This is a genomic window from Actinokineospora enzanensis DSM 44649, from assembly GCF_000374445.1.
GTDB lineage: Bacteria > Actinomycetota > Actinomycetes > Mycobacteriales > Pseudonocardiaceae > Actinokineospora > Actinokineospora enzanensis.
Window position 1 is genome coordinate 172,728 of record NZ_KB894406.1, and the last position, 112,221, is coordinate 284,948.

Annotated in this window: 109 protein-coding genes (2 of these 109 running past the window's edge); 58 read left to right on the forward strand and 51 right to left on the reverse strand. The window is 71.6% G+C overall.

Annotation, left to right across the window (positions count from 1 at the left end):
• A protein-coding gene (locus tag C503_RS0107700; protein ID WP_018681608.1) for a class I SAM-dependent methyltransferase crosses the window boundary here: on the reverse strand, window positions 1-267 show its 5' end (the start). The gene continues 387 nt to the left of window position 1, outside the view; 267 of the gene's 654 nt are visible here — the first part of the coding sequence; it begins with the start codon at window positions 265-267; the stop codon falls past the left edge of the window.
• A 91-nt stretch (window positions 268-358) separates the two neighbouring features.
• Here C503_RS0107700 and C503_RS0107705 point away from each other — a divergent pair, with 91 nt between their 5' ends.
• Together C503_RS0107705 and C503_RS0107710 are read left to right on the forward strand one after the other, a co-directional pair.
• Window positions 359-703 carry an HNH endonuclease gene (locus C503_RS0107705; RefSeq protein ID WP_033400330.1) on the forward strand — a complete coding sequence of 115 codons (345 nt, stop codon included), beginning with the start codon at window positions 359-361 and terminating at the stop codon, window positions 701-703.
• 152 nt (window positions 704-855) lie between these two features.
• Complete coding sequence (locus C503_RS0107710) at window positions 856-2,070, forward strand: MFS transporter (RefSeq protein WP_018681610.1); 1,215 nt, start codon at window positions 856-858, stop codon at window positions 2,068-2,070.
• Between the two features lie 70 nt (window positions 2,071-2,140).
• Here C503_RS0107710 and C503_RS0107715 read toward each other — a convergent pair whose 3' ends face one another.
• The 5 genes from C503_RS0107715 to C503_RS0107735 form a co-directional block, all read right to left on the reverse strand.
• Window positions 2,141-3,700: an AMP-binding protein gene (locus tag C503_RS0107715; RefSeq protein ID WP_018681611.1), complete on the reverse strand. Its 1,560-nt coding sequence runs from the start codon at window positions 3,698-3,700 to the stop codon at window positions 2,141-2,143.
• Window positions 3,697-4,248 (reverse strand): SRPBCC family protein, encoded by a 552-nt coding sequence (locus C503_RS0107720; protein ID WP_026316070.1) that lies wholly within the window; start codon window positions 4,246-4,248, stop codon window positions 3,697-3,699. The genes C503_RS0107715 and C503_RS0107720 overlap by 4 nt, the downstream gene beginning before the upstream one ends.
• A 67-nt stretch (window positions 4,249-4,315) precedes the next feature.
• Entirely contained in the window at window positions 4,316-5,299 is a 984-nt protein-coding gene (locus C503_RS0107725; protein ID WP_018681613.1) for a zinc-binding dehydrogenase, read from the reverse strand.
• Entirely contained in the window at window positions 5,296-6,525 is a 1,230-nt protein-coding gene (locus C503_RS0107730) for an MFS transporter (protein ID WP_018681614.1), read from the reverse strand. Before C503_RS0107730 ends, C503_RS0107725 begins: the two co-directional genes overlap by 4 nt.
• Window positions 6,526-6,745: 220 nt before the next feature.
• Window positions 6,746-7,228 carry an RrF2 family transcriptional regulator gene (locus C503_RS0107735; RefSeq protein WP_018681615.1) on the reverse strand — a complete coding sequence of 161 codons (483 nt, stop codon included), beginning with the start codon at window positions 7,226-7,228 and terminating at the stop codon, window positions 6,746-6,748.
• Window positions 7,229-7,800: 572 nt separating this feature from the next.
• On the opposite strand from C503_RS0107735, the gene C503_RS38500 reads away from it, so the two are divergent.
• The 7 genes from C503_RS38500 to C503_RS43120 all read left to right on the forward strand — a co-directional run bounded on the left by C503_RS38500 (window position 7,801) and on the right by C503_RS43120 (window position 16,539).
• Window positions 7,801-8,985 carry an IS701 family transposase gene (locus C503_RS38500; protein WP_018681616.1) on the forward strand — a complete coding sequence of 395 codons (1,185 nt, stop codon included), beginning with the start codon at window positions 7,801-7,803 and terminating at the stop codon, window positions 8,983-8,985.
• 61 nt (window positions 8,986-9,046) lie between these two features.
• Window positions 9,047-10,207 (forward strand): 3-deoxy-7-phosphoheptulonate synthase, encoded by a 1,161-nt coding sequence (locus C503_RS0107745; protein WP_033400331.1) that lies wholly within the window; start codon window positions 9,047-9,049, stop codon window positions 10,205-10,207.
• A 74-nt stretch (window positions 10,208-10,281) separates the two neighbouring features.
• Window positions 10,282-11,052, forward strand: coding sequence for a 2,3-dihydro-2,3-dihydroxybenzoate dehydrogenase (locus C503_RS0107750; RefSeq protein ID WP_018681618.1), 771 nt, complete (start codon window positions 10,282-10,284; stop codon window positions 11,050-11,052).
• Window positions 11,053-11,074: 22 nt separating this feature from the next.
• Window positions 11,075-11,707, forward strand: coding sequence for an isochorismatase family protein (locus C503_RS0107755; protein ID WP_018681619.1), 633 nt, complete (start codon window positions 11,075-11,077; stop codon window positions 11,705-11,707).
• Window positions 11,704-13,560 carry a phenazine-specific anthranilate synthase component I gene (locus C503_RS0107760; RefSeq protein ID WP_018681620.1) on the forward strand — a complete coding sequence of 619 codons (1,857 nt, stop codon included), beginning with the start codon at window positions 11,704-11,706 and terminating at the stop codon, window positions 13,558-13,560. Before C503_RS0107755 ends, C503_RS0107760 begins: the two co-directional genes overlap by 4 nt.
• 106 nt (window positions 13,561-13,666) lie before the next feature.
• Window positions 13,667-14,863, forward strand: coding sequence for a hypothetical protein (locus C503_RS0107765; RefSeq protein ID WP_018681621.1), 1,197 nt, complete (start codon window positions 13,667-13,669; stop codon window positions 14,861-14,863).
• The gene (locus C503_RS43120; RefSeq protein ID WP_018681622.1) at window positions 14,860-16,539 is read left to right on the forward strand and encodes a hypothetical protein; all 1,680 of its coding nucleotides are present in this window, start codon (window positions 14,860-14,862) and stop codon (window positions 16,537-16,539) included. The genes C503_RS0107765 and C503_RS43120 overlap by 4 nt, the downstream gene beginning before the upstream one ends.
• A gap of 379 nt (window positions 16,540-16,918) precedes the next feature.
• Here the strand turns inward: C503_RS43120 and C503_RS0107775 are convergent, their stop codons facing one another.
• On the reverse strand, window positions 16,919-17,788 hold the full coding sequence (locus C503_RS0107775) for a helix-turn-helix domain-containing protein (RefSeq protein ID WP_033400332.1): 870 nt from the start codon (window positions 17,786-17,788) through the stop codon (window positions 16,919-16,921).
• A 330-nt stretch (window positions 17,789-18,118) separates the two neighbouring features.
• Between C503_RS0107775 and C503_RS0107780 the strand changes: the two genes are divergently transcribed.
• Together C503_RS0107780 and C503_RS0107785 are read left to right on the forward strand one after the other, a co-directional pair.
• Window positions 18,119-19,381: an NsdA family TPR-like regulatory protein gene (locus C503_RS0107780; RefSeq protein WP_018681624.1), complete on the forward strand. Its 1,263-nt coding sequence runs from the start codon at window positions 18,119-18,121 to the stop codon at window positions 19,379-19,381.
• A 56-nt stretch (window positions 19,382-19,437) separates the two neighbouring features.
• Window positions 19,438-20,271, forward strand: coding sequence for a phosphotransferase family protein (locus C503_RS0107785; RefSeq protein WP_245572428.1), 834 nt, complete (start codon window positions 19,438-19,440; stop codon window positions 20,269-20,271).
• Between the two features lie 11 nt (window positions 20,272-20,282).
• On the opposite strand, the gene C503_RS0107790 is transcribed toward C503_RS0107785, so the two are convergent.
• The 10 genes from C503_RS0107790 to C503_RS0107835 form a co-directional block, all read right to left on the reverse strand.
• The gene (locus tag C503_RS0107790; protein WP_018681626.1) at window positions 20,283-20,876 is read right to left on the reverse strand and encodes a hypothetical protein; all 594 of its coding nucleotides are present in this window, start codon (window positions 20,874-20,876) and stop codon (window positions 20,283-20,285) included.
• A 118-nt stretch (window positions 20,877-20,994) separates the two neighbouring features.
• On the reverse strand, window positions 20,995-21,744 hold the full coding sequence (locus C503_RS0107795; RefSeq protein ID WP_026316073.1) for a galactose-binding domain-containing protein: 750 nt from the start codon (window positions 21,742-21,744) through the stop codon (window positions 20,995-20,997).
• A gap of 163 nt (window positions 21,745-21,907) precedes the next feature.
• Window positions 21,908-22,681, reverse strand: a complete 774-nt coding sequence (locus tag C503_RS0107800) for an aromatase/cyclase (protein ID WP_026316074.1) — start codon at window positions 22,679-22,681, stop codon at window positions 21,908-21,910.
• Window positions 22,682-22,736: 55 nt separating this feature from the next.
• Window positions 22,737-23,750 (reverse strand): aldo/keto reductase family protein, encoded by a 1,014-nt coding sequence (locus C503_RS0107805; protein WP_018681627.1) that lies wholly within the window; start codon window positions 23,748-23,750, stop codon window positions 22,737-22,739.
• A 35-nt stretch (window positions 23,751-23,785) separates the two neighbouring features.
• A complete protein-coding gene (locus C503_RS0107810) occupies window positions 23,786-24,811 on the reverse strand; it encodes a class I SAM-dependent methyltransferase (RefSeq protein WP_018681628.1) in 1,026 nt (341 codons plus the stop codon).
• Window positions 24,811-26,067 (reverse strand): FAD-dependent monooxygenase, encoded by a 1,257-nt coding sequence (locus C503_RS0107815; RefSeq protein WP_018681629.1) that lies wholly within the window; start codon window positions 26,065-26,067, stop codon window positions 24,811-24,813. Before C503_RS0107815 ends, C503_RS0107810 begins: the two co-directional genes overlap by 1 nt.
• A 34-nt stretch (window positions 26,068-26,101) precedes the next feature.
• Window positions 26,102-27,952, reverse strand: a complete 1,851-nt coding sequence (asnB, locus tag C503_RS0107820; protein ID WP_018681630.1) for an asparagine synthase (glutamine-hydrolyzing) — start codon at window positions 27,950-27,952, stop codon at window positions 26,102-26,104.
• Window positions 27,953-28,054: 102 nt separating this feature from the next.
• Window positions 28,055-28,312: an acyl carrier protein gene (locus C503_RS0107825; RefSeq protein WP_018681631.1), complete on the reverse strand. Its 258-nt coding sequence runs from the start codon at window positions 28,310-28,312 to the stop codon at window positions 28,055-28,057.
• Window positions 28,313-28,354: 42 nt separating this feature from the next.
• Window positions 28,355-29,620 carry a ketosynthase chain-length factor gene (locus tag C503_RS0107830; protein ID WP_051114775.1) on the reverse strand — a complete coding sequence of 422 codons (1,266 nt, stop codon included), beginning with the start codon at window positions 29,618-29,620 and terminating at the stop codon, window positions 28,355-28,357.
• The gene (locus C503_RS0107835; RefSeq protein WP_033400372.1) at window positions 29,617-30,894 is read right to left on the reverse strand and encodes a beta-ketoacyl-[acyl-carrier-protein] synthase family protein; all 1,278 of its coding nucleotides are present in this window, start codon (window positions 30,892-30,894) and stop codon (window positions 29,617-29,619) included. Before C503_RS0107835 ends, C503_RS0107830 begins: the two co-directional genes overlap by 4 nt.
• Window positions 30,895-31,148: 254 nt before the next feature.
• On the opposite strand from C503_RS0107835, the gene accD reads away from it, so the two are divergent.
• The 3 genes from accD (at window position 31,149) to C503_RS0107850 (ending at window position 34,895) form a co-directional block, all read left to right on the forward strand.
• Window positions 31,149-32,897: an acetyl-CoA carboxylase, carboxyltransferase subunit beta gene (gene accD, locus C503_RS0107840; RefSeq protein WP_018681634.1), complete on the forward strand. Its 1,749-nt coding sequence runs from the start codon at window positions 31,149-31,151 to the stop codon at window positions 32,895-32,897.
• A gap of 83 nt (window positions 32,898-32,980) precedes the next feature.
• Window positions 32,981-33,532, forward strand: coding sequence for an acetyl-CoA carboxylase biotin carboxyl carrier protein (locus C503_RS0107845; RefSeq protein ID WP_018681635.1), 552 nt, complete (start codon window positions 32,981-32,983; stop codon window positions 33,530-33,532).
• A gap of 10 nt (window positions 33,533-33,542) precedes the next feature.
• Window positions 33,543-34,895, forward strand: coding sequence for an acetyl-CoA carboxylase biotin carboxylase subunit (locus C503_RS0107850; protein ID WP_018681636.1), 1,353 nt, complete (start codon window positions 33,543-33,545; stop codon window positions 34,893-34,895).
• A gap of 76 nt (window positions 34,896-34,971) precedes the next feature.
• Here the strand turns inward: C503_RS0107850 and C503_RS0107855 are convergent, their stop codons facing one another.
• The 4 genes from C503_RS0107855 to C503_RS0107870 form a co-directional block, all read right to left on the reverse strand.
• Complete coding sequence (locus C503_RS0107855) at window positions 34,972-35,709, reverse strand: SDR family oxidoreductase (RefSeq protein WP_018681637.1); 738 nt, start codon at window positions 35,707-35,709, stop codon at window positions 34,972-34,974.
• 107 nt (window positions 35,710-35,816) lie between these two features.
• The gene (locus tag C503_RS0107860; protein WP_018681638.1) at window positions 35,817-37,418 is read right to left on the reverse strand and encodes an FAD-dependent oxidoreductase; all 1,602 of its coding nucleotides are present in this window, start codon (window positions 37,416-37,418) and stop codon (window positions 35,817-35,819) included.
• On the reverse strand, window positions 37,411-38,358 hold the full coding sequence (locus C503_RS0107865; protein WP_018681639.1) for an aromatase/cyclase: 948 nt from the start codon (window positions 38,356-38,358) through the stop codon (window positions 37,411-37,413). The genes C503_RS0107860 and C503_RS0107865 overlap by 8 nt, the downstream gene beginning before the upstream one ends.
• Window positions 38,359-38,405: 47 nt before the next feature.
• A complete protein-coding gene (locus tag C503_RS0107870; protein ID WP_018681640.1) occupies window positions 38,406-39,191 on the reverse strand; it encodes an SDR family NAD(P)-dependent oxidoreductase in 786 nt (261 codons plus the stop codon).
• A 173-nt stretch (window positions 39,192-39,364) separates the two neighbouring features.
• Here C503_RS0107870 and C503_RS0107875 point away from each other — a divergent pair, with 173 nt between their 5' ends.
• The 4 genes from C503_RS0107875 (at window position 39,365) to C503_RS38515 (ending at window position 42,765) form a co-directional block, all read left to right on the forward strand.
• Window positions 39,365-39,859 (forward strand): nuclear transport factor 2 family protein, encoded by a 495-nt coding sequence (locus tag C503_RS0107875; RefSeq protein WP_211222340.1) that lies wholly within the window; start codon window positions 39,365-39,367, stop codon window positions 39,857-39,859.
• 26 nt (window positions 39,860-39,885) lie between these two features.
• Entirely contained in the window at window positions 39,886-41,451 is a 1,566-nt protein-coding gene (locus C503_RS0107880) for a class I adenylate-forming enzyme family protein (protein ID WP_026316079.1), read from the forward strand.
• Between the two features lie 13 nt (window positions 41,452-41,464).
• Complete coding sequence (locus C503_RS38510) at window positions 41,465-41,767, forward strand: antibiotic biosynthesis monooxygenase family protein (RefSeq protein ID WP_018681643.1); 303 nt, start codon at window positions 41,465-41,467, stop codon at window positions 41,765-41,767.
• Window positions 41,768-41,838: 71 nt separating this feature from the next.
• Window positions 41,839-42,765, forward strand: a complete 927-nt coding sequence (locus C503_RS38515; RefSeq protein WP_018681644.1) for an acyltransferase domain-containing protein — start codon at window positions 41,839-41,841, stop codon at window positions 42,763-42,765.
• Between the two features lie 134 nt (window positions 42,766-42,899).
• Here the strand turns inward: C503_RS38515 and C503_RS0107895 are convergent, their stop codons facing one another.
• Both C503_RS0107895 and C503_RS47265 read right to left on the reverse strand, forming a co-directional pair.
• Entirely contained in the window at window positions 42,900-43,838 is a 939-nt protein-coding gene (locus C503_RS0107895; RefSeq protein ID WP_018681645.1) for an MBL fold metallo-hydrolase, read from the reverse strand.
• Window positions 43,795-44,505: a helix-turn-helix transcriptional regulator gene (locus C503_RS47265; RefSeq protein WP_018681646.1), complete on the reverse strand. Its 711-nt coding sequence runs from the start codon at window positions 44,503-44,505 to the stop codon at window positions 43,795-43,797. The genes C503_RS0107895 and C503_RS47265 overlap by 44 nt, the downstream gene beginning before the upstream one ends.
• A gap of 240 nt (window positions 44,506-44,745) precedes the next feature.
• Between C503_RS47265 and C503_RS0107905 the strand changes: the two genes are divergently transcribed.
• On the forward strand, window positions 44,746-45,771 hold the full coding sequence (locus C503_RS0107905) for a methyltransferase (protein WP_211222341.1): 1,026 nt from the start codon (window positions 44,746-44,748) through the stop codon (window positions 45,769-45,771).
• Window positions 45,772-45,866: 95 nt separating this feature from the next.
• Here the strand turns inward: C503_RS0107905 and C503_RS0107910 are convergent, their stop codons facing one another.
• The 3 genes from C503_RS0107910 to C503_RS0107920 form a co-directional block, all read right to left on the reverse strand.
• Window positions 45,867-46,571: an AfsR/SARP family transcriptional regulator gene (locus C503_RS0107910; RefSeq protein ID WP_018681648.1), complete on the reverse strand. Its 705-nt coding sequence runs from the start codon at window positions 46,569-46,571 to the stop codon at window positions 45,867-45,869.
• Window positions 46,572-46,868: 297 nt separating this feature from the next.
• On the reverse strand, window positions 46,869-47,426 hold the full coding sequence (locus C503_RS0107915; RefSeq protein WP_018681649.1) for a carboxypeptidase-like regulatory domain-containing protein: 558 nt from the start codon (window positions 47,424-47,426) through the stop codon (window positions 46,869-46,871).
• A 178-nt stretch (window positions 47,427-47,604) separates the two neighbouring features.
• Entirely contained in the window at window positions 47,605-49,080 is a 1,476-nt protein-coding gene (locus tag C503_RS0107920) for a DHA2 family efflux MFS transporter permease subunit (RefSeq protein WP_084476869.1), read from the reverse strand.
• A 90-nt stretch (window positions 49,081-49,170) separates the two neighbouring features.
• Between C503_RS0107920 and C503_RS38525 the strand changes: the two genes are divergently transcribed.
• Complete coding sequence (locus C503_RS38525) at window positions 49,171-49,806, forward strand: TetR/AcrR family transcriptional regulator C-terminal domain-containing protein (RefSeq protein WP_018681651.1); 636 nt, start codon at window positions 49,171-49,173, stop codon at window positions 49,804-49,806.
• A gap of 173 nt (window positions 49,807-49,979) precedes the next feature.
• On the opposite strand, the gene C503_RS0107930 is transcribed toward C503_RS38525, so the two are convergent.
• Window positions 49,980-51,260, reverse strand: coding sequence for an MFS transporter (locus C503_RS0107930; protein WP_026316082.1), 1,281 nt, complete (start codon window positions 51,258-51,260; stop codon window positions 49,980-49,982).
• 80 nt (window positions 51,261-51,340) lie between these two features.
• Entirely contained in the window at window positions 51,341-51,841 is a 501-nt protein-coding gene (locus C503_RS0107935; RefSeq protein ID WP_018681653.1) for an NUDIX domain-containing protein, read from the reverse strand.
• A 59-nt stretch (window positions 51,842-51,900) separates the two neighbouring features.
• On the opposite strand from C503_RS0107935, the gene C503_RS47270 reads away from it, so the two are divergent.
• On the forward strand, window positions 51,901-52,122 hold the full coding sequence (locus C503_RS47270) for a hypothetical protein (RefSeq protein ID WP_211222342.1): 222 nt from the start codon (window positions 51,901-51,903) through the stop codon (window positions 52,120-52,122).
• On the opposite strand, the gene C503_RS0107940 is transcribed toward C503_RS47270, so the two are convergent.
• Window positions 52,088-52,396 (reverse strand): DUF1330 domain-containing protein, encoded by a 309-nt coding sequence (locus C503_RS0107940; RefSeq protein WP_026316083.1) that lies wholly within the window; start codon window positions 52,394-52,396, stop codon window positions 52,088-52,090. The genes C503_RS47270 and C503_RS0107940 overlap by 35 nt on opposite strands.
• Window positions 52,397-52,465: 69 nt before the next feature.
• Between C503_RS0107940 and C503_RS38530 the strand changes: the two genes are divergently transcribed.
• A complete protein-coding gene (locus C503_RS38530) occupies window positions 52,466-53,365 on the forward strand; it encodes an alanyl-tRNA editing protein (protein WP_156893054.1) in 900 nt (299 codons plus the stop codon).
• Here the strand turns inward: C503_RS38530 and C503_RS0107950 are convergent.
• The 7 genes from C503_RS0107950 to C503_RS45760 form a co-directional block, all read right to left on the reverse strand.
• On the reverse strand, window positions 53,362-54,582 hold the full coding sequence (locus C503_RS0107950; RefSeq protein ID WP_018681656.1) for an ATP-grasp domain-containing protein: 1,221 nt from the start codon (window positions 54,580-54,582) through the stop codon (window positions 53,362-53,364). The genes C503_RS38530 and C503_RS0107950 overlap by 4 nt on opposite strands.
• Window positions 54,579-55,520 (reverse strand): DMT family transporter, encoded by a 942-nt coding sequence (locus tag C503_RS0107955; RefSeq protein ID WP_018681657.1) that lies wholly within the window; start codon window positions 55,518-55,520, stop codon window positions 54,579-54,581. The genes C503_RS0107950 and C503_RS0107955 overlap by 4 nt, the downstream gene beginning before the upstream one ends.
• Window positions 55,521-55,663: 143 nt before the next feature.
• Window positions 55,664-56,809, reverse strand: coding sequence for a saccharopine dehydrogenase family protein (locus tag C503_RS0107960; RefSeq protein WP_018681658.1), 1,146 nt, complete (start codon window positions 56,807-56,809; stop codon window positions 55,664-55,666).
• Window positions 56,802-57,860, reverse strand: a complete 1,059-nt coding sequence (locus C503_RS0107965) for a saccharopine dehydrogenase (protein ID WP_033400333.1) — start codon at window positions 57,858-57,860, stop codon at window positions 56,802-56,804. Before C503_RS0107965 ends, C503_RS0107960 begins: the two co-directional genes overlap by 8 nt.
• 103 nt (window positions 57,861-57,963) lie before the next feature.
• Entirely contained in the window at window positions 57,964-59,688 is a 1,725-nt protein-coding gene (locus C503_RS38535) for a thiamine pyrophosphate-binding protein (RefSeq protein ID WP_018681660.1), read from the reverse strand.
• 63 nt (window positions 59,689-59,751) lie between these two features.
• Window positions 59,752-60,459 (reverse strand): class I SAM-dependent methyltransferase, encoded by a 708-nt coding sequence (locus tag C503_RS0107975; protein ID WP_156893055.1) that lies wholly within the window; start codon window positions 60,457-60,459, stop codon window positions 59,752-59,754.
• A gap of 676 nt (window positions 60,460-61,135) precedes the next feature.
• Entirely contained in the window at window positions 61,136-61,399 is a 264-nt protein-coding gene (locus C503_RS45760) for a hypothetical protein (protein WP_156893056.1), read from the reverse strand.
• A gap of 40 nt (window positions 61,400-61,439) precedes the next feature.
• Here C503_RS45760 and C503_RS0107985 point away from each other — a divergent pair, with 40 nt between their 5' ends.
• Window positions 61,440-61,901, forward strand: a complete 462-nt coding sequence (locus C503_RS0107985; RefSeq protein WP_211222343.1) for a nuclear transport factor 2 family protein — start codon at window positions 61,440-61,442, stop codon at window positions 61,899-61,901.
• Between the two features lie 17 nt (window positions 61,902-61,918).
• Window positions 61,919-62,791 carry an alpha/beta hydrolase gene (locus tag C503_RS0107990; RefSeq protein ID WP_211222344.1) on the forward strand — a complete coding sequence of 291 codons (873 nt, stop codon included), beginning with the start codon at window positions 61,919-61,921 and terminating at the stop codon, window positions 62,789-62,791.
• Between the two features lie 41 nt (window positions 62,792-62,832).
• On the opposite strand, the gene C503_RS38540 is transcribed toward C503_RS0107990, so the two are convergent.
• Entirely contained in the window at window positions 62,833-63,591 is a 759-nt protein-coding gene (locus C503_RS38540; RefSeq protein WP_156893058.1) for an NADase-type glycan-binding domain-containing protein, read from the reverse strand.
• Between the two features lie 288 nt (window positions 63,592-63,879).
• Here C503_RS38540 and C503_RS38545 point away from each other — a divergent pair, with 288 nt between their 5' ends.
• The 6 genes from C503_RS38545 to C503_RS0108025 all read left to right on the forward strand — a co-directional run bounded on the left by C503_RS38545 (window position 63,880) and on the right by C503_RS0108025 (window position 68,979).
• The gene (locus tag C503_RS38545; RefSeq protein ID WP_018681666.1) at window positions 63,880-64,437 is read left to right on the forward strand and encodes a MarR family winged helix-turn-helix transcriptional regulator; all 558 of its coding nucleotides are present in this window, start codon (window positions 63,880-63,882) and stop codon (window positions 64,435-64,437) included.
• A 122-nt stretch (window positions 64,438-64,559) separates the two neighbouring features.
• Window positions 64,560-66,425: an AfsR/SARP family transcriptional regulator gene (locus C503_RS38550; RefSeq protein WP_211222345.1), complete on the forward strand. Its 1,866-nt coding sequence runs from the start codon at window positions 64,560-64,562 to the stop codon at window positions 66,423-66,425.
• Between the two features lie 87 nt (window positions 66,426-66,512).
• The gene (locus C503_RS0108010) at window positions 66,513-67,244 is read left to right on the forward strand and encodes an SDR family NAD(P)-dependent oxidoreductase (protein WP_018681668.1); all 732 of its coding nucleotides are present in this window, start codon (window positions 66,513-66,515) and stop codon (window positions 67,242-67,244) included.
• Window positions 67,244-67,624: a SchA/CurD-like domain-containing protein gene (locus tag C503_RS0108015; RefSeq protein WP_018681669.1), complete on the forward strand. Its 381-nt coding sequence runs from the start codon at window positions 67,244-67,246 to the stop codon at window positions 67,622-67,624. The genes C503_RS0108010 and C503_RS0108015 overlap by 1 nt, the downstream gene beginning before the upstream one ends.
• 4 nt (window positions 67,625-67,628) lie before the next feature.
• Window positions 67,629-68,480, forward strand: a complete 852-nt coding sequence (locus tag C503_RS0108020; protein ID WP_018681670.1) for an NAD(P)-dependent oxidoreductase — start codon at window positions 67,629-67,631, stop codon at window positions 68,478-68,480.
• A 58-nt stretch (window positions 68,481-68,538) separates the two neighbouring features.
• Complete coding sequence (locus tag C503_RS0108025) at window positions 68,539-68,979, forward strand: anthrone oxygenase family protein (RefSeq protein WP_018681671.1); 441 nt, start codon at window positions 68,539-68,541, stop codon at window positions 68,977-68,979.
• Between the two features lie 13 nt (window positions 68,980-68,992).
• Here C503_RS0108025 and C503_RS0108030 read toward each other — a convergent pair whose 3' ends face one another.
• Together C503_RS0108030 and C503_RS48450 are read right to left on the reverse strand one after the other, a co-directional pair.
• Window positions 68,993-69,349, reverse strand: a complete 357-nt coding sequence (locus C503_RS0108030; protein WP_018681672.1) for a SchA/CurD-like domain-containing protein — start codon at window positions 69,347-69,349, stop codon at window positions 68,993-68,995.
• Between the two features lie 11 nt (window positions 69,350-69,360).
• Window positions 69,361-70,494, reverse strand: a complete 1,134-nt coding sequence (locus C503_RS48450; protein ID WP_026316085.1) for a nucleotide disphospho-sugar-binding domain-containing protein — start codon at window positions 70,492-70,494, stop codon at window positions 69,361-69,363.
• 87 nt (window positions 70,495-70,581) lie between these two features.
• Between C503_RS48450 and C503_RS0108040 the strand changes: the two genes are divergently transcribed.
• On the forward strand, window positions 70,582-71,259 hold the full coding sequence (locus C503_RS0108040) for an SDR family NAD(P)-dependent oxidoreductase (protein ID WP_018681674.1): 678 nt from the start codon (window positions 70,582-70,584) through the stop codon (window positions 71,257-71,259).
• On the opposite strand, the gene C503_RS38555 is transcribed toward C503_RS0108040, so the two are convergent.
• A complete protein-coding gene (locus C503_RS38555; RefSeq protein WP_169514512.1) occupies window positions 71,248-73,059 on the reverse strand; it encodes an AfsR/SARP family transcriptional regulator in 1,812 nt (603 codons plus the stop codon). The genes C503_RS0108040 and C503_RS38555 overlap by 12 nt on opposite strands.
• A gap of 362 nt (window positions 73,060-73,421) precedes the next feature.
• Here C503_RS38555 and C503_RS0108050 point away from each other — a divergent pair, with 362 nt between their 5' ends.
• Window positions 73,422-74,273, forward strand: a complete 852-nt coding sequence (locus C503_RS0108050) for an LLM class flavin-dependent oxidoreductase (protein ID WP_026316086.1) — start codon at window positions 73,422-73,424, stop codon at window positions 74,271-74,273.
• Here C503_RS0108050 and C503_RS0108055 read toward each other — a convergent pair.
• Together C503_RS0108055 and C503_RS0108060 are read right to left on the reverse strand one after the other, a co-directional pair.
• A complete protein-coding gene (locus C503_RS0108055) occupies window positions 74,266-75,453 on the reverse strand; it encodes a glycosyltransferase (protein ID WP_018681677.1) in 1,188 nt (395 codons plus the stop codon). The genes C503_RS0108050 and C503_RS0108055 overlap by 8 nt on opposite strands.
• On the reverse strand, window positions 75,450-76,649 hold the full coding sequence (locus C503_RS0108060) for a nucleotide disphospho-sugar-binding domain-containing protein (protein WP_018681678.1): 1,200 nt from the start codon (window positions 76,647-76,649) through the stop codon (window positions 75,450-75,452). The genes C503_RS0108055 and C503_RS0108060 overlap by 4 nt, the downstream gene beginning before the upstream one ends.
• A 152-nt stretch (window positions 76,650-76,801) precedes the next feature.
• Between C503_RS0108060 and C503_RS0108065 the strand changes: the two genes are divergently transcribed.
• A complete protein-coding gene (locus tag C503_RS0108065) occupies window positions 76,802-77,980 on the forward strand; it encodes a nucleotide disphospho-sugar-binding domain-containing protein (protein WP_018681679.1) in 1,179 nt (392 codons plus the stop codon).
• A 16-nt stretch (window positions 77,981-77,996) separates the two neighbouring features.
• Complete coding sequence (locus tag C503_RS0108070; RefSeq protein ID WP_245572430.1) at window positions 77,997-79,142, forward strand: nucleotide disphospho-sugar-binding domain-containing protein; 1,146 nt, start codon at window positions 77,997-77,999, stop codon at window positions 79,140-79,142.
• Window positions 79,143-79,189: 47 nt separating this feature from the next.
• Here the strand turns inward: C503_RS0108070 and C503_RS38560 are convergent, their stop codons facing one another.
• Window positions 79,190-79,975, reverse strand: a complete 786-nt coding sequence (locus C503_RS38560; protein ID WP_018681681.1) for a tyrosine-protein phosphatase — start codon at window positions 79,973-79,975, stop codon at window positions 79,190-79,192.
• 203 nt (window positions 79,976-80,178) lie between these two features.
• Between C503_RS38560 and C503_RS38565 the strand changes: the two genes are divergently transcribed.
• The 5 genes from C503_RS38565 to C503_RS0108100 are packed head-to-tail and all read left to right on the forward strand — an operon-like array spanning window position 80,179 to window position 85,856.
• Window positions 80,179-80,841: a PadR family transcriptional regulator gene (locus C503_RS38565; protein WP_018681682.1), complete on the forward strand. Its 663-nt coding sequence runs from the start codon at window positions 80,179-80,181 to the stop codon at window positions 80,839-80,841.
• Window positions 80,842-80,889: 48 nt separating this feature from the next.
• The gene (locus C503_RS38570; protein ID WP_169514513.1) at window positions 80,890-83,364 is read left to right on the forward strand and encodes a PEP/pyruvate-binding domain-containing protein; all 2,475 of its coding nucleotides are present in this window, start codon (window positions 80,890-80,892) and stop codon (window positions 83,362-83,364) included.
• Window positions 83,364-84,041, forward strand: a complete 678-nt coding sequence (locus C503_RS38575; RefSeq protein WP_018681684.1) for a VC0807 family protein — start codon at window positions 83,364-83,366, stop codon at window positions 84,039-84,041. Before C503_RS38570 ends, C503_RS38575 begins: the two co-directional genes overlap by 1 nt.
• Entirely contained in the window at window positions 84,034-85,041 is a 1,008-nt protein-coding gene (locus tag C503_RS0108095; RefSeq protein WP_018681685.1) for an ABC transporter ATP-binding protein, read from the forward strand. The genes C503_RS38575 and C503_RS0108095 overlap by 8 nt, the downstream gene beginning before the upstream one ends.
• Entirely contained in the window at window positions 85,038-85,856 is an 819-nt protein-coding gene (locus tag C503_RS0108100; protein WP_018681686.1) for an ABC transporter permease, read from the forward strand. Before C503_RS0108095 ends, C503_RS0108100 begins: the two co-directional genes overlap by 4 nt.
• A 139-nt stretch (window positions 85,857-85,995) precedes the next feature.
• On the opposite strand, the gene C503_RS0108105 is transcribed toward C503_RS0108100, so the two are convergent.
• From C503_RS0108105 to C503_RS0108120, 4 genes are all read right to left on the reverse strand, one after another.
• Window positions 85,996-86,286, reverse strand: a complete 291-nt coding sequence (locus C503_RS0108105) for a hypothetical protein (protein ID WP_018681687.1) — start codon at window positions 86,284-86,286, stop codon at window positions 85,996-85,998.
• A gap of 132 nt (window positions 86,287-86,418) precedes the next feature.
• Entirely contained in the window at window positions 86,419-87,222 is an 804-nt protein-coding gene (locus C503_RS0108110; RefSeq protein ID WP_018681688.1) for a class I SAM-dependent methyltransferase, read from the reverse strand.
• Window positions 87,219-88,409, reverse strand: coding sequence for a nucleotide disphospho-sugar-binding domain-containing protein (locus C503_RS0108115; RefSeq protein WP_018681689.1), 1,191 nt, complete (start codon window positions 88,407-88,409; stop codon window positions 87,219-87,221). Before C503_RS0108115 ends, C503_RS0108110 begins: the two co-directional genes overlap by 4 nt.
• A gap of 30 nt (window positions 88,410-88,439) precedes the next feature.
• Window positions 88,440-90,050: an FAD-dependent monooxygenase gene (locus tag C503_RS0108120; protein ID WP_018681690.1), complete on the reverse strand. Its 1,611-nt coding sequence runs from the start codon at window positions 90,048-90,050 to the stop codon at window positions 88,440-88,442.
• A 358-nt stretch (window positions 90,051-90,408) separates the two neighbouring features.
• Here C503_RS0108120 and C503_RS0108125 point away from each other — a divergent pair, with 358 nt between their 5' ends.
• Genes C503_RS0108125 through C503_RS0108170 form a run of 10 tightly spaced genes read left to right on the forward strand, consistent with a single transcriptional unit; the run spans window position 90,409 to window position 96,279 of the window.
• Window positions 90,409-90,732: a TcmI family type II polyketide cyclase gene (locus C503_RS0108125; RefSeq protein WP_018681691.1), complete on the forward strand. Its 324-nt coding sequence runs from the start codon at window positions 90,409-90,411 to the stop codon at window positions 90,730-90,732.
• A complete protein-coding gene (locus C503_RS0108130; protein ID WP_018681692.1) occupies window positions 90,729-91,148 on the forward strand; it encodes a cupin domain-containing protein in 420 nt (139 codons plus the stop codon). The genes C503_RS0108125 and C503_RS0108130 overlap by 4 nt, the downstream gene beginning before the upstream one ends.
• A gap of 3 nt (window positions 91,149-91,151) precedes the next feature.
• Window positions 91,152-92,405 carry a beta-ketoacyl-[acyl-carrier-protein] synthase family protein gene (locus tag C503_RS0108135; protein WP_018681693.1) on the forward strand — a complete coding sequence of 418 codons (1,254 nt, stop codon included), beginning with the start codon at window positions 91,152-91,154 and terminating at the stop codon, window positions 92,403-92,405.
• Between the two features lie 13 nt (window positions 92,406-92,418).
• Window positions 92,419-93,648, forward strand: a complete 1,230-nt coding sequence (locus C503_RS0108140) for a ketosynthase chain-length factor (RefSeq protein ID WP_018681694.1) — start codon at window positions 92,419-92,421, stop codon at window positions 93,646-93,648.
• Between the two features lies 1 nt (window position 93,649).
• Window positions 93,650-93,934, forward strand: a complete 285-nt coding sequence (locus C503_RS0108145; protein ID WP_018681695.1) for an acyl carrier protein — start codon at window positions 93,650-93,652, stop codon at window positions 93,932-93,934.
• Window positions 93,918-94,370 (forward strand): SRPBCC family protein, encoded by a 453-nt coding sequence (locus C503_RS0108150; protein WP_018681696.1) that lies wholly within the window; start codon window positions 93,918-93,920, stop codon window positions 94,368-94,370. The genes C503_RS0108145 and C503_RS0108150 overlap by 17 nt, the downstream gene beginning before the upstream one ends.
• Window positions 94,371-94,385: 15 nt before the next feature.
• Window positions 94,386-94,856: an anthrone oxygenase family protein gene (locus C503_RS0108155; RefSeq protein WP_018681697.1), complete on the forward strand. Its 471-nt coding sequence runs from the start codon at window positions 94,386-94,388 to the stop codon at window positions 94,854-94,856.
• 53 nt (window positions 94,857-94,909) lie between these two features.
• Window positions 94,910-95,662: an SDR family NAD(P)-dependent oxidoreductase gene (locus tag C503_RS0108160; RefSeq protein WP_018681698.1), complete on the forward strand. Its 753-nt coding sequence runs from the start codon at window positions 94,910-94,912 to the stop codon at window positions 95,660-95,662.
• Window positions 95,659-95,973, forward strand: a complete 315-nt coding sequence (locus C503_RS0108165; protein WP_018681699.1) for an antibiotic biosynthesis monooxygenase family protein — start codon at window positions 95,659-95,661, stop codon at window positions 95,971-95,973. Before C503_RS0108160 ends, C503_RS0108165 begins: the two co-directional genes overlap by 4 nt.
• Before the next feature lie 3 nt (window positions 95,974-95,976).
• Window positions 95,977-96,279, forward strand: coding sequence for an antibiotic biosynthesis monooxygenase family protein (locus C503_RS0108170; protein WP_018681700.1), 303 nt, complete (start codon window positions 95,977-95,979; stop codon window positions 96,277-96,279).
• A 54-nt stretch (window positions 96,280-96,333) separates the two neighbouring features.
• Here C503_RS0108170 and C503_RS0108175 read toward each other — a convergent pair whose 3' ends face one another.
• The 3 genes from C503_RS0108175 to C503_RS38580 are packed head-to-tail and all read right to left on the reverse strand — an operon-like array spanning window position 96,334 to window position 99,051.
• Window positions 96,334-97,326: a methyltransferase gene (locus C503_RS0108175; protein ID WP_018681701.1), complete on the reverse strand. Its 993-nt coding sequence runs from the start codon at window positions 97,324-97,326 to the stop codon at window positions 96,334-96,336.
• Between the two features lie 31 nt (window positions 97,327-97,357).
• A complete protein-coding gene (locus tag C503_RS0108180) occupies window positions 97,358-98,095 on the reverse strand; it encodes a class I SAM-dependent methyltransferase (protein ID WP_018681702.1) in 738 nt (245 codons plus the stop codon).
• A gap of 23 nt (window positions 98,096-98,118) precedes the next feature.
• Window positions 98,119-99,051 carry an NAD-dependent epimerase/dehydratase family protein gene (locus C503_RS38580; protein WP_156893059.1) on the reverse strand — a complete coding sequence of 311 codons (933 nt, stop codon included), beginning with the start codon at window positions 99,049-99,051 and terminating at the stop codon, window positions 98,119-98,121.
• A gap of 144 nt (window positions 99,052-99,195) precedes the next feature.
• Here C503_RS38580 and C503_RS0108190 point away from each other — a divergent pair, with 144 nt between their 5' ends.
• The 9 genes from C503_RS0108190 to C503_RS0108230 all read left to right on the forward strand — a co-directional run bounded on the left by C503_RS0108190 (window position 99,196) and on the right by C503_RS0108230 (window position 111,488).
• Entirely contained in the window at window positions 99,196-100,248 is a 1,053-nt protein-coding gene (locus tag C503_RS0108190) for an NAD-dependent epimerase/dehydratase family protein (RefSeq protein WP_018681704.1), read from the forward strand.
• Between the two features lie 173 nt (window positions 100,249-100,421).
• Window positions 100,422-100,886: a YbaB/EbfC family nucleoid-associated protein gene (locus tag C503_RS38585; RefSeq protein WP_018681705.1), complete on the forward strand. Its 465-nt coding sequence runs from the start codon at window positions 100,422-100,424 to the stop codon at window positions 100,884-100,886.
• 5 nt (window positions 100,887-100,891) lie between these two features.
• Window positions 100,892-101,206: a type VII secretion target gene (locus tag C503_RS38590; RefSeq protein ID WP_018681706.1), complete on the forward strand. Its 315-nt coding sequence runs from the start codon at window positions 100,892-100,894 to the stop codon at window positions 101,204-101,206.
• On the forward strand, window positions 101,206-105,573 hold the full coding sequence (locus C503_RS38595) for an RHS repeat-associated core domain-containing protein (RefSeq protein WP_051114770.1): 4,368 nt from the start codon (window positions 101,206-101,208) through the stop codon (window positions 105,571-105,573). The genes C503_RS38590 and C503_RS38595 overlap by 1 nt, the downstream gene beginning before the upstream one ends.
• A 150-nt stretch (window positions 105,574-105,723) precedes the next feature.
• Complete coding sequence (locus tag C503_RS0108210) at window positions 105,724-105,996, forward strand: hypothetical protein (protein ID WP_018681707.1); 273 nt, start codon at window positions 105,724-105,726, stop codon at window positions 105,994-105,996.
• A gap of 113 nt (window positions 105,997-106,109) precedes the next feature.
• Window positions 106,110-106,463 carry a type VII secretion target gene (locus tag C503_RS0108215; RefSeq protein WP_026316089.1) on the forward strand — a complete coding sequence of 118 codons (354 nt, stop codon included), beginning with the start codon at window positions 106,110-106,112 and terminating at the stop codon, window positions 106,461-106,463.
• Window positions 106,460-110,779 carry a DUF6531 domain-containing protein gene (locus C503_RS0108220; protein WP_018681709.1) on the forward strand — a complete coding sequence of 1,440 codons (4,320 nt, stop codon included), beginning with the start codon at window positions 106,460-106,462 and terminating at the stop codon, window positions 110,777-110,779. Before C503_RS0108215 ends, C503_RS0108220 begins: the two co-directional genes overlap by 4 nt.
• Window positions 110,776-111,039 (forward strand): hypothetical protein, encoded by a 264-nt coding sequence (locus C503_RS0108225; RefSeq protein ID WP_156893060.1) that lies wholly within the window; start codon window positions 110,776-110,778, stop codon window positions 111,037-111,039. The genes C503_RS0108220 and C503_RS0108225 overlap by 4 nt, the downstream gene beginning before the upstream one ends.
• Window positions 111,036-111,488, forward strand: a complete 453-nt coding sequence (locus C503_RS0108230; protein WP_018681711.1) for a hypothetical protein — start codon at window positions 111,036-111,038, stop codon at window positions 111,486-111,488. Before C503_RS0108225 ends, C503_RS0108230 begins: the two co-directional genes overlap by 4 nt.
• Here C503_RS0108230 and C503_RS0108235 read toward each other — a convergent pair.
• Window positions 111,458-112,221, reverse strand: the 3' portion of a protein-coding gene (locus C503_RS0108235) for a sigma-70 family RNA polymerase sigma factor (RefSeq protein ID WP_018681712.1). It continues 175 nt past the right edge of the window; only the last 764 of its 939 coding nucleotides appear in the window; its start codon lies beyond the right edge, outside the window; its stop codon occupies window positions 111,458-111,460. The two genes, C503_RS0108230 and C503_RS0108235, sit on opposite strands and share 31 nt — an antisense overlap.

The window sequence follows — 112,221 nt, forward strand, 5'->3', positions numbered from 1 at the left end:
GGCCGCGGCCTTGCGCCGAGCCACCGCCAGTACGTCGTGGTCCGGGTCCAGGCCGATGATCCGGGCCTCCGGTCGGGCGCGGCCCAGCAGCACGGCCAGCGAGCCGGTGCCGCAGCCGACGTCCACGATCACGTCGTCCGGGTGCGGCGCCACGTGCCGGACCACCAGCCCGCGCCACAGCCGCTCGCGGGTCAGCGTGATCACGGTGTCGTAGTGGCGCACCGGGGCGAGGCGGCCCAGCGCGGGGGTGAACGTTCTCTCGGTCATGCCGCCCAGCCTCGACGACCGCCACGCCCGCCGTCTTGAACGAACCGCTCGCCTACCGGCCCCGGTCCGCCCCGGCTCGTAGGCTGTCCGGATGCCGGGCAGTCGAAGGGTGCGGGCGGCGCGCAAGCGCAAGCGCCGCATGGAACGCGTCGAACACGACCTCACCGACCCGCAGTGGACCGCCCTCCAATCCGCCTGGGGCGGCTGCGCGTACTGCGGCGCCACCGACCAGCCCCTGCAACGCGACTGCGTCCTCGCCATCTCCCGCGGCGGCCGGTACACCATCGACAACGTGGTGCCCGCCTGCCGGTCGTGCAACACGAGCAAGTGCAACATCGAGGTCACCTCCTGGCTGCGCCGCAAACGCCTGGATGAGCGCGCGTTCCTGACCCGACACCTGGAGATCAGGGCAACCCTGGAGCAGGACCCGACCTGACTCCCCAGCCGCGCGGATCATGACCCGAGGCCGAGCGCAGGCAATCCGTCCGCGTCGCTCGGTGCACCGGTGCTGGTCACAAATCATCACCGCGGTGGCCGAATCCGGCTCCTATCCCCGATGATCGCGGGTGGCATGGGGGAGGGAGACAAGTGTTCGCGAGATTCGTACCGCCCGCGGGTCCGGCCCGGGGGTTGGCGCTGGCGCAGCTGACCAACTCGATCGGGGACGGCGCCTACTACGTGTGTTCGACCCTGTACTTCACCCGGGTCGTGGGGCTGTCCCCGACGCAGGTGGGGCTCGGGCTGACCCTGGGCTGGGCGCTGGGCACGCTGGCGGGTGTCCCGTTCGGGCACCTCGCGGACCGACGCGGGCCGCGGGGAGTGGCGGTGGTGCTGGCCGTGGCCACGGCACTGGCGGTCGCGGCGTTCGGGTCGGCTCGGTCGTTCCCGGCGTTCCTGATCGCGGCCTGTGCGTACACAATCTGCCAGTGCGGTCTGGTGGCCGCGCGGCAGGCGTTGTTGGCCGGGGTCGTGGACGCGGCCGGGCGCACCACCGCTCGTGCGTACCTTCAGTCCACGGCCAATGCGGGGATCGCGATCGGTGCTGCGGTCGGTGGTGTCGCACTGCAATTCGACACGGAAGCCGCGTATTTGTCCGCGTTCGGCCTCGATGCATTGACCTTCCTCGGCGCGGCCCTGGTGTTGCGTCGCCTGCCGTCGGTGCCGGGCGTGCCGAGGGTTCGGGACGGGGAGCCCGCGCTGGGGGTGTTGCGTGACCGGCCGTACGCGGTGATCACGGTGCTCAACGCGGTGATGATGCTGTACATGCCGCTGCTCAGCGTGGTGCTGCCGCTGTGGGTGGTCGAGCACACCACCGCGCCGCGGTGGATGGTGGCCGGATTGATGGTGATCAACACGGTGGCGGTGGTGTTGTTCCAGGTCGCGGTGGCACATCGAGTCACCGACCTGGACAGTGCGGTACGGCTCGTGCGGGTGGCGGGAGTCTTGTTGCTGGTGGCCTGCGGTGTGTTCGCGCTGTCCGGTGGGCACCTCGCCGCCTGGGTGGCGGTGGCGGTTCTGGCGGCGGGCGCGTTGTTGCAGACCGGTGGGGAGATGATGCTCGCTTCCGGTTTCTGGGAGATCAGTTTCGGTCTCGCGCCGGATGGGCGGCATGGGCAGTATCAGGGGTTCTTCGGTAGTGGGATCGCGGTTGCCCGGACGGTCGGGCCGTTGTTGCTGACGGCGTTGGTGATCGGGGGTGGGGCTGTGGGGTGGTTGGTGCTTGGGGGGTTGTTCGTGCTCGCGGGGGTTGCCACTGGTCCTGCGGTGGGCTGGGCCCGACGGGGGCGGAGTGCTGTGGGGTGAGTGGTCCGGCTCCGGGATCTCGCTCTGGACGCTTCTTGCTTGGGTGGCTCGATGGGGTGCGGAGGTGACGTCAGTCGGCGTCGTTGGTGCGTAGGTTGCTGGCCAGTTCCAGCCGCTTGACCTTGGTGGTGGCGGTATGCGGCAGATCGGACAGTCGCTTGTGGACCGGCGGGCTCATGGTCGGCAGGCCCGCCGTCGCGGCCGTCCAGGCTGCCGGGTCCAGTGGCTGGTCGTCCCTGGTGGACACGACCGGGACGGCCCGGCCGTCCGGGCCGGGGATGATCACGACCTCGACCAGGGCGTCCAACCGGGCCAGCAGTTGGTCCTCGGCGGCCAGGGTGCTGCCGAAGCCGGGGATCTCGTCGATCTCGCGGTCGAGCATGTGCAGGCAGCCCCAGCGGGTGCGGTAGCCGAGGTCGCCCATCCGCCACCAGGTGCCGCGGGTCTGCTCGGTGTAGCGGTCCGGCTCGCCCAGGAAGGTGATGGCGCGGCCGTCGCTGCGGGCCTCGACCAGGCCGGGGGAGGTCCTCGTCGGGCGCTTGCCGTCCCGGCTGACGACGCGGATGCCGGTCATCCCGGGGAAACCCCAGCCGACGCAGCGGCCGTCGGCCTCCGCGCTGCGGAAGCGGGTGTAGGTGCGGACGACCACCGGGCCGGTCTCGCTCTGCCCGTACAGCTGGCCGAACAGCGGGACGCGCCTGCGGGACGCGCGGGTGAGCCGGTGGATGGTGCGCGGGTGGATCGCGTCGAAGGTGCTGCTGAACAGCTGCACGGTGGCGAGCGGCTCGCGCGGGTCGTCGGCGAGCTCCTCCCAGCGCATGAACGAGTTCGGGTGCGCCTCCAGGATGCCCGGTCGGACCGCGGCGAAGATGCCCGCCACGTGGTCCGGCGCGTCGTCCACCAGCACCACCAGCGGGAAGCCGCGGTAGAGGGAGATCGCGGTGGCGCTGATGATCCGGGAGTGCACGAACGACACGTGCATCGCGATCGGTTCGCGGGTCCGCTTGAACGCCATGGCGACCGCCTGCGGCCGGTAGCGGGACTGGAGGCTGGCCCCGGTGTGCACGGCCATCTTCGGGATGCCCGTGGTGCCGGAGGTGTGCGTCACCAGCGTCGGGTGGTCCGGCGGCATGATCACCGGACGGACCCGCTCGGTGCCCGCGAAGTCCGCCAGCCGCTTGGCCTTCGCGTGCTCGCCCGAGGTGAGCAGCACGGACGAGGTGATGTCGAAGACCGACCCGGGCAACTCGTCGTCCAGTTTGGACTGGTCGGTCACCAGGTGTGGACGCTGCGCCCGGGGGAGCATCACGGACACCGTGTGTCCGTCCAGTTTGGCCGACAGCAGCACCGGTACCGCGCCGATCCGCGCGGCGGCGAAGGCGAGCAGGGTGATGTCGAAACCGTCCGATTTGTACACAACCACGTGCTCGCCCGGCCGCACACCCGCCGCCCACAGCCGGGACGCGGTGTCGTCGACCACGTCGGCCAGCTCCGCCACGGTGAACCGGCGGCCGGGGGCGAGGTCAAGGTCGTGGTCGAGGATCACCACGTTCGCCGGGTACCGTCGGGCCGCCCGCTCGAACACGGTGCCGAGCCGGATGCCGCGGTTGAGGATCCGTTGCAGGATCACGGTTCACCGCCGCTCTCCAGCACGGCCTTGATCCGCTCGACGGTCGCGGCCATGTCCTCGGCCAGCTTCGCGCCCCACTCGGCGAAGAACCGCCGCCGCTGCTCGTCGTCCATCTCGGCGGTGATACCGACGATGCCCTCGGTGGCCCGGCCCATCCGGAACCGGTGCGCGAGCAGACAGCCCTCGTCCCGCGGTTCGAGGTGGAACGACCAGGTGCTCTCCTGGCGGTGTCCCGCCCCGTTCCGCATCGCCCAGCCGAACTCCCGGCCGGGCGTCGCGGCGACGACCTCGGCGTGCGTCTGCCAGTGGCCGCGCGCGACCGGCGCCCAGGCCACCACGTCCTCGGCCCGCACGTTGTCGCCGCGGAACACCGCGCCGACCGTGCCCGGCGTCCCGGCGACCCAGGCCCCGCCGGTGCATTCCGCACTCCACTCACCGCTGCGGGTGAGATCGCTGACCACCGCGTAGGCGATCTCGGGCGAGGTGCGGACGAGCGCGCTCCGCTCGATCTCGAACAGCGGCGGTGTTCCGGTTTTCGCTGTGGTCACGGGGAAAGTCTGCGGATTCCCGACGAACAGGGTCAACCGGCCCCGACCCGGTCCGTCAGGTCGTCCGTCAAGTCGGCATCCGCAGGACGACCCGGCGCCCCTTGGTCTCCCCGCTCGCCACCGCCCGGTGGGCGCGTTCCGCCTCACCGAGCGGGAGTTCCAGGATGTCCCGCGGCCGCAGCACGCCCGTCGCCACCCGTCGACCGATCTCCGCCGCAGCCTCGGCCAGTTCCGCCGCGGTGGCGTGCGAGATGACGAAGCCGTGGATGGCGGCGTTGTTCGTGTACAGCGGGCCGACCGGGAGCACCGGCCGGGTCGCCATCCCGGCCAGCAGCACGATCCGGCCGCCGCGGGCGAGCAGTCCGACCGCGGTGTCCAGGTCGTTGACCCCGGCCGGGTCGATGTAGAGGTCCACCCCGTCGGGGCAGGCCGCGCCCAGTCGCCGCGCCCGCGCCGGGTCCGCGCGGTCGACGACCTCGGCCGCGCCGATACCCCGGCAGTACGCGGCATCCGCCGCACCGGCGACGGCCACGACCCGGGCGCCCGCCGCCGCGGCCAGCGCGACGATGGCGCCGCCGACGTTGCCCGCGGCGCCGATCACGACCACCGTCTCGCCCGCGCGTAATCGCCCGTGCGTGAACAGCCCGAGGTACGCGGTGGCCGCCGGGTGCGCCACGGCGACGACGTCGTCCGCCGACACCCCGTCCGGCAGCCGGTACAGCCGGTCGGCGGGCACGGCGACCCCGCTCGCGGCCGCGCCCTGCCTCCCGTCGTGTCCCATGCTGTTGCACCACACCCGCTCGCCCGTGGCGAACCCGGCGGCCGGTTCCACCACCGTCCCGACGAGGTCCCGGCCGAGCACGAACGGGAACGTCATCGGGGTGCGGAAGGCGCCCGACCGGATGAAGGTGTCGACGTGGTTGACCGTCGTCGCCTCGACCCGGACCAGCACCTCGCCGTCCGCGGGACGCGGTTGCGGGAGCGTCCCGTACCGGATCGCGTCCGGTCCGCCCAGCGCGTCGACGTAGGCGGCGTGCACGTACCCGCTCACGCCGCGCTCTCGGCACCGCGCGCGGCCGCCGCGGCGGTGGCCAGCAGGAAGATCAGCGCCACCACGGCGATCGCGGCGCCGATCACACACACCACGGTGATCCCGGCGGGCAGGGTCGCGCCGCCGATGAGCGTGCCAAGGCCGATGCCGAGGTAGATGCCGGACGAGTTCAGCGACACCACCAGCGGCGCCTCGCCCGGCGCGGCGGCGATCAGCCGGTGCTGCTGCGGCGGCGTCTGACACCAGCTGCTCGCGCCCCAGACCGCCATCAGCAGGCCCACCAGCGGCAACGTCACCGCGTGCGCGCCCGCCAGCCAGCCAAGCGCGCCCAGCGCGACGGCCATGCACACGTAGCCCGCCGACAGCACCCGCAGCGCGCCCCAGCGGTCCGTGGCGAGCCCGGCGACCAGGTTGCCGAACACCGCGCCGACGCCGTAGAGCAGCAGCATCCAGGCGATCCCGGCGGTGACGCCGACCGCGTGCAGGGTGGGCACGGTGTAGGCGTAGGCGGTGTAGCAGGCGGTCATGCCGAGCACGGTCACCGGCAGCACGGCCAGCACGCCCGGCCTGCCAAGCACGGCCAGCCGGGTGCGCAGCGGCACCTTCGTCGCGCCGGGCAGCTCCGGCATGATCGCCCGCACGCCGACGCCGGACAGCACGCACAGCAGCGCAACCGCGCCCAGCGCCGAGCGCCAGTCCAGCACCTGGCTGACCACGGTGCCCAGTGGGATGCCCACCGCGGTCGCCACGGTCAGTCCGCCGACCACGACGGCGAGCGCGCGGGCGCGCAGCTCCGGGCGTACCAGCGCGGCGCCGACCGCGCCCGCGTTGGGGGTGTACATGGCCGCGCCCGCGGCGGCGGCGATCCGGGCGGCGGTGAGTACCGCGAAGTTCGGCGCCACCGCGGCGAGCACGTTGCCGATGGTGAGCACGGCCAGGCCGACCAGCAGCAGCCGCCTGCGCGGCAGCCGCGCGGTCACGGTGGCGAGGATGGGGGAGAGGATGGCGTAGGCGGCGGCGAACACGGTCACCGACTGGCCCGCGGTCGACTCGGAGATGTGCAGCGAGCCCGCCATCTGCGGCAGGAAGCCCGCGACGACGAACGCGTCGGTGCCGACGGCGAAGGTGCCGAGGGCGAGGATCAGGGTGGCGGTCAGGCCGCGGGACTGGGCGTCCGGAGCGTCGGCGCGCGTCGGCGCCGCTCCCGCGGTGGGGGTGCTGGACATGGTGGTCCTCCGTGCCGGGGCCGTCCCGGCGTGACAGGTCGGGCCCCGGACCGGGTGGGACGGTACGGGACCTGGAACGGTGTGTGATCTGGAACCGGTCCGGAACCTGCCCGCGCCCGGGAGGTGTGGAACCGGGACGGGCGTGGAACCGGAACGTGGTGGGAGCCGGACGGTGGTGGGCCCGGCAGGCGTGCGGTTCGGGGGCGTGGGTGGGCCGGGATCAGGTGGAGAGGCGCTGGTAGGCGCGTCGGGTCCGGTCGGCCGTGACCTTGGGGGTGGTCGCGATCAGGTCGGCCAGCGTGCGGGCGGCGAGTTCGCGCCGCCAGGCCAGCTCCGCCTTGCGCATCACGGTGGCGATACCGCACGGCCTGCGCAGCTCCGGCGCGTCGGGCGCGGCGGCCGCGACCCCCTGCGCGCGGACCTCGGTGCACCGGAAGGCGTCGGTGCGCCCGTCGATGGCCGAGACGACGTCCATGAACGTGATCTCCCGCGCGGGCCGGGACAGCCGGAACCCGCCGCGGGCGCCGGGCACGGCGACCAGTACGTCGCCGTCGACCAGCGCCCGCAGGTGCTTGGCCAGGTACGGCTTTGGCAGGCCGTACAGGGTGGCGAGCTTCGAGGTGGACACGGGGTTGCCGTCGTCCGCCCAAGCGATGGCGAGGCAGCAGTGCAGGCCCCACTCGACACCTTCGGATAGCCGCATAACATGGATGGTATCCGTCCACGTTCCATCGTGCCCGGGGAGGGGGTGGAAGTTCGTCCGGACGGCGGCCCGAGACCGGGCGCGGAAGGTCCGGATGCTATCACTTCGATTTCTCAATGGCTACCTTCGGTGTCCAGGATCGACCGTTGTGGCGGAGGTATGCCGTCGTTCGGGCGAAGCCGTGGTGGTGCGCGGTCGCGGGTGCCTGGTAATTCACCAAAGCCAGCGGATTTGCGCCGAAATCCGCCGGGTGCGGAGTTGGCAGCGCTCCATTCGGGCGGAGGCGCGCATTTCTGTCCGGCACGCACGGGCGGCCGCGCCCGCATGGCGGGATCGCGTAGGCCGGGCAACCGGCCGGATATCGACTCCGCCCTGCTGGGGCGAGGTCCCGGCGGCGACGGCGTTTCGCCCGACTTGTTCGACAATGCAGAATTGATGTGAATTCTCGTCACAATGTTATGTCACGGACCGCGATTAAGCGGTTCACCCGATTGGCGCTATGATCCACATGGGTGGCTGTTAATGTCGATCGGCGGTACCGGAGGAATTCTGCAGCGAGGGGGCTGGGGTTCATGCACACCTGGAGCCGGTGCGTCATCGGCGGCGATCTTTCCGAAAGTGACAATCTCGATGATTCCCTGGAGTACTTCTACGACTCGGTGTTCGCGTCACTGTCCAGGCGGGACCAGCGAGCCACCGCACGCATGTACCTGCAGGGGCTCTTACGCACCGAAGGGCGCAAGTCGGCGCGGAACATCGCCGCGTCGTTCGACGGGTCCGCGGCCGTCGAGCAGAAGCTGCAGCACTTCGTCAGCAGCTCCACTTGGGACTGGCGGACCATGCGCCGGGCGCTCGCGGGCGAGGTCGGCAGGCGGACCGCGCCGTACGCGTTCGTGGCCAGGTCGATGTCGATCCCGCGGCGCGGCACCCGGTCCGGGGCGTGGCACCTGGTCGGCGACGGCGGCAGCCAGCGCGCCATCGGGGTGTGGGCGGTCAGCGAGTCCGGGTCGGCGCCGGTGAACTGGCAGTTCCGGCTCGCCGCGCACCGGCACCGCAGGCCGCGCGACGGCGCGCCCGCGGCACCCGGCCAGACCCGCGGCACGGTGGACACCTACCTGGCCGCGGACACCTGGGACGCGCCGTGCCCGCCGTTGGTGTTCGACGGCGCGGAACCCAACGCGACCGCCGCACTCGGCCCGCTCGGCGACCGGCCCTGGCTGGCCCGGATCCAGGACTCGGTGCAGCTCTACGCCACCGACCACCGGGTGGGCAGCCGCCGCGGCGACCTGCTGTCCGCGCGGGAGATCGTGGACATCCTGCGCCGCACCGCGCAGATCCGGGTCGGCGCGCCCGCCGACCGGGCCCGGTCCGGCGGTGGGCACAGCGTCACCGCGGTCGTCGCCGTGCGCGCGCCCTCGGCCGAGACCGGCGCGCTGGCCCTGTTCGGGGAGCAGCAGCTGGGCAGGCCGTCGGTGACCCGGCTGTGGCTGACCAACATGCTCGGTGCGAGTGTGGACGACCTGCTGCGGCTCACCCGCGCGCCCGCCGCGGTGACCGACGACTTCGGACTGATCGGCGACCGCGTCGGCCTGCTGGACTACCTGGGCCGGTCCGCGGGCGGCTGGCACCGGCACGTGACGCTGGCGTCCGTCGCGTATACGGCGGTGACGCTGTTCGGTGCCGCCCGAACCGGTCTCGCGGGCCGCGCGGTCCGGGTCCCGGGTCCCCGGGACGTATTTGACGGATCGAACCGCTGACCTGACGGAGCGGCGGCCCGGCGGTGGCCCCGGATGCCGGGGTTCCGGTGGGATCGGTGACATGACGGCGCCAGCGCACCGGATCGGGTTGCTTCCGGCAGACCAGCAACCACAGTGGCCGGACCGAGGCCAGGTGGAACTCGCGCGTGCCGCCCTGATGGCGCGGCAAGCCCTGGTGTCCGAAGTGGACGTGCTGGCGCTGCGCGCGCGGCTCGCGGCGGTTGCGGCGGGCGACGCGCTCGTCGTGCAGGCGGGCGACTGTGCGGAGGATCCCGCCGAGTGCGCCCCAGACGACGTGTCGCGAAAGGCCGGGATGCTGGACGTCCTCGGTGGCGTGCTGCGGATGGCGACCGGGCTCCCGGTGCTGCGGGTGGGTCGGATCGCAGGCCAGTACGCCAAACCGCGTTCCTCGGCCGTGGAACCGGTCGACGGTCGTGAGCTGCCGGTCTACCGGGGGCACCTGGTCAACGACCCGCGCCCGGAGGAGTCCGCCCGGGTCCCGGATCCGTCCCGGTTGTTGCACTGCCACCGCTCGGCGTCCCGGATCGTCGCCGAGCTGGGCTGGACCGGCACGCACCCCGGGCACGTCCCGCAGAGCCAGGTGTGGACCAGCCACGAGGCCCTGCTGCTGGACTACGAGGTCCCGCAGCTGCGCCGGGTCACCGACGGCTGGCTGCTCGGCTCGACCCACTGGCCGTGGTTGGGCGCCCGCACCCGCAAGCTGGACGGCGCGCACGTGGCCCTGCTCGCCCAGGTGGTCAACCCGGTGTCGTGCAAGGTCGGCCCGGACCTCACCGCCGGGGCCCTGGTCGAGCTGTGCGACCGGCTCGACCCGTCGCGCGAACCCGGCAGACTCACCCTGATCTCCCGTCTGGGCGCGGACCTGGTCCGCGACCGCCTGCCCGGCCTGGTCGCGGCCGTGCACGCGGCGGGCCACCCGGTGATCTGGCTGTGCGACCCCATGCACGGGAACACGTTCACCGGCCCGGACGGCCGCAAACGCCGCCTGGTCGACCGCGTCGTGCACGAGGTCCGCGGCTTCCGCGCGGCGGTGGCCGAGGTCGGCGGCGTCGCGGGCGGTCTACACCTGGAGACCACCCCGGACCCGGTCCGCGAATGTCTGTCCCGTGTGGACGACCCGGGTGATCCATACACCAGCCTCTGCGACCCGCGGCTGAACCTCGACCAGGCCATGACCGTGGTATCCGCCTGGCGCGCGTGACCACGCGCGTTCCGGGAGCACGACGGTACCGACCTGGCGCGCCGGACGGCCGCGCGGGACTTGAGGAGGAGACGATGGAACACGGGATCGCGATCGTGACCGGTGCGGCGGGCGGGATCGGTGCGGTGATCGCCCGCGCGCTCGGCGAGTGCGGGGTGCTGCCCGCGGTGGTCGACCGGGACGCGGAGCGGCTCGACGCGGTGGTGGGGGAGCTGGCCAGGGACGGGATCAAGGCGCGGGCGTTCCCCTGCGACGTCGGCGCGGCGGACGCGGTCGAGGCGCTGGTCGCGGCCGTGGAGGAGGAACTGGGACCGGTGCGGTACCTGGTCAACGCGGCGGGTGTGCTGCGGCTGGGGCCGATCGTGGAGCTGACCGCGGCGGACTGGGTGAGCACGTTCGCGGTGAACGCGGCGGGTGTGTTCCTGGTGTCCCAGGCCGTCGCCCGGCGAATGGTCGCCCGTCGGGCAGGCGCGATCGTCACCGTCGCCTCCAACGCCGCCGACGTGCCCAGGGTGGGCATGGGTGCCTACGGTGCGTCCAAGGCCGCCGCCACCATGTTCACCAAGACACTCGGGCTGGAGCTGGCGGCGGCCGGGATCCGGTGCAACGTCGTCGCGCCCGGTTCCACCGACAGTCCCATGTTGCGCGGGATGTGGAACGGTCCCGGCGGCCGCGCCGCGACCATCGACGGCGACCAGGCCGCGTACCGGGTGGGCATCCCGTTGCGCCGGATCGCCGAGCCGCGCGATGTCGCCGACGCGGTGCTGTTCCTGCTCGGCGACGCCGCCGCGCACATCACCATGCACGAGCTCGTCGTGGACGGCGGCGCCGCCCTCGGCGCCTGACCAGGAACCTAGGAGACCACCCATGAGCCCATCGGCGGGCATCCCGGCCATCGAGGCCTACGACATGCCGACCGCTGGCGAGCTGCCGCCGAACACCGCCCGGTGGACGGTGGCGGCCGACCGCGCGGTGCTGCTGGTGCACGACATGCAGCGCTACTTCCTGCGCCCGTTCCCCGAGCCGCTGCGCGCCCAGCTGACCGGCAACGCACAGCAGCTGCGCGAGGCGTGCCGGGCCCAGGGCGTCCCGGTCGCCTACACCGTCCAACCGGGACGGATGACCGACGGGCAGCGCGGGCTGCTCAAGGACTTCTGGGGTCCGGGCATGCGCACCGAAGCGGCGGACCGGGAGGTGGCGGGCGCGCTGGCCCCGGCGGCGGACGACTGGCTGTTCACCAAGTGGCGCTACAGCGCGTTCTTCGACTCCGACCTGCTCGACCGCATGCGCGCCGCAGGCCGCGACCAGCTCGTGCTCTGCGGCGTCTACGCGCACGTCGGCGTGCTGGCCACCGCGGTCGAGGCGTTCTCGCACGACATCCAGGTGTTCTTCGTCGCCGACGCGGTGGCCGACTTCACCGCCGCGCACCACCGGATGGCGCTGGACTACGCGGCGTCCCGGTGCGCGGTGGTGACCACGGCGAAGGAGGTGTTCCGGTGACCCGTGTGGACGGTCATGAGCTGCTGGCCGCGGTACTCGGCGCCGACCCGCCGCCGTTCGCCCTGATCCACCGGTCGGGCGGGATCGACGTCGTCGTCGGCGAGACGTCCACCCCGGAGTCCCTGTCGGACATTCCCGTCCCGGATCGTCCCACTCCGGGCCACCACACGCTGGTCGTCGTCCCGTTCCGGCAGCTTGCCGAGCGTGGCTTCGCCTGTGTCGACGACGGGGCGCCGCTGATCGCGATGGCGGTGACCGGGCAGGCCGTGCTGCCGGTCGACGAGGTGCTCGGCAGGCTCCCGGACGGCCCCGTCGACCTGCGCGACGGCCGTTTCGACCTGGCCGACGACGAGTACGCGGACCTCGTGCGGCGGGTCGTGGCCGACGAGATCGGCGCGGGCAACGGCGCGAACTTCGTACTCAAGCGCACCTTCGAGGCGTCCATCCCGGACTATACGCCCGCCGACGCGTTGAGCGTGTTCCGCCGCCTGGTGCTCGGCGAGTCCGGCAGTCACTGGACGTTCGTCGTGCACACCGGAACGCACACGTTCGTCGGCGCGTCGCCGGAGCGGCACGTCAGCCTGGACGCCGGGGTCGCGGTCATGAACCCGATCAGCGGCACCTACCGCTTCCCGGCAGGCGGGCCGACGCTGGACGGGGTGCTGGAGTTCCTGCGCGACGGCAAGGAGACCGACGAGCTGTACATGGTGCTCGACGAGGAACTCAAGATGATGGCGGGCATCTGCCCGGACGGCGGCCGCGTGGTCGGCCCCCGGCTGCGGGAGATGGCGCGGCTCGCGCACACCGAGTACTTCATCGAGGGTGGGACGAACCGGGACCCGCGGGACATCCTGCGCGACACGCTGTTCGCGCCGACGGTCACCGGCAGCCCGATCGAAAGCGCCTGCCGCGTCATCCGCGACCACGAACCCGACGGTCGCGGCTACTACAGCGGCGTCATCGCGTTGCTCGGGCACGACGACCGAGGACGGGACCGGATGGACTCGGCCATCCTGATCCGCACGGCGGAGATCTCCCCGGCCGGGCGGCTGAGCATCGGTGTCGGCGCCACGCTGGTCCGGCATTCCGACCCGGCGACGGAGGCGGCCGAGACGGTGGCGAAGCTGTCGGGCCTGCGGGCCGCGTTCGCCGGTGTTCGGATGGCGGACCGGCCGGAGGTCCGGACGGCGTTGTCGGAACGCAACACCCATCTCGCACGGTTCTGGTTGTCCGACGCTCCGACCACATCGGCCACGTCGGCCGGTCGAACCGTTCTCGTCGTGGACGCGGAGGACACTTTCACCGCGATGCTCGCCCGGCAGCTGCGTTCACTCGGCTGCGTCGTGACTGTTCGTCCGGCCGTCGATCCTGGCGTGTTCGCCGATTACGATCTCGTGTTGTTCGGCCCGGGGCCGGGTGACCCGCTGGACCGATCCGAGCCGCGAATCCTCGCTTTGCGGAACGGTGTGCGCACGATGTTGGACGCGGGCAGGCCATTCATCGCGGTGTGTCTGAGCCATCAGATTCTGGCAAGCGAGCTCGGATTCCGTGTGGAGCGTCGAGAGGAGCCCAACCAGGGGTTGCAAAAGGAGATCACGCTGTTCGAGCGCGGCGCCAGGGTCGGTTTCTACAACACGTTCGCCGTCAGGTCCACCGAGGACAGGGTGGACTGCGTGCCGTTCGGGAAGGTCGAGGTCAGCCGGGATGTCTCGACCGGCGAGGTGCACGCGTTGCGCGGTCGCGGGTTCGCCTCCGTGCAGTTCCACCCGGAGTCGGTGCTCACCGTCGACGGTCCCGGTCTGCTTTCGGACCTGATCTCCCATTCGGTCTCGGTGGCGGCTTTGGCCCGGTGATTCCGCGCGGTTGCGGAATTCGCCTGGTCGCGGGTTTCGGCCGCGAATCAGGTTCGGTGCTACACCGAAAGCGTGAGCCGCGATCCCGGTGCCGGGAGGGTGATGCATGGGCGCGCGGCGGGAAGTCCACAACACGGTCTCGGGGTCGCACGCCGAGAACATCATCCAGGCAGGCGTGGTCAAGGGCGGCCTGTTCCGGCGCGTCTACCGCGTCAGCGTGGACATGCCGCGCCCGGTGCGGATCACATTTGTCGTATTCCTGGTGATGGTCCTACTCGGCGCGTCCACCTTCGCCGTCGTGACCTGGGTTTTGCCGCAATTCGCCCCCACCTACAAAACCGAGTTCCTCGTCGACCTGTCCGCAGGCGACGTCCCGGACGATTTCGGGGCGAGCGCCGACTCCCTGCGAAAGGCCCTCGGGAACTCCGGCGACGACGACGCCCTCGCCCTGCGCGGCTTCGGCGGCGACTGCGGCTCGGACGCCAATACCAACCAACTCGTCGGCTTCGGCACCGGCAACCGCACGGAGGTCGCCGACGCGGTCCACGGCGCGCACACGACCGGCGCGGCGACGTTGTTGCGCGGGATAGTCGAGGCCACGCAGGACTTCTCCGGCCCGTTCACGCAGCGAGCCAAGCAGGTCAACCGCATTATCGTCGTGACCAGGCACGGGATCGACGCCTGCGACGACGACGCGGACTTCGTGGAGAAGGAGATCCGGGACCGCGTCGCCGCGAGCGGCCTGTCCCTGGAGTTCCGTTTCGTCGGCTACCGCGTCCCACACGACCAGAACGACGTACTCGCCCGCCTGGCCTCCGGCGCGGGCGCCCCGCCCCCGGTCCTCGCCGACAACCAGGACCAACTGCGCGGCGCCCTCGACTGGTTCACCAACGTCGAACCCGTCCTGCGGTCCGCGACCCAGGTGGTCGACGCGTTCAACCCGACGGTCGCCAAGGTCGACCAAGCCGTCCAGGCGATCATCGACGGCCGCCTCGACGTGGCCGCGCGGACGCTGGACGAGGTCAAACCCACCACCGCGGACGCCGAGTTCGAGAACCTGCGCACCCGCGCCCGCACCCCGGACGCCGTCGCATTGCACACCAAGGCCCTGTCCCTGCGCGACCGCCAACGCGACGTGTTGGACTCGGCGTCCCGGTTGCTGGACACCGCCCGTTCCGGATCCCCGCTGGGACAGCGCCTGACCGGGTATCAACAGGCGGCCGACAACTACAACGCGAACGTCGACGACATCAACCGCATGCTGGCCCAGTTGCGCGCCCAGGCCCCGGGAGGCGGCCGGTGAATCGGCTCGTACTCATCCTGGTCACGGTCTTCGTGGTCTTCGCCAGCGCGACGACGTTCGTGCTGCTCGCCGTGATCCCCGACTACCGCACCACCGTCCTGGTCGACACCTCCACCCAGACCACCGACTTCCCCGGCGTCCTGGCCGCCGTCACCGCAACCGCCCACAACATAGGCACGGACGACTCTCTCTCGTTGCGCCGCTTCGGGGGCGAGTGCGGGTCTCCGGACAACACCGCCGAGCTGACCGACGATCCTTCCGCCGTCGGTTCCGCCTTGCGGGGTGTGCGCCCGTCCGGTCGTCCCACTCTGTTGAGCGGGATCCTCGCGGCGATCGACGACTTCGATGGCGTTCTGCCGTTCCATGGGACGAAACGGAACAGGATCGTCATCATCTCCAGCACAGGACTGGATGCTTGTTCCGGCGACCCGGCGGCGGTGTCCCGAACCATCCAGGAACATGTCCGTTCCGCAGGCCTCGCCTTGGAACTGCGGGTCATCGGGCATCGCGTTCCACCTGACCAACGGGACGCGCTGAAACAGGTGGCGGGAGATCAGCCGGTCGCCTTCACCGAGTCCGCGGCCGACTTGAGCGCCGAGTTGGACACGCTCGTGATCCCGAGGTCGCCGGAAGCCGCGAAGATCAGCGTGACCGCGCCGCCCCCGGCGGAACCGGTGTTCGCGTTCGGCTCGTCGACCGGGATGGGGATCGTGCGGGGCGAGAAGGTGGTCAAGCAGGTCACACGCAAGGAGTCCGAGTCCCAAGCCTGGTTCCGGCCTGCCTTCACCTCCGACGGCCGGTACGTGTTCACCACGGTCGCGGAGGGTGTGCTCGTCATCGAGGTGTCGAGCGGCGCGGAACGCACGGTGCCCTGTGACCAATGCCAGACGGCCGTCCCGGCCGGGGAGAGCCTGATCGTCTGGCTCGATTCCGGCGACCGCATGGTGGTGCTGGACGCGAGCAAACCGGACGCGTCACCTCGGTCCGTGGCCGTTCCGTTCCCACCGAGGCAGTTCCCCACGGAGCTGGGCGGAGGACACGTGGAACCGATCGGTGGCCGCGCAGGCCACGTCGTCATCGCCTGGGGCGACGGGACGTCGGCCTACGGGGGGCCGGAGACCATCTACGACGTCGACCTCGACGGCTCCCGCCACGACCTGGGCAACACGACCGACGAAGCGAACGTGGCCGTCGGGATCGCGGCGATCGCACCGGATGGGAAGCTCATCGCCATACCGGCCACGGAGCACGCAGGTGCCTGCGAGTCGGTGACCGCGGTGGCCCTGATCGATCCCCCCACACAGGAGCATCGCAGGCTGGCCGTCGTCGATCCCAAGCACCCGCAGGCAGACGTCAATGGCTCCAGCGTCCGTGACCTGTGGTTCGACCACGACGGCGGCCTGAACGCCATCTACACCGATCGCCACTGCGACTCCACCGGCGGTGACGCGACCATCGTCCAGGACGTCAGCCTGTGGCACCTCACTCCCGGCGACGACCACTGGGAACTCCGCGACGCCGGCCCACTGCTGTCGTCCCGCGACGTGGCACCCGGTGTGCGGGCGGTGATCGTCGACCCGGACTCGGACCGCCTGTCCGGCACCGTGCACGTGAAGACGGCCGACCGTGACATCAACCTCGGCGTCCAGGCCAGCAGTCTCGCCGTCCCGGATTAGGCGCCCCGGCCCAGGCGGACTGGACGTCGAGGCCATGGGGCGACCGCAAGCACAAGATGATCAACGGGATCAGCGACAACGAGCCCAACATCAACGTCACCGGATTCGCGAACGACCGCACCAACGACGTCATAGTGCCCCCTGAGCATCCGTCGCGATCCCTGCCGCACACCAGCCGTACGCGGATCATTACCGAACGTACAGCAGCCTTTGCCTCGACCTGGCTCTCTCCCTCTTCCTCTCCCACGCGAAGGTCGGCACACCGGGGCGGTGCAAGCGCGACCGACCGCGTCGATGAAATCGGCCGCCGGGTGGCCTGCTTCGTAGAGGTAGCCCCAACCCGGGGCTGAGAACGGGCTGCGGTGACTGGGGCGTGAAGTCAACCCGCTCGATCGAGACCGGGATCGGTGTGGCGGATTCCGTTGCTATGCAGGCGATGTACTGCTTTGGTGAGATAGGCGACCGTGTCATCCGGGCTGAGTGCGTTCATCTCCATCAGCCTGATGTCGATGGTGAGGTTCCGGAGATCCTCGGGGCGGTACAGCCAGGTGTTCGAGCGCCGGGAGTGCTGGATGGCGACCGTCGTGTGACGCGTCTCGGTGAGGGTGAAGGCCTGATCGAGGTCGGCCTGCCAGCCCACCTGCTGCGGTACGACGCGAAGATCGACCTGAGGATGCGTGGCGCGGGTCAGCAGGCGTTCGAGCTGGGCGCCGAACATGTCGACCGTGCCGATCGGGCGCGTGAGGGCCGCCGTACCCAGGAACGCGGTCAGCCGGGTTCGCGGCGACGGAATGGCGCGTTGGCGGTCGAGCAGTGTGGCGACGTGGGCTTCGACCTGGTCGATGTGGACTTCCCCGGCGTGCGCGACGGCCGTGGCGACCTCGCGGGTGCGGAGCAAGGGTGGAACGAGTCGAGGCGCTACCTCGGTGATGCGCGTGGCGGTGGCCTCCAGGGCGAGGTAGGCCTCGCGCTGGAGCACGTCTTCCTTGGTTGTGCTGGCGATCCAGCACGAGTCGTGCAGATTCTCGCTCAGGTCCATCACCCGGCGGAACCGCTCACCGCGAATGCCGAGGTGTGCGAGCAGGTGTGAGACCTGGTGGGGCTTCGGTGCCCTTTCACCGATTTCCCACCGAAGCAGGGTGGGCGCATCCCGCTCGATCTGGAAAGCGAGCGCCCGCATGGAACGGCCCTTCTCGGTCCGTAGTCGTCGGAGCATCAGACCAAGAGCGACGGCGCGGGGCGTGGGCATCAGCGGGCATCCTTGCCGTGATCATGGTTGTGGTGGATTGCGGTGCACGGTTGGCTGGCGGCAGCGGCCGACAGGAGCCGATGAGTGCGACGAAGCGCTCTCGAAGCGGTCGATGGCTTCATGGGTCAGACCTTGCCGTGGGTCGCGCTTCTCTGGAACGTCCTCATCAGGGGACGTCAAGGGGAGGGTTGAGGGATGATTTAGCGCCGCTTTGAAGGATGTTTCCGTGTGGACTGTGCGACGATGTGCGGTGACGAAGGTTGACGGGAGCACTGCGTGATTGAGCCGAATGACCGGTTGAGAGCGCTTCGGGAACGCACGGAGTCGTCGGTGACGCCCGGGGAGAGCCTTTCCCGCAGCGAGCTGGCAGAGCAGGTCAACGCATGGGTGCATGCCCATCGCAACCGGGTGGTCGAGCTGGATGGGAACTACGTCGGCAAGCTTGAACGCGGTCTCATTCGGTGGCCCCAACTCGACTATCGCGAGGGTCTGCGAGCGGTGCTCGGCGTGCGCGCCGACCGAGAACTCGGCTTCCGACGATCACGCAGCGCCACCGCTAACCTCGACCACGTGAATCGTTCAGAGTTCCTTCGCGCGGCCCTGGGCGTGACCGTGGGCGGTCTGATCGCTCCGCTGGCCCAGTCGCTCCAGGCCCTCCAGCCCATGTCGATCCCGTCGGTCGTCGGACAGGCGGAGATCGACAAGGTACGCATGGTCGCGAGACTGTTCGGGACGTGGGATCACACGTACGGCGGCGGGCTCGTCCGCGAGGCGGTGACCGCCCAGCTCCGCTATTCGGCAGGCCTGCTCAACGCCAGGTGCCCCGAGCGGCTGCGCGGTGAGCTGTTCGGTGCGGTTGGCCTGCTCGGCCACACATCCGGTTTCATGGCGTTCGACGCCCACGCACATGACGACGCTCGTCGCATGTTCGAGTTCGCGCTGTCCTGCGCCGAGGAAGCGACTGACTGGCATCTGCGCGCGAAGGTCTTGTCGAGCATGGCTCGTCAGGAGACCTGGTGCGGCAATCCGGATAAGGGACTCACCCTCGTTGAACTGGCAATGGTTCGAGCTGATCGACTTACACCGACCGAGCGGGCCATGTTGTTGAGCGCTCGTGCTCGTGCCCTCGCCAAGCTGACCCGCGTCTCCGAGGCTGCTACCACCGTCGGCATGGCCGATGACCAGTTCGCGAACGCCGCGCCTGCGAATGATCCGGCGTGGATGGCGTATTACGACGATGCCCAGCACGCGGGCGATACCGGGCATGCCCTGTTCGACCTCGCCACGCACGGTCGCTTCGCATCCGAGGCCACTGATCGACTGCACACGGCCGTGATAGGTCACACTGCCCCGTATGTCAGGTCACGGGCATTCTCCCGGATCAAGTTGGCATCGTTGACCATGTGCACCGGTGATCCGGCTGAGGCGGTCCGGATCGGTGAGCGTGCGTTGGTCGAGGCAGGCGCGATCACCTCGCGTCGGGCTGTCGATGACCTTCGTGAGCTGCGGGGGTTCGCGGCTCGCCATCACCGGGTGGCCGAGGTGGCCGAGTTGCGACGGGCGATCGATCATCGGCTGGCGATCACGTCGTGAACGGTCGGGAGCAGGCCGCTCGCCACATCCTCGATCGGGCGTGTGCCCAGGTGGGGGTGTCCTCTGACGGTGCCACGGTGGTCCGGATCGGCGAGAACGCGATCTTTCGGTTGCCTGGCGGCGGTGTCGCGAGGATCGCGCGGACGGGCCAGGTTTCGGCCGCTCGTCGGGAGGTCGCCGCGGCCGGGTGGATGGAGCGGGCCGGTGTGCCCGCGGTTCGGCTCACCGAGCCTGCCGCTCAGCCGGTCGTGGTGGATGGTCGGGCGGTCACGTTCTGGCGGGAGCTGTCGGCGCACGAGCATGGGACGCCCCGGCAGGTGGCGCTCGCGTTGCGCAGGTTGCACGATGTGCCGCCGCCCGGCGACATCGGGCTCGGTGCCATCCAGCCGTTCGTTCGCCTGGCGGAGCGGATCGCTCGGGGTTCCACGCTGGGTGAGGACGACCGCTCATGGCTGCGCGACCACCTGGCCGAACTGGAGCAACGCTGGAGCCTGCGCCCGCCGGGCCTGCCGGAGTGCGTCGTGCACGGGGACGCCTGGGCGGGCAATGTGGTGTCGCTGGCGAGTGGGGAGATCGTCTTCCTCGACCTGGAACGCACCGCGATCGGGTCGCCGGAGTGGGATCTGGTGCATACCGCGATCAAGTACGTCTCGTTCGGGTGGATCGGCGAGGACGAGTATCGGACGTTCAGCGAGGCATACGGCCACGATGTGACCGGGTGGGCCGGGTTCGAGTTGTTCCGGGACATCCGCGAGTTCCGGATGACGTGCATGGCGGTGCAGGTCGCCGCCGAGGAACCGGACGCGGTCGGGCAGGCTTTGCACCGCGTCAGGTGCCTGCGGGGCGAGAATGGGCCGCGTCCCTGGTCCGGTTGGTCGGCAGTGTCCTGACCAGGTGAAGGTCAGTCCTCGGGGAAGAACGAGATCATGTCGAGGGTGGCCTGCGGCGGTTCCGTGCCGACCCAGTACCCCGGCCCCGTGCGGGTCTCCCAGGCCAGGTGGTGTCGAGCGATGGCGTCGATGAAGTCGGTGGCCAGGCGGCCTGCCTCGTAGAGGTCCTGGTCGGTGGTCTGGGAGCTGGCGCCGACGATCAGGCCCCGGACTTCGGCGGAGTGGCCGTGGCGGAAGCCGCCGGTGCCGCACAGGTGTGGGTCGACCAGTACGGCCTCGCCGTAGTTGCGGCCGAGCCTGCGGTGTCCGGCGGCCTTGGCGGCGGCGTTCGCCAGGAATCGGGGGCCGTCGGCGCCGATCGTGAGGGCGGCCAGGACGGCTCGGGGATCGGGGAGCCAGGTGGGGGCGGTGGGGTCGAGCAGGATGAAGGCCATGCAGTCGCGCTTGTAGTGGCCGCGCGGCCCGGGAGCCTCGTGGTGGCGTTGGATGCTCTCGGCGCGGGCGCGGCCCAGGGCAGCGAGCAGGTCCGTCAGCTCGGTGTCGGTGAGCATGTAGTCGTACGGGTTGGTGCGGACCTTGACGCGGACGGACAGGGGGACGGTCAAGGGTCGGCTCCTTCTGACGCGGGTGCTGAGGTCACCGACGATCCTTACAGGACCGATGATCGCGTCCGATGTGGACCCCTGATAGCGGGGCCCGCCCACGGCGGGCGGGCCCCGGGGATCAGTAGGCGAAGGCCTGGATCTCGTTCACGCGGGCGATGTTCGGCAGGGTGCTGGTGCCCACCTTGGCCAGCACTCGCACGCCGCGCGTGTTGCGGGGGGCGAACCAGGTGTTGACCGTGGCCGACGTGTTGTAGTTGTAGGTGGCGACCGTGTCCCACCACTGGCCGTTCTCGTTCAGGACCTGGATGTCGAAGTCGCGGAGTTCGGCGGACTTGGTGGTGTACACGGTGATGTGGCCCACCTTCTGCAGGTCCGGCCAGACCACCTGGATCCATTCCGGATTGACGAGCATCGAGCGGTTGGCGCTGAGCCAGCTGTGCTGGCAGCCGAACGCCGTGCTGTTGTCGCCGTCGTTGACCACCGCGGGACGGTAGTGGTCGTAGGTGGACGAGGCCGTGGCGGTGCCCGCGCGGGCGTGGTTGACGACCGTGGGTGGCGGGGCGCTGGGCGGGGTCGTCGACGAGGTGTCGGGGACCAGGTAGGTCGTGCCGGAAGGCGGGCTGGGCGGGGTGCCGTAGCACGGGTCCCAGGTGCCCGTGGTCTGGGGCGTGGTCGGCACGGTGGTCGAGACGGTGCCGGACACGCTGGTCCCGGGGGTGGTCACGGAGGTGGTCAGGGTCGTGGTGGGTAACGCGGTGGTGGCGGCGGGTTCGGGGGCCGCGGTCGCGGTGGGGACGAGCACCGCGAGGGCGGCGATACTGGCCAGGGCCAGCGCCGGGGGGAGGTATGCGCGGGCAGGGTGGCGCATCGGGGTTCCTCTCGGAGTGGGACGCGGACATTCGGGACGGTACGGGTGAAGCTACCCAAGTCGATCACCCGGAGAAAGAACCTCTCGATACCACCGCGACCGTCCACAATCACACTCGCCGAGAAGCCGGGCCCCCGGCGCCACCGGCGCCGGGGGCCGCGACTCAGCCCCGGGCGAACCCGTCCAGCTCCGCCGCCGTGTCGTCGGCCAGCCGGGCGCGGAGCTTGTCCGCCGCGGACTCGTCCGCGCCCTCGGCCAGCGTCGCCGTGCGGCGGATGGACAGGTCCACGCCGCCGTCCGGGCGGGCCGTCAGGCGGTACTCGCCGGTCAGCGACTCGACCCCCTCGTCCAGGTCCGCGATCCGCTTCACCACGATCTTCCGTTCCGGCAGCGACACCCGCCGCCACAGCGCGGTGTCCTCGGTCGACGCCAGCGCCCGCTCGAACAGCGTGGACGCGGGCCCCTCGAACGCGCGGGTGGCCGTCGCCTCCACGGTGTCGCGGCGCAGGCGGGCCAGGTTCTCGCCCAGCTGCTTGAGGTGCGCCAGCTGTCGCGGCACGTTGCGGTCCAGGTCGGGCAGCAGCTTGTCCAGGATCGCCGCCTTGTCCGCTGGCACGTCCAGCGAGTGCACGACCCGGACCCGGGTCACCGCGCCCTCGGTGGTGAACGTCCACTCGCCGCGCATCCGGGTCAGCGGCGGCTTCGGGGTGACGTGCTGGAACACGATCCGCAGCGCCGCGCGGTCGAGCTCCCGGCTCACCTGCCAGCTGCGCACCCCGTCCCCGTCGAGCACGTACCGCTCGACCACGGACGCGCTGATCACCTCGGCGTGCAGGTGCGTCGGGAACCATTGCGGTGCCCGCTCGACGTCCGCGACCAGGTCGAACAGGTCCTCGGCTGGGGCGGCGACGGTGAGCTCGTGCGTGTTGTCTGTCATCGGGGTCTCCGGCTCAGTGGAATCGGCTCGGTGTAATCGGCTCAGGGGGATCGGCTCAGTGGAATCGGGCGGCCGGACCCAGCGGGTCCGCGGTCAGGATCGGGTTGTCGCGCACCGCGGGCGCCAGCGCGACCTCCACGGCCTTGACCAGGTCGTCGTCCAGCACGGTGTCGACCGCGGCCAGGTTCGCGGCCAGCTGCTCCGGCCGGGACGCGCCCGCGATGGCCGAGGCGACCGCCGGGTTGCGCAGCACCCAGGCCAGCGCCAGCACCGGCAGTGTCAGCCCGGCCTCGGCGGCCAGCGGCACCAGCCGGTCGACCGCCGCCAGCACGATCGGGTCGCGGTAGTTCCACCGGTCGATGGACATCGCGCCGATCTTGAGCGAGCCGCGGCTGCCCTCCGGCGCGTCGCCGCCCGCCCGGTACTTGCCGGTCAGGATGCCGCCCGCCAGCGGCGACCAGGCGATCTGGCTGATGCCCAGCTCCTGCGAGGTGGGGATGACCTCGCCCTCGATCACCCGCCACAGCAGGTTGTACTGCGGCTGGTTGGACACCAGCGGGGTGCGCAGCTCGGCGGCGATCTTCGCGGCCTCGCGCAGTGCCGGGGCGGGCCACTCGGACACGCCGAAGTAGCGGACCTTGCCCGCGCGCACCAGGTCGGCGAAGGCCACCACGGTCTCCTCGACCGGTGTGTCCGGGTCGTAGCGGTGCGCCTGGTAGAGGTCGACGTAGTCGGTGCCGAGGCGGCGCAGCGAGCCGTCGATCGAGTCGAGGATGTGCTTGCGGGACAGCCTGCCCTGGTTGGGGTCGGGCTTCTTCGAGCGGCCGACCTTGGTGCACAGCACGATGTTCTCGCGCGGGTGCGCGGCCAGCGCCTCGCCGAGGAAGGTCTCGGCGGCGCCGTCGGCGTAGACGTCGGCGGTGTCGAAGGTGGTGATGCCCGCCTCGACCGCGGCGTCGATCATGCCGCGGGCGGCGTCCAGGTCCAGCTGGTCGCGGGCGGTGATGGAGTTGCCGTAGGCGAGCGCCGAGACCATCAGGCCGCCTGCGCCCAGTCGGGTGTACTTCACGGTGCTGCTCCTGGGGTGATCACGAGTCGAGCGACTCAGGGGTTGGCGGCCCGGCGGGCCAGGACGACGTGCACGGGCAGCTCCCCGACCCGGTCCTCGGTCTCCACCTCGAACCCGGCGCGGGCGAACATCTCCCGGTAGGCGGCGAGCGGGTGCGCCTCCCCGCCCGCGGTGCCCGCGAGCATCATCAGCGACAGCCCGTGCGCGGCGTGCTCCCGCGCGGGCGGCAGCTCGCCGGTGGCGAACCCGGTCAGCACGACCCGGCCGCCCGGCGCGACGACGGCGGCGACCCGGCGCAGCAGCTCGACGCCGCGCTCGCGATCGAACATCGGCAGCAGGTTGGCCAGCACCACCAGGTCGTACGGGCCGCCGAGATCGGCGGTGAACGCGTCCCCGGCGACCGTGCGCACCCGGTGGGCGACACCGGAACGTGCGGCCTGGGCGGTGACCGCGGGCAGCACGCTCGCCCAGTCCAGCGCCACGACCCGGGCGGCCGAGTGCGTCCGGGCGAACTCACAGCCGAACAAGGCGTTGCCGCAGCCCAGGTCCAGCACGTCGAGCGCGTCCCGGCCCTCCGCCCAGTCCGCGGTGGTGGCGAGAAACTGCTTGCAGGTGGCCGCGGCCACGAAGGTCGAGTCGGCGGCGAAGTCCACCCAGTACGGCAGGTCCGGTTCGGTCAGTCCGGCGTGGGCGCCCGCGTGTCCATTCCGGACGGTGTCGGCGAGGTCCAGCATGGCCGACCACTCCCAGTCGGCGGCGACCAGCTTCGCCGCGCCGCCCGCGTACTGGGGGCTGGTGCTCACCAGCAGGGTCTCGGCGCCCTCGGGGGCGCTGTAGGTGACGCCGTCGGAGTCGAGAAGCCCTTGGGAAGCCATGGTTCCCAACAGGATCCGGGTTCCGCGCTCGTCGAGTCCCAGTTCGACGGCCACCTTCTCCGGTGTGGTCGGGCCTGCGGCCAGCGCGTCGTAGATCCGCAGCCGGATCGCGGCCCGCAGCACGGCGGTCCGCTTGAACGCCTGCAACGTCTCCAGCAGCGTCTGCCGGGTGATCGGGGCGGTCATCAGGCACTCCTCTCGGCGGGTCGCTCGTCCGCGGTGAACAGGTCGGTCCGGACCCGGATGGCCCGGTTGCCGAAGGCGATCTTGTCCAACATCAGCCGGAACAGCGGGCTGCGGGACATCACCGACGCCAGCGCCGGGCGCACCACGGAGGACACCCGGCCGGTGGACAGCATCGCCTTGCTCTGGATGGTCTGGATCTTCAGCATCCGGTCGATATCGGGCTTGCGGACCCGCACGTACGCGTCCAGGTCGGCCGCGGTGACGACGGCGTCGCCGGTGTTCTTTCCCAGCACCCCGACCAGGACCGGGTGCGCGGCGACCGCGTCCTGGATGGCCAGGTTGATGCCCTGGGCACCGATCGGGCTGAACGTGTGCGCGGCGTCGCCGACGAGCAGCAACCCGTCCCGGGCCCACTCCCGCGCGTTCGCCGCGTACACGTCCAGCAGCGTCAGGTCCCGGAACGAGGTGATCTCCGCCGCGATCCGGGCCGCGTGCGTCGGCACGGCCGCGATCAGCCGCTGCTTCAGCTCGTCGAACCCGGACGCGGCCAGCTCCTTGTACGCGCCGTGCGGCAGGCACCAGCCCAGCTGCACCGCGCCCGACGACGCGTACGCCAGCACCGGGTTGCCGCCCGCGCGGAACACCCGCACGTCGGTCGGCAGCCCGTGGCTCCCGCTCAGCTTGAACCAGAGCACGTCCTGCGCGAACGCGTCCACCCGGCCCCCGTCGATCCCGGCGAGCACACGCACCTTGGAGCTGCGCCCGTCCGCACCGACCACACAGGACGCTCGGATCGTGTGCTCACCATCCTGTTCTCGGACGACCACACCACGAACAGCACTGTCCTCAGCGACCAGAGCGGTCACCTTGGCACCCTCGCGGTAGGTGAATCCGGGGTGATGGGCGCATTCGTCGAGCAGCGCCGACAGCACATGCGGCTGCGGGATGCTCAGCAGCCGGTTGTACGGGCCGGGCAGCCCGCGGTAGTCGGCATCGATCAGCCGCCTGCCGTTCTGCTCCAGCACGAACCGGTCGTGCGGGTGCCCGCCCCGGGCGAGGGCGGGCGCCAGCACGCCCAGGGCGTCGAGCAGGGCCTGGCCGCCCGGCTGCAGGATCTCGCCGCGGAACTCGCGGTCGAGCGAGCGGGACCGCTCCACCAGCACCACGTCCAGCCCGGACCGGGCCAGCAGCAGTGCCAGGGTGGTCCCGGCGGGGCCTGCGCCGACGACGCAGACGTCGGTGGTGTGGTCGGCCACGGTCGGGCCCCTTCCGGGAGTGGTGGGATGGGTCTCAGAGATCGAGGGTGACGCCGTACTCGGTGAGCCAGCGGTTGAGCCAGAGCGCCATCTCCAGGCCGCCCCGGTCGTAGGGCATGCTGGTGGCGCCCTCCGGCTTGGCCACCTCGCGCCGGGCCTTGTCGATGTCCAGCAGCGGCAGCACCGGCGAGTTGCGGTCGGCGAGCACACCGGCCAGCTCGCGGCGCAGCACCCGCGCGTACGCCGGGTCCTGGGTGGCCGGGTAGGGCGTCTTGACCCGGTTGGCCACCACCTCCGGCAGCACGTCCTTGACGGCCGCGCGCAGCAGGCTCTTCTCCCGGCCGTCGAACGACTTCATCGCCCACGGCACATTGAACACGTAGTCGACCAGCCGGTGGTCGCAGAACGGCACCCGGACCTCCAGGCTGACCGCCATGCTCATCCGGTCCTTGCGGTCCAGCAGGGTCTGCACGAACCGGGTCAGGTTGAGGTAGGTGATCTCCCGCATGCGCCGGTCGGTCTCGCTCTCGCCGGGCAGCTGCGGCACCTCGGCCAGCGCGGTGCGGTAGCTGTCGGCGCGGTAGGCGGGCAGGTCCAGCTTCTCCAGGAACCCCTTGTCCAGAAGGGACGATCCGCCGAAGTAGCGGGATGATCCCTTGGTCAGCCAGGGGAAGGTGTCCGCGCGCAGCGCCGCCGGGTTGCGGAACCACTGGTAGCCGCCGAACAGCTCGTCCGCCGACTCGCCGGACAAGGCCACTGTGGAGTGTCCACGGACGGCCTTGAACAACAGGTACAACGACGGCCACATGTCGCCCCAGAACGCGGGCGGGGTGTCCACCGCGGTCAGCACGGCCGCGCGTACCGCCGGGTCGGACAGTCGGGCGTTGTCCAGCACGATGTCGTGGTGGTCGGCGCCCACGTGCCCGGCCAGCGCGGCGATGAACGGCGCGTCCGGCGCGGGCCGCACCGCGTCCGGCTCGAACCGCTCGGCCGAACCGGCGAAGTCCACCGAGAACGAGCGCACCCGGCCCCGGCCCTGCTCGGCCAGCGCGGCCGCGGCCAGCGAGGTGATCGCCGAGGAGTCCAGGCCGCCGGAGAGCAGCGTGCACACCGGCACGTCGGAGATCAGCTGCCGGTCCACGATGTCCACCAGCAGGCCGCGCACGGTGCTGATCGTGGTGTCCAGGTCGTCGGTGTGCTCGCGCGCGGTGAGCTGCCAGTAGCGGCGCTTGGTGAGCCCGCCGCGGCCGATGCGCACCAGCGAGCCGGGCCGCACCTCGTGCATGCCCGCGAACACCGCCGCCTCCGGCGTCTTCACCATCTCCAGGACCTCGCACAGGCCCTCCGCGCCGACCCGGCGGCCCGCCATCGGGTTCGCCAGGATCGCCTTGGGCTCGGAGCCGAACAGCACCCCGTCCCGGGTGGGCTGGTAGAACAGCGGCTTCACGCCCATCCGGTCGCGCACCAACAGCAGCTCCTCGCGCGCCACGTCCCACACCGCGATGGCGAACATGCCGTTGAGCCGCTCGACGAACTCCTCGCCCCACTCCAGGAACGCGTGCAGCACCACCTCGGTGTCGCTCGCGGTCCGGAACCGGTGACCCACGCCCTCCAATTCGGTGCGCAGCTCCCGGAAGTTGTAGATCTCACCGCAGAACGACAGCGCGGCCAGCTCGCGGCCGTGCGTGCTGGCGGTCATCGGCTGCGCGCCGCCCGCCAGGTCGATGACCGCCAGCCTGCGGTGGCCGAGGGCCACGTGACGGTCGATCCACAGCCCCTCCGCGTCCGGGCCGCGGCAGGCCATGGTGTCGGTCATCGCCTGCGCGACGGCGCGGCGGTCGGCGAGGTCGCACCCGAAGTCGACCCAGCCCGCGATCCCGCACATGGGGTTTCTCCTTTCCGGCGAAGTGAGTTGTCCGAGAACCCGGCGGCGCCGCGCCCCCGAGTCGTCCACAGTGGACGTCGGGCGGCGCGGCGGCCGCGCGGGTCAGACCGTCTCGGCGAGCGTGTTGTTGACCGCGTCCAGCAGCTCGGCGGGGGTGTTCGCCTCGGTGATCGCGCCGTCCGGCAGCCGCACGCCCAGCTCCCGCTCGATCCGGCTGACGGTGTTCAGCAGGGCCAGCGAGTCGTAGCCGAGGTCCTCGAAGGTGACGGTCAGGATGTCGCCGTCCAGGGTGATGTCCTCGTCCTCGCCCGCGCTCTCGCGCAGGGTGTCGACCAGCTCGGTGATGGTGAAAGCGCCCATGTCGGTGATGCTCCTTCTGGTGTGTGCGGTGTCTTGGGAAAGTCAGGCCGCGCGGCGGACCACGACGGCGGAGTTGAAGCCGCCGTGGCCGCGGGCCAGCACCAGGGCGGTGGTCAGCGGGGTCTCCCGGGGGGTGTCCCGGACCAGGTCGATCGGGTGGCCTGCGGGCCGCTCGATGTTGACCGTCGGCGGGATCACACCGTCCCGGATGGACAGCAGCGCGGTGGCGACGTCCAGCGGCCCGCCACCGGCCAGCAGCCGCCCGGTCATGGTCTTGGGCACCGTCACCGGCACCCCGCGCGGGCCGAACACCTCGGCGATCGCGGTGGCCTCGGCCGCGTCCAGGTGCGGCACGCCCGCCCCGTCGGCGAACACGACGTCCACCTCGCGCGGGCTGATCCCGGCGTCGCGCAGCGCCTGCTCGATCGCCCGGCGCAGCCCGGACGGCGCGTCGCTGCCCGGCGCCGGGTCGAAGGTGGCCGAGTGCCCGGCCAGCACCCCGTGCACCTCGTGCACCGGGTCGACGCCCCGGCGCGCCACGTGCTCCGGGTGCTCCATGATCAGCAGCGCGCCGCCCTCGCCGGGCACGTGCCCCGCCGCGCGCCGGTCGAACGGCAGGAACGCCGCGGCCGGGTCGGTGGCGTCGGTGAGCCTGCCGGAACGGATCTGGCACAGCCAGCCCCACGGGCACAACGAGCCGTCCACCGCGCCCGCCACCATCAGGTCGGTGCCGGTGCGGATGTTGCGCCGCGCCTTGCCCAGCGCGTCCAGGCCGCCCGCCTGCTCGGCCACCACGGTGCCGCTGGCCCCGCGCAGCGCGTGCCGGATGGAGATCTGGCCGCTGTTGACCGGGTAGAACCAGGCGAACGACTGGTACGCGCTGACGTACTCGCCGCCCTTGCTCCACAGCGCCTCCAGCTCGCGCTGGCCGAACTCGAACCCGCCTGCGGACGCGCCGGTGATCACCCCGGCGGCGTACTCGGGCAGTTGGTGCGGGTCCACGTCGGCGTCCTCGAACGCCTCGGCCGCGGCCAGCAGCGCCAGCCGGGTCATGTGGTCGGTCTGCGGCATCAGCCGGTTGGGCAGCGCGGAGAAGTCCGCGTCCACCTGCCCGGCCAGCTTCGCGCTGTACCCGGCCGGGTCGAACCGGGTGATCTCGGCCAGGCCGGACTCGCCGGACAGCACCGCCGCCCAGTACTCCTCGACGCCGATCCCGTTGGCGGCCAGCACGCCCAGGCCGGTGATCACCGGCGCGACCCGCAGGTCCGCCTCGGTGCGGTTGGCGTGGTGCGCGGGGGAGACGCTCATGCCCGCCACCCCGGCTTCGTCACGACCAGCGCGCTCTGGAACCCGCCGAACCCGCTGGCCACGCTCACCACCGTGTTCACCGGCAGCTCGCGGGCGATGTTCGGCACGTAGTCCAGGTCGCACTCGGGATCGGGGTTGTGCAGGTTCGCCGTCGGCGGCACCACCGAGTGCTCCACCGCCAGCACGCACGCGGCCGCCTCCAGCGCGCAGATCGCGCCGAGCGAGTGGCCGATCATGGACTTGATGGAGCTGATCGGCACCCGGTAGGCGTGGTGGCCCAGGCTGCGCTTGAACGCGCCGGTCTCGTGCCGGTCGTTCTGCTTGGTCGCCGAGCCGTGCGCGTTGACGTAGTCCACATCGGCCGGGTCCAGCCGGGCGCGGACCATCGCCGCGCTGATCGCGTCGGCCATCTCCAGGCCGTCCGGGCGCAGGCCGGTCATGCTGTAGGCGTTGCAGCGGTTGGCCGAACCGGCGAGCTCCGCGTACACCCGGGCGCCGCGCCTACGGGCGTGCTCGGCCTCCTCCAGCACGAACATGGCCGCGCCCTCGCCGAGCACGAACCCGTCGCGGGTCGCGTCGAACGGGCGGGACGCCGTGGTCGGGTCGTCGTTGCGCGCCGAGGTGGCCTTGATCGCGTCGAAGCAGGCCACCGTGATCGGGGAGATGGACGCGTCCGACGCGCCCGCCACCATCACGTCCGCCGAGCCGTCCAGGATCTGGTCCATGGCGTGCCCGAGCACGTCGATGCCCGAGGTGCAGCCGGTGGACACGATGCCGACCGGGCCCTGCGCGTCCGCGAGCCAGGCCACCTCGGCGGCCATGGACGACGGGACGTAGTAGTCGTACAGGTAGGGGCTGGCGTGCGACTCGTCCACCAGCCAGGTGCTGCCCTCGTCGCTGACGATGGCGTACTCGCGGTCCAGGCTGGTGGTGGCGCCGCAGGCGGTGCCCACCATCACCCCGGTCCGCTCCGGGACCGACTCGCCCAGGATGCCGCTGTCCTCCAGCGCCTCGCGGGTGGCGACCACCGCGAACTGGGTGGTGCGGTCCCACTTGCGGATCTGCCGCTGGCTCAGCCCGCAGGCCACCGCGTCGAAGTCGATCTCCGCGGCGATCCTGGACCGGAACCGCGAGGCGTCGAAGCTGGTGATCGCCCGGGTCGCGGTACGGCCGTCGGTCAGCATCTGCCAGAACTGCTTGGTGCCCACGCCGCCGGGGGCGACCACTCCGATCCCGGTCACCACCACGCGCCGGGATCCGAACGCTGCCGTCACAGTTCCTCCCTCCGTGCCCTCGGCCACGGGGCGGGCCGATGTCGTGATCCACTCTCGGTCGGCCGTGTCGAGGCCGATCGGAGAGCCGGTCGACGCGGCGCCGGTCCCGCGCAACGCCCCGTGCCCGCTGCCGACGCGACCATCCCGCCGACGCGATACGACCCGGACCCCCGTGGTCGACCGCGCCTCGTTCAGTCGTGGGACGCGCAGGCGGAGGGTCCGTCCACGGCGGTGATCGCAGGGAGGGAGCGGCCATGTCCAGCGAGACGATCGAGCGCCCGGTGGAGAGCGCGCCTGCGCGGTGGGTGCGGTGTGCCGGGTGTGGCGCCGTGCTCTACGCCCGTCGGATCTCGCGTGAGCTGGGTGTGTGTCCCGAGTGCGGTCATCACCATCGGCTCACCGCTGACGAGCGGATTCGCGGGTTGCTGGATGAGGGGTCCGTGGTCGAGTTGGACCATGATCCGGCTGATGGGGACCCGCTGGGCTTCACCGACACGGTCGCCTACCCGGCCCGACGTGCTGCGGCGCGGGCCAAGACCGGCCTGCGCGAGGCTGTCGTGTGCGTGCGGGGGAGGGTGGAGGGTCGTCCGGTGGTGTTGGCCGTGATGGACTTCCGGTTCCTCGGCGGCAGCCTCAGCGGCGCGGTCGGTGAGCTGATCACCCGGGCGGGGGAGGAGGCGCTGCGGCGGCGGGAACCGTTCGTGATCGTGAGCGCGTCGGGTGGGGCGCGGATGCAGGAGGGTCCGCTGTCGCTGATGCAGATGGCCAAGACGAGCGAGCTCATCGGGCGGTTGGACGCGGCCGGGGTGCTGGTGGTGTCGATCGTCACCGATCCCACGTTCGGCGGGGTGGCGGCGTCGTACGCGACGTTGGCGGACGTGATCATCGCGGAGCCGGGGGCGCGGCTGGGGTTCGCCGGGCCGCGGGTGATCGAGCAGACGATCCGGCGGCCGTTGCCCGCGGGCTTCCAGACGGCCGAGTTCCTGCTCTCGCGCGGTCTGATCGATGCCGTTCACCCGCGCGCGGAACTCCGTGCCCGATTGGCGTCATTGCTCGCCGTGACCGCTGCGGCCGGTGAGTCCACGGTGGATGGTTTGACGGACACCCTGCCGGGGACCGCGCGTCGCGGGTCGGACGGCGGGCGGGAGCTTGGCGCTGGTGTGCGGGCGGTGGAGGCGGATGGCGTGGTGCGGGATCCCGGTGCGTTGCCGGAGGTCGATCCGTGGATTGCCGTGCGCGGCGCTCGGGACATCGCTCGACCTACCGCTGCGGATTACCTCGGGCGGATCTGCTCGGAGTTCGTCGAGCTCCGGGGCGATCGGCTGGGCAAGGACTGCCCGGCGGTGCTCGGCGGTATCGGCCTGTTCGACGGCGCGCCGGTCATGGTCATCGGCATCCGCAAGGGCCACACCGCCGCCGAACTGGGCGCCGCCGACTTCGGCATGGCGTCCCCTGCGGGCTACCGCAAGGCCGCCCGGCTCATGCGGTTGGCCGCCAAGCTGGACATCCCGGTCATCACGCTGATCGACACCCCCGGTGCCGCACCCGGCCTGGAGGCCGAGGAGAACGGCCAAGCATACGCGATCTCGGACAGCATCCGGCTGATGGCGGGGCTGCCCGTCCCGACCGTCGCCGTCATCACCGGCGAGGGCGGCAGCGGCGGCGCCCTGGCCCTGGCCACCGCCGACCGCGTGCTCATGTTCGCGGGTGCCGTCTACTCGGTGATCAGCGCCGAAGGCTGCGCCGCGATCCTGTTCGGCGACGCCTCCCTGGCCCCCGACGCGGCCCGCGCCCTGCGCGTCGACGCCCGACAACTCCTCGAACTCGGCATCGTCGACGGCGTCATCCCCGAACCCGACGGCGGCACCCAGTCCGACCACGACGCGGCCGCCCGCGCCCTGCGCGCAGCACTGACCGGCGCCCTGCGAGAACTCCGAGCGCTGGACAAGGAAACCCTGACCCGCCGACGCCACACCTGCTTCCGCAGCTTCGCCGCCGACTGACCCGCCTGCGCGGCGTCGTGCGTCCGCCCGCCTGTTCAGGCGTTTCCCGTCCGTGTGATACCCCGAGTGGAAGAGAGGACGAAGTGACCGAAGACCTGTACCGCCCCGGCCTGCGCCGGGCGGACCTGGAGGCAGGCGGGCCGATGGACCCGTTCACCCGGGACGCCGGGGTGGAGTTGATCGATCCGGTCGACCTGGGGTCGCTGCTGCGCGAGGCGATCGGCGCTGCCACCGACCTGCTCGGACGGGACGGGCGGCCGCCGACGTCGTTGTCGGTGCGGGCTGGGGCGGTGGCCATCGATCTGTCCTGGCGTGAGCCCGCGAGCCGGGGGCACCGGGTGGACGCGCCCGCTCCCGTCGTGCCGGTGGTCGAGACGGCGCCTGTCGCTCCGGCGGGGCATGTGGTGACCGCGCCCACGGTCGGGGTGTTCTACCGGTCGCCGTCGCCAGGGGCCGAGCCGTTCGTCAGTGCAGGAGTGACGGTCAGCGCGGGGCAACAGATCGGCATCGTCGAGGCGATGAAGCTGATGATCCCGGTCGAGGCCGACCGCGCGGGCACCGTGGCCGAGATCCTGGTCGGTGACGGTGACCCGGTCGAGTTCGCCACCCCGCTGCTCGTGCTCGACCCGCACTGAGGGGCGCGCCATGATCTCCAGCGTGTTCATCGCCAATCGCGGCGAGATCGCCCTCCGGATCGCGCGGGCCGCGCGGGACCTGGGGGTGCGGGTGGTGGCCGGGTGCTCCACCGCCGACCTGGGCTCCGCGGTCGGCGGGGTCGCCGACCGGGTCGTCCACATCGGACCGGCGCCGTCCCGGCGCAGCTACCTGGACGCGGCGGCCACGATCCAGTCGGCGCTGCTCAGCGGGGCCGAGGCGGTGCACCCCGGGTACGGCTTCCTGTCCGAGGACGCCGACTTCGCCGAGGCCTGCGCGGCCGAGGGGCTGGTCTTCATCGGCCCGCCGCCCGAGGTCATGCGCCGGTTGGGCGACAAGTCGACCGCCCGCGCGGCCATGACCGCGGCCGGTCTGCCACTGCTGCCCGGCGCCATCGAGCCGATCCAGGACGTGGACACCGCCCGCGCCCTCGCCGCCGAGATCGGCTACCCGCTGATCATCAAGGCGGTCGCGGGCGGCGGCGGTCGCGGCATGCGGATCGTCACCGCGGAGGCGGGCCTGGCCCCCGCGTTCGAGGAGACCACCGCGACCGCGCGCCTGCTGTTCAACGACGGCCGCGTCTACCTGGAGCGCTACCTGGCCCGCGCCCGGCACGTCGAGGTGCAGGTGCTCGCCGACGCGCACGGCAACTGCGTCCACCTTGGCGAGCGCGACTGCTCGGTGCAACGCAGGCACCAGAAGCTCATCGAGGAGTCGCCCGCACCCCGGCTGCCCGCCGAGCTCGTCGACCGCATCTGCGCGGCTGCGGTGCGCGGGGCGCTGGCCACCGGGTATGTGGGCGCGGGGACGTTCGAGTTCCTGGTGGGCGAGGACGGGCGGTTCTACTTCATGGAGGTGAACTGCCGGATCCAGGTCGAGCACCCGGTGACCGAGATGGTGACGGGGATCGACCTGGTGCAGGAACAGTTCCGGGTCGCGGCGGGGGAGCGGCTGCGGCTACTCCAGTCCGATGTGGAGCGTCGGGGCGTGGCCATCGAGTGCCGCATCAACGCCGAGGACCCGGTGCGCGGCTTCCTGCCGACGCCGGGTCTGCTGGAGGAGTTCGTCCCCCCGGGCGGCGCCTTCGTCCGCGTCGACACGCACGCGCACACCGGCTACCGCGTCCCACCGGACTACGACTCGCTGCTGGCCAAGGTGATCGTCTGGGCACCGGACCGGCCCGCCGCGATCACCCGGATGCGCAACGCCCTGGCGGAGCTGCGGGTCACCGGCCCCGGCGTGCACACCACCGCGGCCTACCTGGACGCCGTCCTGGCCGACGCCCGTTTCGCCGACGCCACCCACCACACCCGCCTGCTCGACGACTTCGCCTTCACCGGCTAGCCGGGGAGACCGCCAATGCCTCGACCCTGTCTGCCGACCGAGTATCGGTGGTCGGCATACAGGGTCGAGGCATCGTTCACGCCAGCAGCGATAGCCCGCCGTCCACGGTCAGAACCTGTCCGTGCAGGTGCGCCGCCTCCGGACGGCAGAGCAGTGCGACCACGTCCGCCACCTCCACCGCCGTCACCAGCCGCTTCAATGGCGACCGCCCCGCCACCCGCTTGGCGATCTCATCCGGCTCCCCGCAGGCGACCTTCCCCGGCGACACCACGTTCACCGCGATCCCCGACGGCGCCAGCTGCACCGCGAGATACCGCACCGCGCTCTCCAGTGCCGCCTTCGCGATCCCCTGCCCGACATACCCCGGCACCACCCGCCGCGCCCCGGTGCTCGACACCGCGATGACCCGGCCGCCCGGCCGCAGTAGCGCGACCAGATCCTTGGCCCCGTGCAGCAACGGCCCCAGCACGGTCGCCAGGTCCCGCTCGCACGCCTCGACATCCGGGTCCACCGCCGACATCGGTGTCATCGCGGCCGCCGCGTGCACGAGGATGTCCAGCCGTCCGTAGCGGGCCGCGATCCCCCGGTAGAGGTCGGCCACCTCGGCCGGGTTCCCCACGTCGGCCCGGACCGCGCTCACCTTGCCCCCGGCCGCCGTCAGCTCCGCCACCGCGGTCTCGGCGGCCTTCTCGTCCCGGGCGTACCCCAGCAACACCTCGGCACCCCGCCCCGCCAGTGCTGCGGCCACGGCCCGCCCCACTCCACCGGTACCCCCGGTGACCAGCGCGGTCGCCCCTTCCAGCTCGACAGCCATTCCTCCACCTCTCCTGGTCGACGCCGAACCGACCGTGCGCGAGACCCGAGGGTCATCGCGCACGGTCGGCCGGGTTTCCTGTTTCACTTGTATCGCCGGATGATCCGTCAGCCCGCGTCACTGTGGACGCCGGGGCGGACCGGGTCGGCAGGCAGCCCTACCCGTCGCAGGGTCGCGGGCAGGGTGTCGGCCGGGCCGCGGGCGGCGAGGTAGCCGTCCGGGCGGATCAGGGCATATGAGCCCGGTGTGCCGCCGAACGCGCGGTGCAGGCGGCCGTCCGGGTCGGGGAGCGGGGCCGGGTGGTCGCCGGTGGACGACGCGCCCAGGACGGTACGGAGGGCCACCGCCGTGTCCGGGACCGACAGCGGGACGACCGACGGACCGGCGAAGTGCAGCAGCGTCCACCGTGGATCGCGCAGCTGGGCCAGCAACGCGCGCCAGCCCGGACTCTCCGCGACGTCCTTCTCGGTGCAACCCACCCGGTCTCCGGGCTGCCAACCGGATCCGGTCGCGACAGTCGACAGTGGACTGTCCCGATAGTTCAGTCCCAACCCGCAGAACCCGCGCACGATCTTGCCCTCGATCTTACGCTTCAACGGCCGCACCCGGCTCACCACGCCCAGCCCCAGCGGCAACAGAACCGGCGCCAGCGTGTCCCGCAGGGCCACCAGCGCGGTCGCCGTCCGGGTCGAGCGCAGCAGCGTCGCCCCGATCGGCACCCGCTCCGCGCCGTAGGTGTCCAGCAACGTCTCCGTCGCGTGGCCGCGCACGACATCCGCCAGTTTCCAGGCCAGGTTGATCCCGTCCTGGAGCCCGGTGTTCATCCCTTGCCCCGACGCCGGGCTGTGGACATGCGCCGCGTCACCGGCCACGAAACACCGGCCGACGCGCATCCGCTCGATCATGCGCTGCTGCACGGTGAACACCGACACCCACGTCGGAGCGGACACCGATACCGGCTTGCGCAACGCGCCCGTCAGCTTCGCCTCGATGCGGGCCCGGACCGTCTCCGCGTCGCCCTCGTGGTCCACGGTGTCGATCACTCGCCACTTGCCCGGCTCCGGGAACGGCACCAGCAGCAGCGCCCCCGCCCCGGTGTGCACCAGGTGGTTGCTGTTCGGCGGCAGGTCGACATCCACCACGACGTCGGCGTTCAGCCAGGTCTGCGTCGAGTCGCCGGACAGCCGCAGCCCCAACGACTTCCGCACGACGCTCCGGCCGCCGTCGGCACCCACCAGCCACGGCACCCGCACGGTCTCCAGCCCGCCGTGCCCGTGTCGCAACCGGACGGTCACCCCGTCGGCGTCCTGCTCCAGCCCCGCCACCGCCACCGACCACTCGATGTCCACGCCCTGCCCGGCCACGCCCTCGCGCAGCACCCGCTCGGTGAGCACCTGGTCCACCATCAGGCTGAACGGGAACCGGGTCGGCAGCGCGTCGTAGTTGGTGTCGAACCGCACCAGCCGTCTGCCGCGCTGGTGCACCGAGAAGTGCTCGACCTTGCGCCCCAACGGGAGCAGCCGCTCGGCCAGGCCGATCTGGTCGAACAGCTCCAGGGTGCGCGCGTGCGTGGCCATCGCCCGGCTGGTGGTCGCCGGGCCGGGGGCCGCGTCCACCACGCGGACGCGGACCCCGCGCCGGGCCAGCTCGTGCGCGACCACCAGCCCGACCGGGCCCGCCCCGGCCACCAGGACGGCGGCCTCAGGCATCGTGTCCCTCGGCGTACTTCTTGGCCAGCGCCAGCGTCGCCTGGCTGTTGCCGCCCGCGGCGGCCCGGATGAACGCCTTCGCCGACTCGACCGTGCCCTCCGCGCCCAGCACCTTGCCGATGTTGGCCGAGTTGACCACCACCGCGTGCCACGAGGTGACGGTCACCGCGTCGCCCTCCTTGCGGATGCGCCACTCGCCGACGTGCGCGGTCATCAGCGACGGGGTGCGCAGCTGCTTGTAGGTGATCCGCTCGGCCGGGAAGCACACCCGCACCGACTCGGTGGTGTGCACCGAGCCGTCCCGGGCCAGCGTGTCCATGGACATCCGCTGCACGTTCGGCTCGTCCTCGGTCAGCGTGATGTCCGGGACGTGCGGCAGCCGCTCGCTCCACCGGGACGCGTCGTAGAGGAAGTCGTAGACGGTCTCCGGGGAGGCCAGCACGGTCACCGAGTCCTCGAACTCGAACTCCAGCTCGCGCACCTCCTCGGCCCGCTCCGCGACCGCCTTGAGGTTGGCCAGCTCGGTCTCGCTGTTGCGGTTCGTGGCCTCGGTGATCCAGGCCAGTGACTCCGGCTTGTCGTCCACGGCGGTGAAGTCGTGTTCCAGCACCAGCTTCGTGCCACCATTGGCGCCGTCGAGCACGCGCCAGGTGCCCTTCATGCTCGCCACCGGCGGCGAGGATACCTCCTGCTGGAACGTGATCACCCGGCCCGCCTGGTCCAGCACGCGGTGCGAGGTCCACGACTTGACCTCGCCGTTGGCCGTCGCCCAGATCGCCAGCCGCTCGGTGGTGTCGGTCAGCGCCGTCTGTTCCACGTGGATGGTCGGCTCGAACAGCCGCGGCCACGCGGCCGCGTCGCCGATCAGCGCGTAGACCGCCGCGGGCGGCGCGGCGATGTCGATCTCATGGGTCAGGTGCGTGCGGGTGCTCTCGGACATGGCATACCTCCGGGGCTCGGGCGGTGGGGATGGGCGCGGGAGAAGGACTAATAACTGCTCAAACCGCCGCAGACGTTCATTGCCTGGGCGGTAATCGACGCGGCGGTGTCGGTGGCCAGGTAGTCGATGAGGCCCGCGACCTCCTCCGGGGTGGAGTAGCGCCCCAGCGGGATCTTCTGGTTGAACGCGGTCAGCACGGCCGCCTCGTCGGTCTCCCAGGTGTTCGCGTAGGCCTGCCGCACCCGCACCGCCATCGGCGTCTCGACGTACCCGGGGCACACCGCGTTGACCGTGGTGCCGGTCTGCGCCAGCTCCTTGGCCAGCGCCTTGGTGAACCCGATGACCCCGGCCTTGGCCGCCGAGTACGGCGCGCCGAGCGGCACGCCCTGCTTGCCGCCGGTGGAGGCGACGTTGATGATCCGGCCCGGCCCGGCCTCGCCCAGCCGACCGGTGGTCAGCGCGGCCCTGGTCACCAGGAACACGCTGTTGAGGTTGGTGTCGATCACGTCGTACCAGAGCTCGTCGGCGATCGCGGCCGTCTTGCCGCCGCCGTTGCGGCCCGCGTTGTTGACCAGCACGCTGATCGGCCCGAATCGGTCCACCGCCGCCTCGACCAGCGCCTGCACCGAGTCCTTCGACCGGACGTCGGCCTCCGCGCCGTCCACCTCGTAGCCCGCCTCGCGCAGCTCCTTCACCGTGGACGCCACGTTCTCCAGGGTCCGGGCACAGAGGAACACCCGCACCCCCCGCGCGCCCAGCCGCCGGGCGGTGGCCAGCCCGATCCCGCTGGTCCCGCCGGTCACCAGTGCCACGTCGAGCGTGTTCGCCGTCATTGTCCGCCCACCTCCGTGCGAGTGCCCCGGGCAGCGCGGGGCGCTGTCGGGTGTGGTCTGTACGCCGCCAGCCTCACCGGCCCGGTTCGACCGCAGACCGAACACCGTTGGAGGCGGCCGACCCTCATCCGCTCTCCAACCGCCTTCGACGGCGGGTGACCAACCTTCGGGGGGTGGCGTCGACCGGCGCCGCGGACGAGTGGGCGGAGCGAAAGGACTTCCTGGTGACGATCTCCGACAACGCGGTGCGGACCAGTGCGGATCTCTATCAGGAGGTCCAGCACTTCTACGGCCGCCAGATGCGCTACCTGGACGACAACCACATCGAGGCGTGGGCGGCCACCTTCACCGAGGACGGCGTGTTCTCGGCCAACGCGCACCCGGAGCCGCAGGTGGGCCGGGACAACATCGTGGCGGGCGCCCGCAAGGCCGCCGCCGCGCTGGCCGAGCAGGGCATCCAGCGCAGGCACTGGCTGGGCATGGTCGAGGTGGCCGAGGCCGCCGACGGCACCGTGGTGGCGCGCAGCTACGCGCTGGTCTACAACACCCCGCGCGGCGGGCAGGCCGCGGTGCACCTGAGCTGCTCGTGCGAGGACGTGCTGGTCCGCGAGGACGGCGAGCTGAAGGTCCGGACCCGGCGGGTCACCCGCGACGACCTGCTGCCGTGACCGCCACCCGGGAGGAGGGGACGTCGATGTCCACCGGTGTGGTCACGGGCGAGTCCCTGGACGTGCTGGGCGGCCTGGTCGGCGGCCCGCGCACCGACGACGTGCTGCGCGCCGCCGCGGTGGCCGCGCCCGACGCGGTCGCGCTGGTCTCGCCCGCAGGCACGCTCACGTACGCCGAGTTCGACCTGAAGGTCGACGCGCTCGCGGCGGCCCTGCGGGAGCGGGTCGGTCAGGGCGCGGTCATCGCGTTGACCGCCGCGCTGGACGAGTCGTTCGCGGTCGGCTACTTCGCGATCGCCCGCTCCGGCAACATCAGCGCGCTGATCAACCCGCTGCTGCGCCCCGACGGCTATACGCACGTGCTGCGCACCTCCGGGGCACGGCTGGCGATCGTGGTGCCGTCGGTGTACCTGCGGGTCGCCGAGGTGTTCGACCGGCTGCCCGAGCTGGGGTGGCTGGTGCTGACGCACCGGGTGGGGGAGGAGCTGCCGGAGGCGGAGACCGTCCGGGAGCTCGTCACCGCGGCGACGCCGTCGTCGGACGAGCCCGACGCGGGCCCGGACGACGTGGCGTGCCTGCAGTTCACCAGCGGCACGACCGGCGCGCCCAAGGCGGTCCGGCTCTCGCACCGCAACCTGACGGTGAACGCGGCGCAGGTGGCGCACTCGCACCGGCTGGACCCGTACTCGGTGCTGGTGAACTACCTGCCCACGTTCCACCTCATGCACCTGACCGCCGGGGTGGCCGCGCGCGCCACGCACGTGCTGTGCCCCGGGGACGATCCGGTCGTCGCGATCGAGACCGCCGCCCGGTACCGGGCGACGCATTTCTACAGCCTGCCCGTGCGGCTCTCGCGGCTCGCCGTGGACCCGCGGCTGTCCGGCCTCACCGTGCCGACCCTGCGCGCGATACTGTCCGGCGGCTCGTCGCTGCCGGGCCCGGCGACGCTGTCGCTCTCGCAGCAGTTCGGCGTGCCGGTGGTGCAGGGCTACGGCCTGGCCGAGACCTCGCCGTTGACCAACAGCGAGAACCTCGACCGCTGGAAGCTCGGCTCCAGCGGCCCGCCGGTCCCGGGCACCTCGGTGCGCGTGGTCGACGTGGCCACCCGGGCGGTCCTGCCGGTCGGCGGGATCGGCGAGATCGAGGTCGTCGGCCCCCAGCTCATGCAGGGCTACCTGGGCCGCGACCTGGCCACGGAGCTGACCGCGGACGGCTGGTTCGCCACCGGCGACATCGGTCGGGTCGACGCGGACGGCCACCTGTTCGTGGTCGACCGGATCAAGGACGTCTTCAAGTGCGACAACTGGCTGGTGTCGCCCTCGGAGATCGAGCGCGTCGTGCTGCGCCACCCGGGCGTCGCCGACTGCGTGGTCGTCGACTACCCGGACGAGTTCAGCGGCGCCGTCGCCTGCGGCGTCATCGTCCCCCGGGGCGCCGACTTCGACCCGGAGGACCTGCGGTCCTTCGTCGCCGCCCGCACCCCGTACTACGAGAACCTCCGCCACATCACCCTCGTCGACGCCATCCCGCGGTCCCCCAACGGCAAGGTGCAACGCCGTGCGGTCCGGGACAGCGTCCTCGGCACCTCTTGATCAGGAGACGGACATGTTCACCTTCATCAACAGCTTCAAGGTCACCGGCCCGACGGCCGACTTCGAGGCCGCCCTCGGCCGGATCAGCGCCCATATGTCCAGCCGCCCCGGTTTCCGCTGGGCCAAGCTCTACCGCAGCATCCGCGACGCGGACGTCTACGTCGAGATGGCCGAGTGGGACGACGCCGCCTCGCACCGCGCCGCCACCCAGGAGCCGGGCTTCCAGGCCAACATCGGCTCGCTGATGGCCGTCGCCACGGCCGAGCCCGGCCCGTTCGAGCTGCTCGCCGACCACGAAGGACAGCCGGTCGCCTGACCGGCCTGCCGTTCCGCCACCTACTCACCCCCGGGGTGGCGGAACGGCTCTTTCCTTTTGGAGGAGCCACAATGACCACCGGTGACGTCGTCCTGCTGATCCCCGGCCAGGGCGCGCAGTACCCCGGCATGGCCGTCGACCGACACCGCGCCGACCCGGCCTTCGCCGCCGATATCGACGAGTTCTTCGCGCTGATGGGCCCGCGCGGCGCGGAGATCCGCACCGACTGGCTTGCCGAACACCCGGTGGTGCCGATCGACGACGCGTCCCGGGCCCAGCCGCTGCTGTTCGCGCTCGGGTATGCGCATGCCCGGTCCCTGATGCGCGGCGGGGTGGACCCTACCGTCCTTATCGGACACAGCGTCGGCGAGCTGGTCGCCGCCTGCCTGGCCGAGGTGTTCGACCTGGCCACGGCCGCGGCGATCATGAACGCCCGGTTGAGCGCGCTGGCGGATATCGCCGACGGCGGGATGGTCGCGGTCGCCGCCTCGGCGGCGACCGTCGAGCCGTTCCTGGTCGACGGGGTGGTTGTCGGGGCGGTCAACGCTCCTATGCAGACAGTGGTGTCCGGGGCGCGTGCGGCCCTGGACGAGGTCGTCGCCGCGATGACCGCCGCCGGGCTGGTGTGCTTCCCGGTGCCCGCGCTACAGCCGTTTCACAGCCCGGCCGCCGCGGGGCCTGCGGCGTTGTTCACCGCCGGGATCGCCGGGTTGCCGCTGCACGCGCCTCGGCGGTTGATCCAGTCGACGGTCACCGCCGAGGTGGTCACCGGGGCCGAGGCCCGGCGGCCGGATTTCTGGGCCGAGCAGATCGCGCAGCCGGTGGTGTTCTGGCCTGCCGTGGACGCGGTGTTGTCGGATCCCGGGTTGCTGGGGGACGGGTTCGTCGTGGTGGAGGCGGGGGAGGGGAAGTCGCTCTCCTCGCTGGTACGACGTCACAAGGCGATGCGGTCGGGCCGGGGCTCGGTGTTGCGGCCGGGCGAGCTGGTACACCGGTAACCACAGCACACGAAACCCGCCCCCGGCCGAAGCGGCCGGGGGCGGATTTCGCCGTGTCGGCTACCGTCCACAGCAGACTTGACCGGAACGGTTCCGCCTGCGCGGCGAGGGAGGTGCCGCGCAGGCGGAAGTACTCATGCGTGGCAGGTGGGCAAACCCCCGTAGTGCTTCACCATCGCCCCGAACATCTCGCCCACATCCAGCACGGCCCCGGGCTCGGCCCCCCGGGCCTCCGCGCAGGCCCGGAACAGGTTCGGCACCAACCTCTCCCCGTCCACCCACTCCGAGAACTCCCCGAGCGACACCGACGAAGCCACCTCCAGCGGCCCCACCCCCGAAGCCACAGCCTCGCAGGCAAGCCCGCTCAACCACCGCAGATACCGCACGTTGGCGTCCAACATCTCGATCCCGCACACCGGCCCGTGCCCCGGCACGATCACCGACGGATCCAGCCGCCGCACGGTCTCCAGCGCGTCCAGCAACCCGCGAACCGACCCGGTCATCACGAACGGCGTCACCCCGGACATCACCAGGTCCCCGGCGAACAACACCCGCTCGGCGGGCAGCCACACCGCCGTGTCGTAGGCGGAGTGCGCGGGCCCCAGATGGAGCAACTCGGCGACCGTTCCCCCGGCCCGCACCGTCATCCGGTCGCGGTAGGTGACCGTCGGGGCGTCAACCCCTATCTCGCCCCACTCCACGTCCGGCCACAGTGTCGTCAGGTGGAGCCCGTGCGCCACCATGTCGGCGGCCGTGCCCTCCTGGGCGATCACCGTCGCCTCCGGGAAGGCCGCGTTTCCGAACGTGTGGTCGCCGTGCGAGTGCGTGTTCACCAGGAAGCGTGGCGGCGGCGCGCCGGTGCTCGCGATCATGGCGCGGAGCAGTTCGGCGCGTCCCCTGGTGGCCGCGGTGTCGATCAGCACGGTGTCGTCCCGGCCGGTGAGGACGCCCGCGTTGTTCAGGCACCAGCCGCCGTCCGGTTGCAGGAAGGCGTGGACGCCGTCGGCGACCTCGGTGAGGGCAGGCGCCTCAGCGCTGGGCGTAGCGGTCGGCGAGTGCGGGTTTGCGGTCATGGCCCGAGCATGCGCGGAGGCGATCGTGGTGCTCTGGGGGCGTGATCGGGCGGTCGAGCCGGATGCCCAGCCTGCCATCCTGGTTGGACCGGTTCACCGCGTCGATGCGAGAGACCGCCCCCAGCTTGCCGAAGATGTTGCGCAGGTGCCGCTTGACCGTGCCCTCCGCGATGGACAGGTGGGTGGCGATCTGGCGGTTGCTCATCCCGCTGGCCACCAGGTCCAGGACCTCGCTCTCGCGCACGGACAGCTGCCTGCGCTGCTCGTCGTACGGGTCGTCCTGCTGGGCGCGGGCAGTGGGCAGCATCAGCACCACGCCGTCGTCGCGGCGGTCGGCGGTGACGATGGCGTCGGTGAGGTGGCCGAACGGGCTGTCGGGGGCCAGGTGCACGTCGGCGCCGAGGTCGCGGGACTGGCTGATCGCCACGCTGCGCAGCGAGCGGGCCACCAGCCGCAGCCCGCCGAGGCACTGGGCCAGCGCGAACGCGGGCGCGCCGCCGACGACCACCACATCCGGGCAGGCGTCGAGCAGCAGCTGCATCTCCGGCCCGTCGAGATCGGTCGCCCCCACGACCACGAACCTGCCCTCCGCCGCCAGCGCGTTCCGCAGCGCCTCGCGTAAGAGCAGGGAGCCGTACAGGAGCAGGACGGAGATCGTCTTAGGCATGGTGCTAACCCCCTGTATCGACCATGATCTTAAGTAGCTTAAGTGCGACACTCTCAGCTTCCGTACCGCCGAACGAGTGGACGCCATGGTAACGGCTATCCAGGGTGGTCAAGCTGGTTTATCGGTACTTTTCTCGGCAATTGTCCTAGGGGTGCGATCAGTCCTCTGCGTGATTTCCAACGGCATTCGATCGCGGACGGTCACGATGGGGTATCACGTGCGTCGAGCAGGAGGAATCCGATGTCGGAAACGGTACGGGCGAACGGCCCCATGGACACCGCCGGGGTCATGCGGCTCACCACGGCCTACGCCGAAAGCAGGCTGCTGCACAGCGCGGTGGAGGTCGGTGTCTTCGAATTGCTGGCCAACGGCCCGGCGGTGGAACCGGAGATTCGTCGTGAATTGAGCCTGCATGCCCGTTTCCTCCCGCATTTCCTGGACGCGTTGGTCGCGCTGGGGCTGTTGGAGAAGGACGGCGAGAGCTACCGCAACGCCCCCGCCGCGGCCCAGGTCCTCGTCCCCGGTGGCGAGGTTTTCCTCGGCGGCCGGGTGCGCGCCGCGGCGACCAAGCACTACCACACCTGGGGCAGGCTGACCGACGCCCTGCGTGACGGCGAGGCCAAGGCGGGCGGCGGGCCCAACGCGTTCAAGCGCCTGTACAGCGACCCCGCGCAGACCCGCGCGTTCCTCATCCACATGGACGCCAACAACGGCCAGGTCGCCCCACAGCTCGCCGCGACCGTCGACTGGTCCGGCATCCGCGACTTCGTCGACGTCGGCGGCGCCCGCGGCAACGTGGCCGCGCACCTGGTCGCCGCGCATCCGCACCTGCACGGCGGCGTGTTCGAGCTGCCCGCGGTGGAGCCGGTGTTCGACGAGCTGATGGCCGAGCGCGGCCTGACCGGCAAGGTCACCTTCCACGGCGGCGACTTCTTCGCCGACCCGCTGCCCGCCACCGACGCGATCGTGCTCGGCCACGTGTTGCACGACTGGTCCGGGGACAGGTGCGTGGAGCTGCTGGAACGGGTCCGGGACGCGCTCAACCCCGGCGGCGCGGTGGTGATCTACGACCAGATGCTGGACGAGACCGCGCCCGCGCTGCGCAGCCTGATCGGCAGCCTCAACGTCGGCCTGATCACCGAGGGCGGCGGCGAGTACACCGTGTCCCGGTGCCGCACCTGGCTGGAGAAGGCGGGTTTCCGGTTCGCCAAGGCCACTCCGTTCCCGCAGGGCAACGACACGGTCGTGGTCGGCATCAAGAACTGATATGCCCCTATCCGAAGCGGAAGCCGGGACGCCTGTGGCGTCCCGGCTTTCCCGTGTTCTCGGGCTGTTTTCTTGAGGATCTCTTGAACCGGGCTTCAGACCGCGGTGAGCAGCGGCGCGTCGATCTGGTCCTGCTCGGCCAGGATCGACCGGTGCACCTCGCGGATGACCGCCGAGGGCTCCAGGCCCAGCTCCTCGTTCAGGATCGACCGGACGCTGCGGTAGGCGTGCAGCGCGTCGTTGCGCCTGCCCGCCCGGGTGAGCGCGACCATCAGCTGCGCGTGGAACCATTCGTTGAACGGGTGCTCGGTGACCAGCGCGCGCAGCTCCCCGATGAGGTCCACGTGCTTGCCGAGCAGCAGGTCGATGTGGGTGCGCAGCTGCAGCGCGGCGATCCGCCGGTCCTCCAGGCCCGCGACGTGCGTCTGCAGCAGCGGGCCGATGCGCACATTGCTCAGCGCGGGCCCGCGCCACATGACCAGTGCCTCGGTGGCGCATTCCGCGGCGGTGCGGATGTCACCGGAGGCCAGGTACTCCTTGGCCATGGCGTGGAACATGTCGAAATCGGCAGTGTCCACCGTGCCCGGCGGCAGCCGCAGCACATAGCCGGGTTCCTGGGTCTGCACCAGCCGTTCCGCACGCGCCTCCCCGAAGGCGTTCGCGAACAATCGGCGCAGCTGGTAGATGTAGGTGCGCGCGGTATTGACGCCGCTGCGCGGTGGGGTGCCCTCCCATAACTCCTCCACCAGCGCGTCCACGCTGATCAATCGGTTGGCCCCGACGGTCAGCAAAGCGAGCACCTGTTTTACTTTAGGAGCTGTGGGAGTCAGCTCCGCTTTACCGTCGAATACCCCCAAGGGCCCGAGGATCGTGATGTTCATCACCGCTCCCTTCGAAACACTCCCCATGCCTTGCCGACGTTAGCGCACAGGTAAAGCGGGGCCAATCATTATGCCTCTAAAGGAACACGGTGTGACCTGACCGGGTACCGCTGTCGATCATCGGACGATTGACCCGGTCGGCGCGTCAACTGCGCTGGCCGGGTCAATGCGGGGTGGTCTGTTCGGCGCGCACGCCGATAGGGGTGCCGGATTGCCTTATAGTGGTTCAGGAGCGGAGGGTGGGTCATGCCGGAGCAGATCACGGAAACGCCGTTCGCCCTCGACCAGCTCCACCGTCCCGCGGGTCGACGGGTGCCCGGGCAGGTCCACCACGTGCTCGCCGGGGTGCAGTCCCTCGAACAGGTAGCGCCCCAGTTCATCGGTCACCGTCCGCCGCAGCTCACCGTCGGGGAGGACGAGCCGGACCGTGACCCCGGTGAGTGCCCCGGCTGGTCCGCTCACCGTGCCCGCCACCGACGCCCGGTGCGGCAGCAGCGTCACGTCGTAGTGCACCGTCCCCGGCGGCAGGTCCAGCCGCGTGGTGCGCGGCTCGCACCGGGCGGCCGACCAGATCGCCAGGAAGCTGCCGGGCGCGTCGGTGGCCAGCCAGTAGTGCCCGCACGGCGGGCACGCGCACTGGTCCACCTGGGTGCCCGAGGTGTCCACCAGGGTCGCGGTGGCGTCCGGGATGACCCGCCCCGACCGGTCCCGCACCGTCCCGGTGACCATCGCGACCGCGAAGTCGACCGGTCCGGACGCGTAGACCTCTGCCATGGCGTGCCCCTTCTCGTCGTGCCCTGTCCCGCCGCGCCGGTCCGGACCGCGTTGTGTCGTACCGCGCTGTCCCGAACCGTGCCGCCTCGAACCGTGCCGTCCCGGACCGTGCTGCCCCGGACCGTGCCGTCCCGGACCGAATCGGTCGACACGGTGTCGGCCGGGGCGTCGGTCGCGGTCATCGCCGCGCGTCGGTCGCCGCCGACTCCGCCCGGCTGACCTTCTCCGCCTTGGCCAGCACGAACGCGGGCAGCAGCGCCAGCACGGTGAGCCCGATGACCCAGTAGTGCGTGCTGCCCATCGCGTCCGCGGCCGCCGCGGCGGTGGGGTGCTCGGGGAGCATGTCCTGGTAGATCACGGTCAGCAGGGCGATGCCCAGCGAGCCGCCGAGCCGCTGCATCAGGTTCAGCTGCGGGGTGGCGTGCGGGATCTGGTCCTTGCGCACCACCGCGTAGGTGGTGGACATCGCGGGCACCACGGTCAGGCCGGTCGCCACGCCGCGGGCCACCAGCACCACGCCCAGCCACCAGTAGCTCTCGGTCGTGCCGATGACGGCGAGCGGGATCGTGCTCACCAGCGCCAGCACCAGGCCCGAGATCACGACCCGGCCGCCGCCGAAGCGGTCGCACAGACTGCCCGAGATGGGGGTGGCGATGAGCGCGCCGATCGCCTGCGTGGCCACCATCAGGCCCGCCACCAGCGGCGTCTCGCCGCGGGCGTGCAGGAAGTACAGCGGCAGCAGGGCCAGCGACCCGTACAGCACCGCGCCGAGGCTGAACGAGGTGATGCACGCGGACGCGAACGCCTTGTTCGCGAACAGTCGCAGGTCGAGCAGCGGCTGGTCGCGGCGCAGCGAGTGCCAGACGAACGTGCCGAGCAGCAGCACGGCGGCCACGATCAGGCCCGCGCTGATGCCGACGTGCGGGTTGTTCGGCACGGTCACGTCGGCGATGCCGTACGTCAGCATCGGCATGCCGAGTGCGGTGAGCACCAGGCCGAAGGTGTCGAACCGGCCCGCCTCCCCGCCCGGGGTCCGCTCCAGCGTGAACCAGGCGAAGACCAGCGCGATGACGCAGAGCGGCACGTTGATCAGGAACAGCGAGCGCCAGCCGAGGTGGTCGACCAGGATGCCGCCCAGCGTCGGGCCGAGCAGCGGGGCCAGCACGATCGGCACGCCCATCATGGCCATGATCCGGCCCAGCTGGTCGCGCCGGGCGCGGGCGGCCAGCAGCATCTGGCCCGCCGGGACGAGCAGGCCGCCGGTCATGCCGAGCGCGGCGCGCGCGGCGATCAGCAGGCCGATCGAGTTGGCCGCGGCGCCGACCGCGGACAGGACGGTGAACATGGCCAGCATGGCCAGCCACAGCCGGGCCGCGCCGAAGCGCCGGGCGAGCCAGCCCGCGAGCGGGATGACCGCCGCGTACCCGAGCAGGTACGCGGTCACCGACCAGTGTGTGGCTCCCGAGGAGGAGTGCAGGTCGACGCTGATCTTCTCGGTGGCGGCGTTGAAGACGGTGGTCGTCAGGGCCGACATGAAGGCGCCGAACGCGACGATGGTCGCGGTCAGCACGATCGCCGCGGGCAGCTTCGCCGGTCCGGCGGGCGGTGTCGGGGCGGGTGGTGGGGCTGTCGTGCTGAGAGGCTTGGCTGACATCGAGGGCTCCAGAGAGAGGTTCCTTAACGACGTTAAAGACGGTAGCTTAACCCCATTAAACTGTCAATGATCTCCCCTGGAAGGTGGGCCATGGCCCTCTCGCGGCAAGTCATCCTCAAGGCCGCGCTGCAGCTGCTGGACGAGGTCGGCCTGGACAAGCTGACCCTCCAGCGCATCGCGGACGTGCTCGGCGTGCAGACGCCTGCCCTGTACTGGCACTTCAAGAACAAGCGCGAGCTGTTCGCGCACATGGCCGACGAGCTGGTCCGCTCCCAGTTCGAGGACTTCGGCGAGGCCCAGGCCGACCTCCCCTGGGACCGCTGCATGGTCGAGCTGGCCCGCCGCGTCTACCGCACCCTGCTCTCCCACCGCGACGGCGCCCGCCTGTTCGCCGGGAACCACCTGCAGTACGGCTTCGCCCAACGCAGCCTGGAGAACGTCCTGACCGCCCTGCGCGCCGCGGGCTTCACCACCTTCGAGGCGCTCACCGCGTGCAGCACGCTGGTCAACTACACGACGGGCACGGTCATCGAACAGCAGAGCCTCGCCCTGATGAGCGGCCCGGACCCGCAGACCCCCGCCCAACCGGACGCGCCGAGCGAGCTGAGCAAGGCCGAGGCGTCGGCGCTGTTCGACCAGGAGGCCATGTTCGAGCGCGGCCTGGAGATCGTGGTGGCGGGCATGGCCGCCAAGTTCGTCCGCACCACGGCCGAGCGCACCGGCTGACCTGCCGGGAGAACGACGAAGCGGACCATTCCGCAGGTGGGATGGTCCGCTTCGTTCTGCGCGTCAGCCCGTCGGTGGGATCGGTGAAGCCGCTGGTGTGGTTCGGCGGCATCCGGACCGCCACGGCCTCGGCGCGCGTTGATGGACTCCACGGAGGACGGACCACGCTGGTGTCAGCAGCCTGTCCCCTCACTCACGCGACCGTACAACTCGGCGGCATCTCGGGGTGAGTCCACTGTGCGCAGGCTGCTGGGCAGGAGCAACGTGGCTGCACTCCACGCCAGGCCGCCGAACACCAGCACGAGGGCCAGACCGAGACGGTTTCCCAGGTAGCTCACGGCGAGCTGTGCGAGAACTCCACCCAGGAGCGCGGCGAGGGGAATGGTGGCCCACGAGATCGTCCGCGCGGTGGCGCTGACCCTGCCCAGCAACGAGGCGTCGGTGAGATATTGGCGGAGGCTCACGGAGTTGACGTTCCAGATCGGGAGGAAGAAGCCGGACACCACGGAGATGACGACCATGACCGGGAATGGTGCCCAGACCAGTGCCAACGGCGCGGCGAGCCATGGCAACCCCTTGACCGCACTGGACACCAACATGGCCCGGCCAAGCCCGAACCGACCCACGATCCGGTTGCACGACGCGGCTCCCACGAGCGTGGCTATCGCGCCCGTGGCGAGGATGGTGCTGGCGGTGGTGGGGGTGAAACCGAGACCGCGATAGGCGTAGAGCAGGAACAGCTCCATCGCCAACCCCCGACCGAGGTTGGCTGCGGCCGTCGCGAGGACGAGGCGGAACAACAGCCGGTGCCGGATCACGATCCGGATCCCCCGCCGCGCCTCCGCGAACAGACTGCGCCTCGGACGGTCGGGCAGCCGCTCGGGTTCGCGAATCGTGACCAGGGCGAGCACGGAAGCCAGATACGAGGCGGCATCCACAAGAATCGCGTTGGCGGCCCCGGCGACCTGAACGAGGAAACCGGCGACCGGCGGCCCGGCCACCTGTGCCGTCGACGCACTGATCTCCATCCGCGCATTGCTTCTGGCGATCTGCTCCGGCTCGACGAGCGACGGAAGGTAGGCCTGGTAACCGACATCGAAGAAGATCGCCGCACCACCGGTGATCGCGGCCACGACGATCATCTGTACGAACCCGAGTCCACCCAGGACAGCGGCCACCGGCAACGACGCCATCGCCAGGAACCGCACCAGATCGGCGGCGATCAGCACCTTTCTCCGCTGGGCACGGTCAATCCAGACGCCTGCGACCAGGCCGAGCAGGGGATAGCCGACGGTGCCGACCGTGGTCAACAGGCCAAGCTGGAACGGACTCACCTGCAACACGAGCAGAGCAACCGTCGGCACGGCAACAAAACTGACCTGGTCACCGACAGCACTGACCGTCTGGCCGAACCAAAGACGCCGAAACCCGCGCCCCCCGGACCGTGTCCCCATGCCCACTACGCTAGAAGCTCTAGTTAAGCCGAGGTCAACCGCCTGCGGACCGGTCCGACACACGACCGGCCCGACGAAGCTCAGCCGCCAACACTCAACCGACGGGCAAACCCTCGCATTCGCCCCCGATCCTCCCCGAACACACTCTCCCACTCCTCATCCAACGAAAACCACCCCACAGGCTGCCCCTCCTCCCCCCGAACCTCCACCTCGGCAGAAACAACCGCCCCATAAACCAAACACAACGTAGCCGACAAATCCGCCCGATAAGACCGAACCGCAACCGCGGCAGGCACATCCGACAACTCGGCCGAAACCCCGGCCTCCTCGGCCAACTCGCGCACCGCGGCTGCCCGAGGCGTCTCCCCGATCTCCACCGTCCCCCCGGGCGCGACCCACCCCCGCCGGTGGTGCCGCACCAACAACACCCGCCGATAAGACGGATCCACCACCCAGACCTCGGCAGCGATCGGCTCCGTCAACACCGGCCGGGCCCTCAACCACGCCCGAGCGTCATCGAACTCCACCACGGCCAGCCCCGCATCGGCCACCGCCGCGTTCATGGTCACCTGGTCGATCATTCGGCCATGGTAGACACCGATCAGGAGCGACGGGCGCGATCGCGTGGGACGCTCTGTCGGTGCCCATTGATCCGCACCTGTTCGCAGCGTTCGTCCTGACCGCGGTGGTGGCCATGCTCGTCCCCGGCCCGGACATGCTCTTCGTCCTCGGCTGCGGGATCCGCGGCGGCGCCCGCGCCGGTCTGCTTGCCACCGCGGGCCGGTCGCACAGTGGTCGGTCGACAAAGTGGTCGGTCGACGCAGTGGTCAGTCGACCGGGTGGGCGAGCCCGCCGTCGATGAACAGGATGCGCCGGATCGGCGGCTCGCTCCGGGCGGCCAGCGCGGCGCGGTAGTCCGGGGAGTCGTACCAGGCGCGGGCGTCGGCGAGGCTGGGGAACTCGATGATGACGATGCGGTGGTCGTCCGGCCACTGCCCCTCGACGGCCACCGGGGTCTGGCCGCGGGCCAGGTAGCGGCCGCCGTGCGCGGCGATGGCGGCCGCCGAGGCGGCGCGGTACCGGCGGATCTCGTCGTCGTCCTGGTACGGGGATTCGGCGATCACGTAGGCGGGCACAACCCCCATTGTGGCACGACTGTGGCACGGCTCGCGGGCGGCCGGGAGCGGGGCGTAGGGTGTACCCACGTGAACGTTGTGGACTCCGGCGAACTGGCCGTCACCACCGTGACCTACCCCGCGGGTTCGCTGCGGGAGAAGGCGTCCGTGCTGACCACCGTGCGCGAACCGGACCGGCTGTTGGTCTTCACCGACCGCACCCCGTTCCACCCGCTCGACCCGTTGTGGCCCGACCAGCCCGCCGACCACGGTGAACTCCGCGTCGGCGACCACGCCTTCCCGGTCCGCGACACCCTCACCGCCGCCCGCCGCGACGACGGTCCACTGGTGGTGGATGACGACATCGCCGCCCGCCGCGACGAACCCGGCGTGCTCTTCGCCGTCGCCCACGTCCTCGACCCCGAGGCCGCACCGCACCTGACCCCCGGCACGAGCGTGGACCTCGTGGTCGACGCGGAGCGACGGAACCGGCTCAGTGCCGCGCACACCGCGTGCCATCTCCTGGCGTACGCGCTCAACCAGGTCACCCATGGCTTGTGGCGCAAGGAAGTCCCCACCGACTCACGCGGCCACTACGACCTGGACGCCGCCACCTGCGTGCTCACCCGTCACGACGTGGACGGCAGTCTCGACCACTACCGGCTCGGCAAGTCCCTGCGCAAGAAGGGATTCGACACCGCCGCGTTCCTGGACCGTCTGCCGGATGTGATCGGCGAGGTCAACGCGGTGCTCGCGGGCTGGATCGCGGCCGACGTGGCGGTGCGCGTCGAGGTCACCGGCCCCGCCCTCACCGACCGCAGGCAGTGGGTCTGCGAGACCCCCGGCGGCGTCGCCACCATGCCCTGCGGCGGCACCCACGTGCACCACCTGGCCGAGATCGACTCGATGACCGCCACGGCCACCCACGACGCGGACTCCGGCATCCTGGAGATCCGCAACCGCGTCGTGGTGGCCGCGACGGTCTACTAGCGGTACAGCCCGGTGAGTTCCATGTCCCGCAGCGTCTGGTAGTCCCGTTCCAGCTCCGCCTGGTCGTCCGTGCACAGGTACACCGTGCCCGGACACGTGGCCATGTCGATCGTCTTCGTCAGCGGCGCGCCCTCCGCGTGGTTCGCCACCAGACCGGCGAACGACGGCAGTTCGCGCACCCGGTCCCACCCGTCCGCGTCCGGCATCCGCCCAGTGGCAGGGGAGATGAGGTTGACACACCGCAGCAGGTTCTTGAGCTGGTACGGCGCGTCCGTCTCGGCGACGAAGCTCTCCGGGTCGGCGAGGGCGAACGCCAGGGTGTTCACCTGGTCGGTGCCGACGCAGCGGCTGAGCAGCTCCGGCACCTGGCCGCCGCCAAGGCGCGCGCCGGTCTCGATCAGGAACGGACCGTCGTCGGTCAGCATGATCTCCGTGTGCGCGGCGCCGTGCGAGATTCCCAGTGCGTCCAGCACATCGCGCGCGTACCCGACCACCTCGGCCACGCCGAACGCGTCCAATGGCAGCAGGTCCTCGTAGTCGTACACGGCCTGACCGTCGACCTGGCGCTTGTGGTAGCGCCACACCTCGATCAGCCGGTGTGTGCCCGCCCAGCTCACCGTGTTCAGGTAGTACTCGGAGCCGCGCAGGAACTGTTGCGCCAGCACGGTGTCGTTGCGGCGGCCGTAACGGTCCACCGACGCCATGATCCGGTCGTGCGCGGCCACGACCTCCTCGGCCGTGGTGCACGTGATCACGTTGTCCGTGCCCGCGCTCAGCACCGGCTTCAGCACCACCGGCCGGATCCCGTTGTCCCGCACCCACGCCACGGTGTCCGCCGACGACGCGGAGCGGAAGTCGCGCGCCGCGGCCAGACCGGCGGCGCGGATCGTCTCCTGCATGGCCGCCTTGTCGCGGCGGGCGACGGAGTGGTCGATCGCGTTGCCCGGCAGGCCGAGCGCGGCCGCGAGCCGGTCGGCCAGCAGCACACCGGACTCGGCGGCGGCGACCACCGTGGTCACGCCGAGTTCGCGCATCGCCGCCGCCGTCGCCGCGATGTCGCCGGTGTGCGCCAGCTCGACCGCGAAGTCCGCCGGGCGGTACGCCAGCCGCGTGTCCGGGAACTCCGACCGGACGTGGATGAACGGCACCCCGCGCAGCCGCAGTGCGGCGGGCAGCAGCCTGCCCGCCCCGTACGCGTCCACTATGGCGCAGGTCACTGTGAAACCTCCGACTTCTCCGACCCGGACCCGGCCGGTCGCCGGTCCGCTCGATCCCGGACCAGCGCTCCCACCGCCACCAGCACGACCACGCCGATGATGCCGACGAGGGTGAAGGCGGAGAAGCGCAGCCTGCCGTCGGCCAGCTGCATGGTGAACGCCATCAGCGGCGACAGCGCGATCACCAGCGAGGTGGTGATCGGTTCGGTGTGCTTGATCCCGATCTGCAGCACGTAGATCGGCGTCGCGACACCGATCACCGCCACCACCACACCGGGCAGCAGTGCGGCACCGAGATCGGGGTGGCGCTCCAGCCCGAACAGCACCCAGGCGAGCGCGCTCATCAGGAAGAACCTGGTGGCCAGCACGGTTCCCGGGGCGCACCCGGCGTCGCTGAGCCGCTTCATGTAGATGATGTTCACCGAGGACCCGACCGCGCAGGCCACCGTCAGCACGAGCCCGATGACCGCGTCCGACACGGTGATCCCGGCCAGCCCGCTGCGCCCGCTGAACGACACCCACACCAGGCCCGCGAGCAGGCCGCAGATGCCGATCGACACCGCGACCTCGACGCCGAGCACCCTGCTGTCCTTGCGCAGCAGCGGACCGGCCAGCACCGCGATCACCGGGCCGAGCGCGAGGCCGAGCACGTTGACGATCGCCGGTTCCAGGTAGGCCAGCGCGTACAGGGTGGCCAGCCAGGTCACCGCGGTGGTGATGTTGATCGCCACCAGGTCCCTGCGGTGCGCGTGCAGCTCGCCGGGCCCGGCGGAGCGGACCCGGCGACCCTGCACGGCCAGGAAGAACAGCATGGTCAGCGTGAACGACACGGCCGCGATCCCGGCCGGGCTCACCGACTCGAACTGGTTGCCCGCGTAGACGTCCATCGCCGCGGTGAGCACGGCGTAGCCGAGCAGCGGCACCAGCCCGCGCCGCATCGAACCCGCGCGGGTACCCCCACCTTGCACGATGCGTCCCCCATGAGGTCTGTTCGGCACGGCGTCGCTATCCGTTCCCCCGAACGGTTTCCGCGCGCCGACTGTCGTGAACGACCGCCAGGGTACGCACTCGTGCGCGGCGGTCAGTCGCCAGCGTAGCCCGTCTCGATGCCCCACGTGGCCAACTTGCCCAGCCAGCGGTCGACCGCGGCCGGTTCGTCGGCCGCCTGGTGCAGTCCCGGCGCGACGTTCCCGCCGGTGACCTCCAGGATGCCCAGGGCGAGCGGCACCGACACCAGCCGCGGGGTGGCGGCCTCGGTCGCGGTGCCGACGGCGTCGAGAACGTACTCACCACTCCAGGTTCTGCCGTCCTCGGTGCGTACGTCGAGGCTTACCGCCATGACCACCCGATCGTGGTCGTCGGTCGTGGTCGGGTGCCGCTCGGCGAGTTCCGCCGCCAGCGCGGTGATCCGGTCCGCGTCGGCGGTCACCAGCTCGGCGAACACCTCCTTCCACGCCTGGCTCCAGCCGTCCAAACGCATCGTTCCGCGCACGAACGTCTCGATCGTCCAGTTGGTCGGAAAGTGGTAGGTCGCCACGAACGGGACACTGTCCCGGTTCGGGTACACCTCGAACGTCTCGTCGCCGATCCGTTGCGCGCGAACGGCTTCCCACGGCCGCGCGACCTCGACCTCGGCCCCGTCGTCGATCATCCGCGCCGGGCTCAGCAGCGCCGTCAGCACCCCGCGCGGCGCCCAGCTGAACCGGTAGCGGAAGTCGTTGGGCACGGCGGGATTGCTGCCGCAGTACGAGGTGAACCGGACGGTCGCACGGCCGTCCCCGACGAACTCGCCCGCCTTGCGCACCAGCTCGTGCGCCAACAGGTGGTCGATACCGGGGTCCAGCCCGATCTCGGTCAGCACGACCAGCCCGCGCGCGGCCGCCGCGTCGGTCTGCTCGGCGATCCCCGGGCTGAGGTAGCTGGAGCACGCGAAGTGCGCGTCGTGCTCGATCGCCAGGCGCAGCAACGCCGGGTGCTCGGTGGCGGGCAGCATGGACACCACGACGTCGCCGGCGCGCAGCTCGGCGGCGAGCTCCGCGTGGCCGAACGTCCGCGTCTCGGCCTGTCCGGACAGTCCCAGCTCGGCCAGCCGCCTGTCCGCCTTGGCCGCGGTGCGCCCCCACAGCAGCGTCGTGGCCGCCGCGCAGACCAGGCCGAGCCCGCTGCCGGTGGACATGCCGGTGCCGATCCAGTGCACGCGGCCGCTCGGGGTCACCAGGTCAGCCATGGAGGTCTCCTTCCGCGCCAAGGCGGGCGATCGCGTCGTCGAACCGGGCGCGGGCGCGGTCCCACACCGGGCCGCCCGCGGTGAGGCCGGTCAGGTGCGGCAGCAGCCCGGCGGAGAAGGCCGTGCTGGACTCGCGGGGCAGCAGCGACGGCAGGTTGTCGATGGCCAGCACGTCCAGCACCGGACTGCCCGCGTGCACCGTGCGCGCGGGGGAGTCCCAGGTCGTGGTCTTGTCGTTGATCGGCAACCGGTTCAGGTCCGAGGTGACGTCGCAGGTCACGTCGGAGACGGTGCGCAGCACGCGGCCCGGCGCGGTCGTGTCGGCCGCGGTGAGGAACGGCGTGCCGGGCTCGTTCGCGAACACGGTGTTGACCAGGATGTCGTGGCCCAGCAGGGCTTCCCGGTCCAGCGCCCGGGTCTCGGCCAGGTCCCACTCGGTGGTCGGCACGCCCGCCACCGCCAACGCCTCCACGGCGCCCCGGCCGGACCGGCCCAGCGCGCCGACCACCAGCGCCCGTTCGGCGGCCGGGGTGGCGCGCAGCCGGGCGTCCAGGTCTTCCCGACTGCCGGAGCGCAGCGGGGCGAGCAGCTCGTTGCGGTGGTGGAGGACGGCGAGCGCGGCGCCCACGTAGCCCGCCCAGAAGCCGAACGCGACCACCCGGCGGCCGTCGTCGTCGACCAGCTCCTCCAGGTCGAGCAGGGTGCCGCCGCCCCAGGTGAGCCTGCGCAGCAGGTCGGGCCCGTCGACCTGGCCCTTGAAAGCGTGGCCGAAGAAGATGTGCCGGTGGGTCAGCGCCCGCGCGGCCGAGGAGGGCTCCTTGAGCCCGAGCACGAACACCTCCGGCGGCGCGTCCGGCCAGGTGTCCCCAGGCACGACCCGGCAGCCCGCGGCCGCGTACTCCTCGACCGGGAACGCCCGCTGTCCGGCCTCCTCGACCATCACCGCGAACCCCGCCTCGACCAGGCGCGCGGCGTCCGCGGGTACCAGTGGTGTGCGCTCCTCGTGCGGCGCGACCTCGCGGCGCAGCCACAACCCCGTCCTGCTCGACATCTGTTCTGCTCGTCCCCTTGTCCGTGCTCGCTGGCTGGGTGAATGGCCGGGTGGGTGGGTTGGAAGATCAGCGGGTGGGTGGGTTGGAAGATCAGTGGGTGGGTCAGTGGATGGGGCGGGTGCGCTGGGCCCCGGACAGCGCGGCCTGCCAGCTGGCGACCGGCGGCGGCACCTCGATGTGGCTGGGCACCGCGACGTGGATGACCGACGGCCCCTCGGCCGTCGCCGCCTGCTTGGCCAGCACCGCGAACTCGGCGGCGGTGTGCGCGCGGGCGCCGGTGACGCCCATGCCCGCGGCCAGCAGCACCGGGTCCAGCGGGCCGGGGTCGACGGCGAAGTAGCGGCCGCCCGCGTACAGGTGCTGGATCATCTTGATCCAGCCCATCGAGGTGTTGTCCAGCACCACGTAGGTGACCGGCAGCCGCAGCCGGGCCGCGGTCTCCCACTCGCCCACGGCCATGGCCACGCTGTTCTCCGTGGTCAGGCACAGCACGCGGGAGCCGGGGTGGCCGACCGCGAGCGCGATGGACGCCGGGATGGCGAAGCCCATCGGGCCGTGGCCGCGCGGGATGACCACCCGCCAGCCGTCGCCGGGGCACTCCCAGAAGCTGGACAGGTACGGCGTCGGCGTGCCCGCGTCCGCGGCGATCCAGGTGTCGCGGCCGAACGCCTCGCCGAGCGCCCGGACGACCTCGCGCGGGTGCACCACGCCCTCGTCGAGCACCGGCGTGTCGGCGTCGACGTGGCTCGCCCACACCGCGCGGGCGGCCGCGATCTCGGCGGACCTGGCCGCGCGGACCTCCTCGGCCGCGGCCGGGATGGCGGCCACGACCTGGGCCAACACCGCCTTCGCGTCGCCGACCATGGCGACCCCGCGCGGGTAGTTGTGCCCGGCCCGGCCCTCGTCGGCCTCGATGTGCGCCACCTTGACCGAGCCGTCCCGCGGCGGGGCGGTGAAGCCGAGCGTGTCGGTGGCGTTGGCCCGGGTGCCCACGAACAGCACCGCGTCCGCCTCGGCGAGCCGGGCGTTGGCGTAGTCGCGGGCGCCGTTGGCGCCGATCACGCCCAGCGCCAGCGGGTGCGCCTCGTCCAGCGCGCCCTTGCCGTGGATGGTCGTGGCGACCGGGACGGCCCCGCGCTCGGCCAGCGCGCGCAGCTCCGGCCAGGCGCCGGACAGGTGCGCGCCGCCGCCCGCGACGATCACCGGGTGCGCGGCGTCGGCGAGCATGTGCGCGGCGATCCGGACCGCGTCCAGCCTGCCCGCAGGCCGGTCGGTGGCCACCTCGGCGCGGGTGAGCGTGCCCTGCGGCGGCGCGTCGTCGAGCTCGGCCTCCAGCACGTCCTCCGGGAAGATCAACGCCACCGGGCCGGGACGGCCGGTGGTGGCCGCCCGGATCGCCGCCTCGACGGCAGCCGGGATGTCCCGCGGGTCGGTGACCGTGCGCCGCCACTTGGTGCAGGCGGCGAACAGCGCGTCCTGGTCCATCTCGCTGATCGGCGCGGTGCCCGCGCTGCGGGTGTTGTTGTCGGTGGCCAGCGCCACCAGCGGGATGCTCGACGTCAGCGCCTCGGCCAGACCGCTGGCCAGGTAGACCGCGCCCGCCCCGCTGGGCGCCTCGCACACGCCCAGCCGCCCGGTGGCGCGGGAGAACGCGTCGGCCATGAACCCGGCGTGCCGCTCGTCCCTGGCCAGCACGTGCCGGATCTCGTCGGCGCGCCGCCGCAGCACGTCGTAGAGGGCGATGCTGGTGTCCCCCGGGAACCCGAAGACCGTGTCCACGCCGCGCCGCGTCAACGACTCGACCAGCAGATCCGCTCCGTTGCCCATGCCCTGCCTTCCTGTTCCTGCCGCTCTGTTCCTGCTGTCCTGTTCCTGCGGCGGGGTGCTCGGTCAGCGGGTGAGGTGCGCGGTCACGATCGACCGCACGCGCTCGCCGGAGATCGGTCGGTGGTAGCGGAACTCGCCGGGCTCGGCCTTGTCGAAACCGGCGGCGACGGCCTGGTCGGCGATGTAGTCGGCGGACAACCAGTGGAAACCGTCCACGCCGGGCGCCTGCTGGACGGGCGATCCGTCGTTGGGCGCGTCATTCGACGCGACAAGGCAGGCCAGGCCGTCGGCGCCCGGCTTCAGCCAGGCGCGGATCCGGGACAGCACCGGGACGAGACCGGCGGCCGGGTCGTTGAGGTGGCCGAGCACGCCGTCGATGTAGGCGACGGTCCAGTGCCTGCCCGGTTCCCACTGGTAGATGTCGGCGCACTCGGCCTGGACACCCTTCCGCCTGGCCAGCTCCACCGCCTCCGGCATGGCGTCGATGGCCAGCACCCGGTAGCCGCGGTCGACCAGCTCGGCCTCCACGGCGGCGTTCCCGCAGCCCAGGCTGAGCAGCTCGCCGCCGTCGCGGTCCAGCTCGGCGGCCAGCCGGTCGGCCATCCAGGTGCGGTACTCCAGGCTGTAGGTCGACGGCGTCACCGAGTCCCCGCGGCTGCCGCCGTCCTCCCAGACGTGGAACAGGCTGGCGCTGTCGGTGTTCTTGTCGAGGTAGAAGCGGACGAGGTCGTCCTGGTTCCTCGCAGGCGTGTGGAACATCGTTTCCCCCATCGTCGACAGAGTCGGCGCGCCGGTGGGCGACACCGCTGAATTCGGCCGCGATAACGCATGTGCCATTCTTCGTGCAATACCCACCCCACGCACGGGCAGGCCGAAACACCGACAGCGCACCGTCGGATACGAAGGTCGTTCCCCTTTGTGTCGGGTGCCTTCCCCCAGTTCCCCGTGAACACAACACAGTCCCCGCGAGTCCGGGGCCGGTGTCCCGCCCGGATCGCGGAACCGATTGTCATCAGGTCCGGCTATGGGTCGCAACCGCCCGTTCGAGTGAACAGGCCGCGGTCGCTGTGTAGCGTGACCGTCATCACGCCGAGGTATGCGCGCGGTATACCGGGTCGTCGATGGAAAACGTGTGACCGGCGCGTTAGACGATCATATGCGGCAGATGTCGACATCCCTCGAATCGAGCACGAAACGGGTGAACGTCAAATACGCGAACGTCGAGATGTATCAACTCCTGGCTTAACTCGACGCCCGGCTGAACGCCAGTCCCACGCCGAAGCCATCGGCACCCCGCCCATGCGACCCTGTCGCGGGCTGTCCCGTCCTGTTGAGCTCTTGACGACCATCGCGGTTTCCATACCGTGAATCGGGGGCGTCCGCAATGCCACGCCCGCGCGGGCCGAGAGGGGCCATGGGGTAGACCGCCATCCATGTCGTGTCTTGATCATTCCGGCGTTTGCGGACTTGGCACGAAAGACGATCCGATGAGCGTCGAATAGTCTACCGTCGATATTTGCAATTCGATAAGTCGCATGCGGATTGTTTTCGGCGATTCGGTCCCGTCGCCGTGCTGCCGCGTTGTCGTCAGGTGGAGAGCCCGAACCGGCAAACGGTTCGCGGGTGGATGGTTGGCTCGGCAGGGGATGATCGGATGGTCGATCCGGCCCTTCTGCCCCCTCGGCGCATACGCCAGGATGTCGGTGATCATGAAGCGCGGTCGGCGAGACCGCAGGGTGGAGGAGGAATCCGTGGCCGATGCTGGGGGAGCCGCCGTGGCGGACCGGTTGGATGTCATCGAGACGTGTACGCGGGTGGTGTGGCATACCGATCAGCGGGAGTGGGAGCGGCTCGGGGAGGTGTTCGCGGACCGGGTTTCCCTGGACTACACCAGTCTCAACGGGGGTGAGCCCGTCACGCTGGCGCCGGAGGTGATCATCGGGGCCTGGCGGGACGCGCTCGGCGGGTATGACTCGACGCACCATCTGCTCACCAACCATCTCGTGACCGTGGCCGGTGACGAGGCCGTGTGCACCGCCGCTTTCCTTGCCACGCACCGGCTCGGGTCGGCGCTCGGTGGTTCGTTGTGGACACTCGGGGGCACGTACCGGTTCTCGCTCACGCGGTCCGACCGGTGGCGGATCGACGGCATGGTGATGACCGCGGTCTGGGGCGACGGCAACCGCGACCTGCCCGCGCAAGCGGCGAAATGAACCTGGGGGAGCAGAACATGAAGACGACGTTCGACAGCGATGGCGTTCAGCTGGTCGGGAACCTCTACCTGCCCGCGGGTGCGGACACCGCACCGGGCGTTGTGGTCGCGGGCACCTGGACGAGCGTGAAGGAGCTGATGGCCGACCGTTACGCCCAGCGGCTCGCCGAACGCGGGTTCGCCGCGCTTTCCTTCGACTTCGCCGGTTTCGGCGAGTCCGGCGGCGAGCCCCGCGACGTCGAGTCACCGGCGTCGAAGGTGCGCGACATCCACAACGCGGTCACGTTCCTGACCGACCACCCCTCCGTGGACGGCGACCGCGTCGGCGCGCTCGGCATCTGCGCCGCCGCCATGTACATGGCCGAGAACACCGCGCACGACCCACGCGTGCGGTCCCTCGCCCTGATCGCTCCCTGGCTGCACGACCGCCCGATCGTCGAGGCCTCCTACGGCGGTGCGGACGGCGTGGCCGCCAAGATCGAGCTGGCCCGTCGAGCCCGCGCGCGGTTCGAGGAGACCGGCGAGGTCGAGTACGTCCCGGTGGTCAGCGGCACCGACCCGGACGCCGCCATGCCCTTCGACATCGACTTCTACCTCAACCCGGCCCGTGGCGGCATTCCCGCCTGGCCCAACCGCTATGCCGTGCAGGCCTGGGAGGAATGGCTCACCTACGACGCCGTCGCCCTGGCCCCGGAGATCACCCAGCCCACGCTCATCGTGCACAGCGAGGACGCGGCGATCCCGGACGGCACGCGCCGGTTCCACGCCGGACTGCCCGGTCGCAAGGACATCCTGTGGTCGCAGGGCACCCAGTTCGACTTCTACGACCAGGAACCGCAGGTGACTTTGTCGGCCGACACCGCCGCCGCGCACTTCCGCCGCACTCTCTGATCCCGAGTACCGGCCGGGCCCAAACAGGCCTGGCCGGTGCCTCAGGAGACGGTCATCTCCGAAATGGCCACCTTGTCGATCGGCAGCTTCCGGTTGTCCTCCTCGCCGGGAACGCTGCTGAGAATGGTGAGCGTCACCGAACTGGTCGCCCGCGTCGGTATCGACACCGACTGCGCCCCGCGTCGACCCGGATCGGTGTCGAAGGTCGCGGTGACCGCCGTGCCGTCGGAGAAGGAAAGCCGCACGCCCGCGATACGACGGCACTGGCGATAACGGTCCGTGCCGTCGAACGGATCCGTCTTCGCGAACCCGGGAACCACCGACACCGAGCTGACCAGGACGGGCGAGGAGTACCCGATCGTCAGCGACTGCCCCACGCCATCGGAATCGCACCGCCACGCGGTGTCGCTGTACCCGTCCACCGCTTTGTCTGCCTCATAACTGAACGGCGTCCCCGCCGCGTCCTTTCCCGGCGGCGACACGCAGCTCGCACTGACCGACGACGGGGCGACGCCCCCGGCAGTCGGGAACCTGGGCACCGGCTGGGTGGTCGTGGTCGTGCTGGTGTCCTCATAGGACGAAGTGGTCGTCGAAGTCCACGTGGCGGCGACTCCGGACCCGCTGCTGGCCTGACCCGCCGACGCGGACGACGACCGCGTCCACACCACGAAAACCGCCACCACCGCGGCGACCGCGAGCACGACCGAGCAGGCGGCCACCACGGTCATCCGGTCCGCGTGTCTCCGCGCGGCGGCCGCCTGAGTCAACGCCGTCTGCGACCACGCCGTCTGCGGCGACACTGTCCGAGGCGACATCGCGGGCAACACCGAGGCAGGGGCAGTGGGCACCACCGCGAACCCGGGCACGCACTGGCACGGCGCCCCGGACGCGGGAAGCCTTCGCGAACAGACTGGGCAAAAGCCGGACATGGCCACTCCAGACGACTAGGCATCTCCGAGACTACGTCGCCCCGCCCCGCGGTCCGTTACCCCCGCCGTCGCGCCGAGCGCGCCGTCCGATCGCGTGGACCGGCCTTCCAGCGCCCAAGTCCAGCATTCGACCGCGGTGTTCGGCGGACGGGGGCGAACGTGTGGTTGGCGGAGCAGGTCGACTTCGGTGAGGTGGGCCGGGACTTCAGCGGTGCCCAGGTGCTCATGCACACCGCGGCGGGGGAGGTGCTCGGCGTGTCGGCCACCGACTACAAGTGTCTCGACCTCCTGCTCCGCGCGCCCACCACGCTGACCGCGGGCGGGCTCGCCGAGGCGTCCGGGCTGACCACCGGGTGCGTGACCGGTGTGGTGGACCGGCTGGAGCGGCTGGGGTTCGTGCACCGCGTCCGCGACCCGCACGACCGGCGGCGGGTGCTGCTGCGCCCGGCCGAGGGCGTCGAGGACCGGTTCACCTGGCTGTTCGAGCCGCTGCGGCGGGCGGTGGACGAGCTGGTCGACGGGCAGTTCGACGACCGGGAGCGGGCCGCGATCCGGCGCTACCTGATCGGCGCCACCCGGCTGATCCGCGAGCACACCGGCAGGCTGCGCGCGGACGGGCCGGACACGCGGCCGTGGCGATGGTCGAGCGCGGACGAGCACCGCTCGACCATCGCACCAGCGCCGGTCGAATGCCCGCCGGGAGTGTCGGAGAGGTAAGGGGGTGTCCACCGCCGGGTGACGGCGGGGGAACTGGGGGGTGACGCGCGTGTCCCGGTCGGGGACCGCGCCGCGGCCGGTGGCCGACCCGTGCGCTCCGCACCACACACGACGCGAAAGTGGTGACCGACGTGCAGATCAACCTGTTGGGCCCGCTAGAGGTGCTGGACGAGGGACAGGACGTGACGCCGACCGCGCCCAAGCTGCGGCACGTGCTGGCGCTGCTGGCCGCGCACGCGAACCGGGTGGTGTCGGTGGACCAGATCATCGAGGAGCTGTGGGAGGACCGCCCGCCGTTCAGCGCGATGACGACCCTGCAGACCTACATCTACCAGCTGCGCAAGCTGCTGCGTCTGACCGGCGCCAAGGAGCGCGGGACGGGCGCGCCGGACCGCGAGTTCGGCCTGCACACCTCGCCGACCGGGTACCTGCTGCGGATCGCGCCGGACGCGCTGGACCTGACCAGGTTCGAGCGGCTGGCCGAGCGCGGCCGGGCCGAGTCGGCCGCGGACGACCTGGTGGCCGCGGCCGCGTCGCTGCGGCACGCGCTGGCGGTGTGGCGCGGCCCGGCGCTCACCGATGTCGCGGCCGGACCGACGCTGGCGGTGGAGTCGGTGCGGCTGGAGGAGATCCGCAAGCGGGTGCTGGAGCTGTGCGTGGACGTCGAGCTGCGGCTGGGCAGGCACCACGAGCTGATCAGCGAGCTGAGCGGGATCGTCGGCAGGCACCCGACCCAGGAGGGCCTGCAGGGCAAGCTGATGCTCGCGCTCTACCGGTCGGGCAGGCGCACCGAGGCGCTGCAGGCCTACCAGCGGGCGCGCACGGCGCTGGCCGACGAGCTGGGCCTGGAGCCGACGCCGGAGCTGCGCAGGCTGCACTGGGCCATGCTCACCGGCGACCCGAGCATCGAGACGCCCGCCGCGGCCGGGTCCGCCCCGCTGCGCGAGCTGCCGCCGGATGTGCCAGAGCTGGTCGGCAGGCAGGCCCAGGTGGCCGCGGTGCTGCACGCGTTGACCCCGGCCGAGCGCACGGTGCCGCCGGTGGTGGTCGCGGTCGGCGGGCCCGGCTCCGGCAAGTCCGCGTTCTGCGTGCACGCCGCCGTCCGCGCCGCGGAGTCCTATCCGGACGGTCAACTGTACGCGCGGCTGATCGGCCAGGACGGCACGCCGGTGCGGCCGGAGGAGGTGCTCGCCGGGTTCCTGCGCACGCTGGGCGTGCCGAGCGGGTCCATACCGTCCTCAGTGGACGAGCGGAGCCGGATGTTCCGCCGCTGGACGGCCGGTCGGGCCATCCTGGTCGTGCTGGACGACCTGGTCAGCCGCGCCCAGCTGCGGCCGCTGCTGCCGACCGGCCCCGGCTGCGCGGTGCTCGTCGCCAGCAGGCGCACGCTCTCCGACCAGGCCATCTCGGCGGTGGTGGAGCTGCCGCCGCTGAAACCGTCGGAGGCGGTGCACCTGCTCAGCCAGGTCCGCGGCGCGCACCGCGTCACCGCCGAACGCGACGCGGTCACCGAGCTGGTCCGCCTGTGCGAGGGCCTCCCGCTGGCCCTGCGCGCGGCGGCGAGCAGGCTCGACCTGCGCCCGCACTGGTCGATCCGCCGCCTGGTCAACCGCATCCGGGACGAGCGGCAGCGGATCCTGGAACTGTCCGCCGACGAGCTCGACCTGGCCCGCAGCGTCCGCCAGACCTACCGCGCGATGCCGTCCGCGAGCCGGTTGGTGCTGCGCACCCTGGCCGACCACGGCGCGGACCCGGTCTCCACCCGGGCGATCGCGACCGCGATGGACGTCGACGAGAGCTGCGCGGAGGCGCTGCTCGAACAGCTGGTGGAGTTCCAGCTGGCGGAGGTCACCCAGGACGGCGCGAGCACGGACTTCCGCTACCGGCTGCCCGCCCTGGTCCGCATCGCGGCGCGGGCGTTGGCGGGGCAGGAGCGGGCGGAGCACTCGACCTACCGACCGCGACGCACCGAGGCATTCGCGGGGTGATCGGTGCGATCGAGCGCGAGCGACCACGGGGCGATCGGTGACCGGTATCGGGGCATGTCGGCGTGACTGGGCACGAGGAGAGGGTGGATGGACTCGGGGTTGAGGGGCAAACGGGTGTTGGTGACCGGCGGGACCCGGGGGATCGGGCGGGCGGTCGCGGTGGCGTTCGCCGGAGCCGGGGCGCGGGTGGTGGTGTGCCACCGCACCGGCGGGGACGCGGCGGACGAGATGGCCGCCGAGCTGGCGGGGATCGGGGGCGGGCACCTGGTGGTGCGCGCCGACGTGACCGACCGGGGGGATGTCGGGCGGCTGGTCGAGCGGTGCCGGGCGCACCTTGGCGGGTTGGACGTGCTGGTCGGGAATGTCGGGGTCGACGGCCAGAGCCCGTTCCGGGACCTGGCCGACGACGAGTGGCACCGGGTCGTCGACCACAACCTGACCAGCGCGTACCTGGTCACCCAGGCCGCGCTCGACCTGCTCGCCGACGGTGCCTCGGTGGTGTTCGTCGGGTCCGCGGCCGCGCTGCGGGGCAGGCCGCTCGGCGCGCACTACGCCGCGTCGAAGGCCGCGCTCATCGGGCTGACCAGGGGACTGTGCAAGGAGTTGGGTGGTCGCGGGATCCGGGTCAACACGGTCGCGCCCGGGGTCACCGAGACCGGCGGCGGGCTGCCGCCCGAGGTGCGGCAGCGCCTGACCGCGGTCACGCCGCTGGGGCGGTTGGCCACCCCGGCGGACGTGGCCGGGGCCGTGTTGTTCCTGGCCGGGGACACCTCGACGTTCGTCACCGGCACGACGCTCACCGTGGATGGAGGAATCTGATGCCGTTCGCCGCGATCAGTTACCGGGTCCGGCCCGGGAACGAGGACGAGATCGCCGAGATCTTCGCCGGGTTCCGGCGGGTCAGCACCCCGGTGCTCACCGACGAGCAGGGCAGGGAGGCGGGCAGGTTGCTCGGCACCGCCGTGTTCATCAAAGACGACAATCTGGTCAGAGTGATCCACTACGAGGGCGAGTTCGCCGCGGTCGCCCGGCACATGGCCCGACAGGGTGGTGTGCACCAGCTCGAAGAGCGTCTCGCGCCCTACCTCGCCGAGCCCCGCGACACGTCCACACCGGACGGTTTCCGGGCGTACTTCGCGGACGCCACCATGCGGTGCATCTCCCAGCTGTCCGCGGCCGACCTGCCCGCGGGCGGGTGACGCCATGCCAGGGAAGGTGGCCGTCGTCGGGCTCGGCGGCATGGGCGCGGGCATGGCCGCGGCACTGCTCACCGCCGGTTTCGACGTCACCGTGCACAACCGCACCGCCGCGAAGGCCGCGCCGTTGGCCGAGCGCGGGGCCCGGGTCGCCGAGTCGGTCGGGGCCGCGGCGGCCGGGGTCGACATCGTGGTGCTCAGCCTGAGCGACGAGACGGCGGTCGACGCGGTACTGGCCGACCTGCGACCGCGCCCCGGCACGGTCGTGGTCGACACGTCCACGGTCTCCGTCGGGTTCTCGCGCAGTGCGGCCGCGCGGCTGGCCGAGCAGGGCGTGGCCCGGGTGGAGGCGTGTGTGGTCGGGAACCCGAGGATGGCGAACACCGGACAGCTGCGGGTTTTCACCGCGGGCGACGAGTCTACTGTGGACAAAGTGCGACCGGTGCTCGACGCGGTGGGCGCGAGCGTGACCCACCTTGGTGCATTCGGTCGTTCCTGCGCGTTCAAACTCGCATTGAACCTGCTGCTCGGCGTGCAGACCGCGGCGCTGGCCGAGATGGTGCATTTCGCGGAGAGCGCCGGATTGGACCGGGAACAACTCCTCGGCACGGTCCTGGAGAGCGGCTGGAGCTCCCCGGTCCTGGCCTTCCGTGCCGAGTTCATGCGCAGGCGCGACTACCGGCCCGCCGCGTTCCGGGCCGAGCTGATGGGCAAGGACCTGCGCACCCTGGTGGCCGAGGCGGGCGCGCACGGCACGGCGCTGCCGGTGACCGAGAGCGCGCTGCGCGCCTACGAGGGCGCGGTGGCGGCCGGGCGCGGCGACGAGGACGCCGCCGTGGTCGCCGAGCTGCGCGGATGACGAACGGCGCCCCCGCCCGACCCGGGCGGGGGCGCTTGTTGTCGAAGGGGGACACGAGATGACCGTCGTGGTGCTGCGCGTCCTGGCGCTGCTGGGCAGCGGGATCGCCGCGGGTGTGCTGTTCGCGGTCGCACTGAGCGTGCTGCCCGCATTGTTCGCGATGCCCCCGGAGCGTTACGTGTACGCGCACCGGCTGCTGGGCCGAAACTTCGATCCGACCATGCCGCTGGTCGTCCTGGGCACCGTGGCCGCCGATACCGCCTTGGCCGCCCTGGTACCGGAACACCGCGTCCTGTTCGTCATCGCTGCGGTGCTCTCCTTGGGCGTGTCCGCCGTGTCCCACCTGTGCAACGTGCCGATCAACCGCAGGGTCAAGGCGGTCGACGAGACCGCCCTGCCCCCGGACTGGCGCGACCCGCGCCCGAGTTGGCGCCGCTGGCACCTGCTGCGCACCGTGCTCGCGATACTCGCCTTCCTGACCTGCGCGCTCGCGGCCTGACCGGCGCCGGGCGTCAGTCCCCGGCGGTCAGTCGGGAGATGGCGGGCAGCAGGCTGCGGCGGAACGTCTCGACGAAACCCGCCACGGTCCCGGTGTCCCGCGGTACGGCGAGGTAGGGCGCGAGCCTGCGTTCGGCCTCCTGCACCCCCGGCTGTCCCGCGATGTACCGGGCGATCGCGTCCAGGTCGCCGTCGTACTCGATGACCCGCACCATCACGGCCCCGCGCTGGAACAGCGTGGTGGACCGCAGCCGGGTCCCGGGCGCTCCCGGGACCTCGGCCGCGCCCACCCGCCGGAAGCCCGCGAAGATCTCCGCGATCTCCCGGTCGTGGCCGGGCCGGATGTCGTAGCTGATGGCCGCGAGCGGCATGGCTCCTCCGATCAGGTGGCGAGCGCGGTCAACCGGGGGACCAGCGCGCTCGGTGGGGGCAGTTCGTCCATCTCCGCACGCAGCCGACGGGCCGCGTCCCGTTCCGCGGAACCGTCCAGGATCTCGTGCAACTCCCGGGACAACATCCCGGTGGCCGCCTGCTCGGCGCTCAGCACCCGCGCCGCCCCACTCGCGGCCAGGCGGCAGGCGAACCCGGCGTGGTCGGGTAACTGGGGCACGACCAGCGAGGGCACTCCGAGGCTCAACGCGGTCAATCCGCTCCCTGCCCCGCCGTGGTGGATCAGGGCATCGGCTCCCGGCAGCGCCAGGTGCAGCGGGACATCGGCCACTACCGGCAGCCCGCCGAGCAGTGCGCGTTGACCGCTCGACGCCACCACCCGGACGTCGACATCGTCCGCGAGCCGTCGGGCGATCGACGCGACCGGGAACCGCCCGGGGTCGACCTTCGCGATGGTGTGCCCCCAGGTGACGAGCACCCGCGGCCGACCGGTGTCCACAACCGACGGTGGCACCGGACCGGGCCCGTTGAACGGCACGTACCGCACCCGCAGCACCGACCCGGCGGTGACGGGCTGGAAACCCGACGGCGTCGGATCAATGACCACCGCGTCGGACAGCTCGGGCGGCTCGACCCCGTGCCGCTCGGCCACCGGCGCCAGCAGGTCTCGCACCATCCCGAGCGCGGGCCGCAGCAGGTCCACGCCGAACAGGTGCCGTACCCCCGGCACCCCGATCGCCGCGGCCGCGACCGGGCCCGCCAGGTTCGTCGGGTCGTACACCACCAGGTCCGGCCGCCACTCCCGGACGAACGCCAGCAGGTCGGGCAGCATCGACTCCGCGTGGGCCGCCAGCATCCGCAGCACCCGCGGCACCCCGTCCGGCTTCCCGGCGGGCCTGCCCGCCGTCACCCGGTCGGCAGGCAACAGGTACTCCCGCACCAACGCCGCGGTGTCCACGTCGGTACCGACCGGCACGCCGGGCAGACCCGCGCCCGACACCGTCGGCATCAGGCCGGGCTGGCTCGCGACCCGCACCTCGTGTCCCGCCGACCGCAGCGCCCACGCCAGCGGCACCATCGGGTACAGGTGTGAGGGCCACGCCCAGGTGGTGAACAGCACGCGCATGCCGCCAAGCATCGCCACCCCGGCTCGAAATCCGCTCGACCCGTTGTCCTCCAACGGTTTTCGAGTCCCGCCGGGCACGATCGAGCGATGACACGCACTGTACTGGTGACCGGGGCCAACCGCGGTCTCGGCCGGGCCGTCGCCGCCCGGCTGCGGGCCGACGGCCTGCGCGTGGTGGTGACCGCGCGCGACGGTGACCGGGCGCGCGCGGTCGCGGCCGAGCTCGGGCCGGACGCGGTGGGCCTGCCGCTCGACGTCACCGATCCCGACGGCGTGCTGCGCGTCAAGGACGCCATCGGCCACGTCGACGCCCTGGTGAACAACGCGGGCGTCCTGCTGGACGCAGGCGGCGACCCGTTGGCGGTGCCCCTGGACTCGGTGCGCGCGACCCTGGCGGTGAACCTGCTCGGCGCCTGGCAGGTGACCCAGGCGTTCGTGCCCGGGATGGTGGCGGCGGGCTGGGGCCGGGTCGTCATGGTCTCCAGCGGCACCGGCACGTTCGCCAACGGCCTGTTCCCCCGCACCCCCGGCTATTCCGTGTCGAAGGCCGCGCTCAACGGGCTGACCGCGATGCTCGCCGCACGGCTGGCGGGCACCGGCGTGCTGGTGAACGCGGTCAACCCCGGCCGGGTGCGCACCCGGATGATGCCCGACGCGCCGCGCTCGGCCGCCGACGCCGCCGGGGACGTGGCCGCCGCCGTGCTGCTCCCCGACGACGGCCCGAACGGCGTCCTGCTGCGCGAGCGGGAGCCGTCAGCCTGGTAGCACCGACCGGACGCGTTCACGCGCGTAGTCGGCGAGCACCGGGTGCAGCCCGTACCGGGACTCGGTGCAGTCCTGCGCGGGCACGATGTCGGCGAGGTTGCGCGCCACCAGGGCGTCCAGCGTCTTGGCGCCGGTGCGCAGCTCGGCCGGGGTGGTGCCGACGCCGGGCACCGCGTCGGCCAGGCCGTGGAAGGCCGCGCGCTGCTGCGGCGGCAGCAGCCGGTAGCTGGCGTCCAGCCGGGCCCGCAGGTTGATGTCGCCGAAGCGCAGGTGGTCCAGCGGGCGGGCGGCGGCCTCGACCTGGTCGCGCAGCTGCCAGATCGGCACCCCGGTGGCCAGCAGCCGGGCGCCGAGACAGCGGATCGCCAGCGGCAGGTGGCCGAAGCGGGCCAGCAGCCGCTCGGCGTCCGCCCGTTCGCGGGTCACCCTGCCGGTGCCGACGATGCCCGCCAGTAGGGTCAGCGCGCGGGTCGGGCACATCGGGGCCAGCCGCAGCGAGTGCGCGCCCGGCTGGGTCGGCGGCGCGGCCGAGCTGGTGACGATCACCGCGCAGCGCGCGTCGCCCGGCAGCAGCGGCCGCACCTGCTCGTAGGAGCGGGCGTCGTCGAGCACGACCAGCACCCGCCGCCCGGAGCTCCAGCTGCGGAACGCGGTCGCCCGCTCGGCCAGGTCGGCGGCGGTCACCTGGTGGGTCAGCTGCACCGCGCGCAGGAACCGGGCCAGGATGTCGGCCGGTTCCGCGGGGTTGTCGTCGGTGCCGCGCAGGTCGGCGAAGAACTGGCCGTCGGGGAAGTGCTCGCGCAGCCGGTGCGCCAGGTGCACCGCGAACGCGGTCTTGCCCACGCCGGGCATGCCGTTCACGGTCAGCACCCGCAGCGCGGACGGCGGGCCGGTGCGCGGCCGCAGCCACTGCGTCGCCTGCCGCACCAGGTCGTCGGGTACCACGTAGTCGGCGGTGTCCGGCGGCAGCTGGGCGGGCGTGATCGGGGTCGCCACGACCGGCTCGCGCGCGCCGACGAGGGCGCTCGCGGGCACGCCGACGGCGGGGGCGCCGCCCGCGGCCAGGATCGTGCCGTGCAGCTCCTGCAGCGACACCGACGGCTCCAGGCCTGCCTGCTCGATCATCGCCTCGCGCAGCCGCTGGAAGACCGCCAGCGCCTCCAGCTGCCGATTGGACCGGTGCAGGGCCAGCATCAGGTCGCCGTGGAACTCCTCGTGCAGCGGGTGGCCGATGGTCAGCTCCTTGAGCTCGCTGATCAGCTCGCGGTGCCGGTCCAGCCGCAGGTCCGCCTCGATCCGCACCTCCAGCGTGCGCAGCTTGCGCTCGGCCAGCCGCATCGCGTGCGCGGACAGGGTGGCGCCGGTGGACAGGTCGCTGAGCGCGGGTCCGCGCCACAGCCGCAGCGCCTGCGCGCACAGCGTGGCGGCCTGCTCGACCTGGCCGCCGCGCAGCGCCGTCTCGCCCGCCATGGCGAGCCGTTCGAACTGGGCGACGTCCAGGTCCTCGGCCGCGATCGAGGCGCGGTAGCCGCGCGGCAGCGTGTCCAGCAGGTCGGCGCCGGGGCCGGGGCCGGGCAGCAGCCTGCGGATCTTGTACACGTAGGTCTGCAGCGTGGCCAGCGCGCTGCGCGGGGGATTGTTCCCCCACAGCTCGTCGATCAGCTCCTCGGTTCGCACCACCCGACCCCGGTACAACGCGAGCATTGTCAGGACGACGCGTTGTTTGTCCGCTTTCGGCGTGATGTCGTTTTCCCCGTCGAGCACCTGAATCGGGCCGAGCAATCGGAAACGTATACCCACTTCCCAGTCCCCCAGTGACTCGTCAGCGGGCGGAATGATGTTGCGGACACGTGTCATGGTCGGGTATCGCGCGGATCCCCGGCCGCCTGCGTGGCGTGCGCGGGCGGCGCGGATCAAGTCCACATGCGAATGTGGCTACCCCGGAACGTGCCCCCGGATCATTATTCCCCCCAGTTTGTCTTATCCCTCTATCGGCCTAGTGGCGACTCGCAAACGCGGCGCGACGCGTGGTTCGCAAGTTATCGAATGCTACACCGCTGCGGCGGGCGAGTGCATTCCACTATGCGTCGAGCGCGGGTGGATCCGGAAAGGGGATGGTCGATTCCCGCGGCCACGGCCGCGTCGACCAGCAAGGGGGCGGTATGCGAATCGGTATCGGGTTGCCCGCGGCGGTGCCGGGGTTTTCGGCCAGGGGTTTGCCTGCGTGGGCCGTTCGGGCGGAGGAACGCGGCTTCGCCACCCTGGCCGTGCTGGACCGGTTGGCCTACGCCAACCTGGAGCCGCTCGTGGCCCTGGCCGCCGCGGCCGCGGTGACCGAGCGGATCGGGCTGGCCGCGAGCGTGCTGATCGCCCCGTACCGCGCGGACGTCGCGGTGCTGGCCAAGCAGGCGGCCTCGGTCGAGCGGCTGGCCGGGGGCAGGCTCACGCTCGGCCTGTCGGCCGGTCTGCGCCGGGACGACTACGACCTCAACGGCGTCCCCTACGCCGACCGGGGAGCCCGGCTGGACGCGATGATCGGGCGGCTGCGCGAGCTCTGGGCCGGGGACGAGGTGGGGCCCGACCCGGCCGACGGCGGGCCCGCGCTGATGATCGGCGGGAACTCCGATGCCGCCCTGCGCCGGGCCGCGCGGCACGGCTTCGGCTGGATCGCGGGCGCCGGTTCGGCCGACCAATACGGCCGCGCGCTGGCCAGGATGCGCGCGTTCTGGTCCGAACACGGGCACACGAGTACACAACCGACCAAAGCGCTGGTTTTCTACGCCCTCGGCGAACGCGCCACCGAACTGGCGAACCGCTACCTGCTCGACTACTACGCCTTTCTCGGACCGCACCGGGAAGTCATGGCCCGCAAGGCCGTCACCGGTGAACAGGGCGTACGGGAATGCGTGGCAGGCTATCGCCGGGCCGGGTGCGACGAACTGCTGTTCTTCCCCTGCGCCGATGACCCGGCCCAGCTCGACCTGCTCGCCGACGCGCTCGCCGGGCTCAGCTGACCAGGGCCGCCAGGTCGTCGGCGAGGTCGTCGACCGAGGGCAGGGCGAGCATGTGCCGCCGCAGCGCCCTGCCCCGCGCGCGGTAGCGCGGGTCGTCGAGCACCTCGACGCAGGCCGCGCGCAGCGACCCGGCCGTGACCGACGACGGCGGCAGCAGCCGCGCCACCCCCAGCTCCGCGCACCGCGCCGCGATCCGGGGCTGGTCGGCGGTCAGCGGCACCGCCACCATCGGCACGCCGCAGCGCAGCGCCTCCTTCATCCCGTTGAACCCGGCGTGCGTCACGAACAGGTCGGCGCTCTCCAGCACGAGCGCCTGCGGCGAACGGGCGACCGCGTGCACGTGCGCCTGCTGCGGCCCGAAGCGCTCCGGATCCTCGCCGACGACGACCATCGCGGTGCAATCCAGCGCGCCGACGACCTCCAGTATCGTCGAGGTCAGCCGCTCGGCCACCGGCAACCGGCCGGTCGAGGTGCCCAGCGCCGCGTACACGAACGGACGCGCGGGATCGGCCTCGGCGAGCCACTCGGGCAGGCGTTCGCCCCGGTGCGCCGAGTGCTCGTGCCGGTAGCAGCGGGTATTCGGCAGCACCAGCTCGGAGTCCCCGTACGCGGGCGGCAGGAAGCTCACGTGCAGGTGCCGGTAGAGCGACTCCCCCCGAACGTCGGCGGACAGTCCTAACGCGACACGGTGGTCGGCCAGCCGCGGCCCCAGCCGTTCGCCCACGAGCAGGTCCATCTCGCTGCCGGAGGCGACCGACACGTGCGGCACGCCCAACGCCTCCGCCGCCAGGTACCCGCCGAACTCCCCGACCTCCCGCACCACCAGGTCCGGCCGCCAGGACCCGGCCAGCCGCAGCACATCCCTGGCCAGCGCGAGGGCGACCGGCCCGGCGAACACCTCGGTCACGATCCGCGGCGCGAGCGCCTCGGTGGCCGCGCGGGCCTCCTCCGGCGGCAGCCGCGGGAAGTCCTTCGGCAGCAGCTGCCAGATCTCCCGCGACCAGTCGTAGCCCCCGGGGACATGGTCCAGCCCATAGGCCGCGACGTCCGCCGCGAGCGTCTCCGCCGCGCACACGGCCACCTCGTGCCCGCGCCCGCGCAACGCGGCGGCGAGCGGCACCAACGGCCGCAGGTGCCCACCCGCAGGCTGGGTCGTGAACAACACGCGCAGGCCGCTCACCGGACCGGCGTCCCGTCCTCGACCAGCTCCGCCAACCCCGCCGCGACCCGCGCTGGCGTGGGCTGGTCCAGGATCTCCCGCCGCAGCCCCGCCGCCACCTGCCGGTACGACGGGTCGGCCAGCATCCGCCGCGCCTGCTCGGCGATCACCGGCACGGTCGCGTCGTCGCGCAGCAGCACCACACCGGCGCCCGCGTCCGCCAGCTGCCGCGCGTTGAACACCTGGTCCGGCAGGTGCGCCACGACCAGCAGCGGCACCCCGGAGGCGAGCGCGGTCATCGTGGTGCCCGCGCCGCCCTGGGCGATCACCAGGTCGCAGGTGGGCAGCAGCAGGTGCAGTGGCAGCGACTCCACCACGCGGACGTGCTGGGGCACCGCGCCGAGCAGCTCGCGGTGTGCCGCCGACACGGCGACGATGGTCTCCGCGTCCAGGTCCGCGATGGCCTCGATCACCTTGGGCGCCAGGAACATGTTCTCGCCGAAGCTGGGGATCGAGGTGCCCCAGGTGACGCAGACCCGCCGACGCGCGGGCGGGTCGAGCAGCCACCTCGGCATGACCCCCGGCCCGTTGTACGGCACGTACCGCACGCCCTGCCTGTGGTAGTCGGTCGTCACCTGCACCCCGGGCGGGCACGGGTCCACGGTGACCGTGCCCATCGTGTCGACCGGTCCGAGGCCGAGCCGCTCGCCCAGCGGGGCGATCGCCCGCGACTCCAGCTCGCGGACGGCGTAGGTGTAGTCCGGGCCCCACAGGTGCCGGACCGAGGGCACACCCAGCGCCGCGGCCAGCAACGGGCCCGCGTACGTGGTCGGCTCGTGCACGACCAGGTCCGGCCGCCACGCGGTGCCGAAGTCCAGCAGGTCGTCGATCATGTTCTCGGCCATCGCGACGAACGGGGCCAGCCCGCGCAACGCCATCTCCGCCGCCCGGCCCGAGGGCTCGGCGGCGCCGTTCCGCCAGGCGGGCGACTTCTTCGACACCACCGGCAGATCGCCCAGCTTCTCCCGCAGCAGCGCGGCGAAGTCCAGGTCCCGCCCCACCGCGACGGCGGTCAGCGCCGACTGGGTGATCACCGGCGCGAACCCGGGCGGCCCCGCCACCCGCACCTCGTGCCCGGCCGCCCGCAGCGCCCAGCCCAGCGGCACCATCGGGAAGTAGTGCGAGCCCCATGCCCAGCTCGTGAACAGCACCCGCATGTCCGACCCGCTCCCTCCAGCCGACGGCAACCCGGGCCGAATGCTCGACCGCCGCGGTGGGAGGGCGAGCAACCGGGATTCGAGGCGACCTGGACCACCGGCGGGCACGGTGGGCCGCCGAGTCACCCGCCGCGCGGAAGGGCAGCCCCGATATGCGAGTACTGTTCACGTCCTGGTCCGGTGCCACCCACTACTTCCCGCAGGTGCCGCTGGGCTGGGCGCTGCAGGCCGCGGGCCACGAGGTGCGGGTGGCCAGCCAGCCCGCGCTCGCGCCGGTGATCACCGGGTCCGGACTGACTGCGGTGTCCGTCGGCCCCGACGTCGACTATCCCGGTCTGGTCAAGGAGAAGGTCGGCGAGCTGCCCATCGTGCGGGCCGCGCCGGACTGGCGGGAGCGGCACCGCGGCAAGACCGCGCGGGCGCACGAGGTGTTCGGCGCCATGGCCGACGTCATGGTCGACGACCTGCTGGAGTTCGCCCGCTGGTGGCGGCCGGACCTGGTGGTGTTCGACCCGACCAGCTACGCCGGTCCGCTGGTGGCCGCGTTGGTCGGGGTGCCCGCGGTGCGCAACCTGTGGGGGCCGGACCTGATGTACCGGTTCGACGAGTTCGCGGGCGAGGCGCTGCGGCCGCTGTGCGAGCGGCTCGGCCTGGCCGGGGTGCGCACCCTCGGCGCGATGACCGTGGACCCGTGCCCGCCCCGGCTGCAGATCGCCACCGACTACCGGCGCCAGGGGATGCGGTACGTGCCCTACAACGGGCCGGGAGTGCTGCCCAGGTGGCTGCTCGACGAACCGCCGACCAGGCCCCGGGTCTGCGTCAGCTGGGGGACCGTGCTCGGCGGGTTCGGCCAGGACGTGTTCCTGGCGCCCCGGGTGGCGCGCGCGATCGCCGACCTGGACGTGGAGGTCGTGCTGGCCATCGCGCCCGCGCACCGGGAGCTGATCGGCGACCTGCCGCCGGGCGTGCGGGTGGTCGAGTCGCTGCCGTTCCACATGCTGCTGCCCACCTGCGACCTGATGATCAGCCAGGGCGGCGGCGGGACCATCCTCACCGCGCTGCTCAACGGCGTGCCCATGCTGGTGGTCCCGCAGCTGCCCGACCACGCTTTCCACGCCAGATGCCTGGTCAACTCGGGCGCGGGCGCCAGCGTCCTGGAGGAGGACGCGACCGAGGAACGGATCAGGGAGCAGGTGCTGGCGATGCTGGGCGACTCGCCGTTCCGGGCCGCCGCCGGGGAGCTGCGCGCGGACATCCTCGCCCAGCCCTCGCCCATCGAGGTCGTGGACGTGCTCGCCGACCTGGCGGGCTCGCCCGCGCTGACGGGCTGAGGGGGCCGCCGTGCGCATGCTGTTCACCACGCTCGCCTGGTCATCGCACTACTTCCCGATGGTGCCGCTGGGCTGGGCCGCCCGCGCCGCCGGGCACGAGGTGCGGGTGCTCACCCAGCCCGCGCTGGTCGACCAGGTCCGCGCCTCCGGGCTGCCCGCCGTGGTGGCGGGCCGGGATGTGGACCTGCGGGCCATGGTCGGCAAGGACGTGGACGTCGGTCCCGGGACCCGTTCCACCATGTCGACCTGGCGGGAGAGCCGGGAGCTGCGGGCCGGGCAGGCGATCACCTGGTTCACCGCGATCACCGAGGCGATGGCCGCCGACGCGCTGGATATCGCCCGCGCCTGGCGGCCGGACGTCGTCGTGTTCGAGCCCGCCGTCTACGTCGGCCCGCTGATCGCGCAGGCGCTGGGCATCCCGGCGGTGCGCCACCTGTGGGGCACCGACTACACCTACCCGCACCGGGAACGGGAGTACGACCTGCTCGCCCCGTTGTGGCGGCGGCACGGTCTCGGCGCGGTGCGGCCGTTCGAGGTGCTTACCGTCGACCCCTGCCCGGCGAGCATGCAGATCCCCGGTGTGCCGCACCGGCAACCGATGCGGTACGTGCCCTACAACGGTCCCGCCGTCGTCCCGGACTGGTTGCGGGAGCCGGTGGGACGGCCCCGGGTGTGCCTCACCTTCGGCACCACGCTGGCGAAGCTGACCGGCAGCGTGGTGACCGCGCCGGAGGTGATCGAGGCGGTGCGCGAGGTGGACGCCGAGATCGTGGTGGCGCTGGCCGCCGGTCAGCGCGACAGCCTCGGCCCGTTGCCGCCACAGGTGCGGGTCGTGGAGTCGCTGCCGTTGCGGCTGCTGCTGCCCGGCTGCGCCGCGATCGTCCACAAGGGAGGATCGGGCACCACGCTGACCGCCGCCGCGGCCGGGGTGCCGCAGCTGGTCCTGCCCACCATCGCCGACCAGTTCCTCAACGCGGAACGGCTGGCCGCCACCGGCGCGGGAGAGTATCTGGAGCAGGATGTGGCCACCCCGGAACGCATCCGGTCGGACCTGCTCGCCCTGCTCGACTCCGCCGCGCACCGGTCGGCGGCCGACGCGCTGCGTCGGGAGATCGAACGGCAGCCCACGCCCGCCGAGGTGGTCGGCCTGCTGCCGGGCTGAGCGGCGGCCGGGGAGTCCCGGCCACCGCGCGGCCGCACCGACCGTGGTCACACCAGCAGCAGGTTGTGCAGGCGGGCGAGCTGGGCGGGCGACATGCCCAGTCCCACGCTGAGGAAGCCGTGGAACGAGCCGAAGTCCTGCCCCGCCTGCGCGAACGCGGCGTCCAGGTACTCGGTGTAGGCGTAGACGCCGCCGAGCGCGTCGTTGGACGCCAGGTACTCGGTGTCCACCTGGGCCCTGGGCACGCCGAGCAGGGTCAGCAGGATCGCGGTCAGCCAACCGGCCCGGTGCGCGCCCGCGCTGTCGTGGTAGAGCAATGGCCGCTGGGAGTCGGGGAGCAGCCGGTGCAAGGTGTCCGCGAAACTCGCCCGCCAGGCGGGATTGCTCACATAGCCCTGGTAGAGGGCGATCTGCTTCGGGTCGGGCACGCCGAGCGCCTGGTGCTGGGCCTGTCCGGGGGGATCGCCGATCGGCGCGGAGACCCGGACCACGCCCGGCGGCAGCCGGTCGGCGCCCTGCACGGCGATCTCGGCCGCGGTGCGGAAGTCGACCACCTGGGCCAGGCCCAGCGTGGCCAGCTGTCCGACACCGGTGTCGGTGAGCAGCGACAGCGTGCCCGACCGGTAGACGATGCCGTGGCGCACGGTGTAGGGCGGGGTGGCCGCCAGGCCGCCGATGTCGCGCAGGTTGAGGCTGCCCTCGATGGTCGGCGTGGTGGTCGGCGTGGTCAGCGTGGTCGTCGCGGCGGCGGCGACGGCGCGCCCCGCCGGGGTCAGCGCGGCGCCCGCGGCCAGCGTGGCGAACAGGAAAGTTCTTCGGGTGTTGCGGTTCATCGGCACCTCACCGGGGTCTTCGCGGCTATCGGCCGCGTGGGATCGCGTGAACCTAAGCCGCCCCGGTTGGCGCGGACTCGACCCCGTTTCGACCCGGTCCCGAGCGGTCGGCCCCGCCCGGTTGTCCGCGCATACTGAACCCCGCTATAGTGCAAAGTGCGTGATGCGCCGCGCAATACCTTCCAGGAAGAAAGTTGGGTCGGATGGCCAGACAGCGGATCGGCAACCGGGACGTCGTCGCGTTGGCGGTGCTGGCCATGCTGATGGAGCAGCCCCAGCACCCGTACGAGATGCAGCGCCTGATCAGGGAGCGCCGCAAGGACTTCGTGACCGGGCTGCCGCGCAGCCTCTACCACGCGGTCGACCGGTTGCTGCGGGCCGGATACGTGGAACAGGCCGAGACGACCCGGGACGGCGGCAGGCCGGAGCGGACCACGTTCCGGATCACCGACAGCGGCCGGGAGCAGTTCGAGCTGTGGCTGCTCGACCTGCTGGCCACCCCGGAGGTGGAACACCCGGTGTTCACCGCCGCCGTCTCGTTCCTGTCCCACCTGTCCACCGAGTCGGTGCAGACCGCGCTGCAGTCCCGGATCGTCGTGCTGCAGGGCCAGGTCGCCGATCTCGACGCGCAGATAGCCCTGGTGGAGCGGTACCTGCACCGGCTGGGCAGGTTGGAGCTGGAACACGCCAGGGTGCTGCGCCAGGCCGAGCTGGACTGGCTCGGCACGGTCGTCGCCGACATGCAGGCCGGGCGGCTGGTCTGGGAGGCCGAGCACATGCCCGCGGCCGATCCCGCGGAACCGGAGTCCGGGGAGCCCGCGGCGGAGAACGTCACGCCGTTGAAGCGCAAGGCGGTCGACGGATAGTCCGGTCGCACACTCGCACAGGGGGAAGGAATGCTGGAACAGGAGTTAGTGAGGGAGCTGCGGGACGTCGGGTTCGCCGACGCGCCGCGGACCGGACGCAAGGCCGCCGCGCTGGGCGAGCTGTCCGCCGCGGGTTTCCCGGTGCCGGACGGTTTCGTGCTGACCGTGGACGCCCTGCGCCGCACGCTGGACTACGCGGGCCTGCGCACCACGGCGGCCCGGGAGGACCAGGTGGCGACGGTGGTGCTGCCGGATGACGTCCTCGGCGCACTGCGCACGATCGCGGAACGGACCGAGGGCGTCCCGCTCGCGGTGCGCTCCACCGGCGTCGACGAGGACCTGGCGGGCTCCTCGTTCGCGGGCCAGTACACCACCGTGCTGGCCGTGGTCGGCATCGACGCGCTGGTCACCGCTGTGCGCGCCTGCTGGGCATCGGCGTTCTCCGCGCGCGTCGCGTCCTACCGGGCGGCCAACGGCATCGACCGGGCACCGAGCATGGCCGTACTGGTGCAGCACCTGGTGCCCGCGACCGCGGCCGGGGTCGCCTTCACCGCCAACGTGGTGACCGGCGACCGGACGGAGGTGCTGGTCAGCGCGGTGCGCGGGCTCGGCGAGCGACTGGTCTCCGGGCTGGTGACCCCGGACGAGTGGGTCGTCGGGACCGACGGTGCCCGCCGCACGCACAGCAGCGAGGACGCCGTCACCGCGGCGCGGGTGGTCGAGGTGGCCGAGCTGGCCCGCGCGGTGGAGGCGCATTTCGACGGCGTGCCACAGGACATCGAGTGGGCGGTCGACGGCGCGGGGCTGCACCTGTTGCAGGCCAGGCCGATCACCACGCTGTCCGATGTGGAGGTCCCGCCCGGCCACTGGCAGCGCGACGCCTTGGCGCTGCGGCCGATGACGCCGATGCACCTGAGCACGGTGGTGGAGACCACCAACTCGGTGGTGGGCGAGCTGTTCCGCTACGGCCTGGCGGCGGGCACCGAGACCCGCGCGCTGGGCGGCTGGCCGTACTGGCGCATCGTCGGCCTGGACGAGCAGGGCGGCTCGGGCAACGCGTTCGGCGACCGCATCCGGGAGATCGTCGCCGCGGTCCGCTCCGACGAACCGGTCCGCACCATCGACCGCTGGTACGCCGAGTGGCAGCCCGAGCTGGCCGCCGAGCTGGACCAGCTGCGCGACGTGCCGTTGGCCGGGCTGGCCGACGACGCCCTGCGCGAGCACCTGCTCACCGTGCGGCAGACCGCGGCCAAGGCGCAGCGGCTGCATTTCACCGTGGGCGGCGCCTGCGGCTACCTGGTCGGCGATCTCGGCGTGCGCTGCCGCGACGAGCTGGGATGGACCACACAGGACACACTGCTGCTGCTGACCGGCATCCCCGGGAAGACCAGCGAACCCGGCATCCGGATCCGCGAGCTCGCCACCCTGGTGGCGGACTCCGAGGACCTGACAGCCTTGCTGTCCGAAGTGGATGGAATGGAGTCCGCGGCACGCGTGCTCGGTACGCTCGCCAGTGACTACCCGGATTTCGCCGAGCGTTTTGAACGCTACCGGCGCGACTACGCCCATCGCGGGCTCGGCAACGAACTGGCCGAGCCGACCATGGCCGAGCAGCCCGCGCTCCTGTTGGGACTGATCCGCGACCAGGTCCTCGGTGGAACGGACATCGAGCCGGACCCGAGCGCGGGGGAGCGGGTGAGCGCGGAGGAACGCGCGGTCGCCGGGCTCGACGGCGACATCGAGGGCTTCCGCCGCATGGTGCGGCACGCCCAGCGCGCCTACCCGGTCCGCGACGACAGCGTGTTCCACTCCAGCACCGGCTGGGCCCTGCTGCGGTACGCGCTGCTGGAGACCGGGCGGCGGCTCGTCGCCCGCGGGCAGCTCGACGAGCCCGCGGACGTGTTCCTGCTGACCTGGCGCGAGGCGCTGGACGCGGTCGACTCCCGCGCCGACGCCCGGGACGCGGTCAAACGCCGCGCCGAGGAACACGAGTGGGCCGCCCGGCACCCGGGGCCCGCGAGCTACGGCGAGCGGCCCGCCTTCCAGGTGCAGGGCGGCGCCGACGACTTCCTCAGCGCGCTGCCCGCGGAGGCGGCGCACTCGTTGCAGGTGGCGATGTGGGGCTTCGCCGCCGCCAGCGACACCAAGAGGGAGCAGGCCGATGGCCACACCGGCCCGGTCGGCCTGGGCGCCTCGCCCGGCCGCTACACCGGCCCGGCCCGGATCGTGCTCAGCGAGCAGGAGTTCGGCAAGGTGCGCCCCGGCGACGTGCTGGTGTGTCCGCTGACCACCGCGCAGTGGTCGGTGCTGTTCACCACCATCGGCGCGCTGGTCACCGACCTGGGCGGGCTGCTGTCCCACCCGGCGATCATCGCGCGGGAATGCCGCATCCCGGCCGTGGTGGCCGCCGGGGACGCCACAAGGCAGCTGCGGGACGGCCAGCTGGTCACCGTGGACGGCACCACCGGCCGGATCGAGATCGCGGCCGCGCAGGACAATCACGACGAGAACGGAGATCGGTGATGTCTGGGCCCATCAACCAAACCGGCAACGCTCAGCGCGGCCGCGGCGTGCTCCGCCAGGTGCTCCCGCTCCTGCTGGCCGACGTCGTACTGCCGGTCGTCGTCTACTTCGCACTGCACCTGCAGGGCGCCTCCGACACGGTGGCGCTGTCCGCGGCCGGTGCCGCCTCGCTGATCCGGCTGGTGTTCAGCGCGGTCCGCACCAAGCGGGTCGACGGGCTGGCCGCGTTCGTGTTCCTGCTCTTCGCCGCGGGCCTGGTCGCCTCGCTGCTGGTCGGCGACCCGCGCCTGGTGATCGCCAAGGACTCCGCGTTCAGCGCCGCGATCGGCCTCGGGTTCCTCGGCTCGCTGCTCATCGGCAGGCCGGTGATGTACTTCGTGTCCCGCTGGTTCCTCTCCGGCGGTGACCCGGCGGCCTGGGACGAGCTGTGGCAGCGCAACGCGGGCCTGCGCCGCAAGGTGCGCACCATGACCGTCCTGTGCGCGGTGCTGTTCTTCGCCGAGGCGGTCGTGCGGATCCCCGTGGTGTACTCGATGGACCTCTCGGTGAGCGAGGCCGAGGGCGCGTCCAAGTTCATCACCCTGGGCATGGTCGTGGCGCTCGGCGTCGTCGGCCGCACCCTGGGCCGCGGGATCCGCCGGGACGTCAAGGAGCTAGGGCAGCGGTCGCATGGCTGAGGGCGGGCCGGGACCGGGTTCGGTGGCGGTGCTCGCCGCGGCCGCCGGATCCGACGCCGCCGTACGCACCGTGGGCCTGGCCAAGACCTACCGGTCCGCGCACGGCGACGTCCTCGCCGTGCGCGGGCTGGACCTGGAGGTGGCCAGGGGCGAGTTCTTCGGGCTGCTCGGCCCGAACGGCGCGGGCAAGTCCACCACCATCGGCATGCTCACCACCCTGGTCAAGCCGACCGGCGGCAGCGCCCGGCTGGTCGGCCACGACGTGGTCACGGAGCCGGTGGCGGTCAAGCGGCGGATCGGCGTGGTGTCCCAGAACAACACCCTGGACCGGCAGCTCACCGTGCGGGAGAACCTGGAGTTCCGCGGGCGTTTCTTCGGCCTGTCCGGCCGCGCCGCGGTGCGCCGGGCGCAGGAGCTGCTCGACCTGTTCGACCTGGGCGGCCGCGCCAAGGCCATGGTGTACGAGCTGTCCGGCGGCCAGGCCCGCCGGGTGATGATCGGGCGCGCGCTCATGCACCGGCCGGACCTGCTGTTCCTGGACGAGCCGACCGCCGCCATCGACCCGCAGACCCGGATCAACCTGTGGGACACCCTGCGCGGGCTGCACGAGCAGGGCCAGACCATCGTGCTGACCACGCACTACATGGAGGAGGCCGAGACGTTGTGCGAGCGGGTCGCGGTCGTGGACGACGGTCGGCTGCTGGCCTGCGGCACGGTGGCCGGGCTCAAGGACGAGGTGGGACCGGGCACGCTGGTCTCGGTCACCTTCGACGGCCCGGCCGACCCGGTGGCCGCCGCGGTGCGCGGCCGCGCGGGCGTCGACCGGGTCGAGGTGCGCGGCGCGACGATCCGGTTGTTCGTCCGGTCCGCTCAGAACGTGGTGGGAGACCTGGTATTGGCGGGTGTGGCGGTCGGGCTGACGGTCCGGGACTCCGCGACCGTGCCACCGAGCCTGGAGAACGTGTTCCTCGCACTGACCGGACGGGACTACCGCGAATGACCACCCTGAAACAGGCCACCCCGGTCCACACGTTCCTCGCCATGCTCGCCAGGGACGTGCGGGTGCTGCGCCGGGAGATGTTCACGTTCCTCAGTCGGACGCTGATGCAGCCGCTGTTCTTCGTGTTCGTCTTCGCCTACGTGATGCCGCGGATCGGCGGCGGCGACGGTTTCGGCCGGGTGGCGGGCGTCTCGTTTGCCACCGTGCTGGTGCCCGGGATGCTGTCCACCACGATGTTCATCTCCGGGCTGATGGCGGTCACCGTGCCGTTGATGATGGAGCTGTCCTACAACAACGAGATCGAGGACCGCCTGCTCGCGCCCGCGCCGGTGTGGCTGTTGGGGCTGGCCAAGATCTCCTCGGGCGCGGTGCAGGCGTTGATCGGGGCGTTGGTGGTGTTCCCGGTCGTGTACTTCGTGCACGAGTCCGCGCAGCCGCCGCAGATCGACCTGACGGACTGGCCCCTGCTGACGGTCGTGCTGGTCGTGTCGTCGGTGTTGTCGGCGGGGCTGGGTCTGTTGATGGGCACGATGCTGGACATCCGCAAGAGCAATGTCCTGTTCTCGCTCGTCACCGTGCCGCTGACGATGCTGGGGTGTGTGTACTACCCGTGGGCGGCGTTGCAGAGTACGCAGTGGTTGCAGATCGCGGTGCTGGTCAATCCGTTGGTGTATTCCAGCGAGGGGTTGCGCACGGCGCTCACCCCGGCCATGCCGCACATGCCGACCTGGTCGTTCCTGCTCGTGCTGCTCGGTGGTACCACCGGCGTGGTCTGGTTGGCGTTGCAGTCGTTCGCGCGCAAGGTCCGGCGCTGATGCCGTGACACTGACGTCGTGACACTGACGTCGTGACACTGACGTCGTGATACTGATGCCGTGATACTGATGCCGTGACGCGGAACGGCCCGCGTTCGCCTGTCTCCCAGGCGAACGCGGGCCGCCGCCGCGATCGGTCTCAGCCTGCCGGGTCGACGTCCAGGCTCACCGAACCGCCCTCGATGCGGGACAGCCGCAGGGTCTTCCCGGCCACGCTCACCGTCTCGCCCTCGCGCAGCACGAACTCGGCGCCGGTGTCGGTGATCGTCACCGTGTGGTCGGATATATGTCCGATGTGGACGCTGTGGCCGCCAAGGGTGATCGTGTCGTCGCCCTTGACGAGCAGGTGGCAGGTCCCGTTCTTGCACTCGGCGCTGACCGAGTCGCACCCGGCCAGCACGGCCGAGACGAGTACGGCAGACGCGAGCATTTCGAAGGCTTTGCTGTTTCGACCGGTTCGGCTGATTCGACGCACGACAACCCCAGGAAGGTAGGAATGGGAAAGGGTCTGGCGATACCTCGATCATATCGCCGGACCCCGCCCCGGTAAACACCGATCAGGTCACGCCACGGGCTTCTCCAGCACCAAGGCCTGCGACACCGCCGGGTAGTTGCCGATGAAGATCTCGTCCAGCCGGTCGACGAGCGCGTCCCGGTCGAACTCCGGGAAGCCGAACAGCTCGGCGCGGTCGCCGTGCACCAGTTCCAGCCCGGTCGCCGCGACCAGTTCGCGCACGTCGATGTTCGTCCCCCAGTGGTTGGAGTCCAGCACCCCGAACGGCTTGAGGTCCAGGAACAGGTCGATGGTCAGCACGCACCGCCCGCCGGGCGCGAGCAGCTCTTCCGCCCGCTTCAACACCCCCTGCCCCTCGGCCAGGTCCACGTGTTCGAGCACGGAAAGGCAGAAGACCCGGTCGAACGAACCGGCCTGCAGCGGCGCGTCCTGCAACCGCGCGGGCACGAGCCGGACGTCGGTGTCGAACTCGACGTTGAGCAGGTCGATGTTCTCCTGCGAGAGCGACCAGCTGTTGCCGGGCACGAATGTCCAGTTGACCGAGGTGGCCGGGTCGACGTTGAACACCTCGCAGCCATTCCTGGCGAGCACGAACTGGAAACCGCTCAATCCGCCGCCCACCTCGATGACCCGCATTCCCGGCCGGATCTCCGCGGCGTGGAAGGCCCAGGGGTATTCGAATGTCCGGGTGAGACTGTTCACCTGGAACGCGAAGGGACCGAACTCCGCGCGCCCGTCGGCGTCCAGCCGGTCCTGGATGGACAGTTGCTGCGCTGCCGCGTGCCCGTACGGCGCGCCCCATTCGGTGTTGAACGCCGTGTACTCGGCGGGCAGTTCCCGGCGACCGATCATGTCTGCTCCCTGTCTGTGACGAGGCGGGCCAGCACCCCCGCGACGTGCGCGGGCGTCGGCTGGGCGGCGTTGCGGTCGGCGATCCCGGCGGTCGCGGCGCGGTAGGCGGGATCGGTCAGCACCTTGTCGAGCGACTCGACGAGCAGGTCCGGGCCCAGGTCCTGCTGTTCCAGATAGAGCCCGGCCCCGCCGGTCGCGATCCGCTCGGCGTTCATGAACTGGTCGCCCATGGTGGGCACGATGATCTGCGGGGTCCCGGTGGTGACGGCGGTCAGCGTGGTCCCGGCGCCGCCCTGGTGCACCACGGCGGAACAGTGCCGCAACACCGCGTGCAACGGCAGGGACTCCGCGACGCGGACACCCTCCGGCAGCTCGCCGAGCCGTGCCCGGTGCGAGTCGAGGATGGCCAGCACCACCTCGGCGTCGGTCCGCGCGGCCGCCGCCAACGCCTGCTCGGCGAGGGCCAGGCTGCCGGTGATCGCGGGCATCGACGTACCCCAGGTGACGCACACGCGCGGCCGTTCCGGTTCGGCGAGCAGCCAGTCCGGGAGCACGGCGGAACCGTTGTAGGGCACATACCGCATGGGCTGGATGGGCGCGCCGCGGTCCACCACGTCGAACGGCAGTTGCAGGTCGGGCGGGCACGGGTCGACCACGAGGTCCTGGAGCGTGCCGACCTCGTCGAGCCCGAACCGCCGCCACAGCGGGCGCAGCACCTCGGCCTCCATGGCCTGGAACGTGGCCACCGAGTCCACCCCCCAGGTGTGCCGCACCGCGGGCACCCCGAGCAACTCGGCGGCCAGCGCCCCCGCGTAGGCGATCGGCTCGTACACCACGAGGTCCGGCCGCCACGCCCGCGCGTACGAGACCAGGTCGTCGGCCATGGCCTCGGCGATCGTGCGGAACCTGGTCAGCGCGAGCGCGGCGGTCTGTTCCTTCGCGTCCCGGAACTGCCGCATCGATCCGCTCGCCCGCGGCCCGCTGTCGATGTCCCGCCGCGCCAGCGCTCCCATGTCCACGTCCTGCCCGGTCACCACCGGCGACAGCCCGGTCTCCGCCACCACCCCGGCCAGCGACGGCTGGCAAGCCACTCGGACGTCGTGGCCGTCGTTGGCCAGCGCCCAGGCGAGCGGCACGAGCGGGTAGTAGTGCGAGCGCCAGGCGAACGTCGCGAAAAGCACGCGCATGGAACTGTTTCCCTCCAACCGGATCCGGGGTCAGTGCCCGACCGCGCGGGCGAGGACGTCGGCCAGCACGGTGTCCGGGTCGTCGACCGCCGCCGGGGCGCGCCAGGCCACGAACCCGTCCGGGCGGACCAGGACCGCACCCGTCGGACCGATGCCGTAGACCGACGTCCAGTCCACGTCCCGGGACACGGCCTCGTCGACAACCCCATTGACAACCCCGTCGACAACCTCGGTGCGCAACGGGACCGACAGGTGTTTCGCGGCCCGCTCGGCCGCGTCCGCCCATGCCGTCCCGGCGAGCCCGGTGAGCAGCACGAAGTCGGACCAGAACAGGTCGACGGTGGAGATCTCCACGCCGTCCCGCCGCAACCACAGGTGCGGGGCGCGCGTGCCGGGCGACCCGTCGAGCCGCAGGTCCGGCCGCAGCACCGCGGCCTCGGCCGGTCCACCGGGCACGGCGGCCGACGAGTAGCGGTAGCCCAGCGTGATGATGACGTCGTCCACCATCGCCGCGCGGTCCTCGTCCGTTGCGTGCCCGTGCCGGATCCGGTTGCGCACCATGGCCTGTTCCGACATGGCGGCCCCCACTCGGCGGCGCTCGGCGTCGTAGGTGTCCAGCAACCGGTCCGACGCCCACCCCGACAGCACCGCGGCCAGCTTCCAGGCCAGGTTGTGCGCGTCGTGGATCCCGGTGTTCGCGCCGAACCCGCCCGCGGGCGGGTGCACGTGCGCGGCGTCACCGGCCAGGAACACCCGGCCGTCCCGGAACCGTTCCGCGACCCGTTGCGCGCCCTCCCACGGCACCTTCGCGATGATCTCCACGTCCAGGTCGCGCCCGGACACCGACCGGATGATCTCCACGCACCGCTCGTCGGTGAAGTCCTCGGGCGACTCGCCCCGCTCCGGGTGGTAGATCGGCGCCGCCAGCCACGGGTCCCGGCCGTGCAGGCGGGACAGGCCCACCATCGTGCCGAGCGCGGTCGCGTAGCAGAGGATGAACTTGCGTCCCTTGAGCACGGTCTCCAGCTCCGGCGCGCGGAAGTACACGCTCAACGCGTGGAACACGGTGCCCCGACCGGTCCGTCGCACGCCCAGCCGTTCCCGGATCGCGCTCCGGGCCCCGTCCGCCCCCACGAGGTAGTCCGCGTGCACGGTGTGTCGCACGCCTTCCCGCTCCACGACCGCGGTGACCCCGTCCGCGTTCTGGGTGAACTCGACCAGCTTCGAGTCGAACCACACGCGCGCGCCGAACTCCCGCGCCTTGTCCACCAGCACGCGCTCGTACCGGTCCTGCCCGCACCCCATCACCCGCTCCGGGCTGACCGTCGGCCCGTCCAGCGTCGGCGCCTCCAGCGTCACGGCGTCGTCGATCTCCGCGAAGGTGCCGACGCGCAGGATCCCGCCCTCGAAGTACGGGTGCGAGTCGCCCATCTCCAGTGCCCGGATGTCCCGACCGATCCCGGCCGCCCGGAACAGTTCCATCGTCCTGGCCTGCAACCCCGGCGCGCGGGGCAGCGTCGAGGTGGCGCCCCGCCGCTCGACCAGCAGGGCGGGCACCCCGTGGCGGGCCAGGAACACCGCGGTGGACAGGCCGACGGGGCCGCCGCCTGCGATCAGGACGGGCACGCGCTCAGTGCTCATCGGACATCCTCGGGGTCGGGGGCGGGTCGCCGGTCAGCCTGCGCACCCCCACTCGGAGCCCGGTCGAGGACGGGGCAGTGTTGATTTCTCCCGCCGCCCACCCCCTCGTCCCCGCCCGGCATCGTCCCCGGCCTGGCGACCACACCGCCACCATGGCAACGGGAATGAGCCACCCACGCCTTGACATCCCGGCACTGCGGACCTTTCATGGAGGGGAACTCTCCCGCCCTGAGATGTCCGGTGTGCCGAAATGTCCACTGTGGAATGCAGTGGACGGTCGGTGGGGGCGGTTTCGAGCGCCCTTCCACCGGTCGTGGCCACCCTGGGGATGCACGTTCGTCTCCCCAGGGGGTTCTCCATGGAACACCGGACCTTGATCGTGGCCAGGATGGACGCGGGCGACGCGGACGCGGTGGCCGATGTGTTCGCCCGCTCCGACGCCACCGAGCTGCCGCACCTCGTCGGCGTCTCCCGCCGCACCCTGTTCCGTTACTACGACCTGTACTTCCACCTCGTCGAGGCCGACCGGGACGTGGCAGGCCAGGTCGACCAGGCCCGCACGCACCCGTTGTTCCGGGAGGTCGACCAGCAGCTGCGGCCGTTCATCCAGCCGTACTCGCCGGACTGGCGCAGCCCCCGCGACGCGATGGCGCGGTCCTTCTACACCTGGAGCGCGCGATGACCGAGGCGCGCGCGTGGAAGGTGGCCGCGGCCGACATCGCGCCGAACCGGCGTCGCGGCGGCGACCTGCGGGTCGCGCTCAGCCCGCGCACGGTCGGCGCCACCTCCGGCTTCGGCGGCGTGCTGTGGCTGGCGCCCGGCGAGTTCGTCGCCGAGCACTACCACCCGTACTCCGAGGAGTTCCTGCACGTCGTGCACGGCGACCTGGTGGTGGCCCTGGACGGCGAGCCGGTCCCGCTCGGGCCGGGCGACTCGCTGCTGGTGCCGATCGGGGTGCGACACCGGGTGACCAACGTCGGCCCGGACCGGGCGCACGCGGTCTTCCACCTGTCGCCGCTGGCGCCGCGGCCGGACCTCGGCCATGTGGACACCGAGGCGCTGCCCGCGCCGGACGACCCGAATCCGGCGGTGGGCTGAGCCATGGCGCGCAAGGCCGTGATCACCGGGATCGGCGTGGTCGCGCCCGGCGGCCCGGACCGGGAGTCCTTCTGGGACCTGCTGGTCGCGGGCCGCACCGCGACCCGCGGCATCACCCTGTTCGACCCGGCGGGCCACCGGTCCCGGATCGCCGCCGAGGTCGACTTCGACCCGCTGGCGGCCGGACTGACCACGCGGCAGGTGCGGCGGATGGACCGGGCCGCGCAGTTCGCCGTGGTGAGTACGCGCGAGGCGGTGGCGGACAGCGGGCTCGAACTGTCCACACTGGACCCGTCGCGGATCGCGGTGTCGGTCGGCAGCGCGATCGGCTGCACCTCCGGGCTGGAGGAGGAGTTCGAGGTGCTCTCCGACGACGGCAGGCAGTGGCTGCTCGACCACACCTACGGCGTGCCGCACCTCTACGGCTACATGGTGCCCAGCACGCTCGCCGTCGAGGTGGCCAGGGACGTGGCCGCCGAGGGCCCGGTCGTGCTGGTGTCCACCGGCTGCACCTCCGGCCTGGACGCCATCGGCCACGCGGCGCGGCTGATCGAGGAGGGCACCGCGGACGTGGCCGTCACCGGGGCCACCGACGCGCCGGTGTCGCCGATCGCGCTGGCCTGCTTCGACGCCATCAAGGCCACCTCACCCAACAACGACGACCCAGGGCACGCCTCCCGCCCGTTCGACGCCCGGCGGGACGGGTTCGTGCTGGGAGAGGGGTCCGCCGTGCTGGTGCTGGAGGAGGCCGGGGCCGCCCGTCGCCGGGGTGCCCGGATCTACGCCGAGGTCGGCGGGTTCGCCGGGCGCAGCAACGCCTTCCACATGACCGGCCTGCGTCCCGACGGCCGGGAGATGGCCGAGGCGATCGACGCCGCCCTCGCCATGGCGCGCCGGGACGGAACGGGAATCGACTACATCAACGCGCACGGTTCCGGGACGAAACAGAACGACCGGCACGAGACCGCCGCCTTCAAGCGCAGTCTCGGCGCGCACGCCTACCGGGTGCCGGTCAGCTCGATCAAGTCCATGATCGGCCACTCGCTCGGCGCGATCGGCTCGATCGAGGTGGCCGCCTGCGCGCTCGCGCTACAGCGGCAGGTGGTGCCGCCCACGGCGAACCTGGCCGAGCCCGATCCCGAGTGCGACCTGGACTACGTGCCGGTGACCGCGCGGGTGCACCGGATGTCCGGCGTGCTCTGCGTCGGCAGCGGGTTCGGCGGCTTCCAGAGCGCGATGGTCCTGACCAGGGTCTGAGAGTGGGGAACAGATGAGCGCTGTGCACGCGGCCCCGCGGGCCGTCGTGGCCGGTGTCGGCGTGGTCGCGCCGACCGGTGTCACCGCCGACGAGCACTGGCAGGCGGTGTTGGCAGGCAAGAGCGGCATCGACCGGATCAGCCGGTTCGACCCGTCCGGCTATCCCGTCCGGCTGGCGGGCGAGGTGTCCGGGTACCCGATCGAGGAACGCGTCCCGGCCAGGCTGATCGCGCAGACCGACCGGTACACGCAGCTCGGCCTGGCCGCCGCGGCGGACGCGCTGGCCGACGCCGGGGTGGATCCCGCCCGGGTGCCGGAGTATCGGATGGCGGTGGTGACGGCCAGCTCCTCCGGCGGCTGCGAGTTCGGTCAACGCGAGATGCAGAGCCTGCACGCCAAGGACCCGAGCTGGGTGGGCGTCTACCAGTCGATCGCCTGGTTCTACGCGGCCACCACCGGCCAGGTCTCCATCCGGCACGGCATGCGCGGCCCGAGCGGGGTGCTCTGCGCCGAGCAGGCGGGCGGCCTGGACGCGCTCGGTCAGGCCCGGCGGCTGATCCGCGACGGCCTCGGTCTGGTGGTGACCGGCGGCACCGACGCCTCGCTGAGCCCGTACGGGTTCGTCGCCCAGCTGGCCACCGGTCGACTATCCACAGTGGAGGACCCACGCCGGGCCTACCTGCCGTTCGACGAACAGGCCTCCGGCCACCTGCCCGGCGAGGGCGGGGCGATCCTGGTGCTACGGCCGGAACAGGACTGCCCCGACCACCTCGGCGTCGTGCTCGGCTACGCCGCCGGTTTCGACCCGCCGCCGGGCAGCGACCGCCCGCCCGCGGTGCGCCGCACCATCGAACTCGCCCTGCGCGACGCGGGCGTGACACCGGCCGAGGTGGACGTGGTGTTCGCCGACGCGGCAGGCATCCCCGCCGAGGATCTCGCCGAGGCGCGCGCCATCGGCGAGGTCTTCGGGCCGGGCGCGGTCCCGGTCACCGCCCCCAAGACGCTGACCGGACGGCTCTACGGCGGCGCGGCCCCGCTCGACGTGGTCACCGCGCTGCTGGCCCTGCGCGAGGGGACCATCCCGCACACCGTCGGGCCGACTCGCCTCGCGCACGGCTGCGACATCGACCTGGTGCTCGGACAGCCCAGGCACCGCCCCATGGACACCGCCCTGGTCCTCGCGCGGGGCTACGGCGGTTTCACCGCCGCGCTGGTCGTGGGGCGCGGAACGAGAGGAGCATGACGTGACGACCAAGGAGTTCACCCTCGACGAGCTGGCGGAGATCCTCCGCACCGGCTCGGGCGCCGACGACTCGGCGCCGCTGGACGTGAGCACCGCGCACACCGAGTTCACCGAGCTGGGCTACGACTCGCTGGCCCTGCTGGACCTCACCAGCCACGTGCAGCGCCGCTACGGCGTGGTGATCCCGGACGACGCGGTGGAGGACATGCCGACCCCCGCGGTCGCGGTCCGCTACATCAACGACCGGCTCGCCGCCGCCAGGGGGACCGATGTCCGGGCACACTGACAACTCCGTGCTGATCGACGCGCCGCTGGACCTGGTCTGGCGGATGACCAACGACGTGGCGTCCTGGCCGGGGCTGTTCAGCGAATACGCCGCCACCGAGGTGCTCGACCGGCGCGGCGACACCGTGCTGTTCCGGATCACCATGCACCCCGACGAGCAGGGCCGGACCTGGAGCTGGGTGTCCGAACGCACCCAGGATCGGGCCGCCGGGTCGGTACGCGCGCACCGGGTGGAGACCGGGCCGTTCAAATACATGTCGTTGTTCTGGGAGTACGAGGAGACCGAGCGCGGGGTGGTGCTGCGCTGGGTGCAGGACTTCGAGATGAAGCCGACCGCGCCGGTGACCACGGTGGACATGGTGGCGCGGATCAACCGCAACTCGGCGGTGCAACAGAAGCTGATCAAGGAACGGGTCGAGGCCGCGGCCCGCGGCTGACCGGGAGGGAGTCCCATGCTGCTGGCTGTGCTGGCCCCGTTGGTGCTGGTGGCCAACGGTCTCGCCGCCGGGGTGCTGGTGGGCACGCAACTGGGCAACTGGCCGCTGCTGGCTTCGCTGCCCGCCGACCGCTACGTGTCCACACACGCGTTCTTCGCCACCCGGTACGACCCGTTCATGCCCGCCTGCCTGGTCCTCACCGCGGTCGGCGACGGCGTGCTCGCCGTGTTCGCCGAGCAGCAGGCGCTGTTCCACCTGTGGCTGGGGGCCGCGTTGCTGGCGGTCAAGACCCTGGTGGTGTCGCTGACCAAGAACGTGCCGGTGAACCGGTGGGTGCGCACGGTCGACCCGGACGACCTGCCCGCCGACTTCGCCGAACGCGACCCGCGGCCGGGTTGGGGTAGATGGAACCGGGTGCGCACCGTGCTGACGGTGCTCGCGCTGCTGGCCAACTGCGCGGCCATCGGGATCGTGACTGTCCCATGAGAACTGTCCAGTGAGAACTGACCGCTGACCTGCTGAAGAGACAGGAGTACACGATGGATCTCGGCCTGAAAGGGCGCAAGGCGTTGGTGACCGGGGGATCCCGCGGCATCGGCCGGGGCGTGGTGACCGCGCTCGCGGCCGCGGGCGTCGACGTGGTCACCTGCTACCGGCAGGACAGCGCGGCGGTCGACTCGCTGCGGCACGAACTGAAGGAGACCGGCGGACAGCACCACGTGCTGCGCGCCGACCTGGCCAGGCCCGAGCAGATCACCGAGCTGCTGGCCGAGACCCGGGACCGGTTGGGCGGCCTCGACCTGGTGGTGAACAACGCGGGCGCGATCAGCCACGTCCCCTATGCCGAACTGTCCATCGAGGACTGGCACCGGGTGGTCGACACCAACCTGACCGCAGCGCACCTGGTGATCCAGGGCGCGCTGCCGTTGCTCGGCCCGGGTTCCTCGGTGGTCAACATCGGGTCCAAGTCCAGCGAGGTCGGCATCCCGCTGCGGGCGCACTACACCGCCACCAAGGCCGCGCTGCGCGGCCTGACCCGGTCGCTGGCCAAGGAGTTCGGCGACCGGGACATCCGGTTCAACGTGCTCGCGCTGGGCGTGATCGAGACCGAGGCGTTCGACGAGATGCCCGCCGACCGGCGCGCCGTCCTGCTCGACCGCTACCGGGGCAAGACCGCGCTCGGCAGGCTCGGCACCCCGGCCGAGGTCGCGGGTGCCGTGCTGTTCCTGGCCAGCGACCTGTCCCGGTACGTCACCGGCGCGACCATCCACGTGGACGGGGGTATCTCATGAGCGAGGTGTTCCGGGTGCAGCTGCGGATGCAGATCAAGCCCGGCATGGAGGCGGGGTTCGAGCGGGTGTGGGCCGAGGTCGGCCGGTCGGTCACCGGCCATCCGGCCAACCTGGGCCAGTGGCTGGCCCGCAGCGCCGAGGAGGACGGCGTCTACTACATCACCAGCGACTGGGCGGACGAGCCGCGGTTCCGGGAGTTCGAACGCAGCGCCGGGCACCTCGCGCACCGGGAGAAGCTGCACCCGTACCGCAGCGGCGGCTCCATGCAGACCATGCACGTCGTCGTGCACATGCCCGCGGGCGGGGAGTGACCGGTGGCCGGGGAACTCCGCGTGCACGTCTACCTGACCACGACCGATCCCGCCGCGGTGACCGACGCCTACCACACGGTGAGCAGGCGCCTGGCGGGCGTGCCGGGCCTGCTGGGCAACGAGCTGCTGCGCTCCACCGTCGACCCGACGGCGTTCGCGGTGGTCAGCCGCTGGTCCGGGCAGGCCGCGTTCCGGGAGTGGGAGCAGGGCCCGGGACACCGGGACGCCACCGCGCCGTTGCGGCCGTTCCAGGACCACCGGCACGGCAGCCCGTTCGGCGTGTTCCTGGTCGACGCGAGCTACTGACGGAACGAAACGGGACCCGGCGGGAGAAATCCCGCCGGGTCCCGTTTCGTTCCGCTACTTGATGCCGACCAGCAGGGTGTCCGTCTCACCCAGCTGCCGGGCATCGCCCACCCGGAACCCGGCCTCTTCGAGCCAGGACCGGTACTCGCCGGGCGTGTACTCGGCGCCGCCCTCGGTGGTGAGCATCATGGACAGGCTCACCACCAGGTTGGTCAGGTCGGTCAGCCCGTCGTCCACCATCCGGTCGTAGACCACCAGCACGCCGCCGGGCTCAAGCGCGGCGTACGCCTTGCGCACGATGGCCCGGCACTGTTCCGGCGCCCAGTCGTGCAGCACGTGCCCGACCACGATGACCTCCGCGGCGGGCAGGTCGTCCCGGAAGAAGTCGCCGCCGTGGAACGCGACCCGGTCGGTCAGCCCGAGCGCGGCCATGTGCTCGGCGAACGGCTCGGCCATCACCGGCAGGTCGAACACGCCACCGCGCAGGTGCGGGTGCGCCTTGACCAGGCCCGCGACCAGGTTGCCCCGGGCGCCGCCGAGGTCGAGCACGGACCGGTGGCCGGACCAGTCCAGGGCCTGCGCGAGCTCGGGCCCGATCAGCGTGGTCAGCGCGTCCATCATGCCGAGGAACTGCCGCAGCCTGCCCGGGTCGCGGACCATCTCCAGGTAGTCGGCCTCCGCCGTGGGACGCCCGGTACGCAGCATCTCGTCCAGCCTCCCCCACGCGGGGTAGAGCATCCGGTCGGCGCGCTCCAGGAAGCCGCCGACGTAGCTGGGGGAGTCGCGCACCAGATATCGTTCGCTGGTGGTGCTGTTGCGATAACGCTGTCCGTCCCGTTGCAACAGTCCCAGATTGACCAGGACACTGAGGAAGTCACGGACACCGCGCTCGTGCAGCCCCAGCTCGGCCTGTACCTGGCCCGCGTCGAGAGGTCCGTCGGCGAGCTTGCCGAACAGGTCGTACCGCAGGCCGGTGAGCAGGCACTTGGCCGTGCTGAAGGACATCCCGAGCCGGATGATGTCGGCCGGGCTGGTGAGGCTGGTCATGGTAGGTCTCCTCCTTTCCGCGCGCTCGGGTTCACACCTTGCAGACGAAGCCCATGAAGTACTTCTGCCTGCGCACCTCGACCACCTCGGGAAACACCGAGTGCAGGATCGCCAGCGCCTGCTCGCTGCGCACCAGTTGGGTGCGGTACGCGCCGGTCTTGAGCTTGCCCCGGGAGGCCCGGATCATCAGCGCGGTGCCGAAGAACGCCGCGGTCCGCCGCAGGTGCTCGACCGAGCCGTAGCGCTTGCGCTGGAACTCGTGGAAGTGGTCGGCGGTCCACAGGTTCCCGATCAGCGTCCCGCCCGGCCGGACGAACGCCTTGAGCCGGGTGAGCACCTCGGCCACGTCGCCGAGGTGGTGGATGGCGTCCACGCACATCACCAGGTCGGCGGTGCCCAGACCGTTGTCGGTCCAGAAGTCGCCCTGTACCAGCCGCAGGTTGTCGTGCCGGACCCGCTCGCGCGCCCGGCGCAGGCCCTCGGCGGAGATGTCCAGCGCGGTGATCTCCCGCGCCGGGGTGTGCTCGGCGGCCAGCGCGGTGAACTCGCCGGTGCCGCAGGCGAACTCCAGCACCCGCCCGGCGTCGCCGCCGTGGTCGCGCAGGAAGTCGGCGATGGTGTCCTTCTGGATCAGGAAGTCGCCGCGCAGCAGCGGGTGCTGCTCGGCGGACTCCCGGTCCCAGAAGCGTGCGGCCCAGTAGTCCTTGCCGTTGGGCGGGATGCCGGTCAGGATGGCCTTCCCGGAGTGGGCGAGCAGCTCAGCTAGCATTGTCAGCCTTTCCCGTTGTTGGTTCAGCGTGCGGAGAGCGGGCGCGCCGTGGCCCGCCAGGCCGCGGCCACCCCGTCGGGCAGCGAGGTGCGCGGCCGCCAGCCCAGCGTCCGCCCGGCCCGCCGCACGTCCAGCCAGACGTGCCCGCGGTCGAACGGCCGCCCCGGCCGCGTGCGGACCGGCAGCCGGGCGCCGACCACGTCCTGGACCACCCGCGCCAGCTCGGCCAGCGAGGTGCGTTCGCCCGAGCCGATGTTGAGCACCAGTGGGGAACCCGGCGCCACGGCCGCCCGACCGGCGGGCGAGCGCAGCAGGCACAGCGCGTCCACGACGTCGTCGACGTAGACGTAGTCCCGGGTGTTGTCCGGGTCCCCGATGAGCTGCAGCGGCTCGCCCCGCGCGGCCGCCGCCAGCCAGTAGGCCAGCACGCCCTGCCCGGTGCCGACCGCCTGGCCGGGACCGTAGACATTGGACAGTCGCAGCACGACGGCGGGCACCCGGTCGGCGTGGTCGAGCAGCTCCCGTTCGAGGGCGAGCTTGGCCGCGCCGTAGGAACCACTGGGGCGCAACGGATCCGACTCGGCGTACGGCGCGGGACAGTCCGGGTCGTACACGGTGCCACCGGAGCTGGTGAGCACCACGGTCGGCGGCTCGCGGAACCCGCTGAGCCGGTCCAGCAGGGTGCTGAACAGCCGGTGGTCGGCCGCCGCCCATTCCGGGTGCTTCTCCCCGAGCGCCGGGTTGATGCTGCTGGCCAGGTAGAACACGATGTCGGCCTGGTGCAGCGGGTGCGCCAGGTCGTCCTTGAGCAGGAACCGCGACTGCCGGGTCAGGCAGGCGGTCGCCACCTCCGCCCGCAACAGCGCCGCGGCGAGCCTGCGCCCGACGAACCCCGCCGCGCCGACCACCACGGCCCGCTGCGCGGCTGGCGCGTGTTGGAGTACCGGATTCACCATGGTGTGCACCGCCCAGTTCGGTCGACGAGTGCCGCCGAAGCTATGAGCAGCCGGTCGACGGGCCGTCCACACGCCTTCGAGCGGGCCCTGAGCGCGGCGGGACAGCCTGGTGGCCCGTTGACCCGACGACCGCGGAGTGTGCGTATGCGTGTGTTGGTGACCGGTGGCGCCGGCTTCATCGGCCGCCACGTGGTGGAGGCACTGGTGGCGCAGGGCCACCAGGTCCGGGTGCTGGACGCGCTGCTACCGGCGGTGCACCCGAGCGGCCAGGCGCCGTCCCTGCCCGACGGCGTGGAGTTCGTCGTCGGCGACCTGCGTTCCCCGGCCACCGTCGAGCGGGCGCTGGCGGGCATCGACGTGGTCAGCCACCAGGCCGCCATGGTCGGCCGCGGCCGCGAGATCCGCGACGTGGTCGAGTACGTCGGCTGCAACGATCTGGCCACCGCGACCCTGCTGGACGCCATGGTCCGCCGCGACCTGGGCAGGCTGGTCCTGGCCAGCTCGGTCGTCATCTACGGCGACAGCCGCTACGACTGCCCGGCACACGGCCGCGTCCACCCCGGCCGCCGCTCGAAGGCCGATCTGGACCACGGCCGCTTCGAACCCACCTGCGACCTGTGCGGCGCCCCGCTGACCGCCAGCCCGGTCGAGGAGGACGACCTCCTCGACCCACCCCGAAACGTCTACGCGGTGACCAAACTGTCCCAGGAACACCTCGTCGGCGCCTGGGCCCGCGAGACCGGCGCCCACGCCGTCGCCCTGCGCTACCACAACGTCTACGGCCCCCACATGCCCCACCAGAGCCCGTACTCCGGCGTCGCGGGCGTCTTCCGCACCGCCGTCGCCGACCGCGTCCCGGCCCGCGTCTACGAGGACGGCCAGTCCATTCGAGACTTCATCCACGTCCGCGACATCGCGGCGGCAAACGTCGCCGCCCTCACCTACGACTCCCCAGGCCTGCGCACCTACAACGTAGCCACCGGAACCCCACACTCCATCCTGGACGTCGCCACAGCCATCGCCACCACCGCGGGCACCCCACTCCCGATAGTCACCGGCGAATACCGAATCGGCGACGTCCGCCACATCGTGGCTTCCCCGGCCCGCATCCGCCGAGAACTCGACTGGCACTCCACGGTTTCTTTCGAGACCGGCATGCGCGAGTTCGCCACCGCCACCATGCGCGCCGCCGTCTGAATCGCCTGGCCCGGATCACCATCGAACTCCCGGAAAGGCAGCTTCCGAGCACCACTCCGCCTGCGGTGGACGTCGGGGTTCTTCACCCGATTGCACGCTTCGGGTGGAACCGCCTGAACACGGACCGGTCGTCGGGTAGGTTCGGTGCGGATGGGTGGCAAGGGGGAGGGCTCATGGTGGGTGACCCGGACGCGGAGTTGGCCGCGGTCCAGGCGATGGTCACGGACTGGGAGCACTCCGGTCGGCAGCAGTTGGCCGAGGTGCAGGAGTTGACCGGTCGGATCGCCGGGCTGAGTGCCACCGAGACGTCGGCGGACGGCGTGGTGACGGTGACCGTGGGCTCGAACGGGCTGCCCACCGACATCACCCTCGCCGACGCCGCCGGGCAGCAGTCGATGTCGGTCGTGTCCGCCACGATCATGGCGACCCTGCGCCGCGCGCAGTCCAGGATCCCGGAGCTGATGGCGCGGACAGCCGAGGATCTCGGCCTGGCCGGTGACGGCGTGGTCGCGCACATGCTGCGGACCGCGGCGGAGTCGTTCCCGGACGAACCGGACGAACCCGGTGTCGACGGCCCCCGACGCCCGCCGGGTCCCGACGACTACTCCGACAGCGATCCGCTGCGCGACCGGTGGTAGGGGCGGTGGCCGAGGACGACGGTTTCGACGTCATCACTGAGGCGTTGGCGAAGCACGCCAGGAGCCTCGACGGGGTGCGGGAGCGGCTGGGCACCGCATTGTCGGCGGCGCGCGAGGTGTCGATGGACAACGACGCGTACGGAGTGCTTGGCCGCCCGTTCGCATGGCTGTTGGACCCATTCGAGTCGCTGGGCACGGACATGATCTCCCAGGCCGAGGACACCGTCACCACGCACGCCGAGGGGATGCGCTCGGTCCAGCGCTCCTACGACGGCACCGAGGACGCGAACGCCGACGCGTTCCGCGGCGGGCCGGTCTGATGGGCAACCCGCTGGTCGCCCGGCCGGTCGACTCGACCGCCGGGTACTCCGGCATCCCGCTCGCCGAGGACGCCATGGCCACCTGCGAGGGCATCTCCTCGGGCAGCTGGCTGGAGGGCGGGCTTGGCGCGCTGGGGCTGGCCGGTGACATCACCGACACCGTCGCCAACCCGTTCGGCGCGTTGTTCGCCGCGGGCGCGGGCTGGCTGATGGAACACTTCGAGCCGCTGCGCCGGGCGCTGGACTGGCTGGCGGGCAAACCGGATGTGATCGCCGCCTATGGGCAGACCTGGGACAACGTCGCCAGGGAACTCGACGCGATCCGCGCGGACCACGAGGCCGCGGTACGCGCGGACCTCACGGGTTGGCAGGGACCGGCGGCGGACGCCTACCGGCAGACCTCCGCCGGGCTGACCGACGCGCTGACCTCGGCGTCGTCGGTAACCGACGGCCTCTCCACGGCCACCACGATCATGGGATCGCTGGTCGACATGGTCCGCTCGACCGTGCGCGACCTGATCGCCCGGCTGGTCGGGGACGCCGTGCAGTGGCTGTTGGAGGAAGCGTTCACGCTCGGCCTGGCCACCCCGGTGGTGATCGGGCAGGTCGCCGCCGCGGTGTCCAACGCGATGGCCAAGGTGTCGCGGTTGCTGGGCAAGGTGACCGACGCGATCGGCAAAGTCACCCCACTGCTCAAGAAGCTGCAGGACCTGTTCGGCAAGATCGGCGACAAGCTGCGGAAGCTGCGCTCCGAGGGCCGGGCGCACACTCCGGAGGGTGGCCGGGCGCACGTCCCCGACGAGACCCCGACGGCCCGGGGACAGGGCACGGACCCGAGCGGCGCGCACCCCGGCGACCCCGTCGACACCGCCCGCGCCCCGGGCGACCGACCGGACTGCGGCGACCCGGTCGACCCGGTCACCGGGCACGTGTTCGCCACCCAGACAGATGTCGAGCTGCCCGGGAGCCTGGACCTGGTGCTCAACCGCACCCACCTGTCGTCCTATCGGTCCGGCAGGCTGTTCGGTCCGTCCTGGGCGTCCACTCTGGACCAACGCGTGGCCGTGGGACCGCTGGGGATCCGGTATTTCACCGAGGACGCGCGGGTTCTGGAGTACCCGCATCCGGACGGCACGGACCCGGTCATGCCCGAACACGGCGTGCGCTGGCCGCTGCGCAGGACCGGCCACGGGTTCACGGTGTCCATGCCGGATGAGGGCCGCACCCTCCATTTCGGCGTGGTCGGTCCGATGTGGGCGGCGGGCGCGGATCGGCCGCTCGTCGCGATCACCACCCCGGTGGGCGGTCGGATCGACCTCGACTACACCGACGGGCAGTTGTCCGGGCTACGGCATTCCGGCGGCTACCACATCGACGTGGACACGGTCGACGGCCGGGTGACCGGACTGCACCTGCGACCCGGCACGACCGGCGACGAGTCGGTCGGGCTTGCCGGATACCGGTACGACCAAGCCGGTCATCTTGCGGAGGTCGCGGTGGTCGGGAGGTCGGCAGCCCGGTTCGGCTATGACGACGACGGCAGGCTCGTGTCATGGACCGACGGGAACGACGAGTGGTACCGCTACCACTACGACGAGAACGGCCGGTGTGACCATACCGAGGGCAAGGACGGCGCGCTCGACTCTCGGTTCCACTACGAGCCGGAACGCCGTACCACCGTCTACACCAACGCCCTCGGCCACAACACGACGTTCGAGTACAACGAACTCGGCCACGTCGTTCGGGAGACCGATCCCCGAGGTCGGACCATACTGTCTACATGGGATAGATTCGGCAACCTGCTGTCCCGGGCGGACAAGCTCGGCAGGGTCACGCGGTACATCAGGGACGAGGACGGCACGTTCCTCGGGCTGACGAGGGCCGACGGCGCGAGCGTGATCGTCGAGCGCGACGACCGAGGGCAGGTGACCCGGGTCGGCGACACCTCCGGTGGCAGTTGGCACCACGAGTACGACGACCTCGGTCGGATCACCGCCACCACGACACCCGCGGGCGCGACGACCCGGTACGGATACGGCGAGGACGGCCACATGGTGGCGGTCACCGACCCGGTGGGCGGCGTCACCAGGATCGAGCCGAACGCGGCCGGGCTGCCGATGGCAGTCACCGATCCACAGGGGTCGGTGACCCGGTACGAGCGCGACCGGTTCGGCCGGATCACCGCGACGATCGATCCGCTGGGCGGGAGCACCCGACAGGGCTGGACGGTCGGCGGCAACCCGCTGTGGCGCACGTTGCCCGACGGGAGTGCCGAGCAGTGGCGCTACGACTCCGAGGGCAACCTGGTGGCCTACATCGACGCGGTGGGCCGGACGACCCGGATGACCTCGACCAACTTCGACCGGCCCGCGACGGTCACCACGCCCGACGACGCCACGACGGTCTACGGCTACGACGCCGAGCTGCGCCTGACCAGCGTCACCAACCCACAGGGCCTTGTCTGGCATTACGAGTACGACGACGTCGGTGACCTGGTGCGGGAGACCGACTTCAACGGCCACACCACCACCTACACCTGGGACGAGGCCGGACAGCTGACCACGCGGACGAACGCCGCGGGCCAGCGCGTCGCGTTCGAGTACGACGTCCTGGGAAACGTCGTCGAGCAGCGCAGCGACGACCGCGTGACGCGGTTCGGCTACGACCCGGCGGGCAATCTCGTCCGCGCGGCCAATCCCGACACCGAGGTCGTGATCGAACGAGACGTGCTCGGCCGGGTCATCCGCGAGACCGTCGACGGTCGGGTGGTCACCAGCGAACTTGACGTGGTGGGCCGCCGGACGAGTCGGACCACGCCATCTGGCCTGGTGTCCACCTGGGAGTACGACAGCACGGACCAGGTCGTCGCCCTGCACAGCGGCGGTCGGACGGTGCGGTTCGACTACGACCTGGCAGGCCGGGAGGTCCGCAGGCAGCTACCCGGCGCGATGCTCGTGCACGAGTGGGACCCGATGCATCGGCTGCGTGCGCAGAGCCTGCGGGCCGCCGGGCGGACGGTGCAGCAGCGGGGCTGGCGCTACCGCGCGGATGGTTACGTGACCGGGGCGCGCGACTCCATGACCGGAGACCGCGAGTTCGTGCTCGACCAACTGGGCCGGGTGACTGCGGCTGGTCGCGCCGAGTCGTACGGTTACGACCGGGCGGGCAACATCACCCAGGCACAGCTGCCGGACCCGGCGGACGACCAAGCCGGTCCGCGGGCGTACACCGGGACATTGCTTCGGTCCGCGGGGCGGACTCGGTATGACTACGACGCGCAGGGCCGGGTCGTTGCCAGGCATATCCGCACGTTGTCCGGTATGCACCGGACCTGGCGGTTCACCTGGGACGCCGAGGACCGTCTGATCGAGACGGTCACACCGGACGGCCGCCGATGGCAGTACGCCTACGACCCATTCGGCCGACGCATCGGCAAACGACAACTCGACAGCAACGGCGCCGTGCTGAGCCGGGTCGATTTCGTGTGGGACGGCACCCGACTGGCCGAACAGGTGCATACCTCGGGCGGCGGTACGTGGACCACCACCTGGGACTACCACCCGGACACCGGGCACCCCATCACCCAGATCGACCAGGGTCGGCTGCGTGGCGCACCCCAGGACATCATCGACCGACGGTTCCACGCGATCGTCACCGACCTGGTCGGCACACCCACGGAACTGGTGGACCCGAGCGGGACGGTCGTCTGGCGGCACGCGACGACGTTGTGGGGCGGGCCGGTGCTGCCACCACAACGCACCGGCCCGTCATGCCCACTGCGCTTCGCCGGGCAGTACGCGGACGAGGAGACCGGCTGGCACTACAACTACTTCCGGTACTACGACCCGTCGACTGGCAGGTATACCAGCCCTGATCCGCTCGGGCTGGAGGGCGGTGAGAACCCGCACGCCTATGTGCCGAATCCGATGTACTGGACCGACCCGCTCGGCCTGTCGCTGTGTAAACGGCACGTCCCTGAATCGGCGATGGACCACATCCTCAAGGGTGAGTTCAAGAACGGCAAGACCACCGGCTACCACCACCGCGAAGGCGGCCGGGACCGCCACGGCTGGCGCACCACCAAACGCGGTGAGGCAGATGCCAACGGCGTATACCAAGGAACTGCTACCAGACGGGACTGGAACGGGAACGACTGGGTCGAGAAGCGGGCGAAAAGTACGTTCTTCCCGGACGAATGGTCGTCGGCGCAGGTGCGACATGCTGTAGAACGAGCGTTCACTGAGACCAAGGACATCAATACCAGGTCCGGGAAGTGGGCGGGAAGTCACCGTGGCATAAGGATCGAAGGTTGGTACGATCCATCAACCGGTGCGCTGAAGACCGCATTTCCTATTCGTGCCAAGTGATCGAGGGATGAGTGAGGCGGCATGGCGTCGCGCGACGTTCGAATCTGGGCGGACAAAGATGGCTACATCGAGTACTCTGCGCCCGAGGGTAGCCCGAGCGATCTTGTCGCGGGCTGGTTGACGTCGGATGTCCAAGGTAGTAGCCATTGGTTGGTCGAGTTGCTGGACGCGATCGAGCAGCGGCTGTCAGGGGAGACCGACGAGGCGTATGAGGCCAATGGGAATGCCTGGTTCGTGCTGATCACCAAGGATCGGCTGGAGATCGAGAACAAGTACAGCGAGCCTCTCACCGGCACCGTCACGATGGATCTGGCTCTCACGGTGCTGCGCGCCTACTGGGATGTCTTCGACGAGCCCGCCATCGAGAAGGGCAAACGGGACTTCCGCAAGTACAACCACCGTGAACCGCACCTGCCCTGGTGAATCCTGCGGACCTGTTCATTCCGGTCCAATGGCGATTTCCTGCCTGTCGGGAACTTCACCTCGTCCCGCACGTCGAAGTCGCGTTCGGGGTGTGGTGATGGAGGGGGCGTCCGGTGGCAGAGGGTTTTCACGTCGATCCGCGTGAGCTGCAGGGTTATGCGGGCATGCTCGATCGCGTGGCCGGTCAGTTCACGGCGGTAGACGGACACGCGCGGAGTAAGGGCGGCGATACGTCCGGTTTTACCGGTCTGCTGCAGCTTCTCGTCCCCGCCGTGACCGGCGTCGTCAACCTCTACGGCGATACCCTCAAAACCGCCAACCGCAAGATCACCGAGGTCAAGACCAGTCTCGACGAGGCCGCCACGGCGTATCAGGACAGTGATCTCGCCGGAAAGAGTGGGCTGGACACGGCGGGACGCGGTCTGGATGACGTGCGGACGCCGACCATTCGTGGCGGTGCCCGATGACCGGATACGCCGACGCGACCGATCCCATTGCGTTGCTCAACCGGGCGCCCAGTACCGCGGGTGGGCCGTCCGTGCAGGAAGCCGTGCGGGGTGCGGGGATCGAGGTTCGGGCCGTCGACTGGGTGTGGCGGAAGGTGGTCGGTGAGTCGCTGGTCGAGTCGGTGATCACGCCGATCACCGGGGACTTCGAGAAGATCGCGCGGCAGGCGGCGGAGTGGGGCAACGTCAAGGACGCCCTGCAGGCGATCCGGAACAACATGAACTCCGGTTTGTCCGAGCTGTCCCACGGGTGGCAGGGTGCGGCGTTCGACCGGTTCCGGCAGCTGATCGGCACCGACTGGACGCTCGGGCTGGAGGCGGACGCGCAGGCCGCCGGGTTGATCGGGATGGCGCTGCGCAAGGTCGCGGACGGCTCGCGGCGGGCCTGCGACCAGGCGTTGAGCCTGATCAAGCGGTTGGTGGACAAGCTGATCCAGGCCGCCGCCATGCTGCCCATCCCGGCGGTCGGCTGGGCCCGCGCGGTCAAGCTCGTCTACGACGGCATCCAGCTCTACAACGCCATCGTGCAGCTGATCGACGGCATCAAGGCGATCATCACCGGCGCCCGCCAGGTCATCGACGGCATCCGCCAGGTCGGCGGCGCACTGGCCAAGCTCAAGGACGTCCGCGACCTCAACGACGCGATCAACACCGGCAACCAGGCCGCCCATGGCGCGGCGAGCGTCAAGCACGGCGCCGACTCGGTGCGCGGCGGCGCGCAGGCCGTGCACGCGGGCGCGACCTCGGCCGCGTCCGCCGCCGCCAGCGCGCACGACAACGCCCGTGGGTTGATCGACGAACGGAACAGTGCCCGGCAGGACAGTCCTAATGGGACTGTCCCGATCGCAGGCAACGCGACGAACCCGAGCCAGAGCGGCGGCGAACCCGGCACGAACCGGCCCGCCGACCCGAACACGACCCGCACCCCGGAGTGCAACCGCACCACCTGCGGCGACCCGGTCGACATCGTCACCGGCGATGTGATCATCGGCCAGACCGACGCCGAGCTCGCGGGCACGCTCCCGCTGGTGATCCGCCGCACCCACGTCTCCTCGCACCGCGCGGGCCGCCTGTTCGGCCGATCCTGGGCGTCCACAATCGACCAACGCCTCGAACTCGACTCCCGGGGCATCGTCTACATTGCCGACGACGGTGTCATCCTCGTCTACCCGGCCGACGGACTCCCGGTCGCCGGTCCTGAGTGGCCACTGCGTCGCACCGACGGCGGCTACACCATCACCCGTGGCAACCAGGTCCTGCACTTCGCGGGCACCGGCGCGACCCGCCCCCTCGCCGCGATCACCGACGCCGTCGACAACCGGATCGACCTGCATTACGACGCGGGCGTGCTGACCCGCATCACCCACTCCGGCGGCTACCGCATCGACGTCGACACCGAGGCCGACCGCGTCACCGCCCTGCGCCTGCGCGACCCGGCGGGTGAGGACATCACCGTCGCGCGCTACCGGTACAGCGAGTCCGGAGATCTCGCCCAGGTGCTCAACTCGTCCCACCAGGCACTGCGCTTCGAGTACGACACCGCCGGTCGGGTCGTCCGCTGGATCGACCGCAACGACCAGTGGTACCGCTACCTGTACGACTCGACCGGCGCCTGCGTCGCCAACCAGGGCGCAGGCGGATTCCTCAACGGCACCTTCGGCTACGACCGAGCCACCCGCACCACCCGCTACACCGACGCCCTCGGCGCCACCACGACCTACCGCTACGACGAGCGCGGCAACGTCGTCGCCGAGACCAACCCGTTGGGCCACATCGTACAGTCCGAATGGGACAGTCGAGACAGGATTGTCGCCCGGATCGACCCACTCGGCAACACCACCCGAAACCGTTACGACGACACCGGCAGGCTCGTCGCCGTCACCTACCCGAACGGCGCCGAAGCCACCGTCGACTACGACCAGGCCGGGCGTCCGACCCGGATCACCGACCCCGATGGCGCCGTCTGGAAGCGTGCCTACGACGACCGCGGCCGGATCATCGCGATCACCGACCCCGCCGGTGCGGTCACCAACACGGAGTACGGCCCCAACCAGATCGCGGTCACCGACCCGATGGGCGCCACCACCCGCCTGCTGACCGACCCGGCCGGGCTGCCCGTCGCGGTGACCGACCCGCTCGGCGCGGTCACCCAGTACGCCCGCGACCCGTTCGGCCGCGTCGCCCGGATCATCGACCCGCTCGGTGGGACTGTCGTGTTGGGATGGTCCATAGAGGGCAGACTGGTGTCCCGCACCGCCCCGGACGGTTCGGTGGACCGCTGGCGCTACGACGGCGAGGGCAACCAGGTCGAACACGTCGACCCGATGGGCGCGGTGTCCCGCACCGAGATCACCCACTTCGACCTGCCCGCCGCCCGGACCGCCCCGGACGGCACCCGGCTGGAGTTCGGCTACGACGCGCGGCTCAAGCTCACCTCGGTGACCAACGCGGCGGGCCGGGTGTGGCGCTACGAGTACGACGCGGCCGGTAACCTGGTCCGGGAGACCGACTTCCACGGTCGGACCCTCGGCTACGAGCAGGACGCCGCCGGTCGGCTGACCCGCCGGACCAACGGCGCGGGGGAGGTCGTCGAGTTCACCCGGGACGCCCTCGGCAACGCCGTCGAGAAGCGTGCGGGCGGGGCGCTGTCGGTGTTCGAGTTCGACCCGGTCGGCAGGCTCCTGCGCGCCGCCAACGCCGACGCCGACGTCCGGTACACACGGGACGCTCTCGGCCGGGTGCTGTCCGAGACCTGCGACGGCCGCACCGTCACCTCCGCCTACGACCGCGCGGGCAGGCGCGTCCAGCGCACCACGTCCTCGGGCGCGGTGTCCACATGGGTATACGACCCCGCCGACCGGCTCGTCGGCCTCGCCACCGCGGGCCGGACGGTCCGGTTCGACTACGACGTCGCGGGCCGCGAGGTGCGCCGCCTGTTCGGCGACGGCGCCGCGGTCGGCCAGACCTGGGACGCCAACCACCGCCTCACCGGACAGGCCGTCACCACCGCGGCGGGCCGCGGGTGGCAGCGCCGCTACCGCTACCGCGGCGACGGCCTGGTCGCGGGCATCGACGACACGCTCGGCGGCGATCGCCGCTTCGACCTCGACGCCGCGGGCCGCGTCACCACCGTCCGCGCCGCGGGCTGGACCGAGCGCTACGCCTACGACCGGGCAGGTGCCCGCGTCACCCTCGACGGCCCGCGCTACCGGTACGACGAGCAGGGCCGCGTGGTCACCAAGACCAAGCGCACCCTGTCCGGCCAGGCACGTTCCTGGCACTACACCTGGGACGCCGAGGACCGCCTGGTCGAGGTGATCACCCCGAACGGCGTGCGCTGGCGGTACGGCTACGACGCGCTCGGCCGCCGGATCGCCAAGCAGCGCATGGACGACGCGGGCCTGGTCGTCGAGCAGATCGAGTTCACCTGGGACGGTGTGGTCCTGGCCGAACAGTCCACTGTGGAGGGTGTGACCACCTGGGAGACCCGGCCCGGCGACGTCCGGCCGATCACCCAGACCGTGGACGACCGCTTCTACGCCCTGGTCACGGACCTGGTCGGCACCCCGACCGAGCTGCTGGACGAGGCAGGTGACATCGCCTGGCAGTCGAGCACCGACCTCTGGGGCGCCCCGACCGCCGAAGCCGCCACGGGAACCGACTGTCCACTCAGGTTCCCCGGCCAGTACCACGACGCCGAGACCGGCCAGCACTACAACTACATGCGGTACTACGACCCGGACACCGGCCGGTACGCCTCCCGCGACCCGCTCGGACTGCTGGCGGGCCCGGACCCCGCCGCGTACCCGACCAACCCGCTGGTCGCCGCCGACCCGCTCGGCCTGGTCCCGTGCACGCTCACCGCGACCGGTACGAACACCTACCGCTCCCCGGGCGGCCTGGTCTACGGCCCGGACCCGAGCCCCGCGTTCGCGAACCGCTACGACCATGTGATGAACCACGCGAACGACATCCCCAACCGCCCGCAGCACGGCGTCTTCAACAGCGCCAACGGAAACGACGTCGTCCGCATGGTCGACGACGCGTACGCCCGGGTCCAGCGGGGCGGCGTGGTGAGCATCGCCCAGCCGAACGGGAACATCTCGCACTACGTCAACATGGGCCAGCCGGTCGGCTATGTCGGCGGTGTCCCGGGTGGACAGGGGGGCAACCCGCAGGTGAGCTACATCCAGCTGGTCCTGCGCAACGGGAACGAAGTCGTCACCGCGTTCCCGGTCTCCGGCATCCCGAGCAGTGTGCTTGGATCGACGCCATGATGTGGCTGCGGGAATGCCCGTTCGACGACCAGGGCCTGCTCCGCCCGGTCATCCCCCTGTCCCTGATGTGCGACACCTGCGGCTCGGTGTGGTGCACCCCCGACGACGCGTCCTCCGGTGACCGCGCCATCGTCCCCGAGCCCCCGGACTGGTCTGCCTGCGGCAACACCTACAACCCCGACACCACCCGCTGGGCGACTCGTGACGAGGTCGCCCAGGCGGGCTGGTCGGATCTTCCCTGGCACGAGGAGTCCACGTGACCGACCTCAGCCGCGATCCCCGCATCGCCGAGGCGTTGGCCGACCTGGAGGCTGCGGAGGTCGGCCTCGATGAGGCAATCGTTGCGGCCCAACAGGTCGAACGCACGGTGCCCGCCACATCGTTGTCCCAAGAGGACTTGGCGTTGCTGGAACAACACGCCCGCGCCGATTCGGCCCCGCCCGCTCTGCGCGCCCTCCAGGAACGCATCGACCGGGGTGAACTGACGTGGTCCGACCTCGCCGCCGGGCGGCACATGGACGATCCGGAGGTCCAGTCCGCCCTTGCCCCCGGGGTGCGCGGCATGCGCCAGGCCTACGCGGCGATCGAGGACGGCCAGTCCCTTGACGACATCATCGACGAGGGACCACCACCTCCACCGCGCGCCCCCACTCCGGACGACCCCTTGGTCGACGAGAACTACGACTTCCTCGACAACCCCGAAGGCTGACTCCACATCGGAGCCGGTGCCACCATTGGTCGGAGCCAGTCGGGTAGCGTGATCACGCACGCATGCGCACGGACCGGGTCGGTGATCACCTCGTACTCCGCCACCCGACCGCGCACGACGGAAACCCGCAGCACAGCCGTGAGCCGCCCGAACGGCGCGACCACACCGCCCACACCACCGTCGAGCAACACCACGTCCGCCCGCTGCGCGAACGCCACGATCTCCCTGGTCACCGCCCCGGCGCCGCGAACCTCCGACACCACACCGCCCGGACCGACCAGCCGCCGCACCACGTCAGGCGCCAACACGGCGAGCAACGCATCCACGTCACCACCGCGAGCCGCCGCCAGAAACGCCTCGACCACATGCCGATTCGCCGCAGGCTCCCCGGACACGCCAGGCTCCTCGAACGCCCCGTGCGCAGGCGCGGACCCGGCTGACACCCCACGAACCCGCTGCCGCGCCCGGCTGGCCAGCTTCTTCGCCGCGACCGGAGTGCGATCCAACACCGGCCCGATCCGATCGAACGGCACCCCGAACAGATCGTGCAGTACGAACGCCACCCGTTCCGCAGGTCCAAGCGCGTCCAACACCACCAGCAAAGCCCGCCCCACCGATTCCGCCAGCTCCGCTTCCTCGGCGGGCCCACCACGCGAGTCGATCACCTCCGGCAGGTCCGGTTCCTCTCGCCGCGCCGCGCGGGTGCGCAGCATATCCAGGCAGATCCGGGATA

What these genes read in the sequence shown, in the direction of transcription:
- C503_RS0107955 (WP_018681657.1), bottom strand. Translation starts at nt 55,520, where the DNA reads ATGCGGCGCGGGCTGGTGCCGCTGCTCGGCTACGCCGTGCTCACCGCG.
- C503_RS0107800 (WP_026316074.1), bottom strand. Translation starts at nt 22,681, where the DNA reads ATGACAGACAACACGCACGAGCTCACCGTCGCCGCCCCAGCCGAGGAC.
- C503_RS0107880 (WP_026316079.1), top strand. Translation starts at nt 39,886, where the DNA reads ATGTCCACCGGTGTGGTCACGGGCGAGTCCCTGGACGTGCTGGGCGGC.
- C503_RS0107855 (WP_018681637.1), bottom strand. Translation starts at nt 35,709, where the DNA reads ATGGCTGTCGAGCTGGAAGGGGCGACCGCGCTGGTCACCGGGGGTACC.
- C503_RS0107975 (WP_156893055.1), bottom strand. Translation starts at nt 60,459, where the DNA reads ATGGGGGAAACGATGTTCCACACGCCTGCGAGGAACCAGGACGACCTC.
- C503_RS38565 (WP_018681682.1), top strand. Translation starts at nt 80,179, where the DNA reads ATGGCCAGACAGCGGATCGGCAACCGGGACGTCGTCGCGTTGGCGGTG.
- C503_RS0107750 (WP_018681618.1), top strand. Translation starts at nt 10,282, where the DNA reads ATGGAACACGGGATCGCGATCGTGACCGGTGCGGCGGGCGGGATCGGT.
- C503_RS0108220 (WP_018681709.1), top strand. Translation starts at nt 106,460, where the DNA reads ATGACCGGATACGCCGACGCGACCGATCCCATTGCGTTGCTCAACCGG.
- C503_RS0107870 (WP_018681640.1), bottom strand. Translation starts at nt 39,191, where the DNA reads ATGACGGCGAACACGCTCGACGTGGCACTGGTGACCGGCGGGACCAGC.
- C503_RS38525 (WP_018681651.1), top strand. Translation starts at nt 49,171, where the DNA reads ATGGCCCTCTCGCGGCAAGTCATCCTCAAGGCCGCGCTGCAGCTGCTG.
- C503_RS0108015 (WP_018681669.1), top strand. Translation starts at nt 67,244, where the DNA reads ATGCCGTTCGCCGCGATCAGTTACCGGGTCCGGCCCGGGAACGAGGAC.
- C503_RS0108030 (WP_018681672.1), bottom strand. Translation starts at nt 69,349, where the DNA reads ATGCCGCTCGCGGCCATCAGCTACGACATCCGGCCCGGCCACGACCGG.
- C503_RS0107730 (WP_018681614.1), bottom strand. Translation starts at nt 6,525, where the DNA reads ATGTCCAGCACCCCCACCGCGGGAGCGGCGCCGACGCGCGCCGACGCT.
- C503_RS0107965 (WP_033400333.1), bottom strand. Translation starts at nt 57,860, where the DNA reads ATGTCGAGCAGGACGGGGTTGTGGCTGCGCCGCGAGGTCGCGCCGCAC.
- C503_RS45760 (WP_156893056.1), bottom strand. Translation starts at nt 61,399, where the DNA reads ATGATCACCGACATCCTGGCGTATGCGCCGAGGGGGCAGAAGGGCCGG.
- C503_RS0108140 (WP_018681694.1), top strand. Translation starts at nt 92,419, where the DNA reads ATGAGCGCTGTGCACGCGGCCCCGCGGGCCGTCGTGGCCGGTGTCGGC.
- C503_RS0107850 (WP_018681636.1), top strand. Translation starts at nt 33,543, where the DNA reads ATGATCTCCAGCGTGTTCATCGCCAATCGCGGCGAGATCGCCCTCCGG.
- C503_RS0108165 (WP_018681699.1), top strand. Translation starts at nt 95,659, where the DNA reads ATGAGCGAGGTGTTCCGGGTGCAGCTGCGGATGCAGATCAAGCCCGGC.
- C503_RS0108125 (WP_018681691.1), top strand. Translation starts at nt 90,409, where the DNA reads ATGGAACACCGGACCTTGATCGTGGCCAGGATGGACGCGGGCGACGCG.
- C503_RS0108115 (WP_018681689.1), bottom strand. Translation starts at nt 88,409, where the DNA reads ATGCGCGTGCTTTTCGCGACGTTCGCCTGGCGCTCGCACTACTACCCG.
- C503_RS0107865 (WP_018681639.1), bottom strand. Translation starts at nt 38,358, where the DNA reads ATGTCCGAGAGCACCCGCACGCACCTGACCCATGAGATCGACATCGCC.
- C503_RS47265 (WP_018681646.1), bottom strand. Translation starts at nt 44,505, where the DNA reads ATGCCTAAGACGATCTCCGTCCTGCTCCTGTACGGCTCCCTGCTCTTA.
- C503_RS0107915 (WP_018681649.1), bottom strand. Translation starts at nt 47,426, where the DNA reads ATGGCAGAGGTCTACGCGTCCGGACCGGTCGACTTCGCGGTCGCGATG.
- C503_RS0108050 (WP_026316086.1), top strand. Translation starts at nt 73,422, where the DNA reads ATGCGAATCGGTATCGGGTTGCCCGCGGCGGTGCCGGGGTTTTCGGCC.
- C503_RS38595 (WP_051114770.1), top strand. Translation starts at nt 101,206, where the DNA reads ATGGGCAACCCGCTGGTCGCCCGGCCGGTCGACTCGACCGCCGGGTAC.
- C503_RS0107920 (WP_084476869.1), bottom strand. Translation starts at nt 49,080, where the DNA reads ATGTCAGCCAAGCCTCTCAGCACGACAGCCCCACCACCCGCCCCGACA.
- C503_RS0107860 (WP_018681638.1), bottom strand. Translation starts at nt 37,418, where the DNA reads ATGCCTGAGGCCGCCGTCCTGGTGGCCGGGGCGGGCCCGGTCGGGCTG.
- C503_RS0108060 (WP_018681678.1), bottom strand. Translation starts at nt 76,649, where the DNA reads ATGCGGGTGCTGTTCACGAGCTGGGCATGGGGCTCGCACTACTTCCCG.
- C503_RS0108160 (WP_018681698.1), top strand. Translation starts at nt 94,910, where the DNA reads ATGGATCTCGGCCTGAAAGGGCGCAAGGCGTTGGTGACCGGGGGATCC.
- C503_RS0107825 (WP_018681631.1), bottom strand. Translation starts at nt 28,312, where the DNA reads ATGGGCGCTTTCACCATCACCGAGCTGGTCGACACCCTGCGCGAGAGC.
- C503_RS0108120 (WP_018681690.1), bottom strand. Translation starts at nt 90,050, where the DNA reads ATGAGCACTGAGCGCGTGCCCGTCCTGATCGCAGGCGGCGGCCCCGTC.
- C503_RS0108135 (WP_018681693.1), top strand. Translation starts at nt 91,152, where the DNA reads ATGGCGCGCAAGGCCGTGATCACCGGGATCGGCGTGGTCGCGCCCGGC.
- C503_RS38580 (WP_156893059.1), bottom strand. Translation starts at nt 99,051, where the DNA reads ATGGTGAATCCGGTACTCCAACACGCGCCAGCCGCGCAGCGGGCCGTG.
- C503_RS0107735 (WP_018681615.1), bottom strand. Translation starts at nt 7,228, where the DNA reads ATGCGGCTATCCGAAGGTGTCGAGTGGGGCCTGCACTGCTGCCTCGCC.
- C503_RS0108225 (WP_156893060.1), top strand. Translation starts at nt 110,776, where the DNA reads ATGATGTGGCTGCGGGAATGCCCGTTCGACGACCAGGGCCTGCTCCGC.
- C503_RS0107810 (WP_018681628.1), bottom strand. Translation starts at nt 24,811, where the DNA reads ATGACCGCCCCGATCACCCGGCAGACGCTGCTGGAGACGTTGCAGGCG.
- C503_RS0108020 (WP_018681670.1), top strand. Translation starts at nt 67,629, where the DNA reads ATGCCAGGGAAGGTGGCCGTCGTCGGGCTCGGCGGCATGGGCGCGGGC.
- C503_RS0107830 (WP_051114775.1), bottom strand. Translation starts at nt 29,620, where the DNA reads ATGAGCGTCTCCCCCGCGCACCACGCCAACCGCACCGAGGCGGACCTG.
- C503_RS0108150 (WP_018681696.1), top strand. Translation starts at nt 93,918, where the DNA reads ATGTCCGGGCACACTGACAACTCCGTGCTGATCGACGCGCCGCTGGAC.
- C503_RS38585 (WP_018681705.1), top strand. Translation starts at nt 100,422, where the DNA reads ATGGTGGGTGACCCGGACGCGGAGTTGGCCGCGGTCCAGGCGATGGTC.
- C503_RS48450 (WP_026316085.1), bottom strand. Translation starts at nt 70,494, where the DNA reads ATGCGCGTGCTGTTCACCACCTGGGCGTGGCCCTCACACCTGTACCCG.
- C503_RS0108040 (WP_018681674.1), top strand. Translation starts at nt 70,582, where the DNA reads ATGACACGCACTGTACTGGTGACCGGGGCCAACCGCGGTCTCGGCCGG.
- C503_RS0108095 (WP_018681685.1), top strand. Translation starts at nt 84,034, where the DNA reads ATGGCTGAGGGCGGGCCGGGACCGGGTTCGGTGGCGGTGCTCGCCGCG.
- C503_RS0107775 (WP_033400332.1), bottom strand. Translation starts at nt 17,788, where the DNA reads ATGCCCACGCCCCGCGCCGTCGCTCTTGGTCTGATGCTCCGACGACTA.
- C503_RS0108010 (WP_018681668.1), top strand. Translation starts at nt 66,513, where the DNA reads ATGGACTCGGGGTTGAGGGGCAAACGGGTGTTGGTGACCGGCGGGACC.
- C503_RS0108155 (WP_018681697.1), top strand. Translation starts at nt 94,386, where the DNA reads ATGCTGCTGGCTGTGCTGGCCCCGTTGGTGCTGGTGGCCAACGGTCTC.
- C503_RS0107745 (WP_033400331.1), top strand. Translation starts at nt 9,047, where the DNA reads ATGACGGCGCCAGCGCACCGGATCGGGTTGCTTCCGGCAGACCAGCAA.
- C503_RS0107755 (WP_018681619.1), top strand. Translation starts at nt 11,075, where the DNA reads ATGAGCCCATCGGCGGGCATCCCGGCCATCGAGGCCTACGACATGCCG.
- C503_RS0107905 (WP_211222341.1), top strand. Translation starts at nt 44,746, where the DNA reads ATGTCGGAAACGGTACGGGCGAACGGCCCCATGGACACCGCCGGGGTC.
- C503_RS0108105 (WP_018681687.1), bottom strand. Translation starts at nt 86,286, where the DNA reads ATGCTCGCGTCTGCCGTACTCGTCTCGGCCGTGCTGGCCGGGTGCGAC.
- C503_RS0108025 (WP_018681671.1), top strand. Translation starts at nt 68,539, where the DNA reads ATGACCGTCGTGGTGCTGCGCGTCCTGGCGCTGCTGGGCAGCGGGATC.
- C503_RS0107935 (WP_018681653.1), bottom strand. Translation starts at nt 51,841, where the DNA reads ATGATCGACCAGGTGACCATGAACGCGGCGGTGGCCGATGCGGGGCTG.
- C503_RS0107930 (WP_026316082.1), bottom strand. Translation starts at nt 51,260, where the DNA reads ATGGGGACACGGTCCGGGGGGCGCGGGTTTCGGCGTCTTTGGTTCGGC.
- C503_RS0108180 (WP_018681702.1), bottom strand. Translation starts at nt 98,095, where the DNA reads ATGCTAGCTGAGCTGCTCGCCCACTCCGGGAAGGCCATCCTGACCGGC.
- C503_RS0108100 (WP_018681686.1), top strand. Translation starts at nt 85,038, where the DNA reads ATGACCACCCTGAAACAGGCCACCCCGGTCCACACGTTCCTCGCCATG.
- C503_RS0107765 (WP_018681621.1), top strand. Translation starts at nt 13,667, where the DNA reads ATGGGCGCGCGGCGGGAAGTCCACAACACGGTCTCGGGGTCGCACGCC.
- C503_RS0107990 (WP_211222344.1), top strand. Translation starts at nt 61,919, where the DNA reads ATGAAGACGACGTTCGACAGCGATGGCGTTCAGCTGGTCGGGAACCTC.
- C503_RS0107895 (WP_018681645.1), bottom strand. Translation starts at nt 43,838, where the DNA reads ATGACCGCAAACCCGCACTCGCCGACCGCTACGCCCAGCGCTGAGGCG.
- C503_RS38575 (WP_018681684.1), top strand. Translation starts at nt 83,364, where the DNA reads ATGTCTGGGCCCATCAACCAAACCGGCAACGCTCAGCGCGGCCGCGGC.
- C503_RS0107705 (WP_033400330.1), top strand. Translation starts at nt 359, where the DNA reads ATGCCGGGCAGTCGAAGGGTGCGGGCGGCGCGCAAGCGCAAGCGCCGC.
- C503_RS0108110 (WP_018681688.1), bottom strand. Translation starts at nt 87,222, where the DNA reads ATGATCGGTCGCCGGGAACTGCCCGCCGAGTACACGGCGTTCAACACC.
- C503_RS0108130 (WP_018681692.1), top strand. Translation starts at nt 90,729, where the DNA reads ATGACCGAGGCGCGCGCGTGGAAGGTGGCCGCGGCCGACATCGCGCCG.
- C503_RS0108070 (WP_245572430.1), top strand. Translation starts at nt 77,997, where the DNA reads ATGCTGTTCACCACGCTCGCCTGGTCATCGCACTACTTCCCGATGGTG.
- C503_RS0108065 (WP_018681679.1), top strand. Translation starts at nt 76,802, where the DNA reads ATGCGAGTACTGTTCACGTCCTGGTCCGGTGCCACCCACTACTTCCCG.
- C503_RS38515 (WP_018681644.1), top strand. Translation starts at nt 41,839, where the DNA reads ATGACCACCGGTGACGTCGTCCTGCTGATCCCCGGCCAGGGCGCGCAG.
- accD (WP_018681634.1), top strand. Translation starts at nt 31,149, where the DNA reads ATGTCCAGCGAGACGATCGAGCGCCCGGTGGAGAGCGCGCCTGCGCGG.
- C503_RS0107795 (WP_026316073.1), bottom strand. Translation starts at nt 21,744, where the DNA reads ATGCGCCACCCTGCCCGCGCATACCTCCCCCCGGCGCTGGCCCTGGCC.
- C503_RS0107960 (WP_018681658.1), bottom strand. Translation starts at nt 56,809, where the DNA reads ATGGCTGACCTGGTGACCCCGAGCGGCCGCGTGCACTGGATCGGCACC.
- C503_RS38500 (WP_018681616.1), top strand. Translation starts at nt 7,801, where the DNA reads ATGCACACCTGGAGCCGGTGCGTCATCGGCGGCGATCTTTCCGAAAGT.
- C503_RS38510 (WP_018681643.1), top strand. Translation starts at nt 41,465, where the DNA reads ATGTTCACCTTCATCAACAGCTTCAAGGTCACCGGCCCGACGGCCGAC.
- asnB (WP_018681630.1), bottom strand. Translation starts at nt 27,952, where the DNA reads ATGTGCGGGATCGCGGGCTGGGTCGACTTCGGGTGCGACCTCGCCGAC.
- C503_RS38535 (WP_018681660.1), bottom strand. Translation starts at nt 59,688, where the DNA reads ATGGGCAACGGAGCGGATCTGCTGGTCGAGTCGTTGACGCGGCGCGGC.
- C503_RS0108175 (WP_018681701.1), bottom strand. Translation starts at nt 97,326, where the DNA reads ATGACCAGCCTCACCAGCCCGGCCGACATCATCCGGCTCGGGATGTCC.
- C503_RS0108190 (WP_018681704.1), top strand. Translation starts at nt 99,196, where the DNA reads ATGCGTGTGTTGGTGACCGGTGGCGCCGGCTTCATCGGCCGCCACGTG.
- C503_RS38560 (WP_018681681.1), bottom strand. Translation starts at nt 79,975, where the DNA reads ATGAACCGCAACACCCGAAGAACTTTCCTGTTCGCCACGCTGGCCGCG.